This window comes from Nocardia coubleae NBRC 108252 (assembly GCF_001612805.1).
Taxonomy (GTDB): Bacteria; Actinomycetota; Actinomycetes; order Mycobacteriales; family Mycobacteriaceae; genus Nocardia; species Nocardia coubleae.
The window spans coordinates 226,733-342,075 of sequence record NZ_BDBD01000011.1; the positions used below are offsets into that span (position 1 = coordinate 226,733).

The window sequence follows — 115,343 nt, forward strand, 5'->3', positions numbered from 1 at the left end:
TGCGGCCGTATTCGGTGAGGTCCATCCCGGCGTCGGTGCCGCGCATCGGCCGGGTCTGCGTAGCGGGATCGGCGTACCAGACATTGGCTTCGCTCTGGGCATGGCGGATGGCCCACAGTCCGCCGAGTGCCCGTGGCCGTGGCAGACCGTCGGGCACCTGCACCCACCCCCTGTCGCCGCGCTCGACCGCCATCATGTTCCTCCCCGTTCCACCGGAATAGCGGCAGTGTCGCTCGCGTTGCACCGAACGAACTTGTACGCCTGTCCAGAATCTTCCGCCGGGCCGGCGCACCCATCCACGATGTGGCGCAGGAGGCCCGCTTGACCACAAGAGTAGAGATCTGGACCGACATCAACTGCCCGTTCTGCTACCTGGGCAAAGCCCGCTTCGAGCAGGCCCTGCACAGCTTCGAGCACCGTGACGACGTCGAAGTCGTGCACCGTTCCTACGAACTCGACCCCACCCTGTCCGCCGACGAGAGCGGTCCGGTGATCCCACGCATTGCCGCCAAGTACGGCATCACCGTCGACCAGGCTGCCGCCAACGAACGCGCCATCGCCGCGCAGGCCGCCGAGCTCGGCCTGCCCTACCAGAGCAGCGGCCGCGACTACGGCAGCAGCTTCGACATGCACCGGCTCCTGCACTTCGCCCTCGACCAGGGCCGCCAGGAGGCACTACTCGACGCCCTGTACGCGGGCAACTTCGCCGAAACCGAACCGGTCTTCGCCGACACCGAACGCCTCGTCGGCCTCGCCGTGCGCGCCGGCCTCGACGAAACCGAAGTCCGTGCCGTCCTGGCCGACCCCACCGCCTACGCCGACGCCGTCCGCCAGGACGAACGCACCGCCGCCCAGCTCGGCGTCACCGGCGTTCCGTTCTTCGTGTTCGACAACAAATACGCCGTGTCGGGCGCCCAGCCCACCGAGGTGTTCACCCAGGCACTCACCACCGCCTACAACGACCGTCCGGCACCGCTGGTCACCGTTGCCGAGGGCGAGTCCTGCGGGCCGGACGGCTGCGCGGTCTAACTCGCGCCGAGGTCGACGACGACCTTGATATCGGAGTGATCGCCCGGATCGAACGCCTCCAGGGCCCGCTCCAACGGCAACCGCCGGGTGATCAACCGGCCCAGCCACGCCGGGTCGGCCTTGGCCAGAGCCTGGGCCGCCAGCTCGTAGTGGTGGCGGTTGGCGTTGACCGACCCGAACACCACCGCGTTGTCGAGCACCATATTGCGGTTGACCGCGCCGACGTCGACCTCGGTGTCCTTGCCGGGGGAGGAGACACCGGTCAAGCAGATGATCACGCCCGGATTGTTCAGCTGGAGCAACTGCTGGGCGATCGCGGTGGCCGCCGTCGCCTCGATCACGATGTCGGCGTCGATCTTCTCACCGACATCGAGCGCCGAACCGGTGTGGAACGTGGCGCCGAGGTCTTCGACCAGTTTCGGTTTGGGCCCCTCGGTGGAGCGGTCGAGCACATGCACGTCCAGGCCGCGCTGCACACCGAGCATCGCCGCGAGCAGACCGATCGGGCCCGCACCGGTGACCAGCACCGACTTCGGTTCGAACCAGGCCCTGGTGTTGATCTTCTCGATCTGGTCCCACGCCTTGGCCAGCACCGTCGTCGGTTCCATCAGCACACCCACCTCGGTGAGCGCGGGGTCCAGCTTCACCGTGTAGTCGGCGTCCACCACCCACGACGTCGACCCGTACCCGTCGATCTGCTTGATCCCACGCTCGACGTACTCACCGTTGCGGCACATGTCGAACTCACCGTGCGCACACGCACCGCACGGCACCGGATCGGGCCTGCGCACGATCCCGACGACGAGGTCACCGGGGGCGAAGCCGCTGCCGTCGGGCGCGGTGCGCACCCGCCCCAGCGATTCGTGCCCGAGGACGAGGCGTTCACGTCCCGGCGGTGCCCACCCGTAGATGCCCGAGGCGATCTCGCGGTCGGTACCGCAGATGCCGAGCGAAATCCCGTCCACGAGAAGCTCGTTGGGGCCGGGCACCGGATCCGGGACATCGTCTATCCGCAACGATCCGGGCTGGTTCGGCACTACGGTCAAAGCGCGCATGTCGTTTCCCTTCCGACGAACTTCCCTGGCTATCCATTCGCGAACCTGGTGAAACACGCACTACCTGGGACAACGGTACGGGACACGCGAGCCGAGGCGAAGAACCGTTCAGGTCGCGAATTGTTTGCAATCCGGGTCGCCGCCCCCGTCGGTTACCGTGGGAACCGCTCACCTCGACCGACCATGCCCACCGGAGGCGTCTTGCGCACCATTGTCCAGGTTCTGTGCCTGCTCGTCGCGCTCGTCTGCCTCGCCCCACCGGCCCAGGCGACACCGCCGGTCGTGCTCGACGACGCCACCGCCCGCAAGGTCGACGAACTGCTCGACGCCCGCACCCGCGCGGGCACCACCGACCGCGCCGTGCAGATCGAACGGATCTCCGCCCGCCTGCTCGGCACCCCCTACGGGGCGAACATGCTGCTCGGGTCCGCGAACACACCCGAGCAACTCGTCGTCGACCTGCGCCGCGTCGACTGCTTCACCTTCCTCGACTACGTCGACGCCGCATCACGCTCGAGCACCGCCGAGCAGTTCTTCGACAACCTGATCGCCGCCCGCTACGTCGACAGCCGGGTCGAATTCACCCAGCGCAAACACTTCTTCACCGACTGGGCGAGCACACCACGCATCTCGGCCACCGACATCACCGCCGACCTGAGCCCGGCCGCGGTCACCACCACCAAACACCTGAACGCCAAAGCCGACGGCACCACCTTCCTGCCCGGCGTCCCCGTCGTCGACCGGGCCGTCACCCACATCCCGTCCGGCGCCGTCGACGGGGGAGTGGTCGCCGGACTGCGCACCGGTGACTTCATCGGCGCCTACACCCCCGCCGCGGGCCTGGACGTCACCCATGTCGGCATCCTCGTCCACACCACCGACGGCCCGGTGTTCCGCAACGCCTCCTCGCTGGCCGAGCACAACCAGGTCGTCGACACCCCGCTGCTCGAGTACGTCCGCACCGTCCCCGGAATCCTGGTCCTGCGCCCCCGCTAGTCACCCTTGACTTCAGGTCGACCTGAACACCGACAGTGGTGCCATGACCACCTTCGGACACCGCCAGAGCCTGGACTACGACCGCCGCGCCACCCGCCTGCTCACCGGCCTCTACCGCCGCATCAGCACCGACGTCGATACCCTGGCCACCGCAGGCGCCACCGTTGTCGACCTCGGCACCGGCCCCGGAAAACTCCTGGCGCACATCGCTACCCGGCGCCCCGACCTCACGCTGCACGGCCTCGACCTGTCCCCGCACATGATCGACATCGCCCGCCGCAACCTCGCCGGTCACCCGGCGGATCTCACCGTCGGTGACGTCACCGACCTGCCCTACCCCGACGCGAGCGTCGACCTGATCGTGTCCAGCCTCAGCATGCACGAATGGCCCGACCTGCCCGCCGCATTCCGCGAGATCCGCCGTGTCCTGCGCCCCGGCGCCACCGCCGCTCTCTACGACTTCCGCTTCGCCCGTGCCCGCGAGATCCGCCGCGCCGCGGGCGACATCGAACGTGAGACCATCCGCCTGCCATGGCATCCCGTCGCAGTCGTCACCTGCTACCACCTGCACACCGCCTAGAGTTCGACCATGGCGACCATCGGTGAGGTCGCGGCCCGCTTCGGACTCGCGACCCACGTACTGCGGCACTGGGAAGACCAAGGCCTGCTCACCCCCGAACGCGACTCGGCGGGCAGACGGATCTACCGCGACACCGACATCGACACGGTCGCCATGGTCGTCCTCGGCAAGAAGGCCGGACTGTCCCTCGACGAGCTGGCCACGCTGTTCACCCACAACCCCGACCGCGCCACCCGCCGCCGCGTCCTGGAAACACAACGTGCACGGCTCACCGAACAACTCGACCGCACCCGCAGCGCCCTCGACGCGGTCACCCACGTCCTCGATTGCGACGCCGAGGACTTCCGCACCTGCCCACACTTCCGCGCACACCTGGCAACCGTGCTGGACACGCCATAGCCAACACGTGCGACGATCGTTTCCATGACCGGTCCACGCCCCCAGCAACTGAGCGACCTCGCCCGGCTGCGCCGCGTACGCGACCGCATCGACCGCGAATACGCCAAACCCCTCGACGTGGAAGCACTGGCCCGAGGTGTGCACATGTCCGCCGGGCACCTGAGCCGCCAATTCCGCCTCGCCTACGGCGAATCGCCCTACTCGTACCTGATGACCCGGCGCATCGAACGCGCCATGGCGTTGCTGAGACTGGGCCAGATGAGTGTCACCGAGGTGTGCTTCGCCGTCGGCTGCTCCTCGCTCGGCACCTTCAGCACGCGATTCACCGAACTCGTCGGCGTCCCACCGAGCGTGTACCGCCAGCAGTACGCACCGACCGAGGGCATCCCATCGTGCGTGGCCAAGGCGGTGACCAGACCGATCAGGAATCGAGAAGCAACCGGTTCCGGCGACCGTTAGCGTCGATCCCATGAACATCACCATTCACCAGAGCTACCTGCCCCAGGACGACCCCGACGCCGCGCTGGCCTTCTACCGCGACGCCCTCGGCTTCGAGGTCCGCAACGACGTCGGCTACAACGGCATGCGCTGGATCACCGTCGGACCGAAGGGCCAGCCCGACACCTCGATCGTGCTGCACCCACCGGCCGCCGACCCCGGCATCACCGACGAGGAGAAGCGCGTCATCACCGAGATGATGGCCAAGGGCACCTACGCGGCCGTCAACCTCGCCACCGACGACCTCGACGGCCTGTTCGAGAAACTGCAGGCAGGCGACGTGGAAGTGGTGCAGGAACCCACCGACCAGCCTTACGGCATCCGTGACTGCGCCTTCCGCGACCCGGCGGGCAACATGATTCGCATCCAGCAGACGAAATAGTCGGACCCGACCGCTAGATTCGGTGGACGCCGAACGACCGAGGAGACCCATGAGCAAGACCGCAGCGCCTGCGCCGGCCGACAGCCACGACCTGATCCGGGTCACCGGTGCCCGGGTGAACAACCTGCGCGATGTCAGCGTCGAAATCCCCAAGCGCCGACTGACCGTGTTCACCGGCGTCTCCGGCTCCGGCAAGAGCTCTTTGGTCTTCGGCACCATCGCTGCCGAATCCCAGCGTCTCATCAACGAGACCTACAGCGCGTTCGTCCAGGGCTTCATGCCCACCCAGGCCCGCCCCGACGTCGACGTCCTCGACGGACTCACCACCGCCATCCTCGTCGACCAGTCGCGTCTGGGTGCCGACCCGCGCTCCACGGTCGGCACCGTCACCGACGCCAACGCCATGCTGCGCATCCTGTTCAGCCGCCTCGGCGACCCGCACATCGGTTCCTCGCAGGCGTTCTCGTTCAACGTGGCCTCGATCAGCGGGTCCGGCGCGGTCGCGGTGGAGAAGAACGGGGTCACCGTCAAGGAGAAGCGCAGCTTCAGCATCACCGGCGGCATGTGCCCCACCTGCGAGGGCAAGGGCAAGGTCAACGACATCGACCTCACCCAGCTCTACGACGAGAACAAGTCCCTCGACGAAGGCCCGTTCACGATCCCCGGCTACAGCATGGACGGCTGGATGGGTCGGATCTACAAGGGCAGCGGCTTCTTCGACCCCGCCAAGCCGATCAAGAAGTACACCAAGAAGCAGCTCGCCGACCTGCTGTACAAGGAACCGACCAAGATCAAGGTCGACGGCATCAACCTCACCTACGAGGGTCTGATCCCCAAGATCCGCAAGTCGATGCTGTCCAAGGACGTCGAATCACTGCAGCCGCACGTCCGCGCGTTCGTCGAGCGCGCCGTCACCTTCGGCACCTGTCCCGACTGCGACGGCACCCGCCTCTCGGCCGAAGCCCGCTCGTCGAAGATCAAGGGCAAGAGCATCGCCGACGCCTGCGCCATGCAGATCACCGACCTCGCCGAATGGGTCAAGACCATCGACGACCCGTCCGTGGCGCCGCTGCTGGAATCACTGCGCGGCACTCTCGACTCGTTCGTCGAGATCGGCCTGGGCTACCTGTCGCTGTCGCGCCCGTCGGGCACCCTGTCCGGTGGTGAGGCGCAGCGCGTCAAGATGATCCGCCACCTCGGGTCCTCGCTCACCGACGTCACCTACGTCTTCGACGAACCGACCGCAGGCCTGCACCCGCACGACATCCAGCGCATGAACGACCTGCTGCTTCGGCTGCGCGACAAGGGCAACACGGTGCTCGTCGTCGAACACAAGCCCGAGACGATCGTCATCGCCGACCACATCGTCGACCTCGGTCCCGCCGCGGGCTCCAAGGGCGGAACGATCTGCTTCGAGGGCACCGTCGACGGGTTGCGCACCAGCGACACCGTCACCGGGCGCCACTTCGACGACCGCGCCAAGGTCAAGGACACGGTGCGAAAGTCGAACGGCGCCTTGCAGATCCGTGGCGCCACCGCCAACAACCTGCGGAAGGTCGACGTCGACATCCCGCTCGGTGTGCTCGTCGCCGTCACCGGTGTCGCCGGGTCGGGCAAGAGCTCGCTCGTGCACGGCTCCATCCCGGTCGACGAAGGTGTCATCTCCATCGACCAGGCCCCCATCAAGGGTTCGCGCCGCAGCAATCCCGCCACCTACACCGGCCTGCTCGACCACATCCGCAAGGCCTTCGCCAAGGCCACCGGCGCCAAACCCGCCCTGTTCAGCGCCAACTCCGAAGGGGCGTGCCCGAACTGCAACGGCGCGGGCGTCGTCTACACCGACCTGGCCATGATGGCGGGCGTGTCGACCGTCTGCGAGGTATGCGAGGGCAAGCGGTTCATGGCCGAAGTCCTCGACTACACCTTCGCGGGCAAGAACATCAGCGACGTGCTGTCGATGCCCGTCGACGAAGCACGCGAGTTCTTCGGCGAAGGGGAGGCACGCACCCCGGCCGCGCACAAGATCCTCACCCACCTCACCGAGGTCGGCCTCGGCTACCTCACCATCGGTCAGCCGCTGACCACCCTGTCCGGCGGTGAACGCCAGCGCCTCAAGCTGGCCACCCACATGTCCGACAAGGGCGGGGTCTACATCCTCGACGAACCGACGACCGGTCTGCACCTGGCCGACGTCGAACAGCTGCTCGGGCTGCTCGATCGTCTCGTCGACTCCGGCAAGTCGGTCATCGTCGTCGAACACCACCAAGCAGTGATGGCCCATGCGGACTGGATCATCGACCTCGGCCCCGGTGCGGGCCACGACGGCGGCCAGATCGTCTTCGAGGGAACACCGGCCGATCTCGTCGCCGCCCGTTCCACTCTCACCGGTGAGCACCTCGCCGAATACGTCGGAGCATGAAAAAGGCCCTCCCCCTTGGGCTTCGTCATGGGGGAGGGCCTTCAGGGTCTGCCTAGTCGCGTTCGGGCGCGGCGACCTTGTTCAGTTCGATCTGGTAGTACAGAATCCCCAGGCCGAGAACAAGATTGAGCAGGAAGCCGATCGCCGGGCTGCACGAAGGCTCGAGCCCGGCGCTCTCCTGGGTGGCCCTGATCCGATTGCCGGTCCGCCAGTAGCTGACGATGAAACCGATCCCGGTCCACGACAGGAACAGCATCACCAGCAGGGGGCCCGTGACCGGAGCCTCGGGATCACGCCGCTGCTCGGCCATCTCCTTGTGGATCTTGTAGTACCAGACGAAGAAGTAGATCCCGAACGTGATGATCGGGAAGACCAGCCACACCAATACCGGGTTGCGACGCTGCACCGGTGATGGGGCGAGGGCTGTAGTCATGTGGGTGACACCTATCTGAATGCGAATGGAATGTCACAGCAGGGCTTTTCGGCGCCACCGCAACCTCGCAACGTACTGCACATCACCTACTCGCGCCACCGGAGGGCCGGCGGGGGAGTAGGCCCAGGGTCAGGTGGTCGACCAGGTCGTCGAGGAGTAGCTCGGCGTCGTAGTCGGCGGTGTAGCCCGAACCGATGAACGTCGCCAGTCCCTGTAGCGCCGCGAGGGCGGTGACCCCGATGCGTTTCGGGTCGCCGGGGATGATCTCGCCCGCGGCCTGCCCCTCGGCGATCAGCGCGATCGGCACGGCGAAGGCCCGCTCGGCGGCGTCGTGGATCTCCGTCTCGGTGGAGCTGTGCCTGCGCGCGAACATCAGCGGCAACAGCTCCGGGTTGTCCACGGCGAACCGCAGGTAGGTGTGGGCCAGGGTCCGCAGACGCGTCGTGATCGGGCCGTCGGTCGCGGCCTCTTCGAAGCAGGCGCCGAGTCGTCGCAGGCCGGTCACGGCCAGTGCGTCGAGCAACGCCTGCTTGTCACGGAAATGCCTGCTGGGCGCCGCGTGGCTGACGCCGGTGTCGCGGGCGAGCTGACGCAACGACAGCCCGTCGGCGCCGACCGTACGCAGCGCCGCCTCGGCGTGCTGCAGCAGTGCGGCGCGGAGATCGCCGTGGTGATAGCGCGAATGCAGGGACATGGTGCTAGCAGGATATCCGACACACCGCCGAATGTTTGCATTGACTACTTTGTAGTCGGTGACTACATTTGCGCATGCCATGACTGACAACACCGCGCCGACGCGCCGACCGCGCAGCATGCCGATCCGTGACTGGTTAGCTCCGATCACGCTGGTCACCGTGCTGGCCGCGCTCCTGGGAACCATGTACCTCGGCTACACCGCCGACCCCGAGAAACACCTGCACGACTTCCCGATCGCCCTGGTCAACCAGGACGTCGGCGACACCCTCGCGGGCAAACCCACCAACCTCGGCGCGCAGATCTCCACCGCGCTGGGGGATCAGGTCCCGGCCGAGAAGATCGACCTGCGCACCGTCGGCATCAACGAGGCCCACCGGCAACTGCGCAACGGTGAGGTGTACGGCGCCATCATCATTCCCGGTGACTTCACCAAACGCGTCGCCATTCTCGGCGCTGCCTCCGTCGTCACCGGCGACGTCGAACAGCCGATGATCTCCGTACTCACCAATCCCCGCGCGGGCACCCTCGCCGCCCAGATCATGCAGACCATCGCCGACAAGGCGATGACCGAGGTCAACACCACCGTCGGCACCCAGCTCGCCGACCAAGTCCGCGCCGCGATCGGCAGCACACCGCTCAGCGGCGCCGCCCAGCTGCAACTCGCCGAGCCCATCGACGTCGTCGTCAGCGCCTACCACCCACTGCCCGAAGGCACCGGCCAAGGCCTCGCCGCCTTCTTCTACACCCTGGTCCTGCTGATCGTCGGCTTCAGCGGCGCCATGATGATCAACTCCCTCGTCGACGGGTCCCTCGGATTCGTCCCCGCCGAATACGGGCCGTGGCACAAGCCGACCACCCCCGCCCGCATCAGCCGCTGGCGCACCCTGCTCATCAAATGGGCCATCGCCGTCATCAGTGCGCCACTCGCCTCCGCCGCGTTCCTCGCCGTCGGCGCCCTGCTCGACATGAGCATCGAACGCCCGCTCATGCTGTTCCTCTACGGCACCCTTGCCATCATCGCCATCGCGGTCACCGGCCTGTCCGTGATGGCCGCCTTCGGCACCGCGGGCCTGATGATCAACCTCATCGTCTTCGTCGTCCTCGGAATCCCGTCGTCCTCGGGCACCATCCCGCTCGAAGCGACACCGCGCTGGATCGCCGACATGGCCTCGTTCGAACCGATGCACCAGATCTACCTCGCCGTGCGCGCCATCATGTTCTTCGACGGAAACCTCGAGGCAGGCCTGAGCCGCGGCCTCTGGATGACCATCGCCGGCCTGGCCATCGGGTTGGTCCTCGGTTTCGCGGCCACCCACGCCTATGATCTGCGTGGCCTGCACCGCCTCGGCCTCGATCACCGCCAGGAACCGGCAACCGTGGAAGGGCACTGATGCGAGAGTTCGAAACCCCGGCGTCGTACGTGATTCCGGACAACGCCAACAACTCCGACAGCGTGTTCCGGTACGGCGAAGAATCGCCCGACACGGTGCTGTTCAGCGTCGCGGGCGCCGACATCACGGCCGCGCAATTCGCGAAAACGGTGACCGCCGTGGCGAAAGGCCTCATCGCCACCGGTATCGAACCCGGTGACCGGGTCGCCATCATGGCACCGACCCGGTACGAATGGGTCGTGCTCGACCACGCCATCTGGGCGGTCGGCGGCTGCACGGTGGCCATCTACGACAGCTCCGCCGCCGAACAGGCCAAATGGATCCTGCAGGACTCCGGCACCGTGTTGCTGATCGTCGACAGCGACAAACACCGCCGCGTCATCGACGAGATCGCCGCCGACGCACTGCCCGACCTGCGTGAGATCCTGCAGATCGACAAGGGCATCGTCGCCGAACTCACCGCCCGCGGCGCTCACCTCGACGACCAGGCCGTCCACACCCGCCGCGCCGGTGTCGGCGCGGACTCGCCCGCGACCCTGATCTACACCTCCGGCACCACCGGCCGCCCCAAGGGCGTGCTGCTCACCCATGCCAACCTCTACGCCGAATCCAAATCCGACCGGCTCGCGCTGGGGGAGTTCGTCACCGAGGCCAACCGCACACTGATGTTCCTGCCGTTGGCGCACGTGTTCGCCCGGGCGGTCACACTCGCCGCGCTCGACGCGAAGGTGATCGTTTCCTTCAGTTCCGATTGGGGGACCCTCGTCGACCAACTCGCCGAGTTCCGCCCCGATTTCATCCTCGCCGTGCCGCGCGTGTTCGAGAAGGTATTCAACGCCGCGAAACAGAAGGCACACGCTGACGGCAAAGGCCGCATCTTCGACCGGGCCATCGAGACCGCCATCGTGTGGAGCGAGACACTCGACACCGGCGGGCCGGGCCTGCTGCGCAAGCTCGAGCACGCCCTGTTCGACAAGCTCGTGTACGCGCAGTTGCGTCGCGCGCTCGGCGGCCGATGCGGTGCGGCGGTCTCCGGCGGCGGCCCACTCGGCGCACGGCTCGGGCATTTCTTCCGTGGTGCGGGCATCCCGGTGTACGAAGGCTACGGCCTCACCGAGACCACGGCTGCCATCACCGTGAACACCCCGCGCAACACCCGCGTCGGCACCGTCGGCCGGCCCATCGAGGGCCACGGCGTCAAGATCGCCGACGACGGTGAATTGCTGCTGCGCGGACCTGTGGTCTTCGGCGAATACTGGGGCAACCCCGACGCCACCGCGGACGCCTTCGTCGACGGCTGGTTCCGCACCGGCGACCTGGGCGCCATCGATGCAGACGGCTACCTCACGATCACCGGCCGCAAGAAGGAAATCCTGGTCACCGCGGGTGGAAAGAACGTTTCACCCGGCCTCATGGAAGACGCCTTGCGTGCCCACCCCGTGGTCGGTCAAGCGATGGTCGTCGGCGACGGCCGGCCCTTCGTCGGCGCCCTCGTCACTCTGGACCCCGAAGCCCTTCCAGCTTGGAAGCAGCGCAACAACATCCCTGCCGATACCCCTGTCGAAGACCTCGTCGACAATCCGGCCCTCCGCGCGGACATCGACCAAGCTGTCGCCGACACCAACAAATTGGTCTCCAAGGCCGAGGGCATCAAGAAGGTCCGGATCCTGGCCAGCGACTGGACCGAAGCCACCGGCGAACTGACCCCGAAAATGTCCCTCCGCCGAGCCGAGGTCATGAAGAAGTACGCGTCCGAAGTAGAAGCGCTGTACAGCTGAGTCCTTCCCCAACCCCCTCATTTCGTCACTGTGACGAAATGAGGGGGTTGGGGAAGTGGAGGGGGAGTGCGCCGAGCAACCACCGGTCGGCCTTCTTCGCGCTTACCCGCAGATCAAGCCCTGGGCGGCGGCATTCATCCTGAATGGTCATGAATGGCTGGAGGCTCGAAATCGACCGAAACGGCTCGGCGCGAGCAATCCGTCTGTGCGGATGAGTTTGCGGCAGCACGCTGTTCCGAGCGGAGCGGGTCGGCCGACGAGCGAGGTCTTGGGCACGCGTTGCCAAGTTGCATACGCTGCCAAATGTCCGCGAAACCCCTACCGACCGGCCCGGTTGAAACGCCGATAATGCACATTATGTCAAGTAAAGACATTTCGGGCTGCGGCTGCTCATCCCCGATTGTCCTGGGCGAAGATCTGCACTACCCACCGATTCAACGCATCGACGACGACCTCGGGCCGCTTCATCCACTCGACGTGCCCTGCCGGTTCACCGAAGTGGGTGCGCGTTGTCGTGGCACCTGGGAACAACCGCACCAATTCATCCACTGCAGATGCCGGTGCCAGCTGATCACTGCCGAACGAGACGGCAAGGATCGGAAAGGTTCGACTCGTAAGCACCGCCGGTGTCGTGGACCAAGATCCGGTCCGGGCCATGCGCGCCCAGTCCCCTATGAGCCGTGCCGACTGGCGGCCGAAGTCGAACCTGCGGCCGTCGAAGACGCCTCGCACTCGCGCCGTTACGGCGAAGACGGTAGGCAGGATCAGAGGCACGAGGCGACCACGCCCGGTGAACGCCCGCCAATGCGGTGTGCCGGCGGCAACGAGCACGAGCCCGTCGAACTCCCCCGGCGACATCGACTCGAGCGCTGCGGCCAGTTGTCCGCCGAGACTGTGGCCGACCACGAGCAGCGGGTCGGCCTCCTGCTCGCGTGCCCATGCGATGGCCTCCGTCAGGTCACCCGTGACCAGATCGGCATAGCCGAACTGCGTTCCCCGCGAAATGACCAGGGCGCTGTCGCCTTGTCCCCGGTAGTCGAGTGTCAGCACGTGAAATCCCTGCGCTTGGGCCGTTTCCGCGAACCGCTGGTAGTGGCGCGCGGTCACCCCGAGGGCGGGCAGGACGACCAGCGTGGATGCGCCTGGTTTGCCCGGAAACCAGTGCGCGACAGCCCCACTGGGCAGTGCGGTCGCACTCATCGCCCGGTCCCCCAGATCTTGCGGCGCAGCCGGGCCGGCGCTCGGCGTGCGATCTCGGCGGCTCCGGTGGTGCGCCGCGGCCGCCGAACCAACTCCCCCGCGCAGTTCGGGCACACCCTGTGATCCGTCGCGCAGGTCGGACAGTACGTGCATTCATAACTGCAGATGAACGCCTCGGCGTCGTCGCGCAACGGCGCCGGACAGGTCTCGCAGCTGGACTTCATCTTCAGCATCGCTGCCACTCCCCTCGGTTTCACATACAAACTGTATGTCACATACAATGTGTATGTCATTGGCAGAGAGAAGGCAAGATGGCAACGGTTCGCGAGGCAGGTGCGGCACGGACTCGGGCGACGTTGATCGCGGTCGGTACCGCGCTGTTCGCCGAGCACGGCTTCGCCGAGGTGACGACCGCGCAGGTGTGTGCGGCCGCCGGTGTCACGCGGGGAGCGCTGTATCACCACTTCGGCAGCATGGTCGGGTTGATGGAGGCCTGCTTCGCGGCGGTCGATCACGGCGTGGTCGACACGCTGTCGGCGGATGCGGCGACAGGTTCGCCGGTCGAACGGGTTCGTGCGGTCAGCCACGCTTTCGTCGATCAGCTGGCCGACGAGACCGTCCGGCAGATCCTTTTCGTGGAAGCGCCCGCCGCCCTCGGGTGGGCGCGCTGGCGCGAAATCGACGGCGGACGCTCCCTGGGTCTGGTCAAGAATCTGCTCGTCGCGGCCCACGAACAGGGCGAACTGCTCCCCCGGCACAACCCGAAAGTGCTCGCACACCTGCTGCTTGGTGGACTCAACGAGCTCGCGATGTTCGTCGCCGCGTCACGCTCGCGCGAAAAGGCGATGGCTGCGGCACACACCGAGCTGGACGCGGTGCTCGACGGCATGTTCACGCGATGACTCGGTCGATCCGGCCCGGTGCGCTCGCATGGTCATCGATCAGCAGCCAGCACTGTCGCGAGCCCTTCCTGTAGGTCCTTGACGAAGTACTCCGGGACCTCGAGCGAGGGGAAGTGTCCCCCGGTCTCGGGCGTCGTCCAGCGAACGATCTGCCGGTACCGTTGCTCCGCCCATGGTCGCGGGCATTTCTCGATGTCGGCCGGATACATCGTGATCGCCGACGGGACGTCCACGCGAAGGTCGGGGTCGAGTGAGGCGTGGCTTTCGTAGTAGATGCGGGCTGCCGAGGCGCCGGTTCGGGTCAGCCAGTAGAGGGTGACGTCGTCGAGGACGCGGTCCATGGGTATCGCTTCGAACGGGCTGTCATCGGTGTCGGACCACTCGGCGAACTTGTCGAGGATCCAGGCCAGCAGCCCGACCGGGGAGTCGACGAGGGAGTAGCCGATGGTCTGCGGTCGGGTCGCCTGCTGTTTGGCGTAGGCGGCGCGGTAGCGCCAGAAGTCGCGGGTTTCCTCGGTCCACCGGCTTTCGGTCGGCGTCAGGCCGTCTGTGGTGAGCCCGGGCGGTGCTTCGGCGAACAGGGTGTGGATGCCGAGAACACGGTCCGGGAACCTGCCGGCGAGGACGGTGGTGATATTGCCGCCCCAATCGCCACCGTGTGCCAGGAACCGGCGGTAGCCGAGTCTGTCCATCAGCTCTACCCATGCGGCGGCGATCTTTTCGGTTCCCCATCCGGTGGTGGTCGGTTTGTCGCTGTAACCGAAGCCCGGCAGCGAGGGGACGATGACATGGAATGCCGGTACGGCGGCATCTTTCGGTTCCGCCAACTCGTCGACAATGTCGGTGAATTCGGCCACGCTGCCGGGCCAGCCGTGCGTCATGATCAGCGGTGTGGCGTCCGTGCGCGGGGACCTGCGGTGCAGGAAGTGGATACCGAGACCGTCGATGGTCGTGCGGAATTGCCCGATCTGGTGGAGGCGCTCTTCGAACGAGCGCCAGTTGTATCCGCTGTGCCAGTAACGCACCACGTCGACGAGGTCGGCGCGCGGAACGCCCTGATCCCACCGGCGCGGGTCAGGCCCCGGCCGGTAGACCGTCTCCGCTTCCGGCAACCGCGCCGCAGCCAATCGTGCGCGCAGGTCGTCGAGTTCGGCGTCTGTCGCGCGGGATTCGAATGCTTGTACGTCCATGCGTACCGGGTTACCCGAATTCCGCTCAGCCGCTCTGCCCGGCGACCTCCCGATCGAGTTGTTCGTTGAGGACGCGGGCGATGCGGGCCAGGACCGCGGGTTCGGTCATTGCCAGGTGTGTGGCGTCGATGTCGATATCGGTGATGTGCCCGCGCACACTCGGTGCCCATCCCCGATGTCCGGTCGCGTCCTCTCGGCGTTCGCCGGTGGCGGTGAAATACAGCATGTCGCAGTCGATTACCGGTGGTTGCCAGTCGGCGGCGGCCCGGATGGACTCGTTGTAGGCGTCGGTCATGTGCTGGATCAGGGCGGCGTCGATACCGAGCCGCTCCCCCAGTTTCTGTTCGATCAGTGCCGCGGCTTCCTCGGCGGTGGCGTCGGTGGGGACGAAATCGATACCCATGACCGGGCCGAGGTTGGCGACCAGTTCACCGGCCGTCACGGTGGTGACAGCGGTGGGATCGAATCCGTCGGCTTCGGCGTCGAGCAGGGCCAGTAGCGCGACTTGTTCTCCGGCGGCGCGTATTTCGGCGGCGACGGCGTGGGCGATCTGGCCGCCCAGTGACCAGCCGAGCAGGTGGTAGGGGCCGTGCGGCTGGATGGCGCGGATTTCGTCGAGGTAGCGGCGGGCGGTGTCTTCGATGGTCGCGGACCCCGGTTCGCCGCTCAGTTGTGGTGCCTGGATTCCGTAGATGGGTCGGTCCTCGGTCAGGTATTCGCCGAGCGGGCGGTAACACCAGGCCAGGCCGGAGGCGGGGTGGACGCAGAACAGCGGGGGTCGTGTCCCGGTGGTGCGGATCGGTAGCACGACATCGAATCCGGGTGTGGTGGGTTCGGTGGTGGTGTGTCCGGTGCGCATTCCGGTTTCGATGCGTCTGGCGAGGTCGGTGGGGCGCGGGTCGGACAGGATCCAGCTGACGGGGACCTCGTAGTCCAGTTCCTTACGGAGTTCGCTGACCACCTGCACCGACTTGAGGGAGTTGCCGCCGAGGGCGTAGAAGTCGTCGTCGGCACCGACGCGGGCCATGCCGAGGACGTGCTCGTAGACCCGGGCGACCTCGCCTTCGAGCCAGGATTCCGGTTCCCGGAACTCCCCAACGTCGAATACCGGTTCCGGTAGGTGTTTGCGGTCGAGTTTGCCGGAGTCGGTCAGCGGCACGGTGTCCAGCACCAAGACCGCGGTCGGCACCATGTAGTCGGGCAGTTCGGCGGCGGCGTGGTCGAGCACGGCGTCGGTGTCGACGTCGAGGCCTGCCGTCGGCATCAGGTAGGCGACGAGCCGGTCCCCGGTGCCGACGGTGTGGACGGCGGCGATGGCACGGGCGACGGTGTGGTGCTCGGCGAGGACGGCTTCGATCTCGCCCAGTTCGATGCGCAGGCCGCGGAGTTTCACCTGGAAGTCGGTGCGGCCCAGGTATTCCAGTTCGCCGGTGCGCAGGCGGCGGGCGCGGTCACCTGTGCGGTACATGCGCAGGCCCGCGGTGAACGGGTCGGGGACGAATCGTTCCGCGGTGAGGCCGGGGCGGGCGTGGTAGCCGCGGGCGATCTGGTTTCCGGCGAGGTACAGGTCGCCCGCTACCCCGGGCGGGACCGGGCGCAGGCGGGTGTCGAGGACGTGGGCGCGGACGTTCCACACCGGTGTGCCCATGGGGATGCTGCCGGTGTCGCCGTGGGTGACGTGGTGGGCGGTGGCGTGCACGGTGAATTCGGTGGGGCCGTAGAGATTGTGTAATTCGGTGTGGGGCATGGCGCGGCGTGCGGCCGACACCACGTCGGCGCCGAACGCTTCGCCGCCGACGAGCAAGGCGCGCAACGACTTCAGGGATCGCGCGGGGGCGGCGTCGGCGAAGGCCGCGAGCATGGACGGGACGAAGGAAGTGACGGTGACCTGCCGGTCGGCGATGGTGGCGGCCAGGTAGGAGGGGTCGGTGTGTCCGTCGGGTCGGGCGATCACCAGGCGGGCGCCGACGGCGAGGCTGGCGAACAGTTCCCAGACCGACACGTCGAAGGTGGCGGGGGTCTTCTGGAGGACGGTGTCGGCGGTGCTGAGCCGGTAGGTGTCGATGATCCAGTGGAGCTGGTTGAGGGCCGCCCTGTGCGGTACGGCAACACCTTTGGGCCGCCCGGTGGAGCCGGAGGTGAACAGGACGTACGCGATGTTGTCGGGTCGTAGTGGGGTGCGGCGGTCGGTGTCGGTGACGGGGGTGTCGTCGTAGCCGGTGAGGTCGATTCCGTCGAGGGAGGTGAGTTCGAGGACGGGCGCTGCGGTGGTGAGCATGTAGTCGATGCGGTCGGCGGGGTGGGTGGGGTCGACGGGGACGTATCCCCCGCCGGCAGCGTGGACGGCGTACACGGCGGTGACCTGGTCGAGGGATCGGGGCATGCGCAGTGCGACGAGAGTGTCGGGGCCGACGCCGCGGGCGATGAGCCAGCGGGCGAGCCGGTTGACGCGTGCGGCGAATTCGGCATAGGTCAGGGCTTCGGAGCCGTATTCGACGGCGGGCCGGTCGGCGTGGGTGCGGGCTGCGTGGGTGAACAGGCTTGCGAGGGTTTCGTGGGGGTCGAGGGGGTGTTCGGTGTGGTTCCACCGGTGCAGGAGCGCTCCGCGTTCACCGGTGTCGAGGAGGTCGACGTCGTGGATCTGGCGGGTGGGGTCGGTGGCGAGTGCGCGCAGGATTCGTTGCAGGCGCTCGGCGATGGTGGTGGCGGTGGCCGGGTCGAACAGGTCGGTGGCGTAGGTGATGGTGCCGTTCATTCCGGTGGGTGCGCCGGTGCTGTCGTGAGTGTCGGAGACGGTCACCTGGAGGTCGAACAGGGACGTCGCGGTGTCGGCTTCGACGGCCGAGGCGGTGAGGCCGGGGAGCTGGAAGTCGGTGGTGGTGTGGTTCTGGAAGGCGAGCATCACCTGGAACAAGGGGTGGTGGGCGTGGGAGCGGACGGGGTTGAGTTCTTCGACGAGGCGTTCGAACGGGACGTCGGCGTGCCCGAACGCGGCGAGGTCGTCGCCACGCACGTGCTCGAGGAGTTCGGTGAAGGTCATGTGGTCGGTCAGGTGGGTGCGCAGGACGAGGGTGTTGACGAACATGCCGACGAGGTCGTCGAGTTCGGGTTCGCCGCGACCGGCGTAGGGCGTGCCGATGGCGATGTCGTCGGTGGCGGCGATGCGGCCGAGGGTGGCGGCGAGGGCGGCGTGGAACACCATGAACAGGGTGCTGTTGTGGGCGCGCGCGACCTTTTCCAAGGCGGTGTGCAGGTCGGCGTCGACGGTGAGTTCGACGTTGCCACCGGTGTAGGTCTGGATCGGTGGCCGCGGACGGTCGGTGGGGAGTTCGAGCAGCGGCGGTAGATCGGCGAGTCGCGCGGTCCAGTAGTCGATTTGAGCGCGTAGCAGCGAGTCGGGGTCGTGTGGGGCGCCTAGGACGGTGTGCTGCCAGATGGCGTAGTCGGCGTACTGGACCGGTAGCGGTGTCCAGGTGGGTAGGTGGCCGTCGACTCGGGCCTGGTAGGCGGTCATCATGTCGCGGGCCAGTGGGGCGAGGGAGGATCCGTCGCCGCAGATGTGGTGCAGGACTACGGCAAGCACCCAGGTGTCGGGACCGGTGTCGTAGAGCCTGGCCCGCAGCGGGATTTCGGAAGTGACGTCGAATGCGGTGCCCAGGAGTGCGGCGAGCGCGGCGGGCAACGCGCTGTCGTCGATCGGGACGGGGTGCAGGGGTGGCGTGGCGAGGTGGGCCGGGAGGACGACCTGTGCTGGCTCGCCGTCGATGTGCGGGTACCGGGTGCGCAGGACTTCGTGCCGGTCGACGACGTCGGTGAGGGCGCGGTGCAGGGCGTCGGTGTCGAGGTGGCCGGTGAGGCGGATGACGATGGGGATGCTGTAGGCGGCCGAATCGGGTTCGAACCGGTTGAGGAACCACATGCGCTGCTGCGCGTAGGACAGCGGGATGTGCGGCGGCCGGGGTTGTGGGGTGAGCGCCACTCGTCCGGTGTCGGCGTGGGATTCGGCGCGGGCAGCGAGTTTGGCGACGGTCGGTGCGTCGAAGATCATCGCGACCGGCACGGTGGCGTCGAGGGCGGCGCCGATACGGGCGGCGACGCGGGTGGCGACGAGACTGTTGCCACCGAGTTCGAAGAAATCGTCGTCGGCGCCGACGGCACGGTCGAGGCCGAGTACGTCGGTGAAGACACCCGCCACGATTTCCTCGACCGGCGAGGCCGGGGCACGGAACTGCCTGGTCTGCTGGACGGGTTCGGGGAGGGCCTTGCGGTCGAGTTTGCCGTTGGGCGAGAGCGGGATCCGGTCGAGGACCATGATCGCGGCGGGAACCATGTAGGCGGGCAGGGTATCGGTGAGGGCGGTGGTGAGGGTGTCGACGGAGATTTCGGCACCGGGTGCCGCGACCACATAGGACACCAGCGTGACGGGGCCGGTGCCTTCGCGGCGTGGGATGGTGACGGCGTAGGCGATGTCGGGGCGGGCGCCGAGGGCGGTGTCGATCTCGCCGAGTTCGACGCGGAAGCCGCGCACCTTCACCTGGAAGTCGTTGCGTCCCATGAATTCCAGGTCGCCACGGGTGTTCCAGCGGACGAGGTCGCCGGTGCGGTACATGCGGCTGCCGGGTTCGGCGTAGGGGCAGGCGGTGAATCGGTCGGCGTTGGCGGCGGCGCGGTTGAGGTAGCCGCGGGCCAGGGCTGGTCCGGCCAGATACAGTTCGCCGCTGACACCGACCGGTGCGGGCCGGAGCCGGTCGTCGAGGACCAGTGCCTGGATGCCGGGCAGCGGGGTGCCGATGGTGGGTCGTTCGCCGGGGCGGATGGGTTCGGTGGAGGTGGCGAGCATGGTGGTTTCGGTCGGCCCGTAGAGGACCCGGAATTCGCGGGTGCCCGCACGGTCGCTGCCTGCCCACCGGTTGATGAGGTCGGCGGGGACCTCGTCGCCGCCGGACACGAGGTGCTGGAGGTCGTCGAGGCCGGTGGGGTCGACGGAGGCGAGGGCGGCGGGGGTGATGAAGGCGTGGGTGATGCGGTGGGTGCGCAGGAGTTCGGCCAGTTCGTCGCCGCCGTAGATGTCGGTGGGGGCGATGACGAGGGTGGCGGCGCGGCCGGTGGCGAGCAGGATTTCCAGGAGCGAGGCGTCGAAGGACGGTGAGGCGAAGTGCAGGACGCGATCGCTGTTGCGGGGCGGGGTGCCGAGGCGTTGTCCGGCGACGAAGTCGGCGATTCCGGTGTGGGTGATCGCGACGCCCTTGGGGCGACCGGTGGATCCGGAGGTGAACACGATGTAGGCGACGTGGGTGGCGTGGAGTGGCCGCACCCGGTCGGTGTCGGTGACGGGTTCGGCGGATTCGCTGGCCGGTTCCGGGGTTTCGGCCGGGGAGTCGAGCAGGATCCAGTCGACGGTGCCGGGCAGTTGGGGCCGTGCGCGGGTCAGGGTGACGCCGAGGGTGGCGCGCGAGTCGGTGACCATCTGTTCGATGCGGCCGGCTGGGTAGCGGGGATCCACCGGGACGTAGGGTGCACCGGTCTTGACGACCGCCCACCAGGCGACGACTTCGTCGGCGGTGCGGCCGGTGGCGACGAGCACGGGATGTTCTGGCCCTGCGCCATGGCGGATCAACCGCCGTGCCAGCTGGTTGGAACGGGTGTCGAGTTCTCGGTAGGTGAGTTCGGTGTCGCCGGAAACGACGGCGATGCCGGTGGGGTTGTCGTGGACGGCGGCGGCGAAAACGTCCGGTAGCAGGGCGGGGGGCCGGGTGCCGGCCGGGCGCGGCCCGACCCGAGTCGAGAGGTGGTGGTGTTCGGTGTCATCGAGCCATTCGAGATCGCCGACGGCTTCGGTGGGGTCGGTGGTGACGGCTTCGAGGACACGGAGCAGTCGCGTGAGGAATGCGTGGGCGGTGGTTTCGTCGAACAGGTCGCGGGCGAAGGTGAGTGTTCCGGAGAGCCCGCGCGCTGCTCCCCCGTCGTCGTAGGAGTCGGCGAGGATCAGTTGCAGGTCGAATTGGGACAGGCCGGTATCGATATCGGCGCGGGAGACGGTGACACCGGGCAGCTCGACGTCGGTACCGGACAGGCTCTGGAAGGCGAGCATCACCTGGAACAGCGGATGCCGATCGGCGGCGCGTTGCGGATTGAGTTCCTCCACAACCCGTTCGAACGGCACATCGCCGTGTTCGAAGGCGGCCAGGTCGGTGTCGCGGGTGCGGGTGAGCAGTTCGGTGAACGGTTCACCGGTGTCGACAGCGGTGCGCAGGGCGAGGGTGTTGACGAACATGCCGACGAGGTCCTCGAGGCCGGGTTCGCCCCGGCCCGCGACGGGCGTGCCGATCACGACGTCGTCGCTGCCGCTGAGGCGGCCGAGCACGGCGGCGAGGGCGGCGTGCATCACCATGAACAGCGAGGAACCGCGACTGTGGGCGAGTTCGCGCAGCCGGGCGTGCAGACCGGCGCCGATGTCGACGGGGATGCGGCCACCGGCCAGTGAGGCGACGGGTGGGCGGGGGCGGTCGGTGGGGAGATCGAGCCGGTCGGGGGCGTCGGCGAGGGTTTCCCGCCAGAACCGCAGCTGGGTGGACAGCAGCGATTCGGGGTCGTCGGCGGCGCCGAGGACTTCCCGCTGCCACAGTGCGTAGTCGGCGTATTGGACGGGTAGGGGCTGCCAGTGGGGTGCGTGCCCGCCGACCCGGGCCGCATAGGCGGTGACGACATCGCGGGCCAGTGGGCCCATGGATCGGCCGTCGCCCGCGATGTGGTGCACGACGAGGGCGAGCAGGTATTCGCCGGTGCCCAGATCGAACAGTCCGATGCGGAGCGGGACCTCGGAGGTGACATCGAATCCATTGCGCACGAAAGCGTTCACGGTATCGGCGAGGGTTGCGGTGTCGACGGAAATGGTGTGCAGAGCAGGGTCAGGTTCGGCCAGCACCAGCTGACGCGGTTCACCCGCGGTCTCGGGGTAGACGGTGCGCAGTACTTCGTGGCGGGCGATGACGTCGATGAGGGCGCGGCGCAAGGCGTCGGTGTCGAGTTCGCCGGTGAGGCGCAGCATGACGGGAATGTTGTACGCGGCGGATTCTGGTTCGAACCGGTTGAGGAACCACATGCGCTGCTGGGCCAGTGACAGCGGCAGGGGTTCGGGGTGCGGGCGGGCGGTGAGCGGGATCCGTTCGCCGGTGCGCAGAGTGGTGGTGTGGCGGGCGAGGGCGGCGACGGTTGGTGCCTCGAACAGGGCACGTACCGGTACCCGCACACCGAGTGCGGCACCGACCCGGGCGACCACCAGCGAGGCGCTGAGGGAATCGCCACCGAGGGCGAAGAAGTCGTCGTCGGCGCCGACCCGGTGCAGGTCGAGGACCTGTGCGAAGGCTGCTGCGACGAGTTCTTCCGGCCAGGAGGTGGGGGCCCGGTATTCGCGTGCGGCGAGTACGGGTTCGGGTAGGCGGTCGCGGTCGAGTTTGCCGTGGGCGGTGAGTGGTACGTCGTCCAGGATCATGATGGCGGCGGGCACCATGTAGGTGGGCAGCGCGTCGGTGAGGGCGGCGGTGAGGGACTCGACCGAGACGTCCGCTCCCGGTGCGGGCACCACATAGGACACCAGGCGTGCCGGTCCCCCGTGGTCGGTGTGTGCGAGGGTGGTCGCGAAGGTGATGTCGGGGCGGCCCGTGAGCGCGGCGTCGATTTCGCCGAGTTCGACACGTGAGCCGCGGACTTTCACCTGGAAGTCGTTGCGGCCCACGAATTCCAGGTCACCGTCGGCATCGCGGCGGACGAGATCGCCGGTGCGGTACATGCGGGTGCCGCCGTTGCCGAACGGGCAGGCGATGAACCGGGCGGCGGTCAGTCCTGGCCGGTCGATATAGCCTTCGGCCAGCCCCGGTCCGAACAGGTAGAGCTCGCCTGCCACGCCCTGCGGGACGGGTCGCAGCCAGCTGTCGAGGACGGTGGCGGCGACCGGTCCGACGGGGCGGCCGATACCGATGGGCGCGTCGGCGGACAGTTCGGATGCGGTTGCCCAGATAGTGGTTTCGCTGGGGCCGTAGAGATTGAGCATGGTGCGACCCGGCGCCCACCGTTGGACCAGTTCCCGTCCGACCGGTTCCCCGGCCGTCGCCAGAACCCGCAACGTGATGAGGTCGTCGGCCGGGACGGTGGCCAGCGCGGACGGGGTGATCACCGCGTGCGAAATGTGTTCGCGGCGAACGAGATCGGCCAGTTCACGGCCGCCGTACACGTCCGGTGGTGCGATGACGAGCCGTGCACCCGATCCGTGTGCCATGAGCAGTTCGAACAGGTTGGCGTCGAAACTGGGGGACGCGACCTGCAGGACCGTGGCCTGGTCGTCGACATGCAGTGTCCGGTGTTGTGCCGCGACCAGGTCGGTGAGGGCACGGTGGCAGACCAGGACGCCTTTGGGGGTGCCGGTGGAACCGGAGGTGTAGATGACGTAGGCACTGTGATCGGGTTGCACACCGGGGGTGGTGAGCGGTTCCGGCGATTCGGCGGCCACGCCGCGGCGGGTGTGTTCGTCGTCGACGATCAGCCAGTCGGCGCCGTCGGGCAGTTTCGGTGCGGTGGCGGAATCGGTGATGCCGAGCGGTGCCCCGGAGTCCGACAGCAGGAATTCGATCCGTCCGGCGGGCAGGTTCGGGTCGATCGGAAGGAACGCCGTCCCCGCTTTGGCGGCCGCCCACAGTGCCACGACGCCGGTGAGTGAGCGTGGGAGCGCGAGGGCGGTGATCCGGCCCGGCCGGGCGCCGCGACGCAGCAGGGCGCGGGCGAGGCGGTTGGATTGTTCGTCGAGTTCGCGGTAGGTGAGGGAGGCCGCACCGCACTGCGCGGCGACGGCACCAGGGGTGCGGGCGGCGGTGGCGGTGAGGATGCCCGCGAGGGTGTTCGGCGTGTGGTGGACGGTGTCCGGGTGGGCGGGAGCCGGTACGCCGGGAAGTGCGAGTGCACCGAGCCGGGTGGCCGGGTCACGGGCGATGCCGGTGAGGACATCCACGAACCCGGTGAGGATGTGGTCGGCGTGGGTGCTGTCGAATTCGTCGGTCAGGAAGCGGAGCGTGATCCGCAGGCCCGATGAACCTTCGGGGGTGGGAGCGACGACCAGGCTCAACGGGAACGGGGTGGCGTCGACGCCGGAGATCTCGCCCACGCGCAGGCCCGCGGAATCGACGAGTCGTTGCAGGGCGGGACGGTCGACGGGGAACGACTGGAATGTGACCGCGGTGTCGAACAATTCGGTAACGCCGACACTGCGCTGGATTTCGGGGAGCCCGATGTAGTGGTGGTCGAGCATGCGGGCATGCTGCTCCTGGACCCGCACGACCAGGTCGCGCAGTGTCTGCGCGGGCTTGAGCCGGACCCGGACCGGGATGGTGTTGAGGAACATGCCCAATGTGCGTTCCACGTCTGGCAGTTCCGGTGGCCGGCCCGATACCGCCGAGCCGAAGACGATATCGGTTTCGCCGGTGAGGACGCGCAGGTTCAGTGCCCAGGCCGCGGCGACCGTGGTGCTGACGGTGACGGCCGCGTCGGCGGCGACATCACGCAGCGCGCGGTACAGGTCGGCGGGCAGGTCGGTGATCACCTCGGCGGCGTTGCCCGAGATGCCTGCTCCCCGGGCGACGCGGGTCGGGGAATCCACGTCCGCGAATTCCCGCGCCCAAGCGGCTTTGGACGCGGCGGGGTCCTGGTGCTGTAGCCAGGTCAGGTAGTCACGGTAGGAAGGGGCGGGTCCGGTGGTGCCGATTTGCTCGGGGGCACCGTAGTTTTCGAGCAGTTCGCCCATGAGCAGCGGCATCGACCAACCGTCGAGGATCACGTGGTGATTGGTGACCAGCAGCCGGTGCACACCGGGTTCGAGGCGGATCAGGGTGAACCGGATCAGCGGCGGTGCGGACAGGTCGAAACCGGCTGCGGCGTCGTCTGCGGCGATGTCGGTGGCGGTGCGTGGGTCCTGCCCGCCGGTCAGGTCGATTTCGCGGAAGTCGGTGTCGGCGTGGCCGAGCACGATCTGGTGTGGTCCGGCAGCGGTTTCGGCGAATCCGGCGCGCAGGATGTCGTGGCGGTCGATCAGTGCCTGGGTGGCGCGGCGCAGGCGGTCGGCGTCGATCTCACCGGTGAAGCCGATGGTGGTCTGGACGGTGTAGTTGTCGGCCTCGGCGGTGAAGGTGGAGTGGAAGTGGATACCCGACTGCATCGGCGACAGCGGCCAGACGTCGGCCAGGCCCGGATACTGTTGCCGCAGTGCGGTGATTGCGTCATCGTCGAGGGCGACGAGTGGCCCCGAGGTGTCGTCGGTGCCCGTTACGGAGGTGTCGCGGCGAGCGGTGGCGGCGAGCGCGGCCACCGTCTTCCCTTCGAACACCTCGCGTGGGGTGAGGACGAGCCCGGCGGCCCGGGCGAGCGCGACCAGGCGCATGGAGACGATGCTGTCGCCGCCGAGGGCGAAGAAGTTGCTGTCGGCGGACACCCCGTCCAGGTTCAGGACCTGCGCGAACAGCTCCGCCATGGTGTGTTCGGCGGGGGTCGCCGGGGCGCAACCGGCGGTGTCGGGTGCGGTGAGTTCGTGTTGTCGTAGCGCTTTACGGTCGATCTTGCCGGTGGGAGTGACCGGCATTTCGTCGAGTTCGACGATCGCTGTGGGGTGCATGTAGTGGGCGAGGGTGCGGTCGAGGTGGTCGTGCAGTTGCGTCGTGTCCAGGTGTCGGCCGGGTGCGCCGACGACGAAGGACACCAGGACCGGTTCACCGGTGGGGCCCGTGCGGGTGACGGTGGCGGCGCTCGCCACCGCGGGATGGCGGGCGAGCTGGGTGTCGATCTCCCCCGGTTCGATGCGCAGGCCGTGGATCTTGACCTGTTGATCGTTGCGGCCCAGGTATTCCAGTTCCAGCCCGGTGCGTCCGCGAATCCAGCGCACGGAATCGCCTGTGCGATAGAGGCGTTCGCCACTGCCGGCGGCGATGAAACGGGAGGCGGTGGTCGCGGGCCTGCCGAAATAGCCGCGCGCCAGCCCCGGCCCACCGACATACAGCTCCCCCGCGACCCCGACCGGAACCGGCCGCAACCACATATCGAGGACCGCGACGGAGACGCTGTGCACGGGTCCACCGATCGTCACCGGCTCACCCGGGTGCAGAGCCGCGGAACCGGTTGCCCAGATCGTGGTTTCGGTCGGTCCGTAATGATTCATCAACCGTCGGCCGGGCGCCCACCGCTTCACAGTGTCCGCACCGGTGGCTTCACCGACCACCGCGATCGCGGTGAGGTCCGGTACCCGCGCCGGGTCGAGGGTGTTCAGCACCGACGGGGTGATGATGGCGTGGGTGACCTGTGCGGTGCGCAGCAGTTCGGTGAGGTCCGCGCCGCCGTACACATCCGGTGGTGCGATCAGCAGGCAGGCGCCGTTGCCGTGGGCCAGCAGCAGTTCCGAGACGCTGGCATCGAAACCCGGTGAGGCGACCTGCAAGACCGTGGAGGTGGCGTCCGCGCCGAAGGCCGCGGTGTGGGCGGCGACGAGGTCGGCCAGACCGCGGTGGGTCACCTGCACCGCTTTCGGGGTCCCGGTCGAACCGGAAGTGAAGATCAGGTAGGCGGTGCTGTCGGGCGCTACCGGCCTGGAAGGTACGGGAGCAGCGTGAGGCGTGTCCTCGAGAGTCAGCCAGTCCACGGTGCCGGGCAGATGCGCGGCGACCGGAGCGGTCGTAATACCCAGCCCAGTGCCCGAATCGGCCAGCATCCCGGCGATGCGCTCGGCCGGGTTGGCCGGATCGAGCGGAATGAACGCGGCACCGGTTTCCGCAACCGCCCAGATCGCGACGACCAGGTCGATCGACCGAGGCAGCGCCAAGGCGACGAACGTTTCGGGACGCGCACCGCGGGCAACGAGCACGCTCGCGAGTTCGCCCGCCCGCTGCCGCAGCTCACGGTAGGTGACAGTGATGTCGCCGGACCTGACGGCGGCGGCATCGGGATACCGGTGAGCGGTGGCGGTGAGAATGTCGTGCAGGGTTCGTTCGGGGACGGCGGGAGCACCTGTGGCAGGCACCGGTTCGCCGGGTCCCGGGGTGACAGCGGCTGTGCGGGTGGCGGGCTCGGTGACCAGCTGGGTCAGGATCCGTTCGAATCGTGCGAGCAGGGTGGCGGCCTGATCGGTGTCGAACCGGTCGGTGGCGTAGCGCAGGGTGAGCGTGTAGGTGCCCGCGTCGTCGCCGGTGGGCCGTGGCGGAGTCACCTGCAGGCTCAGCGGGAACGGCGTGGCGTCCTGGGCGTCGAGATCGATCAGCCGCAGCCCGGCCGCATCGAGATCGCGGGCCAGCCCTTCCCGGTCCAGCGGATAGGACTCGAGCACCGTGACGGTGTCGAACATGTCCGCGATCCCGGTGGCGCGCTGCAGTTCCGCCAAACCGATATGGCGGTGCTCGAGCATCGCGGCCTGCTCGGATTGCACCCGGATCAGCAGATCGCCGACGCTTTCGTGGGGATCGAGCCGCACCCGCACCGGCAGGGTGTTGATGAACAGGCCGACCATGTGTTCCACGCCGAGAAGCTGCGGCGGACGGTGCGACACCGTATTGCCGAACACCACATCGGAACGCCCGGTGAGAGCCGTGAGCAGCAGCGCCCACGCCACCTCGACGGCGGTGCCCGCGGTGACACCGTGGGAGCGACCGAGATCGAGGACCGCGGCCGCGGTAGCGGCATCGAGGTCGAGCCCGACCTCACCACTGGCCGCACCACCCGTACGGTCCGGGCGGCCCGAGACCCGGGTGGGATTGTCCACCCCGTCCAGCATCCGCTGCCAGGCGGCCGTGGCGGCGGCATCGTCCTGGGAGTGCAACCACTGCAGGTAGTCCCGGAACGATCGCGGGGCCGGGAGCTCACCGGCATCGCCGCCGGTGTACAACACGAGGAGTTGGTGGATCAGCAACGGCATCGACCAGCCGTCCAACACGAGATGATGGTCGGTGATCAGCAGCCGATACTCGCCGACACCGGTGCGCAACAGCTGGAAGCGCAGCAGCGGCGGGCAAGCGGGATCGAACGGTGCGGTCGCTTCGGTGGTGAGGCGATGGATCTCACGGTCGCGTCCGGCGGGGTCGTGGGCGCTGAGATCGGCTTCGCGCCAATCGGCGCGAACACTGTGCAGCACGATCTGGCGGGGACCGTCGGCGGTTTCGACGAAGGCGGCGCGCAGGCTGTCGTGCCGGTCGATGAGGGTTTGGGCAGCCTGGCGCATGCGCTGGGCGTCGACCTCGCCGGCGAGGGTCAGTGATGCCTGCACGATGTAGCTGTCGTCGCCGTCGCGGTCGTAGAGGGTGTGGAACAGCAGCCCGGTTTGCAGCGCGGTCAGCGGCCACACATCGGTCATCGCCGGGAACTCCCGCGCCCAACCATCGATATCGGTCTGCGAGACCGTGACCAGCGGGAAATCGGACGGGGTGAAACCGCCTGCGCCGTCGGTGCGCAGATGCGCGGCCAGACTGTGCAGCGCCCGCACCCACAGATCGGCCAGCTCGGACACCTCGTCGGCGTCCATGATGCCGGTCGCGTACTCCCAGGTGGCCTCGAGCTCGAGCCCGTCGGGACCGGGCACCGCGATCGCGTTCACATCCACGATCGCGGGCAACGACATTCGAGGATCGGTGGTCGCGGTGAGGGAGGTGAATTCGGTGGTGGGTGTCCACGCCCCCGAGTGGTCGCCGACACCCACCCGCCCCAGATAGTTGAAACTGATCTGGGGCTCCGACGCGGTCCCGAGCTCGGCGCTGCCGACGGGGTCGAGATAACGCAGCATGCCGTAACCGATCCCGTTGTCCGGGACCGCGCGCAATTGTTCCTTCACCTGTTTGATCGCCGCCCCCGCCGCGGGGCCGCCGGTGAAGGCATCATCGAGATCGACGCCGGACAGGTCGAGCCGGACCGGGAATCGGGTGGTGAACCAGCCGACGGTGGCGCTCAGATCCGCACCCGGCACCGCCTGCTCCTCGCGGCCGTGCCCTTCCAGCGAAATCAGTTCCGTCCCCGGGATGTCACCGCGGTGGGCCCGCCACCGCGCCGTGGCCAGGGCCAGCGCCGCCAACAGCGGATCGTTGGCGCTGCCGTGGAACCGGGCCGGGATGCTGGTGAGGACGGCGTCGGTGATGTCCGCGGGAAGACGCAACCGAATCCGGTCGGCGGTGGCCATGACATCGCGTTCGGGGTCCAGTGGCCGTGACCCGAGCAACCGGTCTCCCTCGGCAAGAACAGTTTTCCAGCGTTCCAGTTCCGCCGGGCGTCGGGCGGCGGCCTGTTCGGTCAGGCCGTGGACCCAGCTCCGCACCGAGGTGGTCCCCGTGCCGGGCTGCGGGTCCTCGCCGGTGGATACCTGTAGCCAGGTGCGGGCCAGGTCGGTGAGCAGGATCCGCCACGACACCGCGTCGACGGCGAGGTGATGGACCACCAGCCACAGCAGGTCGGGGCCCGCACCGGTGCCGTCCTGGACCCGGACAGCCTGCACAAGGACACCGGCGGCGGGGTCGAGACGGTCGGCGGCCTGCTGTAGGTGCCGGTCGACTTCGGCGGCGTCGCGGTGACGCAGCGTCACGTGGGTGATGACGGAGTCGGCATCGATGGTTCCGGAGGCAGGCACTTCGAGGCGGTGCTCGTCGGAGTCATCGACGTGCAGGACGGCGCGCAGCATGTCGTGACGATCCAGCAGGGCCTGTAGCGCGCGTGCCAGATGTGCCGGGTCGAGCCGGTCGGGTAGTTCGACGAGGGTGGCCTGCGCGAACCGGTCGTAATGCCCGCGGCCGAGCATGGCGTGCACGATCGGCGACAGCGGGATCGGTCCGACGCCACCGCCGGGGAGTTCGCGCAGCTGCGGGGCGCCACCGGCGTCGGCGGCCATGGCGGCCAGGCCCGCGACGGTCTTGTGCTCGAACACGTCCTGGGTGGAGAACCCCAGCCCGACGGCTTTCGCACGCGCCACCAGCTGGATCGAGAGGATGCTGTCACCGCCGAGGGCGAAGAAGCTGTCGTCGGCGCCGACCTGGGGGACACCGAGGATCTCGCTGAACAGGCCGGCCATCAGGATCTCACGGTCCGTTTCCGGGTCGCGACCGGCCGGAACCGCACCGAATTCCGGTTCCGGCAGCGCGCTGCGATCGAGCTTGCCGAACGCGTTCACCGGCAGCTGGTCCAGCGGCACGATCACCGCCGGAACCATGTGCGGCGGCAGCGATTCGCGGGCGAACAGTTGCAGCTGCGCGGGATCAACGCGGTGATCCTCGACGGGGACGACGTAGGAGGCCAGGACGGTGGTACCGGCGTTGTTGTGCACGGGGACGGTGACCGACAGGTCGACATCCGGATGGGCGGTGAGGGCGGCGTCGATCTCGGCCGGTTCGATCCGGTAGCCACGGATCTTCACCTGGAAATCGCTGCGGCCCAGCAGTTCCAGCGAAAGCTCCGAATCCTGCGCGACCCAGCGGGCCAGATCGCCGGTGCGATACATGCGCTGCCCCGGATCGCCGTAGGGGTCGGCGACGAAACGGGCCGCGGTGTCGGCGAAGCGCCGGTTGTAGCCGCGGGCCAGGCCGGGCCCGGCCAGATACAGTTCGCCCGCCGTGCCGACCGGCACCGGCTGCAAGGCGCGGTCCAGGACCATCGCCGCCACACCACGGACGGGGCCACCGACGGTGAGGTCGCGGCCGGGCTGGATCCGCGCGCCCGCGGCGGTCACCGTGGCCTCGGTCGGCCCGTACTCGTTGAACATCGCGCAGTGCCGCGACCAGCGGTCGATCACATGCGGCGGGCATACGTCACCCCCGACCACCACCACCCGCAGCTCGGTCAGCGGATGTGGGTCGACGGTCGCCAGCATCGCCGGCGTCAACGTCAGATGGGTGACGTGCTCATCGGCCAGCAGTCGGGTGAGCCGGTCACCGCCGATCACCTCCGGCGGCACGACCACCAGCGTGGCCGCGTTGGCGAAACAGGTCAGGAACTGTTCGAAGGAGGCATCGAAGGCCGGTGAGAGGGCATAGGACACCCGTGATCGCGGGCTCAGAGCGTAGGCGTCGCTGCGGTCGGCGACCAGATTCGCCAGGCCACGGTGGGTCACCTGCACACCCTTGGGCACACCGGTGGAACCGGAGGTGTAGGTGATGTAGGCGAGGTCGCCGACGTGCAACGGGCGGAGGCGGTCGGCATCGGTGACCGGTTCGTCACCGCTGTCGGCGCAGGCGTCGCGGATCGCGGGATCGTCGAGAACCAGCGCGGACACGGTAGTCGGGAGCCGGTCCCGTACGGCGTCGAGCGTGACGACCACCCGGGCACCACTGTCGGCGATGATGTGTTCGATACGCTTCGCCGGATAGTCCGGATCGACCTGCACGATCGCGGCCCCCGATTTCGCGACGGCCCACGCCGCGATGACCGACTCGGCCGAGCGGCGCATGGCGATCGCCACCGCTGTCCCCGGCCCGCAACCGCGCCCGATCAGGTACCGGGCGAGCTGTGTGGAGCGGGTGTGCAGCTGGTGGTAGGTCAGTGTCGTGGTGGCCGCGGCGACCGCGGTAGCGGCCGGGTCGTGGTGTGCCCCGGCGGTGAGGATGTCGGGGAGCAGCCGCTCACCGACGGCTTCCGGTCCCCGCACGGGAAGCAGCGCGGCCCGTTCCGCCGGTTCCAGCAGCGGCAGAGTGCTGACGGGGCGTTCCGGCCCGCCGGCGAGGAATTCGTCGAGGAACCTCAGGAACCGGGCGTGATGAGTGGCGAGTTCGTCGCCGCTGTACACGCTCGGGTTGCCCTGGAAATCTATGTGGGTGCTGTCGCGGCCCGCGCCGGGATAGATATTGACGAACAGGTCCGACGTGGGCCCCGAGGTCAGCACATGCAGCCGGCCGACGGTGGCGCCGAGCACGATCTCGTTGCTCACCATCATCAGGTTGATCGCCGGTCCGAACGACGCGGTTTCGTCACGGGCGATCCCCATATCGCGGAAGATGTCCTCCTGCCGGTACCGCTGCCGCCGCAGCGCGCTGGTCAGCTCGCTCTGCACGGCGGTGATCACCGCACCCGTCCCGTTCCCGGCGACGGGCACCCGCAGCGGCACCACATTGGCGACCATCCCGCCGGACCGTCGCAGCACCGCGGAATGGCGACCGGAGACCGGCAGGCTCAGCAACACTTCGTCGCTGCCGGTCATCCGGGCCAGGTAGGCGGCGAACGCGGCGACGATCACCGGTGTGACGCTGGTTCCGCGGTCGGCCACGACCCGGTCGAGCTGTCGAGCGGTGTGGCCGGGCAGGGTCGCGCTGACGAGCGTCGGGTGAATGGTCGGTGTGCCGCCGTGGCCCGCGAGGCCGACGACAGGTGGGGCGCCGGCGAGGTGTTCGGTCCAGTAGTCGCGGTCGTTGTCGAACCGTGTCGAACCCCGGTACGCCAGATCCTGGTCCACGATTTCGCTCAGGTCCTTCGCGGTGGACGCCGGGGCCTGCTCCCCCGACACCCACGCGTTGTACAGCTCGACGATCCGCTGCATCATCGTGACCGCAGCGAAACCGTCGAGCACGATATGGTGAGCGCGCTGATACCACAGGTAGTGGTCGTTACCGGTTTGGAAGACAACGCATTTCATCAGCCGGTCGTTGCGCAGATCCAGTGGGGCGGAATAGTCGCGAACCATGAGGTCGTGTGCGGTGGCGACCGGGTCGTCGTCCCCGCGTAGGTCGAGCACCGACACCGGTGAGGGCAGGTCTTCGTCGACGACCTGATACGGCTCACCGTCGACCTCGACCAGCCGCACGTGCGCGCACCCGAACTCGCGCCCGGCGGTTTTACAGGCGGCGACGAGCCCATCGATGTCGACCGGCCCGTCGATTTCGACATACTGTGCCACCGAAATCGGGGATTCGCGGGCCAGATGCTGCGCGAACCAGATCCCACGCTGCGCCGCGGACAGCGGCAGGACATCGTGAGGTCGCGGACCGGAACCGTTGCCATTGCCATTGTGTGGGTGCGCGCCGTTGGCCGGCGCGGAAACAGACTGCTCCCAGCTGCTGTCCAAATGGTGCTTCGACTGGGTCATGTGGACCTCCGTGTATTGCGTCATTCCAGGAGCAGGCCGACAAACCGGACCGTCCCTGCCCCCGCAAAACATGCGGCACCACCGGAAATGAAAGCGAATTCAGCAAAATGACATGGCAGACCGACCGCAGCGAATGCGGTGCGCAATTACTCTGCTTTCGGCAGTGGTGAATTGTCTGGCTGACCTGTAATAGATCACCTTCGAATAATTGTTAACGATTCATGCAAGCGGCTGTCGCGAATATTCATTTCCCGGGTCGCGGGCGTGAAACGCGCGGCTGACCCGTCGGCGCGGCATAGGCGCGCAGGTCACAGCAGTGTCTCGACCCTTGACAAGCAGGAATTGAGCGGGGGTGGAAGTCATTTGGCAGCACCGGATCGCCTTCTGGGACATGGTGTGCCCAGGTCCCAGCGTGTTCCAGGATGATCCGACGACCACACTGTCGCCGAATACGCGCTATGGATTCCCCACAACCCCGACAATTGGAGGATTCAACCGTTTCGCCCGATATGCCGGTTGCGGCATTATCGGACCGGCAGTTGCCGGGACCTTCTCGCATCCTGGCAACCAGCTCAGAAAGCCATAATAAGCAAGTTTAGACACGCGGCGCAATGGGTATCGACGCCTTCTGTGTTGTGCGCCGCCGTGGCGGTGGTTGAAAGCGCAAGGTGGTGCCGAGGAACTCGTGGATATTCGTCTCGTCCGGGCGATAAACGAGCGGTCGGATCCGGCCGCTACCGATACCGGCTCCTCGCTGATCCGCCCGGCCACCCAGAGCAGCGACTTGCGACTTGTGTCCTCGGTCTCGCCTGTGCTGTGCGGCCAGCACAAACCGGCTGGACTCAGAATGTCCGAGTCAGTACGTGAGGGTGCCAGCGGCAGATGCCGAGGGCGAAGCGGAGGTCGAAGCTGTTGGTATCCAAGGTGATTCCGTAGCGGGTGGTGATCTGCTGGATGCGGTATTGGATGGTGTTGCGATGCACGTCGAGAGTGCGGGCGGTGCGCGAGTAGCTGGCGCCCTCGGTCAGGAAGACATCGAGGGTGTGGCGTAGGAGTTCCTTCTTGACGCCGGCACCCGCCAGGGCGCCGAGGGTGCGGCGGACCAGGGCGGCGAGTTCGTCGGGATCATCGGTGAGCAGGGCGAAGGGAGCGACGGCGTCGTAGGCCACAACCGGCGGCGCGGTCTGACCTGCCGAGACGGCGAGGTCCTTCGCGCGGGCGGCGTTGCGGGTGGAACGGCGGAAGCCCGGGAGGCCTTCGCCGAGGGAGCCGAGCGCGACGCGCACCGGCAGTCCGGATGCGACGACCTGGGCGGTCAGGTCGCCGATCGCCTGCTCCCCCTCGACCGGGAACCAGATCCGCAGCGCCCGGTCTCCCGTCGAGGCCACCAGGCCACGCCCGAGGGTCCGCAGCGCCGACGACACCACCTGACGTGCCTGTTCCATTGCTCGTGTCGCCTCGGCGCCCGTGACGGTGGGCGGTGTCCAGATCTCCACGGCGAGATGACTTCGGTCGAGGCGGTATTCGAGTGCTTCCTCGGCCGCGGGCACATCCACGTCGTCGCTGTCGAGGAGCCGGGCGATCCACTGCTGGCGCGCGGCCTGCCTGCTGCTGAGCCAGCGGTCGCGTTCGGCCTCGTAGATCCGGCCCATGGACGAGTTCAGGCGGTCGAGGTAGATGCTGGCGAAGCGCAGGAGTTCGGCGATGCGGGCGTTGTGGTCGATACCCGGCGTGGCCAGGATGAGGCCGATGGCGGCGTCGAGCAGCCGGTACTGGCCGAGGCCGTAGGCACGCAGCAGCACGGTCAGCGGCACACCGCGCCGGGCGAGTCGCTGCGCGTAGGCGGCCGCGCCCGGGGGTGGGCCGACGGTCGCGGGGTCGATGTTGTCGGCGAGCACGTGCTGCACGGCGGCGATGTTCTCGGCGATGCTCGCCGCACGCATGTCCCCCAGGTCCGCGGCGATGTCGTCGACGGGAATCATCTGCTCGGTGACGCGGATGAGGTCCTCGGTGATGCCCGGGGTCAGCGGCGCCAATGCGTGCCCGACCCAGGTGAGGGTTCCGTATGCCGCCACGTGCCTGCTCCGTTCGCTGCCCAAATTCCGCCGACCGTATTGTGCCATCCGCACAAATTCGGGCTCCAGGTAGCTTTTTGGCCTGGCAAACAGACCGGAGATGTGTCATAGCCGCGTGTCGTGTGGTGTCATGGTCGCCGAACACCCTGGTCCACCCCCGGTAGATCCAGAATCCGCGCAGGGTTCGTGGGTCGTTCAGGCAGTGGTGGGCCGGACAGGTGAGGATGTTGTACTCGGATGGGTGAAGTTCGTCGGTCGCCGCGTGGTCGAGGCAATCGGAAGCCGGGCGCTCCCCTCTTCGCACAGCTGCTGACCGCCGCGGTGGACACCGCCGCCGACACGATCGCCCTGTCCTTCTCCCCCGCCGACGGTGCCCGCCGCGAGCTCACCTACACCGAACTCGACGAGTACTCCGCCCGGCTCGCGCGGGAGCTGCTGGCCCGTGGTGTCGGCCCGGGCGACGTGGTGGCGCTCGGGTTCACCCGCTCGATCGAATCGGTGGCGGCGGTCTGGGCGGTCGCCAAAACCGGTGCCGCCTACGTCCCCGTCGATCCGTCGTTACCCGCCGAGCGCATCGCCTACCTGCTGGCGGACTCCGGCGCGGTCCTCGGCCTCACCTGCGCGGCGCACCGGCCGACCCTCGGAGAGTCGATCGTCTGGCTCGAGCTCGATTCCGACGCCGAACGGATCGCCGCCCATCCGGCGCATCCGATCTCGTATCTGGACCGGGTGCGCCCGCTGACCGACCAGCACCCCGCCTACGTCATCTACACGTCCGGTTCCACGGGCAGACCGAAGGGTGTGGTCGTCACGCATACCGGTCTGGCCGGTCTAGTCGCGGCGGCCCGCGAACGATATGCGGTCGATGCCTCGGCACGGGTGCTGCACGTGTGTTCCCCGAATTTCGACGTATCCGTGCTGGAACTGCTGGTGGCGTTCAACTCCGGTGCCACACTCGTTGTCGCGCCGCCACAGGTCTACGCGGGCCCGGAGCTGGCCGAGCTGATCGCCCGGGAACGGGTGACGCACATGCTCATCACCCCGGCGGCCCTGGAATCGGTGGACCCGCGCGGGCTCGACGAGTTGCGGGTCGTGGTGGTCGCTGGTGATGCCTTCGGACCGACATTGGTCCAGCGCTGGGCGCCGGGCCGCGCGTTCTTCAACGGGTACGGCCCGACCGAGGCGACCGTGCTGGCCACCGGCAGCGCCGCCTTGACACCCGGCGAGCCGGTGACGATCGGGTCCGCCTTCCCCGCGATCGGTGCGGTGGTGCTTGACACGCGATTGCGCCCCGTCCCCGTTGGGGTGGCCGGTGAGCTGTATCTGTCGGGTCCGGCGCTGGCGCGGAATTACCGCGGCAGGCCGGGGCTCACGGCCGAGCGGTTCGTCGCGGCACCGTTCGCGGCGCCGGGAGCGCGGATGTATCGCACGGGTGACCTCGTGCGGCGCACGGAAACCGGCGACTTCGAGTACCTGGGCCGGTCGGATTTCCAGGTGAAGATCCGTGGTTTCCGGGTGGAGCTGGGCGAGATCGACGCGGCCCTCACCGCGCACCCGGATGTCGACTACGCCGTCACCATCGGCGCGAAAGCCGACTCCGGGGCGACCGCGCTCGTCTCGTATGTGCTCGCCGAGCAGGGTTCCACGATCGACCCCGAGGAATTGATCCGTTTCGTCGGGTCCTCCCTGCCGGGTCATATGGTGCCCACGCTCGTGGTGGCGCTCGACGAGATCCCGCTGACCCCGAACGGCAAACTGGACCGCAACGCCCTACCCGCACCGGTTTTCGCCGCCGCGACTTCCCGGGCGCCCGAGGGGACGGTGGAAACGGCGATCGCCGAACTGTTCGCCCAGATCCTCGGCGTGGAGCGGGTCGGTGCCGAGGATTCGTTCTTCGCCGCCGGTGGCGACAGCATCCTGTCGATCCAGCTGGTGACCCGCGCACGCCACGCGGGCATCTCGTTCACCCCGCAGCAGGTGTTCGAGCACCGCACCGTGGCCGGGTTGGCCCGGGTCGCCGCGCTCGGCGACGACGCCGCTCCGGTGCTTGCCGAACTGCCCGGCGGCGGGGTGGGTGAGGTCGCGCTGACACCGGTGCTCGCCGCCACCCTCGCCGACGGCCGCGTGTTCAGCAGATTCACTCAGCAGATGGTGCTCGCTCTCCCCGAGGGCATCGATCGACCGACGCTGGTTCGTATCCTGACCGCTGTCGTCGATCATCACGACATGCTGCGCGCCGGGGTGCGCGGGATCGACGGGCAGTGGTCGCTCGATGTGCTGCCGCCGGGCGGTGTCCCGGTGGACGCCCTGCTGCAGCGTTTCGAGGGCTCCGAGGACATCGCCGACGTGGCGATGGATGCCGTCCTCGCGTCACTGGATCCGTGCGACCACCGGATGATCGGTTTCGCGTGGCTGACTCGCGACGACGGCCCCGACGGCCTGATCGTGGCGGCCAACCACCTCGTGATCGACGGCGTCTCGTGGCGAATCCTGCTGTCGGACCTGGTGACCGCATGGGCGCAGCACGAGGCAGGTCAACCGATCGCGCTACCCGCGGTCGGTACGTCGTTCCGTCGATGGGCGCACGGATTGGTCGAGTCGGCACCACGGCGCCGCAACGAACTCGACCACTGGCAGCGAACCCTGGGGGTTGCCGACCCACTGCTGGGAAAACGTGGGCTGGATCCGCTTATCGATACCGCGTCGACCGTCCGCACATTCAGCGTCGAGGTCCCCGCCGATATCACCCGTGCCGTGCTCACCGACCTGCCCGCCCGCTACCGGGCAGGCGCCGAGGACGGCCTGCTCGCCGCGCTGGCCATGGCGGTGCGGAGCTGGCGGGCCCGTCGAGGCGTGAACGCGGCCACCACCCGGGTGCGCCTGGAAGGTCACGGGCGCGCGGAATCCGCCGTCGACGGCGCCGACCTGACGCGGACACTCGGCTGGTTCACCAGCATGTACCCGGTGGCGCTCGACCTCGGCGAGGTCGACGCCGACGGCGCCTGGCAACCGGGCGCGCAGACCGCGTCGGTGGTCAAAGCCGTCAAGGAACAACTGCGCGCGGTGCCACACCGCGGCATCGGTTTCGGCATCCTGCGCCACCTAGACCCCGCGACCGAGCTGCCGGGTTCGCTGGGCCAGGTCGGGTTCAACTACCTCGGCCGCATCTCCACCGGCGATGACACCGACCACAGCTGGTTGCCGACCGCGGACTGGGGCGAACCGGCCGCCGACCAGGACCCGCAGCTGCCCGCCGCCGCCGTTGTCGACATCAACGCGGTAGCGGTCGGCACGGAAGACGGTGTGCTGCTTCGTGCTTCGTTCTCCTACGCGTCGCTGATCCTGGACGAGGCGGACGTGCGCGAGCTCGCCGACTGCTGGACCTCGGCGTTGACGGTGCTCGCCGAACATCTGGACCATCCGGCCGCCGGTGGCCTGTCGCCCGCCGATGTGCCGCTGGTCGACGTCACCCAGGCCGAACTCGACGACTGGCAGCGCACCCGTCCCGGCCTCATCGATGTGGTGCCGTTGGCGCCCTTACAGCTCGGGTTGCTGTTCCTGGCGCAGGTGTCGCCGACCGACCCGTACCTGGTGCAATTGGCGGTCGAGATGACCGGTGCGGTCGACCTCGAGCGACTACGCCGGGCGGCGGGGGCGGTGCTGGACCGGCACGGCATCCTGCGCACCGCCTTCACGACGACAACGGCCGGTACCCCGGTCGGTTTCGTGGTCGAAGACGTGACGGTGCCCTGGCGCGTCGTCGACACCGACCACACCGACCCGCACGCACTGCTCGCCGCCGAATCCCGCATCGGGTTCGACCTGACCGCCCCACCCCTGCTCCGGTTCACCGTCTATCGCGGGCCGGCGAGCCTGCATCTGGTGGTGACCGCGCATCACCTGCTGGTCGACGGCTGGTCCATGCCGTTGCTCATGCGCGAACTGCTCGTCTGCTACGCCGCCGACGGTGCGCCCACACTGCTTCCGCACGTGCGCCCCTACCGCGACTACCTCGCCTGGCTCGCCGACCAGGACCGCACCGCCGCCCTCGAGAGCTGGCGCGCCGCCCTGGACGGGCACGAGCCGAGCCTGCTCACCGCCACCGTCCCACCCACCGACGCCGCCCCCGGCCACGGGATGTCGGTCGTGGAGTTGTCGCGCGATGTCGCCCAGGAACTCGCCGGTTTCGCCGCCGCCACCGAGGTCACCGTCAACACCGTGTTCCAGACCGCATGGGGACTGGTCCTGGCCGGGGCGCTGGGTCGTGACGATGTGCTGTTCGGCGCGGTGGTGTCGGGGCGCCCACCACAGCTCGACGGTGTGGACGGCATGGTCGGCCTGTTCGCCAACACCATTCCCGTCCGGGTACGAATCGACGAGAACGCGTCGTTGCGGGAGTTGTTGTCGCGGGTGCAGTCCGAACAGATCGCGCTGCTAGGCGGTCACCATCTGGGGCTGACCGATATCCAGCGGGTCGCGGGCGCCGGGGAACTGTTCGACACACTCATGGCATACGAGTCGTACCCGGTGGACACCGAAGGGATGCGGCAGGCACACGGCTCGATCGACGGCCTCGAGATCGTCGACGTGCAGGCCGCCAACGCCACCCATTACCCCGTGGCGGTCGGCGTAGAGGTCGGTGCGGGGATCCGGGTCGGGTTGCAGTACCGGCTCGAGGCGATCGGCGCGGATATCGCCGAGGCACTGGCCAACCGGTTGCGGACAGTCCTCGACGCCATCGTGCACTCCCCCGAACGCACCGCCGGCGAGCTGCTGGGAACCCTTGTGCGGCAGCGTGATCCGATCTCGGACGTGGCGTACCGGCGTGCGGTGCTCACCGACCTGCCGTTGGAGTTGCCGCTGCCGACCGAGCGCCCCCGCCGGGTTTCGTCGGACGGTAGCGAGTCGTCACCCGCCACACCCGCGGTGCGGCAACCATCCGACCCGGCTTACTTTGTCGGATCGGCGGACCGCAGTGCCGGGCACCTCACGAAGCGGCCCGGACGGGTGGACTTCGCTGTTCCGGCCGAGGTGTGCCGAGGGGTGCGCGACACCGCCCGCGCCTACGACACCACGGCGTTCAGCGTTGTGTATGCGGCCTTCGCGACACTGCTGGCACGACTGTCGGGCACCGACGACATCGTCATCGCAGCCCCGTACTCTTCTGCCGCACACCGCGTGCTGCGTCTGCGCGTCCTCGCCGCCGCCGAGTTCGAGCGCCTGCTCACCGACGCATCAATGGTCGTCGACGAAGCCATGGCGCGACCAGGGATGACTACCGATGAGATGGTGGCGCTGCACTCCGCCCACGCAGACCACTGCGCCCCGCACCTCAGCGAACCCGAGTCGACGGAAAGCCACCGCGCGGCGGCACCGCACCCTCTGCTTCGCGTCATGCTCCGTCCGGCCACCACACGTCACTGTGACGAGACGTCCTTCGACCTGACGTTGTCGGTCGACACCGACGTGATGGACACCCACACCGAACCCGCCGAAATCGGCGCCGAATTCACCTACGACACAGCCCTGTTCGATCAGCAGACGATCGATTCCTTCGCCGAGCGCCTGGTTCGCCTCCTGGCGGCCGCCGTCGAGAACCCGAAAACCCTTGTCGGTGACTTGCCGATCCTCAGCACCGCCGAACACACGGCACTGCTCACCCGCCCCAGCAGCGAGGCACCGACATCGCTGTTCCCCGACCTGGTGACCACGGGCGCGACTCTCGGACCGGACCGCGTCGCGATCCGCTACAACGGGCACTCGACCACCTACGGCGAGCTGACCGAGCACACCGCACGCCTGGCCCGCGAACTCATCGCGCACGGCGTCGGCCCGGAAGTCCCTGTCGCCGTGTCACTTCCACGCTCCTACGAGATGGTCGCCGCCGCTGTCGCGATCACCACGGCAGGCGGTGTGTTCGTGCCGATGGACCCGGCCAATCCCGTCCAGCGCCTGCACCACCTCGTCACCGATTCGGGCGCCACGATCGGCATCACCGTCGGCGCCCACCTCGATCATCTCCCCACCGACATCACCTGGCTGGTCCTCGACGACCCCGCTCTCGCCGAGTCCTGCGCCGCCTGGTCGAGTGCCCCGATCACCGACCGCGACCGCCGCACCCCGCTGCGCGCCGACCACCCGGCCTACATCATCTACACCTCCGGTTCCACGGGCCTGCCCAAGGGCGTCACAGTGACGCATGCCGGCCTGGGTCCGCTGGTCGCCGAGGCGGTCGAGCGCTACCGCCTCGAGCCGAATCACCGCTTCCTGCACATCTGCTCACCCTGGTTCGACCCGTCGGTGCTCGAATGGCTGTGTGCCTTCTCGACCGGCGCGACCTTGGTGATCGTGGGGTCCGACATCGTGGGTGGGGTCGAACTGGCCGACCTGCTCGCGGCCGAGGCGGTGACGCACGCGATCATCACCCCGGCCGTACTCGGCACCCTCGACCCGGCCGGTCTCGACGCCCTCGTGTCCCTGTCGGTCGGCGGCGACGTGACCACACCGGAACTGCCGTCGAAATGGCAGGGCCCGCACCGCCGTTACCTCAACGGGTACGGACCCACCGAGACCACCATCATCTCGACCTACGCCGAACTGACTGCGGGACAACCGATCACGATCGGCACCCCGGTGCGGGGCACACATGCCGTGATCCTCGACGCACGGCTGAATCCGGTCGCACCGGGTGTCACGGGTGAGCTGTATCTGGCGGGCCCGGCCCTGGCCCGCGGATACCGCAACCAGCCCGTCACCACCTCGGCCCGTTTCGTCGCCGACCCGTGGGGTCCCTCCGGCAGCCGCATGTACCGGACCGGTGACCTGGTGCGTCTGCGCGCGACCGGTGACCTCGAGTACGTGAGCCGCGCCGACACCCAGCTGAAGGTGCGTGGTTTCCGCATCGAACCGGGCGAGATCGATGCCGTGCTGACCGGGCACACCGACGTCGAGTGCGCCGTCACCGTCGGCAGATGCACGCCCGCCGGATCGACCACCTTGGTGTCGTATGTGCTTGTGGCACAAGGTGCAACGCCCGACCCCACGAACCTGATCGACTACGCGGCAGGCCATCTGCCCGTCCATGCGGTGCCGTCGGCGATCGTAGTCCTGGATACCTGGCCCTTGACTTCGAACGGCAAGCTCGACCGCAAAGCCCTGCCCGACCCGATGACCGTCACCGAGACGACCACCGCGCCGAAGGGTGCGATGCAAACCCGCCTGGCCGACCTGTTCGCCCGCGTACTCGGGGTGTCGTCGGTGGGGGCGGACGAGTCGTTCTTCGCGATCGGTGGCGACAGCATCCTGTCGATCCAACTGGTGTCACTGGCCCGCACCGCGGGCATCACCTTCTCCACCCGAGACGTTTTCGAGCACCGCACCGTCGCCGCCCTGGCCCGGGTCGCGACCACCGACGGCCCGGCCACGATCACCCTGGCCGAACTCCCCGGCGGCGGTGTCGGCGATGTACCGCTGACACCCGTGCTCACCGAATCCCTGTCCACCGGATCCAGTGACCGCTTCGCCCAGACGATGGTGCTGGCCCTGCCCGACGGCATCGACCGTGCCGGTTTGGTCGCCACCATCGCCGCCGTCGTGGCGCGCCACGACATGTTGCGTGCCAGGCTGCGCGAGCTCGACGGCGGCTGGCAGCTCGAGGTGCTGGAACCACACGCGGTGCCGGTCGACGAGCTGATCGGCGAGCTCGAAGCGGGCGAGGACCTCACCGGCATCGGTACCCGGGCGATGAATGCCGCGCTGACAACGCTGGATCCGGCGGCGGCCCGCATGATCGCGTTCACCTGGGTTCGTGGCAACGGCGACGGTGACGTGCTCGCGGTCGCCGCGCACCACTACGTCATCGACGGTGTCTCGTGGCGCATCCTGCTGCCCGACCTGATCCTGGCCTGGGCGCAACACAGCGCCGGACAGCCGATCGCGCTGCCGCCGGTCGGCACCTCGTTCCGGCGCTGGGCGCACGCACTGACCACCGTGGACCGCACCCCCGAACTGCCCTACTGGCAGCACGCTCTCGCGACCGCCGACCCGCTGCTCGGTACCCGTGCCCTCGATCGCACGGTCGATACCGAGGCAACCACGCGCTCGATCACCGTGCAGATCCCGCCCGAGGTGACCGACCCCCTGCTCACGACATTGCCCGCCCTGTACCGGGCCGGCGCCGACCACGGGCTGCTCGCCGCACTCGCGCTCGCGGTGCGGGTGTGGCGCGCCCGTCGCGATGTCGACGCGCCCGCGTTGCGGCTGCGGCTCGAGGGCCACGGCAGACAGGAAGACGTCGTCCCCGGCGCCGACCTCACCCGCACGGTCGGCTGGTTCACCACCGTCTACCCGGTCGTGCTCGACCTGACGGAGCTGCGACCGGCGAGTTTCGACGACGAAGCGCTCGCCGCGACCATGCGCACGATCAAGGAACAACTGCTCGCCGTGCCCGACAACGGCATCGGTTTCGGGCTGCTGCGCAGCGCCGGGCACCTCGCGACCGAATCGGTGGCCCAGATCGGATTCAACTACCTCGGTCGCGCGGTGACCACCGGCCCCGCCGACGGCGACTGGCTGCCCACCGACGACCTCGGCGACATCGACGTCGACCACGACCCCACCCTGCCCGCGAACGCTGTCCTCGACATCAACACCATCGCGGTCGCCACCGAAACCGGGCTGCGACTGCAAGCCGACTTCCGCTACGCCACCGGTATTCTCGACGAATCCGAGGTTCGGGAGCTGGCCGACATCTGGTCGGACTGGCTGGCCGCCCTCGCCGATCACACCGACTACCCGCAGGCGGGTGGACCGACACCGTCCGATGTGCCGCTGGTCAGGGTGTCGCAAACCGAACTCGACACCTGGCGGCGCGATCACCCCGGGCTGTCGGACGTGCTACCGCTCTCACCGCTTCAGCATTCGCTGCTCGCGCTGGGCGACATGCTCGAGGAATCGGTGCACGCCTACGTCATCCAGCTCATGGTCGATCTCACCGGCGAGCTCGACGCCGACCGGTTGCGTCGCGCCGCGGCCGCTGTCCTCGCCCGGCACGCGAACCTGCGTTCGGCATTCGTCACCACTCCCGACGGCACACCCGTGCAGGTGATCGCCGACAACGTCGAGGCACCGGTGCGGGTGGTCGACACGACCGAGGCCGAGCTGGCCGGTCTGCTCGCCACCGACCAGGCGACCGGATTCGACCCGGCGGTCGCGCCGCTACTGCGATTCACGGTGTACCGCACCGGTTCCGGACGCAACCGCCTCGTGCTGACCGGGCATCACATCCTGCTCGACGGCTGGTCCATGCCGTTGCTGATGAAGGAACTGCTCGTCCTCTACACCACCGGTGGTGACGCGAGCGTCCTGCCCGAGGTGCGTCCCTACCGCGACTACCTCGACTGGCTCAGCCGCCAGGACCGGACCGTCGCCGAGCAGGCGTGGTCGGAGCTGCTGCACGGGGTCGAACCGACCATGCTCGCCCCCGAACTGACCTGGCCACGCCCCACCGGAACCGGTTACGGGCTGTGCGAATTCGCGCTCGACGCCACCGCAACCGCCGCGCTCACCACCTTCGCCGCGTCGGTCGAGGTCACCGCCAATACGGTGTTCCAGACCGCGTGGGCGCTGGTCGTCGCCGCGAGTACCGGTCGCGACGACATCGTGTTCGGCGCCACCGTGTCCGGGCGCCCACCGCAGCTCGACGGTGTCGGCGACATGATCGGCCTGTTCGTCGACGCCGTCCCGGTGCGCGTGCGCATCGACGGTGCGGTCGGCGAGATGATCCGCGCGGTGCAGACCGAGCAGGCCACGCTGCTCGACCACCATCACCTCGGGCTGGGCGCCATCCAAAGGGTCGCCGGTCGGGGCGAATTGTTCGACACCATGCTGGCGTTCGAGTCCTACCCCGTCGATGTCGAGGGTCTGCAGCAGGCCGGTGGGGCGCTCGACGGTCTGCGCATCGACGACCTGCAAGGCGCCGACCACACCCACTACCCGATCACGGTCCTGGTCTTCCTCGGCGCCCGCACCCAGGTACAGGTCAAATACCGGCGTGACCTGGTGTCGGACGAGGTGGCGCGCGCCGTCACCGACCGGCTGCGCACCGCACTGTCCGCACTGACCGCCACGGGGACGATCGCGTCTGATCGAGGTGCCGATCCCGGTCTGTCGGTGGGCGCGATCGATATCGTGACGAAGCTCGGCGCGAACCCGACCGACCCGATCACCCGCTCCCGCTTCTGGCGCACCACCCTCGCCGACCTACCCGGCCGTCTCACCCTGCCCACCGAAGCGTTGATCGACACCGAGGTCGCACCCGACCACCGCACGATCGGTACGGGGTCGGGGGTCGAACCACAGAATCACGCACTCGGCACCCGCGACACAGAACACCCGCGGTCGGGTTTGCCCGTCCCGGCGACAACGCACCGAGATCTGCGGCGGCTGGCCGACAGTGCGGACGCCGGTTGGTCCAGCGCGATCAGCGCCGCGGTGTCGATCCTGATCGCACGGCTCACCGGCTCCGACGACATCGTGCTCGACACCTCGGACCTTCTGCTGCGCACCCACATCGACCCCACCGAACCATTCGGCACGCTGCTCGACCGCGTGCACCAGGCCGAGACCCGGGCGCTCGCCCACTCCGGTATCCCGGTCGAGGACCTCACCCATCTGCTCGGCGCCGACCACGGCTCGCTGGGACAGTTCCGCCTCGAACTGCGCAATTCTGTGCGCCCGGACGGTGCTTCGACGGTGCCGTCGCCCGAGGCACGCGATCTCACGGTGGTGGTGACCGAATCGAGCACCGGAATGTCTGTCGGCGTCGACGGCCCGGGTGTCGAGGTGTCTTCGGCGACGGTGCTGGCGCACCGCCTGGTCGGTCTGCTCACCGACATCACCTGCCGTCCGGGTGTCCCGGTGGGTGATCTGTCGGTCGGGGTGCGGGGCGAGGACCACCTGCTCGCGCGCATCGGCACCGGGCCACGCCACCGCGCCGCACGTACCCTCGCCCAGCTCCTCGTCCGCGGCACCGGCTTCGGGCAACGCCGAATCGCTGTGCGCGACAACGGAAACGACTACACCTACGGCACGCTCGACGCCGATTCCTCCCGCTTGGCGCGGGTCCTGATCAGCGAAGGTGTCGGTCCCGAGATCGTCGTCGCCTGCACGATCCCCCGCTCCTACGAGGCGATCCTCGCGCTGTGGGCGGTCGCGAAGGCGGGCGGGGTGTATCTGCCCGTCGACCCGAACTACCCCGACGACCGCATCCGGCACATGCTCGCCGACTCCGGCGCCGCGGTGGGGATCACCGTCACCGCGCATGCCCGTGTTCTGCCGGAATCGGTGCGGCCCTTGATCATCGACGACCCGGCCGTGCGCGCCCGGACGGCGGCGTGCGCGTCGACTCCCGTGCGTGACCGGCACCGCCGCAGGCCGCTGCGCCGCGACAACACCGCCTATCTGATCTACACCTCCGGTTCCACCGGCACGCCGAAGGGTGTGTGTGTCACCCACACCGGTCTGGCCGCGCTGGTCGCACACTCGGCGAACCTGATGCGTCTGCGTCACGACGACCGCATGCTGCACGTGTGCTCACCGAGTTTCGACCAGTCGATCGAGGAGATCACCACCGCCTTCCACCGGGGCGCCACCCTCGTCATCGCACCACCGGACACCTTCGGCGGCGCCGAACTCGACGAGCTGATACGCACCGAACGCGTCACCCACACAATCATCACCCCGGCACTGCTGAGCACCCTCGATCCCGCCGGGCTGCCCGACCTGCGTTGCGTGTCGGCCGGCGGTGAGGTCGTAGCACCGGAACTGTTGTCCGCGTGGGCATCCGGTCGCACCTTCCTCAACGGATACGGCCCGACCGAGGCCACCATCGGTGCCACCTACACCGTCCTGCGCGCCGGTGAGCGCATCACCATCGGCACCCCCGTACCCGGCATGCGGGCACTCGTCCTCGACGCCCGGCTGCGGCCGGTGCCCGTCGGCGTCACCGGCGAGCTGTACCTGACCGGGCCCGGCCTGGCGCGTGGTTACGGCGGTCGCGGTACGACCACCGCCGAACGTTTCGTGGCCTGCCCGTGGAGCGAGACCGGTGCGCGCATGTACCGCACCGGTGACCTGGTCCGCTGGGTGCACAAAGACCGCTACGAGCTGGAATACCTGGGCCGCGGCGACTTCCAGATCAAGATCCGCGGCTTCCGCATCGAACCCGGCGAGGTCGATGCCGTGCTGGTGCGCCACCCCCAGGTGAGTTTCGCGCTCACCCTCGGCACCGAGAACCCGGCCGGCGAGACGGTGCTGGTGTCGTACGTGACCGGTCGCGCCCCCGATGCCGGTGCCCTGACCCGATGGGCGGCGACGCTGTTGCCCGCGCACATGGTGCCCGCGGCGGTGGTCGTGCTCGATCGTGTTCCGGTGTCGGCCACCGGCAAGATCGACCGGACAGCGCTGCCCGCACCCGAATTCGTCAGCCGCCGCTACCGTGAGCCGTCCACCGGGCCCGAGCGCACGGTCGCCGCGATCTTCGCCGAGGTCCTCGGCGTCGAGCGGGTCGGTGCCGACGACAACTTCTTCGACCTCGGTGGCAACTCCCTACTCGCCACCCGGCTGGCGGCACGCCTGAGCGCCGCGGTCGGTACCCGGGTGCCGGTGCGGTCACTGTTCGCCGCCCCGACTGTCGCCGGATGCGCCGCCGCGATCAGCGCCTCGGCGCAGGCACAGACCCGGCCCGCGCTGTGCGCCCAGCCACGGCCGGAACGCATTCCGCTCTCACCCGCCCAGCAGCGCATGTGGTTCTTGAACCGGTTCGACACCGGGACCGCCGCGTACACCATTCCCGTCGTCTTGCGCCTGACCGGCGCGCTCGACACCGCCGCGCTGGTTGCCGCGTTCACTGATGTCGTCACCCGCCACGAGATCCTGCGCACCGTGTACCCGATGCTCGATCAGACACCGGCGCAGGTCGTGCTGCCCGCCGACCATCCCGACGTGCCACGGTTGGTGCTCGCACCCGCCCCGGCGGACCCGGATGCCGCTGTCGCGGAACTGGTTGCGGCGCCGTTCGACGTGACCACCGAGGTGCCGTTGCGCGCCGCCCTGTTCGAAACCGGCGACGAACACATCCTGGCCATCGCCGTGCACCACATCGCCGGTGACGGCTTCTCCGGTGGCCCGCTCACCCGCGACCTGGTCTCGGCCTACGGTGCCCGCGTCGACGGTCACGCCCCCACCTGGACGCCGCTGCCCGTGCAGTACGCCGACTACGCCATCTGGCAGCAGAACCTGCTCGGCGACGAAACCGACCCCACCTCCACCGCCGCCACCCAACTCGCCTACTGGCAACGCGAGCTGGCGGATCTGCCCGACCAGCTCGAGCTGCCCCGCGACCGCCCACGCCCCGCGGTCCAGACGTATGCCGGTGGCCGGGTGCCGTTCATCCTCGACGCCGCCACCCACACCGCCCTGACCGAACTGTCGCGCACCCACGGCGCGACTCTGTTCATGGCCGTGCACACCGCCTTCGCCGTGGTGCTGTCGCGCCTGTCGGGCAGCACCGACATCGCCATCGGCACACCCGTCGCCGGTCGTGGCGACGCGGTGCTCGACGACCTGATCGGCATGTTCGTCAACACCCTGGTCTTCCGCACCCGCGTCGACCACCGTGCGAGCTTCACCGACCTGCTCACCCGGCAACGCGACATCGACCTGCAGGCCTTCGCCCACGCCGACATCCCCTTCGAACGGCTCGTCGAGGTCCTCAACCCCGCCCGATCCACCGCGCGGCACCCGCTGTTCCAGGTCGGGTTGTCGTTCCAGAACCTCGGACAGGTCAGCATGGATCTGCCCGAGGTCGGCGTCAGCTCGGTGGAGCTGGATCGCGAACTGTCCCAGTTCGATCTGCACCTGATCGTCGCCGACCGCTACAGCGCCGACGGTGCCCCGGCCGGCATCGGCGGGTACTGCACCTACGCCACCGACCTGTTCGACGCGGCCACCGTCGCGGGATTCCTCGACCGGCTCACCCGCCTGCTCTCGGCGGTACTGACCGACCCGAACCGGCCCCTGCACACCGTCGACCTGCTCGACCCCGCCGAACGCACCCGTGTCCTGCACACCTGGAATCACACTGTGCGACACAGTGATCCGACCGCCACCCTGGCCTCGCTGCGTGCGGCCACCGTCCGATCCACCCCGGACGCGGTCGCCCTGGTCGCCGACGGTGCACGCTTGACCTTCGCCGAACTCGACGCACGCGTCAACCGGTTGGCCCGCCACCTGGTCGCCGCCGGCGTCGGTCCGGGAACACGGGTCGCGCTCGCGATGCGGCGCTCGGTGGACCTGGTCGTCGCGATGTACGCGGTCACCGCCGCCGGTGGCGCGTACGTGCCCGTCGACCCCGACCAACCGCAGGCACGCACCCGCTACATCCTCGACACCGCGGCCCCGCTGCTGACCCTGACCCAGGCCGACACCTGGCTCGCCGCGACCGGTTCGCACGATGCCGTGCCGGTCGAGCAGCTGGATCTGGGCGGCTACTCGCCGCAACCACTCGTCGACGCCGAACGGATAGCCCCCGTCCGGGCGACCGACACCGCCTACGTGATCTTCACGTCGGGATCGACCGGACGCCCCAAGGGGGTCGCGGTGCCGCACGCCGCGATCGTCAACCAGTTGCGCTGGAAGACCATCGAATTCGGTCTCGGCACCGACGATGCCGTGCTGCTGAAGACCGCCGCGACCTTCGATCTGTCGGTGTGGGAGTTCTGGTCCACCGCGGTGAGTGGTGGGCGCATCGTGCTCGCGTCCGCGGGCGGACACCGCGACCCCGCCTACCTGGCGGAGCTGATGCGCACCGAGAACGTCACCACCCTGCACGCCGTGCCCTCGATGCTCGATGCCCTGCTCACCGAGGAACTGCCCAGCTCGCTACGCCGCGTCCTCGCCATCGGTGAGGCACTGCCGGTGTCCTTGGCGCGTCGCATCCAGACCGCGGCGCCACAGGCAGCGCTGTTCAACGTGTATGGGCCCACCGAGGCCGCCGTATCGATCACCAGTCACCGGGTGACATCGCGCGACACCGTCACCGTGCCGATCGGCCGGCCCGTCCACAACAGCCGGGTCTACGTTCTCGACGCACACCTGAACCCCGTCCCCACCGGGGTCACCGGCGAGTTGTACCTGGGCGGAACACAGTTGGCCACCGGGTACCTGGCCCGCCCCGATCTCACCGCCGAACGGTTCGTCGCCGACCCCTTCACCCCGGGCGAACGCATGTACCGCACCGGCGACCTCGCGGCCTGGACCGCCGACGGCGAACTCGACTACCGAGGTCGCACCGACTTCCAGACCAAGATCCGCGGCTTCCGCATCGAGCTCACCGAGATCGACTCGGTCCTCACCGAGCATCCCGACGTGGCGTCCGCCGTCACCCTCGGCCGAGCCAATCAGACCGGCGAAACCGTGCTGGTGTCCTATGTTGTCGCCGGACAAGGCAAGTCGGTCACCGTCGAACGACTCACCGAGTGGGCCGCCCACCAGCTGCCCGCCCACATGATGCCCGCGTCGATCGTGGTCCTGGACCGGATTCCGCTCACCGCGCACGGCAAACTTGACCGCGACGCCCTGCCCGCGCCGACGTTCACCGCCCGCACCTACCGTGCTCCGGCCGGTGCGGTGGAGCAGGCGGTGTGCGCGGTCTTCGCCGACGTACTCCGCCTGGACCGGGTCGGCATGGACGACCACTTCTTCGAACTCGGCGGCACCTCACTGCTCGCCACCCGTCTGGCCGCCCAGCTCGGCGACGCGCTCGCCGCGACCGTCCCCGTCACCTGGATCTTCACCGCCCCCACCCCCGCCGGGATCCTCACCGCGCTACGGGCGGCCGGTACGGACTCCACCGGCCCCGACACCGCCTTCGATATCCTGCTCCCGTTGCGCACCACCGGCACCGGCGAACCCCTGTTCTGCGTACACCCCGTCAGCGGCCTGGCCTGGTCGTTCAGTGGTCTCACCGCGCACCTGGACCGCCCCGTCTACGGTCTGCAATCCCCGGCGCTGAGCTCCACCGAGCCGCTGCCGGATTCGATCGAACAGTGGGCACTGCTCTACCTCAAGCACCTGCGCGCCGTGCAACCCGAGGGGCCTTACCATCTGCTCGGCTGGTCGCTGGGTGGCGTGATCGCCCACGCCATGGCGGTGCAACTGCAGGAAGACGGGGAACAGGTCGCGCTGCTCGGCATACTCGACAGCCGCCTCACCAGCGCCTCACCCGCGACGGCCACCGAAGCCACCGCCGCCGACCTCCTCGTCGGTTTCGCCGCCGCAGGCGACGAAACCGACGCGCGGGCCCTGGTCCGCCGACTGTGCGCGTTGTCGGCACCCGACGTGCCCGTCGACGAAGCACGCATCGACAGGATCATCGACGGTGCGACCACCTCCCTCGCACTCGACGCCGCCTACCGCCCCCGCCCCTTCCACGGCCCCCTCACCTACTTCACCGCCACCGACGACCCGACCGGTTCCACCGGTGCGACATCGTGGGCGGACGCGATCACCGCAGCGGTGCACAACCACCCGATCGCAGCCACCCACTGGCGGATGACCGAACCCGCCGCCCTCGCCGAAATCGCCCGAATCCTGCGTCGCATCGACGAATAGCCGTCACGGGATCAACACGAGACGACCGGTGAGCCCACCCGCGGCGAGGCGGGAGTGGGCCTGTGCGGCGGCGTCGAGCGGCAGAGTCGCGGCGACACGGGTGGTGAGTTCGCGCTCGGCGAGGCGCGCGAGCCCCGCCCCGTCGGCGTGGATCCACTCGTGCTGAACCGTGATGCCACGCAACGGAATCGGATCGCCGCCACCGACCACAGTGACGAACCGGCCACGATTGCGTACCGCGGCCAAGGCCCGGCCGCCCAGGCCGGCGGTGTCGAGGGCGCCGTGCACACCGCCGGGAACCGAGCGGCGAACCTCCGCGATCAGATCGGCATCGCGTGCGACGGTCCATTCCGCACCGATCGAGCCGAGAAACTCCGCGTCGGAACCCTGGGCGACCACCCGAAATCCCTGCTGCGCCGCGATTTCCACGGCGAACCCGCCGACGGCACCATTCGCGCCGGTCACCAACAGGGTCTCGCCCGGTGCCAACCCGAGCAGATCGAGAGACTGCGTGGCGGTCAGGCCGTTGAGCGGCAGTGTCGCCGCCTCGACGTCCGAGAGCCTGGATGGCGTCGGCACCACCGCGCCCACATCGAGAACCACGTACTCGGCATAGGTACCAACGGACACATCCAGCAGGTCACGCAGACCGATCACCCGCTGCCCTTCCGAGAATTCCGGCACTCCCGGACCGAGCCGGTCGACCACGCCCGCGACGTCCCATCCGATTCCGGTGACCTCCCGCACCGCCATCAGCCCGGCCTCGACCAGGGCGCCCGCCCGCGTGACCAGGTCGACCGGATTCACCGTCGCCGCCCGCACCCGGATCCGGACCTGCCCGACCCCGGGCTCGGGAACCGGCACCTCGACCAGCCGCAACACCTCGGGACCACCGTAACCGTGAGCGACAACGGCCCGCATCGTCTGTACATCGTTCATGCACACCACTATTGGAGAGCTACACTCCAGCGGGAAGTACGCACTTCGAAGTGCCCACCGCACGCGGAGGTTCCCGCCCATGCCCACCCGTACCGCAGCACAACTGCGCGCCGAACGCAGCGCCGCCTACGACGCCTACCTCGCCGAATGTCCCGCGCGCAAACTGCTGGACCGGATCTCGGACAAATGGGTGAGCCTGGCCGTCAATGCTCTGGCCGACGGTCCCCATCGCTACAGCGACCTGCAACGCCGATTGGCCAGCGTGAGCCAGAAGATGCTCACCCAGACCCTGCGGAACCTGGAACGCGACGGCTTGATCACGCGCACAGTGCGACCGAGCGTCCCGGTGCGCGTCGACTACCAGCTCACCGAGCTCGGTCATTCCTTGCTGCCGGTGATGCAGGCGGTGAAAACCTGGGCCGAACAACATATGGACGAAGTCGAGCACGCGCGCTCCACCTACGAAGCCCGAACTCCCGGCGAGGCGTGACCGCTCAGATCTGGTGTGACCAGGCGATGAAGAACAGCGTGCCCGCCGCCGTGAGCAGCACGGCGAGCGGGACCGGCCACCACGACCGGTGACCGCCCAGCACGGTGTGGATCAACCGGACCTGCGACCGCCCCAGCGCCGCGACAACCGCGAGGAACAGTGGTGCGAGGAGCACCGCGAGCAGCGCGTGCACCGCCCACGCACCGGCCAGAGTCGGCCCGCCCCAGGCATTCCGGTACCCGTCACCCACCAGCAGCGGGTAGGCCAGACCGCGAACGAGCACCAGCACGCTCAACAGCACCAGGAACCAGCCGACGACACCCACCCCCGCCGACAGCACCGAATGCACCAGGCACCGGGGCAGCGACACACCATGAGCGCCCACCGGTTCCCGCAGCATCCGCCGCGCCACCCGCACCCGGGTGCGGACCCGGGTGAAAGCCAGCGGCACCGCGACCAGCTCGAAGCTCGCCGAGCGGGCCGCCGCGGCGATCACCGCAGAGCCCCCGAAGCGGCGAGGTCGTCGAAGAGCAACTGGTCGACCGGCGGAACCAGATCCCGGTCGCCGAAACCGAACCACGCCAATGCCTCGATCTCGCTGCTGGCCGTCAACACACCCCGGTACTCGGCGGTGTAACAGGCCATCCGCACCACGGTGTTCTCGTCGTGGGAAACAGGTGCCTCATAGGTGCCCACATGGACCGCGGTCTCGGCCGACAACTCCACGGTCAGTTCCTCGGCCACCTCACGCACCAGCGTCTCGAGATCCGTTTCCGCGCCCTCGCGTTTGCCGCCGGGAATGTAGAAGACATCCTTGCCGCGCGGGCGGGCACACAGGATGCGCCCGTTGTCGATCAGGACCCAGGCCACGGTGTCGATCAGCTGCCGAATGGGAGACTCCACGGCCCGCAGCCTAACCCCACCCGGGCCCGCCGGGCGCGGCCGCGCGGCTCAATGCCCAGGCAGCACGCAGGCCGTGTCCAAGCCGAGGACCCGGTTGAGGCGGCCGAATGCCAGCCACGAACCGATACTCATACTCAACTCGACCACCTCGGGCTGGGTGTAGTGGTCGAACATGCGGGCCCAGAAGTCGTCGTCGAGACCGTGATGATCGGTGGCATAGCGCTCGGCGTATTCGGCCGCCAAACGGGTCCGCTCGTCGAACAGGTCGGTGTCGCGCCAGTCGGTGACCGCGTCGGCGAACTCCGGTTCGACCTTCACCCCGTCGCGTTCGGTGCGCCAGTCCTGACAGAACAGGCACCCGTTGATCTGGGCGATGCGCAACCGCGCCGCCTCGAACTCCCGCAGCCCGAGCGTGGAGTGCTCGTACACCGACAGCGAGAACGCCGCGGCCGCGACACCGATACCGGGCACCATCTCGCCCCACACATACCCGATGGGATCCTTGCCCTGCGGCACGTCGATGATCATGGGATCTTCCTTCCGAGTTTGCCGACCGCGGCGCGCAACGGAACGTCGAGCGCGTCGTAGAGACCTGGTTCGGCGGCGATCAGCCAGTCGATCGCGTTGACCAATCTGCCCACCGCCGTGGCATTTCCGCCCGCCGCCCGGTTGCCGCCCTCGTCGGTGGCGGTCACATTCACCTCGATGCGCGGGCTGCCTTCGATGATCACCCGGTGCGCACCCTCCCCGTCGGGTGGCGAGGGCCAGTCCGGGGCGCAGTCCGGGTGGATGCGGGTGACATGTTCGATGACGATGCGTGCCTCGCCCTCGACGATGCCCTGCACCTCGAAACGCACCGCCCCCTGTGTGCCCGCCGCGAATTCACCCATCCGCACCGTCTGCACAGTGGCATCGAGTGCACGCCGCTCGACGGTCTCGCGGACATCGTCCAGTTCCACGTCCAGTGCCCTGGCCAGCAACCGGACCTGCCCGCCCCACACCATCGTCGGCACCGAGGGCAACAGCATCGGTGGCTGATAGTCCATCGGCTGCCCCATCCCAACCAGGTAGCGCACCGAGTCGGGTTGGTCGTAGGTGGAGTAGTCGAAGATCTCCTGGCAGCGCACCACGTCCAAGGTGCCCGCGAGCCCGCTGATCAGCACCGGCAGCACGTCGTTGCCCCAACCGGGGTCGACGCCGGACACGAACAGCGAACCACCGCCGTCCTCGATCGCCGCCAGCACCGGGTCACGGATCTCGGCCGGCGCGTTACGGGGGTCGTAGAGGGCGTAGAGCGCGGGCGTCACGACCACGGCACCGGCCCGGATCGCGCGCACGATGTCGGCGAGCGCGGCGTCGGGGCGGATATCGCCGGACGCCGCGTACACCACCGCGCGGGGCCGATTCGCGAGCACGGCCTCGATGTCATCGGTCGCGCGCACGCCCAATTCGGTGTCGAGACCTGCGAGTTCACCGGCATCGCGGCCGACCTTCGCGGGGTCGTGGACGAGCACCGCGGACAGTTCCAGCGCCGGATGAGCGGTGACGCAACGGATGGCCGCGCGCCCGACATTGCCGGTGCCCCAGACGATCGTGGGGATCATCGCCTCACCGTAGCAAGCGCTTGGTTCACTCGTGGCGGATCGCGAAACCGGATTCGAGCGACCGCCCCGATGTGACGGCGTGCCGATTACTCGACGCGCACGGTGAGGTCGCTGCCGATCGCGGTGGCGAGCCGCTCCACCGCCGCACCCAACGCGCGTTTCGGCAACCGCGCGCCGTCGAACGGCGTGACCACCACCTGCTCACCCTGCTGTTCCCAGGTACCCGCGATTCGGCCGCCCACCAGCACCAGCGGTGAGATCCAACCGGCCGTCCTGCTGACCTTCGCCCGATGCTCGGCCGCCAGGAGCGCGGTGTCGCCGGTGCCGGGGCCGAGAACGTACTGATCGAACGGCCCGAGCAGATGGATCGCATCATCCGGGGTCGCGGCCGCGAGTTCGTCGACGAATTCGGTGGGCAGCCACCCTTTTCGGCCTTCCACCTCGATCTCGGTCAAATCGTCGCCCAGTGCCGCGAACCATCCGCGCACCACCGTCTTACGCAAGCTGTTGCGGCTGAGCCAAGCATCGAAGGACTCCGGCGTCGCCGGACCGTAGGCGCCCAGGTACGCCCGGATCAGCCCGGGCGCCGCCACGTCGGGCTCGGGCAGGCCGGACCAGCCCGCCACCAGGTTCCCCGGCGAAGTGAAGGTGATCTTCGTGCCACGCATAGGTCCGTGGCACAACGCCCCCTGCCACGCCAGCGGCTTGAGCACCGCACCCCACCCCGACCGCAACTGCTCCCCCAGATGCCCGAACCCCGGCTCGGCAAGCACCGCCTCCACCAACTCCTCACGCGTGAGCACCCGCTCCGCCAGCACCCCCGACACCACCTCCACCAACGCCGCAACCTGCTCCGGAGTGGCCCCGAACGTCTTCACCCACGAGGCCTTCTCCCACGTCCGAGCCGACCCCATCAACGCCAACGCCGCCGCGGCCTGCCCCGGCACCATCGCATGCAACGTCCCCCGCATCGCCCACGTCTTCACCAACCCACCCGCCGACAGCGCCGCAGCCACGGATCCCACCGAACCACCGCGCACCGCGACAGCCGTCTCCGCCGCCGACGCCACTTGCGCCTGCACCCCGACCAACCGCCCCGCGATCTCCTCGACCGCCTCGCCACTCCGAGGCGCGACGAACTGCCGCCCCAGCCGCCACGCGAACACCTGATCCCACCTGGCACTCACCATGCGCACCAACCTCTTTCACCGACGACCCCGGCCCCCCATCCCAGCAGACAGGTCCGACAAACCCGGCGGTTCCGTCGCGCTGTGGCACATAGACTCGACGCCGATGGCAACAGACGAGTACTTCTGGCCCGATGACAAAGAATGGGCGCGCCGCGCACGCACCGCATGGCCGGACACTGTGGAATCGTTGCCTGTCGGCAGCCTCGTAACCGGAAGAGTAATCGGGCGACAGCCTTTCGGCGTCTTCATCGAGCTCGATCAGGGGCAGGACGCGGTCGGTCTCCTGCGAGTGACGAGCCTGCCGCTGGACGCCCAGCTACCTCTGCGAGGCGAGTCCGTCCACGGCCGAGTGCTGTGGCACGAATCTTCGAACTGCCAAGTCATCGTGGTGCCCCGGCGCGCAGCGAACCGGAACGTGGCGCCTTCTCGCCAGACACCGCGTTGAGCCGCTCCACCGGAACCGGCATCGTCGCAGAATCGTCGCCGTACCCGGCATCGTGCATGGAGTGCAGCGCGATGACAGTGTTTGCCCTGACCCAGACCCTGGTAGGCGGACACGTCCGGTGGGACCTGGACGGATGCTGTGCGGCGTGCGGATCCGGAAAGCTCGCCGAGGCTGACGTTCGCCGAGGATTTGCGGACAGCTCGTGGATGCCGCGTTCTTGTCGGATGTCTTGCGTCAAGATCTTGGCAGGATCTGAATGGCCACAAGGTTGCGGTCATCGGTGTTGACGTCCAGGATCGCTCTGAAGCCGAATAGGGCATGTTGTTCCGTACCAGAGACGTCGTTGCAAATTGGCCCGCATGATGCCAGGCATCCCCTTTGTCCGCATAGTCTTCGAGAGCTCGTTCGCGGGTAGTCACTGGGCTTGCGGCATCCCCGGTCCGTGAACGACATGGATCTGCGAGAGGTCCGTGATCTGGCCACAGATCGAGCAGGTGGTCTGCTCAGCGATCCCCCCACCACAGCCGGTGTGTCTATACAGAATCGGTGGCCCGTCGGGCGCCGCCCACCGGTCACCCCACTGTGTCAGCGCGATGATCACCGGCGCCAGGTCCAACCCTTTTCGAGTCGCCGCGTAACCACCTCGATCGTGAGTCTCCACACTCGGCCGCCGTTCGAGAATTCCCGAATCGACAAGGCTGTCAAGGCGTTTGGCCAGAACATTGGTCGCGATACCCAGCCGCTGGAAGTCGGCGAACCGAGTCGCACCGGCAAAGAGGACATCGCGCACGATCAGCAGGCTCCATCGCTCGCCGACCACCTCGAGCGCCCTCGCGGCCGAGCACACCTGACTGTCATAGGTCCTGCCCAACATGGTTCCCACCTCCGACTCGGCACTTGCATGAAGCAAGTTTAGACCCTACGCTCACTTGCATCACGCAAGTGCAACGGATACGAGGACAGCTCATGGACATCACCGCCCTGCAACGCGCCTACGCCAGCCTGCTCGAGGCAGCGGCCACTGTCGGCGACGACCACCTCGCCCCCGCGACTGGTGAGTGGAACGCCGACGAGATCCTGGCGCATGTCAGCATCGTCAGCGCCGTCACCATCGCCGCTGCGGCCACGGTCGCGGCGGGGGCGAACACCACCTACGAAAACCGTCTCGCGCAAGATGCCTGGACCCTCGGCCACATTCGCGCCGTCGCGGGCGGCAATGCCGGGCTTCGCGACCGCATCGCCGCCCAGGGCGAAGCGTTGTGCGCCCTCGCCCGCGCGCTGAGCGACACCGAACTCGACACGCTGGTGCCCACGCTGCTCCTGTCCGCCGGAACGGTCCTGGTCGACCAGTCGATGCCGCTGCGTGACCTCATCACCGGCCTCGCGGACGCCGAGCTGCCCGGTCATACCCGCCAGTTGCTCGCCCTGCTCCCCGAGGGCGTCATGGCCACGGCGGCAGCGTAATCCGGGCGCCGATCAGCGAAATACGGGAGACGACAATGACAGCCGAGACCAATACCAATGCCGATGCCGCGCCCGCCTTGCCCGAGGTGGTCGACCGAACTCGCTGGCAAGCCGAGATCGACGGCCTGCGGATCCGGGAGAAGGCACACACCCGCGAAGGCGACGCGATCGCCGCGGCCCGGCGACGATTGCCCATGGTCGAGGTCGACCCCTCGATCACCCTGACCGGCCCGCACGGCCCGGTCAGCCTCCTCGACACATTCGAGGGACGCCGACAATTGGCCGCCTATTATCACATGTGGCATGACGGCTGCTCCGCCGCGCAACAGTGCGAGGGCTGCACCTTCTTCAACAGTCAGGTCCGGGAGCTGTCCTACCTGCACTCCCGTGACATCACCTACGCCACTTTCTGTCAGGGCCCTTACGAGGAAAGTGTCCGCTACCGCGACTTCATGGGCTGGGACGTACCCTGGTACTCGGTGCGAGACTGCGCCGACGAGCTTCTGGCCGGTCGCCCGTTTTTCCTGCTCGCCTGCTACCTGCGCGACGGCGACCGGGTATTCGAAACCTACTGGACTACTATCCGCGGCTTCGAAGCCTTCTCACCCAGCCACGGACTGATGGACATGACGGTCTACGGACGGCAGGAAACCTGGGAAGACTCACCCACCGGCTGGCCGCAGCACTGGGTCGCCACCGATCCCGGCGTCTGGCGCACCCACGGACGTCCCACCGCCCAATGGTCACGGCTACCCGGCGAGCAGCGACAACCTCGCCCCGGGGATGACCAGCGACGCTCGCCGACGAGGACATCCGGAACATGCTGCCACCCAGCCTCATAACCCGAGCCCGTCATCGATCAGTCGATCAGAACATCCTGTATTGCCGCGTATCGAGCGGTTTCTCGCTGGTCGCGACCGATGTAGGCAGCACTGGGTGTTCGGTCGCCGAGTGCTTGGTGTGCCTGATCGTGTTGTAGATGGTGCGGAATCGGTGGACTTCCATGTCCAGTGCGTCACCGTCGGCGATCACGCCCCGGAACAGGTGCTCGTATTTCAAGGTGCCGAAGAATCGCTCGATCACGCCGTTGGTCTGGGGTGAACGCACTCGGGTGCGGACATGCCGAAGGAGCGGGTCCGGTCCGCCGAACGCGGTCTTGAACACCTCGCCGCGGAAGCAGGGACCGTTGTCCGACGCCACTGCGATCGGCGCGGGCGCGGTGCCGAGTGTCTCCCCGGCGGGCCCGAGGACCTCGGCCAGCCCGCGATCGACACGCAGGTCATCGAGGCCGAGGACCCGCTCGGCCTCGATGACCGCGAGCGTCAGGCAGGCGAGCGCGTCAGCGCCACGCGAGGTCGGTGTGACGGTGACGGCCAGGCAGTACTTGGTGGCGTAGTCGATCACCGCGCAGATCCGCCAGATCCCGCCACCGGTCGTCTCGAACTCGCTGAAGTCCGTCTGCCACACCCGGTTCCGCTGCGTGGGTGGATTACGGAACACTTTGCGCCGCAACACAGCCCACGATTTCCGGTCGGCCCGGTATCCGCGTGGCAGAAGCAGACCTCGGCGACGCAGCGCCCGCTCCACCGTGGAGGTGGATACCTCGTATCCGTCGGCACGCATCATGGCGGCGATCTTTCGATGTCCCCACGCCGGCCACTCGTTGGCGTACTTTGCAGCGATCGGTTCGAACCGCTCCGCCTTCGGCGCGGGCCATGGCCCGCGCGGCGGGGTGCCGTCGCGCAGGCGTGCTCGTCGTCGGCGGTAGGTGCGCTCAGGGATACCGGCCAGTCGAGCGAACCTCGAAACCGGCACCCCTTCTGCCGCTCTCAGGGCTTCGAGGTCAGCGAAGGGACCTGATCCACCAGCGCCGCGCCATGCTGCCAAATCCGCAGCTGCACCGTCGCCTCCGCCAGCGCGAGCTTCAGCTGCTCGTTCTCCATCCGCAGCCGCCGCTGCTCTGGCGTGCCCTGCGCACCCGCCGAGCCACTCGGGCGATCTTCGAGGGCTTAGGTTCCCGCATCCAGGAACGTTTGCTTCCATTTGCCGACCGCCATCGGGCTCACCCCACGCCGTCGGGCAGCCTCGGAAGCGCTGACTTCACCGGTCAGTACCGACAGCACTACCCGGACCTTGTCCTCGACCGGAATCTTCGACCGCTGCGATCTGGCCACCGCGCTTCTCCTTCCTGATCTTGTGCTCGGAGCGTAAACCGAGCAACCGTGCCAAGAAGTTTGACGCGCTAGACGGACATCGATGCGAACATATGTTCGTGTCCGACTCCGCTACCCCACGCCGCCCACGCATCCAGTCCCGCGACGAGGCGTCGATCCTGCATGCCGATCTGGATTCGTTCTATGCCTCGGTCGAGCAGCGGGATCAGCCGTGGTTACGGGGCAAACCGGTGCTCGTCGGCGGTGGGGTGGTGCTGGCCGCCAGTTATGAGGCCAAGGCGTTGGGGGTGCGGACGCCGATGAACGCGGGGCAGGCGTTGCGGGTGTGTCCGCATGCGGTGGTGGTGCCGCCGCGGATGTCGGCCTATGCCGAGGCGAGCAAGGCGGTGTTCGCGATCTTCCACGACACCACTCCGATCGTGGAGGGCATCTCCATCGACGAGGCGTTCCTCGATGTCGGTGGGTTGCGGCGGATCAGCGGGGAACCGGTCGACATCGCCCGAAGATTGCGCGAACGCATCCGAACCGAGGTCGGGTTGCCCATCTCCGTCGGCATCGCCCGCAACAAGTTCCTGGCCAAAGTCGCTTCCGCCGTCGCCAAACCCGACGGTTTACGCCTGGTCGAACCCGGCGGCGAACTCGACTTCCTGCACCCGCTGCCGGTCGAACGATTATGGGGCGTCGGCAAAGTCACCGCCGCCACCCTGCACGCCAACAACATCACCCGCGTCGGTCAACTCGCCGAACTCGGCGAAGCCCACCTGCGCGCCATCCTCGGCCCCGCCGCCGCCCGCCACCTGTTCGCCCTGTCGTGGGCCCGCGACCCACGCCGCGTGGAAACCGGCAAACGCCGCCGCTCCATCGGCGCCCAACGGGCCCTCGGTCGCCGCCACCGCGAACCCGACGAGATCGCCGCCTACCTCGACGGACTCACCGACCGCCTCGGCCGCCGCCTGCGCGCCGCCGACCGGGTGTGCCGAACAGTGGTGCTGCGCTTACGTTTCGACGACTTCACCCGCGCCACCCGCTCGCACACCCTGGTCGAGGCCACCGACGCCACCACCGCCATCCGCCAGGCCGCCCACCGCCTACTCGACACCGCCACACCACTGATCGCCGAACGCGGCATCACCCTCATCGGCCTGTCGCTGACCAACCTCGACGACGCCGACACCATGCAGCTGACCCTCCCGCTGGAACCACGCGCCGACAACACCCTCGACGCCACCCTCGACGACCTGCGCCGCCGCTTCGGCTCCGCCGCCGTCACCCGCGCGGCCCTGCTCGATCGCGGCGAGGGCCTGTCGGTGCCGCTGCTGCCCGACTGACCCCGGCACGACATCCGACCCGTACATACGGCATCCTTGCTGCCGGGGGCGTCGGGGTCCTCCGTCCATCCACCACGAAGAGGACTGCCGCAATGCACTACGCGATCATCGGGTTCCTGACCCTTGCCCTGTGGGTGTACTGCCTCGTCGACATCGTCACCAGCCCCGACGACGGCATCCGCCACCTGCCGAAGATGGGGTGGCTGATCATCGTCGTCCTGCTGCCGACCATCGGCGCACTGCTGTGGCTGTTCGCCGGACGCCCGATCGGCCCGTCGCGCCCGGCGTCCAACACCCGCTTCAGCGAATACGACCGGCCCGGCCGCCACATCGCCACCAACCCAGACGACGACGAGGCCTTCCTGCGCGGCCTGCGTGAGCGCGCCGAACAGCAGCGCCGCGAGGCCCGCAGGCAACAGCAGCAGGACAACGACGAGGTCTGATCACAGAGTGCGCTTGGGCCGCTTGTCCATCAACCGCAGGATCAACGGTGTGAAGATCAGCTGCATCGCCAACTCCATCTTCCCGCCCGGCACCACGATGCAGTTGGGCCGCGACATGAACGAATCGTGCAGCATCGACAGCAGATACGGGAAGTCGATCACCTTCGGATCGGCGAACCGGATCACCACGAAGCTCTCGTCGGCGGTGGGAATGCTGCGCGCGATGAACGGATTGGACGTGTCGACCGTCGGCACCCGCTGAAAATTCACGTAGGTCCGGGAGAACTGCGGGCAGATGTATTTCACGTAGTCGGGCATGCGGCGCAGGATCGTATCGATCACCGCCTCACTGGAATACCCGCGGTGGGTCTTGTCGCGGTACACCTTCTGGATCCACTCGAGGTTGATGATCGGCACCACCCCTACCAGCAGGTCCGTGTGCTGGGCGATGTTCACCGAGTCGGTCACGGCCGCACCGTGCAGGCCCTCGTAGAACAGCAGATCGCTCCCCGGCGCGAGGTCTTCCCACGGGGTGAACGTGCCAGCCGGCTGCCCGTAGGGTTTGGCCTCCTCGTCGTCGTGCAGGTACTTACGCACCTGCCCGACACCGGTTTCGCCGTACTCCCGGAACAGCGCCTCGAGCTCGGGCAGCAGATTCGCGTCCTCCCCGAAATGGGAGAACGTGGTGTTGGCCTGCGCTTCGGCCTCGGCCATCGCCAGTTTCATCTCCGCCCGGTCGTAGCGATGGAACGAATCGCCCTCCACCACCACCGCGCTGATCCCCTCGCGACGGAATATCTCCTCGAAAGTGCGTGTGACACTGGTCGTTCCGGCACCGGAGGACCCGGTGATCGCGACGACAGGATGTTTGACCGACATAGGGCGGCTCCTAGGTGCGCTGGTCGTGCTTGGCCGGCCGGAACAGCGAACGCGTCCCGAACAGCGAACTGTCGAAGCTGGGCCCCTCGTCGGGCTCGGTGTGATACCGCTCGACCCGCAACACCTCGTTGCGGGACCCGAAGATGAACGGCACCCGCTGATGCACCTGCGTCGGCGGCACCAGCATCACCCGTTCGTGCCCGGTGGTTGCGGCCCCGCCCGCCTGCTCGACGATGAACGCGATCGGATTGGCGCCGTACAGCAGCGAAACCCGCCCCGGCCGTGCCGGATTGCGGGTATCACGCGGGTACAGATACATGCCGCCCCTGGTCAGGATGTGAAAGGTGTCGGCGACCAGCGACGCCACCCAGCGCATGTTGAAATCCCGGCCCCTCGGCCCGTCCACCCCCTCCAGGCACTCCTGCACATACCGGCGCACCGGCCGCTCCCAGAACCGTTCGTTGGCGGCGTTGATCGCGAAACCCGAAGTGTCCTGCGGGATCCGCATGCGCGGGTGGGTGAGCACGAACGCGCCGATCTCCCGGTCGAGGGTGAACCCGTCGACGCCGCTGCCGGTGGTGAGCACCAGCATCGTGGCAGGCCCGTACAGGGTGAACCCCGCGCACACCTGCCGCACACCGGGCTGCAGGAAATCTGCGTCGCACGGTTCGGCGGTGCCCTCGAGCACCTCCTGCGGTGCGCGCAGAATGCTGAAGATCGAACCCACCGGCAGATTCACGTCGATATTGCTCGACCCGTCCAGAGCGTCGAACGCCAGCAGGTACTTGCCGCGCCGCTGGGTGGCCGGTACGGCCAGTGCGGTGGCACGCTGCTCGGACAGCAACCCCGACAGGTGACCGGTCCACTGGGTCTGGGCCACCATGATCTCGTCGGTCAACGCGTCGAGACGGTCGCTCGCCGACAGCGGCCCGTCCTCGCGTCCCGGAATCGCCCCGCGCGTCACCTGATTGGCGATGATCTTCGTGGCCGTGGCGACAACATTCACCAGCGCGGAGAATTCCCCCGACGACCCGGGATGACGGTGTTCCTCCTCGATCGTGTAGCGGGTCAGCGTTTTCAAACTGGTCGGCATGGCGAGGCACCCACCTCCTCGAAAACGCTGCTGCCCAACACGTCCTCGGCGCACAACGTGACCAGATCCTCGCGTGACAACGGCCGCCCCGCTTCCACCAGTCGCTTGGCCTGGCGCAATCGGCACCGATCGATCGCATTGCGCACACTGCGCGCGTTGGAGAACCGGGGTCGCGTCATCCGCACCGTCAGATACCGGGAGAACGCCTCGCGCGCCGCGGCGTCGAAAACGAAATTCTCCGCCGCCACCATCAGTTCCGCGATGGCGAGCAATTCCTCCTGGGTGTAATCGACGAACTCCAGGTGATGCGCCACCCGGGACGACAACCCCGGATTGGCCGAGAAGAACTTGTCCATCCGATCCGGGTAGCCGGCGAAGATCACCACCAGATTCGCCCGCTCGTTCTCCATCTCCTGCAGCAGGATCTCGATCACCTCCTGCCCGTAATCGCGTTCGTTCTCCGGACGGAACAGGTAATAGGCCTCATCGATGAACAACACCCCACCGGCGGCCTTGGCGATCGCCTCCTTGGTCTTCGGGGCGGTGTGGCCGATGAACTGACCGACGAGATCGTCGCGGGTCACCGTGTGCACCTTCGGTTTACGGATATAGCCCAGCGCGTGCAGCATCTGCGCCATCCGCAACGCCACCGTCGTCTTGCCGGTGCCCGGTGGGCCGGTGAAACTCATGTGCATCGTCGGGCGCGACGATTCGAGACCGAACCGGCGGCGCGCCCGATCGATCATCAACAGCGCCGCGATCTCCCGTACCCGCAGCTTCACATTCGCCAGCCCGATCAGTTCGGCATCCAGCGCGGTCAGGGTCTCGGCCACATCGTGACCGGCCAGATCCTGCGAAAGATCCAGCAGCGCATCGGCATCGAGCAGTTCCTCGGTCTGCGCCACGTCCTCGGCCGGACGCGACGGCCGGACGTCGGTGACGCCCGGCCGTGGCAGCCGGAAACCGTTGGCGGTTCCCTCAGCCCCCATACCGCTGTCCCTGCGGACGTTCGGTGGCGTAGGAGCGCACGCTGTAGACCTGGCGGCGGTCGGCGCCCTCGGCGCGAGCCAGTTCGAAACCGGGCTCCTCGGCCGGACGCTGCACCAGGAAACTCAGCGCCGTCGTCTGCTTGGTGTAGGTGGCGTCATAGGCGTTGACCCGCACATAGTGGCGCGGAAACGTCGACCGGCAGGCGTTGATCTCGGCGAGCACCCCGTCGGGTTCGTCCAGATCGAACAGCGGCAGACCCCACATCTCCCAGTAGGTGTTGCGCGGATGCGGATCGTCGGTGTACTCGATCGACACCGGCCAGTTGTTGAGCAGCGCATACCGCACCTGGGCGGCGATCTCGCTGTCGGTGAGTTCGGGCAGATACGAGAACGTCCCGTGTCGCAAATACATGACCGGTCTCCCTACAGGCTCGGCGTCGGCACCGCGTCGGGTGCGTCGGTGGACGTGTAATCGAAGGTGACATCACCCCAGGTCGACAGCGCGACCTCGAGCGGTCGGCAGGTCGAGGCCGCCGTCCGCAACACATCGGGACCTTCTTTGAGCAGGTCACGGCCCTCGTTGCGGGCCTTGACCACCGCCTCGAGCGCCACCCGGTTGGCTTCGGCGCCCGCCGCGATACCGAGCGGATGACCGATCGTTCCGCCACCGAACTGCAGGATCACATCGTCGCCGAACAGGTCGAGCAGCTGATGCATCTGACCCGCGTGGATACCGCCGGAGGCCACCGGCATCACACCGGGCAGGCTCGCCCACTCCTGATCGAAGAAGATGCCGTTGCTCAGCTGCGCGGGAATGTGGTTCTCGCGCAAGGTGTCGTAGAAGCCGCGGGTCGTCGCCGGATCGCCTTCCAATTTGCCGACCACGGTTCCCGCGTGCAGATGATCCACCCCGATCAGCCGGCACCATTTGGCCAGCACCCGGAAACTCACCCCGTGCGTCTTCTGCCGGGTGAACGTCGAATGCCCGGCCCGGTGCAGATGCAGCAGCACGCCGTTGCGCCGCGCCCACTTCGACATCGACTGCATCGCCGTATAACCCACGGTCAGGTCCATCATGATGACGACCGACCCGATTTCCTTGGCGAACTCGGCCCGCTCGTACATGTCCTCCATGGTCGCGGCGGTGACATTGAGGTAATGGCCTTTGATCTCGCCGGTTTCGGCCATCGCCCGGTTCACCCCCTCCATCGCGAACAGGTACCGGTCACGCCAGCGCATGAAAGGCTGCGAATTGATGTTCTCGTCGTCCTTGGTGAAATCGAGGCCACCCTTACAGGCCTCGTAGATCACGCGCCCGTAATTGCGGGCCGACAAACCGAGCTTCGGTTTCACCGTGGCACCGAGCAGTGGTCTGCCGTATTTGTTGAGGTATTCGCGTTCCATCACCGTGCCGTGCGGCGGACCCTGGAAGGTTTTCACATACGCCACCGGAATGCGCATGTCCTCGAGGCGCAATGCCAGCAATGGTTTGAACCCGAACACATTGCCGATCACCGAGGAGGTGAGGTTGGTGATCGACCCTTCTTCGAAAAGGTCCAGATCGTAGGCGATATAGGCGAAGTACTCGCCCTCACGCCCCGGCACCGGGTCGACCCGGTAGCACTTGGCCTGATACTTCGAATGCGCGGTGAGCCGGTCGGTCCACACGACAGTCCAAGTGGCAGTGGAGGATTCACCCGCCACCGCGGCCGCCGCCTCGATCGGATCGACACCGGGCTGCGGGGTCACCCGGAACACGGCGAGCACGTCGGTGTCGGCGGGCACGTAGTCGGGCGAGTAATAGCCCATCGAGGCATAGGACTGTACACCCGGATCCCAACGATCCCGTTCGGTTTCTTCCGCCATGGTTCCTCCTGTGGAATCCGCTGTCCCGTAGCGAATTCCAGGATGGGGGGCACCGGCCGGGGAAACAATCAGAATGTTTCCGACAACGCTCAACCGAAACGTTGAGTTTGCTACCGTCGGGTATGGGCAGGGTCAGTTCGGGTCGGATGGAAACTTTCCTCGCTGTCGCCCGCCTGGGATCCATCCGCCGTGCCGCGGCACAACTCCACGTCACCGAAGCCGCCGTCTCGGCCGCCGTCACCCATGTCGAAAAGCAGCTCGGCGCCAAACTGATCGTTCGTTCAGGACGGGGTATCGCGCTCAGCGAAGCGGGCCGGGTGTACGCCGAATACTGCCGGGGGATCCTCGGTTTGATGAAGGAGGCGCACGCCGCCGTTCGTCAGGCCGAGGCCGGGCGATTACGCATCGGCGTCGTGGCCACCGCGGGCGAATCCGTGGTGTTGCGGCCGCTCGCCTCGTTTCGCCGCCGCTACCCCGATGTGGAACTGAGCCTGTCGATCCAGCCGCGCGACGTGCTGTTCCTCGAATTGCAGCACCACGAAACCGATCTCGTCATCGCGGGCCGCCCGCCCCACGACGCGGGCCTGGTCATCCAGGCACGCCGCCCAAGCACCCTGGTCGTCGTCGGCACCGACAACCCCGACCCGCGCCACACCACCTGGCTGCTGCGCGGCACCGGTTCGGGCACCCGCGAAGCCACCCTCGCCCTGCTCGACCGCCTCCAGATCGACCCACCAACCCTGACGCTCGGCTCCCACGGCGCCGTCATAGCCGCCGCCCGCGAAGGCCTCGGCATCACCCTCATCCACTCCGACGCCGTCGGCGAACACCTCCGCTCCGGCGCCCTCCACACCATCGACGTCCCCGGCACCCCCCTCGACCGCCCCTGGCACGCCGTCACCACCCCCACCCCCACCCTCACCACCCGCCTGTTCCTCGCCCACCTCATCGACCCCGCCGAAACAGGCCCCGCCGACGCCTTCCACGCCGCCATCGGCCCGTGATCACCGATTCGCCGCGGCGGTCTGCGATCGGCGCCGTGGCGCTCGGACAGGTGGTCGATCCCGGTCGAAGAAGCCGTGGACGGGGGCTCGTGCGGTGAGTACCGTCGTCTGACAGGGGGCGGGATCGTCATCGGGTCGAATGAAGGGGTGGGACATGGCAACCGAGGTGAAACTTTCCGGGGACGCACTCGAACTACCGGGCGGGGTGCGCGTGACATTCGTGCGGACTTTGCGGCTGCCCGAGACGGGGACCTACCCGTTGCCGCCGGGGCTCGGCACCTTCCCGCTGAGGCGGGTCGCCGACTACCCCGACACCGTGCCCGAGGAATGGCGGGAACGCGGCGGGGTCATGTTGCCGGTCTATCAGCGCGAGGCGCTGTGGTTGAAATTCAGCGCCATCACCCCGGCCGCCTTGAAGGTGGCGGTCGGCAAGGTGTGCGCGGTGTCGGGTAAGCCGTGGAGTGGCGTGCTCGGCAAGGACCCGCAGAACTACCTCGCCCTGCCCGACCAACCGTGGCTCGACGGCATCAACTCCGGTGACGGCGTCGTGCGCCAGTTCGTCGCGGTGCCGATGGGGCTCGGTGCGACCGTCGAAGGGCAGGTCACCGGCGCGGAGCAGTGGGGTGGGGTGCAGCTGGCGGTGCATAGGCTCACCGAAACGGCGCTCGCGACCTGGCGCAGACAGCAGGAAGAGGCACGCCCACGGCATCTGCCCCCTCCTCCACAGGGCGGTAATCCACCCTGGGCGACAACGGCTTACGGCGCTCCGATGCCGGTGAGTGCTCCGCCGTACGGTGCTGCGGTCGCAGGTGCGCCTGCGGGGGCTCCGTTCGGCGCTCCCCCTCCCGCGGCGCCAGGCAGTGCGCCCGCCCCGTCCGCCGCACCAAGGCCGTCCGGTGCGCCCCGCGGCGCCCCCGCCGGAAATGCTCGGGGCCACGCGAGCCCACAAGCCAGATCGATGGGGATCGGCGCCGGCGGCACGATGCGCCAGGAGATCTACGCCGACCACCGCCCCGTCGACGATTACCGCCGCGAAGCCGACGCCCGGATCTTCGTCCACCTCGCTTCCGCCGCCGAGTGGCAACAGATCACCGGCGAACCGGCCCCCACCACCCCCGTCACCGCGCAGTCCTACGCCGAACACGGCCTTCCCTGGTTCGACTATTACGCCGCCGACGCCGAAGACCTCGCCCCGGCCGCCGAGCTCGCCGCCGTCGAACCCACCGGCAACTGGATGGCCGACGAACAGCCGAACCCGCCGATCGAAGACGATCTTCCGGTGATCCCATTGGGCGACAAGGCAGTTGAAGACGGGAACTGGTAGCCGACGGAGCGCATGGTAGCGGTCGGCAGGCTGCGCCCGCAGCTTCCCATCGGCGCAGAGTCGAAGATCGGAATTCTCCGGCAGCCGATCCTGGGCCGCCAGTCCCTCGGCTGGCAACTCGGCGAAGGCATAACTACCGGTGGGCAAGGGCAATACCGACGGGCATACGGCCGCAATTCAGCCGCCTCGCGTCAAGGCGGGCCTAGGGGTTCGATTCCCCTAGGCCCCACAGTCAGTGCTCGACGGAGTCGACCAGCGCCCGGTACACCCAATTGTGGGCGCGTCCCACGGTGATACGCGCACCGAGAAGCTGTTCTGTCAAAGTCCAATACCGGTGGATCCGATGATCGCTGTCGGTCGCATCGTTCAGTAGTTGCGCACGGAAACGTCGCGTATCTCGCTCCCCGCGCGCACCGGCATGCGCGTCGACGAACCGATCGAGTTCGTCACCGCCGCGTGGCCGCACACCGTCGGTAACCAGGGGCACCACGTCGGCCATCACGTCACCGATCTGTCCGTAAAGGCTGCGAGGTTCACGAATCCGATCGGCTGGCCCACGCCAGTACTGCCGGCGCACAACGCGGTTCAGTTCCGGGTCGGAGACCATCGCGACCAGCTCGGCATAGGCGACGACCTCCTCGACGGACGGATCACCGGGCGGCTCCGGCACATTCCAGTAGATCCACCCGTCGACATCGCCCGCCGGTATCGGCGCGAGTGCCCGCAACCAGAACCGCACCAGACAGTCGTGCGCCACCCCGCCGTCCTGCGCGGCCGCCAGCAGAGCCAGCCGCTCGGCCCGGCACGCAGGGGACGCGTCTTCAACCGCCCGCAGGCAGGCGCGCCGCCAGGCCAGGGTTCGTATTTCGACATCGAGGCGGGCGCTTTCGGCGGCAGTCACCTCGGCGATCGACCGCTCACCCCGCAACACCTCGGTAATCGACCCCAACCCGAGCCCGAGCGCCCGCAACCGCTTGATCAGCAACACCCGTTCGACGGCCGGCTCCGCGTCGAACAGCCGATGCCCGCCGACACTGCGCCGAGCATCCAGAATGCCCTCGTCGCAGTAGAACCGAATGGTCCGGACCGCTAGCCCGGTGCTGCGCGCCAACTCCCCGATACTCACCAATGTTGCCTGTGTGTCGTCGGTCACAACCAGTTGAACCTCCACCCCGGTGGAGCTCTTACGGTACTGCACGTACGTAATCACCTCGAACGAAGGACAATTCGTGGCAACCACGCAGCAGGAGATCATCGCGGGCATCGCCGACATCATCGAGGAGGTGACCGGCATCGAAGCCGCCGAGGTGACTCCGGAGAAATCCTTCATCGAAGACCTCGAGATCGACTCCCTGTCCCTCGTGGAGATCGCCGTCCAACTCGAGGACAAGTACGCCGTGAAGATCCCCGACGAGGACCTGTCGAGCCTGCGCACCGTCGGTGACGCCGTCACCTACGTCCAGAAGATGGAGGCCGAACAACCCGCGCTCGCCGCCGAAATGGCCGCCAAGCTCAAAGACGAGCCGGCTCGCTAGGAGCGCACCGGCGAATAAGCGGGCGGTGGTGGGAGATTCGGATATCGGCTGTTCGGCCGAACCCGCCACCACGCCCGCCGACCCGACGTACGATCCGTCTGTGGCCGAATCAGATCGTTCCACCCCGCTGCGTGTGCTGGTCTACAGCAATGACGCCGATACCCGTCAACAGGTGATTCTTGCGCTGGGGCCACGCCCCCGGCCGGATCTACCGGAGCTCGACTACCTCGAGGTCGCGACCGCGCCGGTCGTCATCGAGCAGATGGATGCCGGTGGGATCGATCTCGCGATTCTCGACGGCGAGTCCGTGCCCGCGGGCGGTCTCGGGATCGCCAAGCAGCTCAAGGACGAGATCGAGCAGTGCCCGCCGGTTGTCGTGCTCACCGGGCGGCCCGACGATGCCTGGCTGGCCAACTGGTCGCGGGCCGAGGCCTCGGTGTCGCACCCGATCGACCCCATGCAGCTCACCCGCGCGGTCGCGGGCGTGCTCAACGCCCGCTGAACGCAGTGTCCCGTTCCGTCGGATAGTCGACGTCACCCCCATCCCCACAGAACCACTGGTAACCCCAGTGGTTCTGTTGTGTGTGCACCGAGCGGATTACCACCGTTTCGCTCATGAATCTCGGTACTGAATTCGATCAAACAGTCCCCTTGAAACGCGCGGCGCACCCCTGAAACCGCGATAGTCTGTGCTCTAGCTCACACGAGCGCGGGTTCTGTATAACGCTCCGCCATCGCTGCACAGCGGGCGAGGCCCCGGTTCGGCGGACAACGTTGTCGGCCCCGTCTCGCCGAAAGCTGCCGTCCGCGGCCGCGCCACACGGCACGGCCTGCTCCAGCGAGGAGGGGAAGTGCAGTCGTGAACATCGAAGTGCCCGCACTCGTACTCGGCGCCATCGCCGCGGCGTTCGCGGTCTTCTCCGTCATCATGGCGGCGCTCGTCGGCCCGAGGCGATACAACCGGGCCAAGCTCGAACCCTACGAATGCGGCATCGAACCCACACCGCACGCCGTCGCCGGTGGACCGGGAGACGTTGGGGGACAACGCTTCCCGGTGAAGTACTACCTCACCGCGATGCTGTTCATCATCTTCGACATCGAGATCGTGTTCCTCTACCCGTGGGCCGTCCATTTCGACGCCCTCGGGTTGTTCGGGTTCGCCGCGATGGCGCTGTTCATCGTCAATGTGTCGGTCGCCTACGCCTACGAATGGCGCCGCGGCGGCCTCAGCTGGGAATGAGTGGGAAATAATGGGTCTCGAAGAGAAACTGCCCAGCGGGTTCCTGCTGAGCACCGTCGAGGATTTCGCCGGATACCTGCGTAAAGGGTCGCTGTGGCCGGCCACCTTCGGCCTGGCCTGCTGCGCGATCGAGATGATGGCCACCGGCGCCGGGCGATTCGACATCGCCCGCTTCGGCATGGAAGCCTTCCGCGCCTCGCCCCGCCAGGCCGATCTGATGATCGTCGCAGGCCGGGTGAGCCAGAAGATGGCACCGGTCCTGCGCCAGGTCTACGACCAGATGACCGAACCCAAATGGGTGCTGGCCATGGGTGTCTGCGCGTCCTCGGGCGGAATGTTCAACAACTACGCCATCGTGCAGGGCGTCGACCACGTGGTCCCGGTCGACATCTACCTGCCCGGCTGCCCGCCCCGACCGGAAATGCTGCTCAACGCCATCCTCGCGTTGCACGCCAAGATCGCCGAGATGCCGATGGGTGTCAACCGCGAGGAAGCGATCCGCGCCGCCGAACAGGCCGCGCTCGCCAGCACCCCGACCATCCGCATGGAGGGCCTGCTGCGATGACCTTCGACTCCCCCGACAACACCGAAGACACTGCGGGGCAGGGGATTCCGGAGGAAACCCCGGAAGCGCCCAAGCATCGCAAACCGGCCGAGGACGAGGTGATCGGCACCCGCCACGGCATGTTCGGCGTGCACGGCACCGGCGACACGTCCGGCTACGGCGGCCTGGTCACCCCGGTCGTGCTGCCCGGCGGCACGCCACCCCCGTACGGCGGCTGGTTCGACGCCTTCGTCGGCACCCTGCGCGCCGCCCTCACCCACCGCGTCATCGCCTTCGACACCGTCATCGAGAAGATCGTCGTCTTCCGCGGCGAACTCACCCTGCACGTGCGCCGCGAACACCTCGTCGACGTGGCGAGCGCCCTGCGCGACGACAGCTCGCTGCGCTTCGAACTGTGCCTCGGCGTCAGCGGGGTGCACTACCCCGACGAAACCGGGCGCGAACTACACGCCGTGTACCACCTGATGTCGATCACCCACAGCCGCCGGGTTCGCCTCGAGGTCTCGGTTCCCGATGCCGACCCGCACATCCCGTCGCTGTTCTCGGTGTATCCGACCGTCGACTGGCACGAACGCGAAACCTACGACTTCTTCGGCATCCTCTTCGACGGGCACCCCTCGCTCACCCGCATCACCATGCCCGACGACTGGCGCGGCCACCCGCAGCGCAAGGACTACCCGCTCGGCGGGATCCCGGTGGAGTACAAGGGCGCGCGCATACCGCCGCCCGACGAGCGGAGGACCTACAGCTGATGACCGACACCGATTTCCGCCGTGACGAACCGCGGGTCGTCACCGTGGCGGGCCAGGACTGGGACCAGGTCGGCGAGGTGCTCGACGGTGCCGGTGAGGAACGCATCGTCGTCAACATGGGCCCCCAGCACCCGTCCACGCACGGGGTGCTGCGCCTGATCCTCGAGATCGAGGGCGAAACTGTCACCGAGGCCCGCTGCGGCATCGGCTACCTGCATACCGGTATCGAGAAGAACCTGGAGTTCCGCAACTGGACCCAGGGCGTCACCTTCGTGACCCGGATGGACTACCTGTCCCCGTTCTTCAACGAGACCGCCTACTGCCTCGGCGTGGAGAAATTGCTCGACATCACCGAGCAGATCCCCGAACGCGCCACCGTGGTCCGCGTGCTGCTGATGGAGCTCAACCGCATCTCCTCGCACCTGGTGGCCCTCGCCACCGGCGGCATGGAACTGGGCGCGCTCACCCCGATGCTGTTCGGCTTCCGCGAACGCGAACTCATCCTCGACGTCTTCGAAACCATCACCGGACTGCGGATGAACCACGCCTTCATCCGTCCCGGCGGCCTCGCCCAGGACCTGCCCGACGACGGTGTCACCAAGGTGCGCGAACTCCTCGACATCATGCCGGGCCGGTTGCGCGACATGGAACACCTGCTCAGCGCCAACCCGATCTGGAAGAAGCGCACCCAGGACATCGGCTATCTCGACCTCACCGGCTGCATGGCCCTGGGCATCACGGGGCCGGTGCTCCGCGCCACCGGTCTGCCCCACGACCTGCGCAAGTCCGATCCCTACTGCGGGTACGAGAACTACGAGTTCGACATCCCGACCACCACCGGCTGCGACTGCTACGGCCGCTACCTCATCCGGGTGGCCGAGATGCGCGAGTCGCTCAAGATCGTCGAACAATGCCTCGACCGGTTGCGCCCCGGCCCGGTGATGATCGACGACAAGAAGATCGCCTGGCCCGCCGACCTGAAACTGGGCCCCGACGGACTCGGCAACTCCCCCGAACACATCGGCAAGATCATGGGCACCTCCATGGAGTCGCTGATCCACCACTTCAAGATCGTCACCGAGGGCATCAGAGTGCCTGCCGGGCAGGTGTATTCGGCTGTCGAGTCACCACGCGGCGAACTGGGCGTGCACATGGTCAGCGACGGCAGCACCCGCCCCTACCGGGTGCACTACCGCGACCCCTCGTTCACCAACCTGCAGGCGGTCGCCGCGATGTGCGAGGGCGGCATGGTCGCCGACGTCATCGCCTCCGTCGCCAGCATCGACCCCGTCATGGGAGGGGTAGACCGATGACCGAAAAGCCCGCGAGCCCAACGGTTCTGCTGAATCTCACCGTCCGGCCCGAGCCGTATCCGCCGCATATTCGCCAGCGTCTCGAGCTCGACGCCAAGGACATCATCACCCGCTACCCGCATCCGCGTTCGGCCCTGTTGCCACTGTTGCATCTGGTGCAAGCCGAGGACGGATATGTTACCGGCACCGGGATCGACTTCTGTGCCGAGCAATTGGGGCTCACCGGTGCCGAGGTCACCGCGGTGGCCACCTTCTATTCGATGTACCGCCGCACCCCCACCGGCGACTACCACGTGGGCGTGTGCACCAACACGCTGTGCGCGGTGCTCGGCGGTGACGCGATCTACGAAGCGCTGCAACAGCATCTGGGCATCGGCCACGGTCAGACCACTCCCGACGGCGCCGTCACCCTCGAACACATCGAGTGCAACGCCGCCTGCGACTACGCACCGGTGATGATGGTGAACTGGGAGTTCTTCGACAACCAGACCCCCGAATCGGCCATCGAGATCACCGACGCGCTGCGTGCCGGGCATCAGGTGCGGCCCAGTCGTGGCGCCCCGCTGTGCACGTTCCGCGAGACCGCCCGAATCCTCGCCGGTTTCCCCGACGAACGACCGGGTGTCCTCGATGGGGCTCCCGGTGAGCCCACGCTGGCGGGATTGCGCATCGCCGACGGTGCGGCCTCGGACCCTGAAACAGGCTTCTCGGCAACGGATTCCGGAGACAGCGAGGGCACACGATGACCACGCTCACTCCTGTACTGAGCCGAGACTGGGATCGTCCGCAATCCTGGACGCTCGACACCTATTCCAGCACAGGCGGATACGAAGGTCTACGGGCCGCGCTGCGGATGCAGCCCGACGACGTCATCCAAACGGTCAAGGACGCGGGCCTGCGCGGACGCGGCGGCGCGGGCTTCCCCACCGGGATGAAGTGGTCGTTCATCCCGCAGGGCCCGGGCCCCGACGGCACGATCAAACCGCACTACCTCGTGGTCAACGCCGACGAGTCCGAACCGGGCACCTGCAAAGACATCCCGCTCATGCTGGCTACCCCGCACACTCTGATCGAGGGGGTGGTGATCGCCGCGTACGCCATTCGCGCGAACACCGCCTTCATCTACGTGCGTGGTGAGGTGGTCCCGGTGCTGCGCCGCCTGCAGGCCGCCGTCGCCGAGGCGTACGCCGCCGGATTCCTCGGCAACGACATCCTCGGCTCGGGTTTCGACCTGGAACTGATCGTGCACGCCGGCGCGGGCGCCTACATCTGCGGCGAGGAAACCGCCCTGCTCGATTCGCTCGAGGGACGTCGCGGCCAGCCACGGCTACGGCCACCGTTTCCCGCCGTCGCCGGTCTCTACGCCTGCCCGACGGTGGTCAACAATGTGGAATCCATCGCTTCGGTGCCCTCGATCCTGCGCAACGGCACCGATTGGTTCCGCTCGATGGGCAGCGAGAAGTCGCCCGGCTTCACCCTGTACTCGCTCTCGGGCCACGTCGCCCGGCCCGGCCAGTACGAGGCACCACTCGGCATCACCCTGCGCGAACTGCTCGACTACGCGGGCGGTGTGCGCGCCGGGCACACCCTGAAGTTCTGGACACCCGGTGGTTCCTCGACGCCGCTGTTCACCGCCGAGCACCTCGATGTCGCCCTCGACTACGAAGGTGTCGCCGCCGCCGGATCCATGCTGGGAACCAAGGCATTACAGATCTTCGACGACACCACCTGCGTGGTGCGGGCGGTGCTGCGCTGGACCGAGTTCTACGCCCACGAGTCCTGCGGCAAATGCACACCGTGCCGCGAAGGCACCTACTGGCTGGTGCAACTGCTGCACCGGCTCGAAGCGGGTCAGGGCACCGAGGCCGACCTCGACAAGCTCGCCGACATCGCCGACAACATCAACGGCAAATCGTTCTGCGCGCTCGGTGACGGCGCCGCCAGCCCGATCTTCTCCTCGCTGAAGTACTTCCGTGAGGAATACCTCGAGCATCAGCGTCGCGGCGGCTGCCCGTTCGACCCGGCCCGCGCCACGGCGTGGGCCTCAGGAAAGGCGACCCGATGACCGCGATCGCACCCGGCAACAACTCCGGAGTGGTGCCCGCCGACCTGGTGAGCGTCACCATCGACGACACCACCATCCAGGTCCCCGCGGGCACCCTGGTGATCCGCGCGGCCGAACTGATCGGCGTGCAGATCCCCCGCTTCTGCGACCACCCACTGCTCGACCCCGTCGGCGCCTGCCGTCAGTGCATCGTCGAGGTCGAAGGCCAGCGCAAACCGGTGGCCTCCTGCACGATTCCCGTCACCGACGGCATGGTGGTGCGCACCCAGCTCAGCTCCCCGGTCGCCGAGAAGGCTCAGCGCGGGGTGATGGAACTGCTGCTCATCAACCATCCCCTGGATTGCCCGGTATGCGACAAGGGCGGCGAATGCCCGTTGCAGAACCAGGCCATGTCCACCGGCAGCGCCGAATCCCGCTTCGAGGGTGAGAAACGCACCTACCCGAAGCCCATACCGCTGTCGTCGGCGGTGCTGCTCGACCGGGAACGGTGCGTGCTGTGCGCCCGGTGCACCCGGTTCTCGCAGCAGGTGGCCGGTGACCCGTTCATCGAACTGATGGATCGTGGTGCGCTGCAACAGGTCGGTATCGCCCAGGCCGAACCGCTCGACTCCTACTTCTCCGGCAACACCGTGCAGATCTGCCCGGTCGGCGCGCTCACCGGCACCTCCTACCGGTTCCGTGCCCGCCCCTTCGACCTGGTCTCCACACCCAGTGTGTGCGAGCACTGCGCGTCGGGCTGCGCGCAACGCACCGATCACCGGCGCGGGAAAGTGTTGCGGCGCTTGGCCGGTGACGACCCGCAGGTCAACGAGGAATGGAACTGCGACAAGGGACGCTGGGCCTTCGCCTACGCCACCGAACGCGACCGCCTCACCACCCCACTGGTGCGTGGCTGGGACGGTGTGCTCGCCCCCGCCTCCTGGCCCCAGGCCCTCGCCGCCGCCGCGACCGGATTGCAGGCCGCCATCGGCAACGCCGGTGTGCTGGTCGGTGGGCGCGTCACCGAGGAAGAGGCCTACGCGTACAGCAAGTTCGCGCGAATGGTGCTGTCCACCAACGACATCGACTTCCGCGCCCGCGTGCACTCCGAGGAGGAGGAACTGTTCCTCGCCGCGTGCGTCGCCGGACGTGGCGTCGACGTGGACTACACGACACTGAGTAATGCTCCCGCGGTATTGCTGATCGGATTCGAACCCGAAGAGGAATCGCCGATCGTCTACCTGCGCCTGCGCAAAGCGGTCCGCAACCGAGGCCTGCGGGTGGTGTCGTTGGCACCGTTCGCTTCTCGTGGGCTCGAACGCCTCTCCGGTGCACTCATCCAGACCCCACCATGCGCCGAAGCCGATGTTCTCGATGCCGTGCGTACCGAAACCTCGCCCGACGCCGCCGAACTCATGAACCTGCTGCGGGCACCCGGTGCGGTCGTCATGGCAGGCGAACGGCTCGCCGGCAGCCCGGGCGCGTTGTCGGCGGTGGTGCGGTTGGCCGAGGCCACCGGCGCCGCGCTCGCCTGGGTGCCACGCCGAGCCGGTGAACGCGGAGCGCTCGAAGCAGGCGCATTGCCCAGTCTGCTGCCCGGTGGCAGGCCCGTCGTCGATCCGACCGCGCGCCAGCAGGTTCGTCACCGCTGGCAGAGTGGCGAACTGCCCGTCGGTCCCGGGCGCGACACCTCGGCGATCCTCGCGGGCGCGGCCCAGTTCGGCGCACTGGTGATCGGCGGCGTGGATCCCGCCGACCTGCCCGACCCGGCCGCGGCCCTGGCCGCGATCGATGCCGCCCGGTTCGTGGTGAGTCTCGAACAACGCCACAGCAGTGTCACCGAACGCGCCGACGTCGTGTTCCCCGTTGCCACCGTCGTCGAGAAGGCGGGCACCTTCCGCACTTGGGAAGGCCGGCCGCGTCCGTTCGCGGCCGCACCCCTGGACACCACACGCCGTGTCGCCGCACCCCTGTCGGACCTGCGCGTATTGCATTCCCTGGCCGCCGAAATGGGTGTCCCGATCGCGCTGCCCGATGCCGCCGCGGCCCGCGCCGAACTCGACGCTCTCGGGGGTTGGAGCGGTGAGCCGATCGACGCACCCGAATTCTCGAGCCATCCCAGACCCACGCCCGGTCCCGGAACAGCGGTGCTGGCCGGATGGCGGATGCTGCTCGACGCCGGTCGCCTGCAGGACGGCGAACCCAACCTCGCCGGTGTCGCGCGACCACCGGTCGCCCGGCTCTCGGCCGCCACCGCCGCCGAGATCGAAGCCGACGACGCCGACCACATCATCGTCGCCACCGACCGTGGCGAGATCACCGTGCCGCTGATGATCACCGATCTGCCCGACCGGGTGGTGTGGCTGCCGCTGCACTCACCCGGTTGCACGGTCGGTACCACCCTCGGCGTGACGCCCGGCGCCGTGGTGCGCCTGCGCCGCGCCGACGACAGGATGAAGGAACACCGCCATGAGTGATCGTGTGCTACTCCTCGCGGCCGACGCCGGGCCGGTCTTCGGCACCGACCCGCTGTGGCTGGTCGTGGTCAAGGCGCTGGCGGTGTTCGTCTACCTGATGCTCGTCCCGCTGGTGGCGGTGTACGCCGAACGCAAGGTCGTCGCCTGGATGCAGATGCGGGTCGGCCCCAACCGGGTCGGCCCGGGCGGCATGTTCCAGTCGATCGCCGACGGCGTGAAGATGGCGCTCAAGGAAGACATCATCCCCGCCATCGTCGACAAGCCGATCTACGTGCTCGCACCGATCATCTCGGTGATCCCGGCGTTCATGGCGTTCGCGGTGATCCCGTTCGGCCCGGAGGTATCGATCTTCGGCACCCGCACCGCGCTGCAGCTCACCGACATGCCCGTCGGCGTGCTCTACATCCTGGCCATCACCTCCATCGGCGTATACGGCATCGTGCTGGCCGGCTGGTCGTCCAACTCGACGTATCCGCTGCTCGGCGGGCTGCGCTCGACCGCGCAGGTGATCTCCTACGAGATCGCGATGGCACTGACCTTCGCCACGGTGTTCCTACTCTCGGGCACCATGGCGACCTCCGGCATCGTCACCGCCCAGGAAGGCACCTGGTACGTCTTCCTGCTGCTGCCCTCGTTCCTGATCTACTGCGTGGCGATGGTCGGCGAGACCAACCGGGCACCGTTCGACCTGCCCGAAGCCGAGGGTGAGCTCGTCGGCGGTTTCCACACCGAGTACTCCTCGCTGAAGTTCGCGATGTTCATGCTCGCCGAATACGTCAACATGGCAACGGTTTCCGCGCTCGCCACCACCCTGTTCCTCGGCGGGTGGCGCGCACCGTTCCCGATCAGCCTGTGGGAGGGCGCCAACTCCGGGTGGTGGCCGGTGCTGTGGTTCACCGCCAAGGTGTGGACGTTCCTGTTCGTGTTCGTCTGGTTGCGCGGCACCCTGCCCCGCCTGCGCTACGACCAGTTCATGAACCTCGGCTGGAAACTGCTCATCCCCACCTCACTGGTGTGGGTCATGGTCGTGGCCGGTGCACGGGTGCTCGACATCGAGGGCCTTCCCGGGCAGACACCCATCCTGGTCGGCACCGGCATCGTCGTCACCCTCGGGCTGATCGGCATGTTCGTGCGGGCAGGCCGCACGAAGGGGTTGCCGCCGCTGCCGGAGGAACCCGCGAGCTCGCCCGTGTTCCTCGGTTTCCCGGTGCCGCCGATTCCACCGCGCACCGCCGACGCCGAACCGCGGATCGGGCTGCTCGATCCCTTCGCCGGATTCGCCGTCACCGGGGCGACCATGTTCAAGAAGCCCAACACCGAGTTCTACCCGGAACAGAAGGTGCCGACAGCGCCGCGCTATCACGGTCGCCACCAGCTCAACCGCTACGCCGACGGCCTGGAGAAATGCATCGGCTGCGAGCTGTGCGCCTGGGCATGCCCGGCCGACGCCATCTACGTCGAAGGCGGTGACAACACCGAGGACGAACGCTTCTCCCCCGGTGAACGCTACGGGCGCGTCTACCAGATCAACTACCTGCGCTGCATCGGCTGCGGCCTGTGCATCGAGGCCTGCCCCACCCGGGCGCTCACCATGACCAACGAATACGAACTCACCGACGACAACCGCGCGGACCTCATCTACGAGAAGGACCGGCTGCTGGCGCCGATGGAGCCCGGCATGGTCGCTCCGCCGCACGCGATGGCACCGGGCACCGACGCCGCCGACTACTACCTCGGTCGCGTCGGACCCGCGGCGTCCGAAGAGGAGGTCCTGCGATGAACACCCTGCTGGCCGCCGACATCGCCGCCACCTCCACCGGGGAAGCCGTGCTGTTCTGGGTGCTCGCCCCCATCGCCGTGCTCGGCGCGCTCGGCATGGTGACCGCGGCCAAGGCCGTGCACTCGGCACTGTGCCTGGCCGCGACCATGATCGCGCTCGCGGTGTTCTACATCGCCCAGGACGCCCTGTTCCTCGGTGTGGTGCAGATCGTGGTGTACACGGGCGCGGTGATGATGCTGTTCCTGTTCGTGCTGATGCTCGTCGGTGTCGACTCGGCCGAATCCCTGCGCGAAACCCTGCGCGGGCAACGCATCGCGGCCGCGATCGTCGGCCTCGGATTCGGCTTCCTGCTCATCGGCGGCATCGGGTCGGCACTGGGTGGAGACGGAACCCGCTTCGCGGGCAACGGTTTCGGTGAACGCGATGTGATCGCCGAACTCGCCGAACTGATCTTCCTGCGCTACGTCTGGGCGTTCGAACTCACCGGCGCCCTGCTCATCACCGCGACCATCGGCGCCATGGTCCTGGCCCACCGCGAACACTTCACGCCGCGCCGCGGTCAGCGCGAGATGTCACGTGACCGTTTCCGTACCGGCGGTGAACGCGCCACCCCGCAGCCGACACCGGGCGTCTTCGCCCGGCACAACGCCGTCGACAGCCCGGCCCTGCTGCCCGACGGTTCCTACGCCGAACACTCGGTGAGCACCATCCTGCGCCACCGCCGCACCCGCGCCCACGAAGAAGCGCTGTTCCTGGCGGCGGGCGCGGCACGCGGCGACAACCCGACGGCCGACGAGGAAGGCAAGCGGTGAACCCCCAGAACTACCTGTTCCTGTCCGCGCTGTTGTTCACCATCGGCGCCGCCGGAGTCCTGTTGCGGCGCAACGCGATCGTGGTGTTCATGTGTGTGGAGCTCATGCTCAACGCGGTGAACCTGGCCTTCGTCACCTTCGCCCGGCTGCACAGCGACCTCGACGGTCAGGTGATCGCCTTCTTCACCATGGTCGTGGCCGCCGCCGAGGTCGTCGTCGGTCTGGCGATCATCATGACGATCTTCCGTGCCCGCCGGTCGACCTCGGTCGACGCCGCCAACCTGCTGAAGTTCTGACATGGGTACCGCAACGTTGTGGCTGCTGCCCGCGATCCCCCTGTTCGGCGCGATCGTTCTGCTGTTGCTCGGGCGCCGCGCCGACGGCTGGGGGCACTACCTCGGTACGGCCGCCGCCCTCGGTTCGTTCGTCGTCGCGGTCGTCGCTTTCGTCGCCATGCTCGGTCGCGCCGACGCCGACCGAGCCCAGCATCTGGAACTGTTCACCTGGGTGCCGGTGGCGCAGATGCAGGTCACGTTCGGCCTGCAACTCGATCAGCTGTCGATCTGCTTCGCGCTGCTCATCACCGGCGTCGGCTCCCTGATCCACCTCTATTCGATCGGCTATATGAGCCACGATCCGGGCAGGCGCCGCTTCTTCGGCTACCTCAACCTGTTCCTGGCCGCCATGCTGGTGCTCGTCCTGGCCGACAACTTCCTCGTGCTGTACCTCGGCTGGGAAGGTGTGGGTCTTGCGTCGTACCTGCTGATCGGGTTCTGGTACGAGAAGCCTTCCGCCGCAACGGCTGCCAAGAAGGCATTCGTGGTGAACCGGGTCGGTGACATGGGTCTTGCCATCGCCATGATGGTCATGTTCGCGACCTTCGGCTCCTTCGACTTCCAAACCGTGTTCGCCGCCGCACCGGGCGCGAGCGAGGGCACGCTCACCGTGATCGGGTTGATGTTGCTGCTCGCCGCGTGCGGTAAATCCGCGCAGGTGCCGCTGCAGTCCTGGCTCGGTGACGCCATGGAAGGCCCGACACCGGTGTCGGCGCTCATCCACGCCGCCACCATGGTCACCGCCGGTGTGTACCTGATCGCGCGCGCCAACCCGATCTACGATCTGGCCCCCGGCGCACAGGCCGCGGTGCTCGCCGTCGGCGCGGTGACGTTGCTGTTCGGCGCGATCATCGGCTGCGCCAAGGACGACATCAAGAAGGCGCTGGCCGCCTCGACGATGAGCCAGATCGGCTACATGATCCTCGCCGTCGGTCTCGGCCCCGCCGGCTACGCCTTCGCGATCATGCACCTGCTCACCCACGGCTTCTTCAAGGCCGGGCTGTTCCTCGGCGCCGGATCGGTGATGCACGCGATGAACGACGAAACCGATATGCGCCGCTACGGCGGGCTTCGCACCCTGATGCCGATCACCTTTGTGACCTTCGGGCTCGGCTACCTGGCGATCATCGGCGTGCCACCACTGTCGGGCTTCTTCTCCAAGGACAAGATCATCGAGGCCGCCTTCGACCACGGCGGCACCACCGGTGTCCTGCTCGGGGTGGTCACCCTGCTCGGCGCCGGGCTCACCGCCTTCTACATGACCCGGGTCATGCTGATGACGTTCTTCGGTGAACGCCGTTGGAAACCCGACACCCACCCGCACGAATCACCCGCGGTGATGACCGGGCCGATGATCCTGCTCGCCCTCGGATCCGTCTTCGCCGGTGGACTGTTCGTGTGGGGCTCGTCGCTGGTGCACTGGCTCGAACCCGTCGTCGGCTCGCACCACGCCGAACCCGTCGTCCCGCCCATCGTCGTCACCGGACTCGCGTTGACGGTGGTCGCGATCGGTGTCGCCGTGGCCTACCGCAAGTACGCCGAGTCGGCCGTTCCCGAGGTCGCGCCGGAGCCGGTCACCGTGCTCACCCGCGCCGCACGCAAGGATCTCTACGGTGATGCCGTAAACGAGGCGGCGTTCGAACGTCCCGGCCGCTACCTCACCCGGGCGCTGGTATTCGTCGACGCCAAGGGTGTCGACGGGGTCGTCAACGGGACGGCCGCCGCCATCGGCGGGCTGTCGGCCCGAACCCGGCGCGTGCAAACAGGTTTCGTCCGTTCGTATGCCCTGTCCATGTTCACCGGCGCGGCCCTGGTGGCCGCTGCCCTGCTCGCGGTGAGGTTCTGGTGAACTCGTTTCCCTGGCTGACGACGCTCTGGCTCGCCCCCGCGATCGGTGCCGTCGCGGTGCTCGCGGTCCCCGCCGCCCAGCGCACCCTGGCTCGCGCACTCGCGTTCACGGTGTCGTTCGGTGTGCTCGTGCTCGCCGTCGTGCTCGCGGTGAATTTCCGGCCCGGCGGTGAGCAATACCAATTCGTCGAATCCCACGAGTGGATCCCGGCGTTCGGCGTGGGTTACACGCTCGGCCTCGACGGCATCGCCACCGCGCTGGTACTGCTCACCGCGCTGCTCGTTCCGCTGCTGATCCTGGCGGGCTGGAACGACGACAGCGGCGACGGCCGTAAGAACGCCCATCTGTACATGGCGTTGATGCTGCTGGTCGAGTCGATGGTGCTGATCTCGTTCCTCGCCCTCGACATCCTGCTGTTCTACATCTTCTTCGAAACCATGCTGATCCCGATGTACTTCCTCATCGGCGGCTTCGGCGCCCGCACCACCGACGCCGCCGTGCGCGCGCAACGTTCGCGCGCGGCGGTGAAGTTCCTGCTGTACAACCTGTTCGGTGGGTTGATCATGCTGGCCGCGGTGATCGGGCTGTACGTGCTCACCGCCCGCGCCGGTCTCGGTCAGGGCTCGGCGGGCACCTTCGATCTGCGGGTGGTGGTCGAGGCGGCCAACAACGGCGAGCTCGGCGGTAGTACGGCGGTCTTGAACGCGCTGTTCCTCGGATTCATGTTCGCCTTCGCGGTGAAGGCTCCCCTGTGGCCGCTGCACACCTGGCTGCCCGACGCCGCTGTGTCGGCCACCCCGTCGAGCGCGGTGCTGATGATGGCGGTGGTCGACAAGGTCGGCACCTTCGGCATGCTGCGCTACTGCCTGCTGCTGTTTCCGCTGGCCTCCGACACCTTCGCTCCGCTCGTCATCACCCTCGCGGTGATCGGTGTGCTCTACGGTGCGCTGCTCGCGATCGGGCAGACCGACGTGATGCGCCTGATCGCCTACACCTCCATCTCGCACTTCGGGTTCATCATCCTCGGCATCTTCGCCATGACCTCCCAGGCGCAATCCGGTGCCACGCTGTACATGGTGAACCACGGACTGTCCACGGCCGCACTGTTTCTCATCGCCGGATTCCTCGTCAGCAGGCGCGGCAGCCGGATGATCGCCGATTTCGGCGGCGTGCAGAAGGTGGCCCCCGTGCTGGCGGGCACGTTCTTCATCGCCGGATTGGCAACCTTGTCGCTGCCCGGACTCGCTCCGTTCGTCAGCGAATTCCTGGTCCTGGTCGGCACATTCAGCCGATACGAGGTGGCCGCGGTGGTGGCGACCGGTGCGCTGGTCCTTGCCGCGATCTACGTGCTGTGGCTCTACCAGCGACTGATGACCGGCCCGCTGCGTGAGGGCAACGAGAACCTGCGCGATCTGGTGCCGCGCGAACTCGCCGTGGTCGTCCCGTTGCTCGTCGCCCTGCTGGTGCTCGGCCTGTACCCGAAGCCGATGCTCGACCTGGTGAATCCCGCGGTCGGACAGACCTTGTCGACCATCGGTAAGCAGGATCCGGCGCCGAAGGTCCCCGCTCCCGAAGCAGCCCCCACCGGCGGACACAAATGAGGACGGACTCCGTGACCATCAACGAGCTCGCGGCCCCGCTGACCGCGCCGAGCATCGAATACCACCTGCTCGCACCGATGCTGATCGTGTTCACCGTCGGCGTCGTCGGTGTGCTGGTCGAGGCGTTCGCGCCCCGCGCCTACCGGTACGGCACCCATGTGGTGCTCGGCATCGCCGGTGTGCTCGCCGCACTGGTCGCCGTGGTGCTGCTCGCCGGCACCGAGGCCACCGCCGTGGTCGGCGCCGTCGCGATCGACGGTGTCACCTTGTTTCTGCAGGGCACCATTCTCGTGATCGGGCTGCTCGGACTGCTACTGATCGCCGAACGCGGTGCGGTACGGCGCGTGCGCAGCGGGCCGGGCACCTGGAGCCGGGCCGCCGCCGTCCTCGAACGCGGCGTCGATGCCTTCACCCCGCAGGCATCGTCGGTGCCCGGCAGTGCCAACGAACTCGCCGCCGTGCGGGCGGGCGTCTCGACCACCGAGGTCTTCCCGCTGACCATGCTCGCTCTGGGCGGCCTGCTGCTGTTTCCCGCGTCCAACGATCTGCTCACCATGTTCGTCGCGCTCGAGGTGCTGTCGCTGCCGCTGTATCTGCTGTGCGGACTCGCCCGGCGCAGGCGACTGCTGTCACAGGAAGCGGCACTGAAGTACTTCCTGCTCGGTGCCTTCTCCTCCGCGTTCTTCCTCTACGGTGTCGCACTGCTCTACGGGCAGACCGGCACCGTCTCGCTGCCGGAAATCGGTGCGGCACTGGACAAGCAGGGCGACGACGCCACTCTCGCCCTGCTCGGCATCGCGATGCTCGCGGTGGGACTGCTGTTCAAGATCGGTGCCGTGCCGTTCCAGGCGTGGGTGCCCGACGTGTATCAGGGCGCACCGACCCCGATCACCGCGTTCATGGCGGCGGCGACCAAGATCGCCGCGGTCGGGGCGACCATGCGGGTGCTGATGGTGGGAACCGGTGCGCTCAGCGATGATTGGCGGCCCGTGCTCGCCGCCGTCGCGGTGGCGACGATGGTGGTCGGCGCGGTCATGGCGGTCACCCAGACCGATGTGAAGCGGATGCTCGCCTACTCCTCCATCGCGCACGCCGGGTTCCTGCTCGTCGGCATGACCGCCGCCGATTCCGCGGGTTTGGCGGCGGTGATGTTCTATCTGCTGGCCTACGGTCTCGGCACGGTCGGTGCGTTCGCGGTGGTCAGTCTGGTGCGCGACGGTTCCGGCGACGAGGCGACCGCCATGTCGCAGTGGGCCGGTCTCGGTAAGCGGTCCCCCTGGTTGGCCTCGGTTTTCGCGCTGCTGCTGCTGTCGTTCGCCGGGCTCCCGTTGACCAGCGGATTCGTCAGCAAGTTCGCAGTCTTCGCCGCCGCCTCCGGTGCCGACTACATCTTCCTGGTCATCATCGGTGTCGTGTGCAGCGCCATCGCGGCGTTCTTCTACGTCCGCGTCATCGTGCTGATGTTCTTCACCGACCCGCCCGCCGACGCCCCGACCGCGACCTCGCCGTTCGCGACCGTCCTCGTCGTCGCCTTCACCGCGGGCGCGACCGTGCTCCTCGGCCTGTTCCCCCAGCCCGTTCTCGACCTGGCAGAACGGGCGGCCCACTTCGTCCGTTGAGTCGCTTGGAGGCACGACCTCTCAGCGGGTCGGGTTGTGCAGGTGGATGAGTTTTTCGGGGTTGGTGACCGAATAGATCCCGATCACGGTGCCGTCGGTGGCGACATCCAGCACCACCACCGCGAGGGGCGCATCACCGTCGAAGACAACGGCGCACGGGTCACCGCTGACCGTGCGCCAACCGACGTGATAGCCGTCCAGTCCGGCCGCGGCGACGGCCATGAAGACCTGGGCGACGGCGGTCTTGCCGTGCACGGGCCGCAAACTGGTCGCCGGTCCGGTGCCGCCGCCGTCGGTCCACAAGGTGACCTCCGGTGAGAGGACCGCCAGGAGTTCGTCGAGGTCGCCCCCCATGGCCGCGGCAACGAAACGTTCGGTGACCGCCCGGCAGACTCGCGGGTCGACCTGGTTCCGGGGGCGCCGGGCCCGCACGTGCGCGCGGGCGCGATGAGCGATCTGCCGGACGGCGGCCGGTGAGCGGTCGACCATCTCGGCGATCTCGGTGTGTGGATAGGCGAAGACCTCGTTGAGAACGAAGACGGCCCGCTCGAGCGGGGTCAGCGATTCCAGGACGACCAGCATAGCCATCGAGAACGCTTCGGTGCGTTCCACCGTTGTCGCGCCGTCGGGCTCGCCGTCGAGCAACGGTTCCGGAAGCCATTGCCCCACATAGTCTTCGCGGCGCCGACTCAGCGTGGCGCGGCGGGCGAGGGCCTGGTTCACCGCCATCCGGGTGAGGTAGGCGCGGGGATTGTCGATGGGTTCGCTGCCGACCGACCGGGACTGCCAGGCCAACCACACTTCCTGCAGCACGTCCTCGGTGTCGGCGACACTGCCGAGCATGTTGTAGACCACCGAGAACAGCAGTTCGCGGTAGCCGACGAACAGCTCGGTGGCGTTGTCGATGTCAGCGGTCATGGTGTCCTCCGGTCCAACGGAAACAGGTCTTCCCACAAAGAGGTGGCCGACGAGGCGAAGTGTGACAGCCGCATCCGAATCTGTGATCCATCGCATAGGAACCGGCCGTATTCGTCACATTCGGCGGCGCGGCTGCCTCTTTGTCGGGCGAATCCGTTTCAACCAAGGAGGTTCCATGCGTACTCGAATCAGTGATGTCCGGGTTTTCGACGGCGAGCGCAGCGTCGATAACACCAGCGTGCTCATCGAGGGCGACCGCATCGTGGTCGACGACCACGCCCCGGCCGAGGTGGAGGTCGACGGCACAGGTCGTACCGTCCTTCCGGGATTGATCGACTGCCACACCCACATCTTCGACGGAGACCTGGCCCGCGCGCTCACCTTCGGAGTGACCACCGAACTCGACATGTTCTGTCTGCCCGAGGTGCTGCCCGCCCAACGCGCGCTGGCCGCTACCCGTGACGATGTGGCCGACTTCCTCAGCGCGGGCACACTGGCCACCGCGCCCGGCGGTCACCCCAGTCAACTGCTCGCAGCGCCCGGTGTCGCCGAACTCGGACTCGCACCGTTCGACACCATCTCCGGCCCCGAAGAGGCGGCGGACTTCGTGGGGGCCAGGCTGGCGGAAGGCGCGGACTACCTGAAGATCGTCGTCGACGACGGCGCCGTGCACGGGGCCGAGCTTCCGGTGTTGTCGACCGCGACCGCGACCGCCCTGACCGAGGAAGCACATCGGGCGGGTTTGCGGGTCATCGCGCACGCGATCACCGAGGGTGAGGTGCGCATCGCGCTGGACGCGGGAGTCGACGGGCTGGCGCACGTCTGGACCGACATCTCACCGCACACCGCCGACCTGGTCGAACGGGTAGCCACCGAGAACGTCTTCGTGGTGAGCACACTCGTCTACTTCGAAACCCTCGGCCATCAGCACGAGAACGCGGCGGATTGCGCGCGTCCGGGCTCTTTCGAGGACGCTCTGAGCGTGGCTCGGGCGCTGTATCGCGCGGGAGCGCCGCTGCTCGCGGGTACCGACGCCAATCCGTTCGCGCCCACTCATGGTGCGAGCTTGCATCGGGAACTGGTGTTGCTCAGTGAAATCGGTTTGTCGCCGCTCGAGGTGCTGGCGGCGGCGACCAGCCGACCGGCGGATCGATTCGGGTTGGCCGATCGTGGTCGGATCGCGCCGGGTTCGCGGGCCGACCTGCTGCTGGTCGAGGGCGACCCGACCACCGACATCACCGCCACCGGCGCCATCGCCGACGTGTGGCGCCGTGGTGTGCGGCAGGTGCGCCGATGACCGCGGCGCACCCGCGGTGGCCGCTGCCGGTGTTCCGGGCGACGGTGACCGTCGCCGCCGCGCTGGTATTCGCCCAGGCGGCACTGGCCGGCGGGTTTCTGGCCGGGCATTTCGAGGCCTTGGCGATGCACAGCCGCAACGGCGGGCTGGTCGGGGTGGTGTTCCTGGCGCAGGTCGTCGCATCGGTGTTGTTGTGGCGCAAGGGCAGTGGCCCGGCGTGGCCGGTGCGCACCGCGGTGATCCAGTTGCTGATCGCGGTGGCGCTGATCCCGCTCGGTGAGCAACGGGTACTCGCCGTGCACATCCCGCTCGCCGTCGCCTTGTCGATCGGCACCGCGTTGCAGGTGAACTGGGCGTGGCGGTGGCAGCGATGATGATCAGCAGACGCGGGTTCCTGCGCGCGGGCATCGCGCTCGGCGCTGCCGTCGCCGTCGGGGCGGGGGTGCCACGGGTCGTGCGGCCTGGTCAACCGGGGCTGCTGCTGCCGAGCGCCGCCCGATTGCCCGCGCCGTTTCAGACGCAGCTCCCGGTTCCCCCGGAACTGGCACCGTTCCGGTCCGACGCCACCACCGACTACTACGAGATCATCCAGCGCACAGCACAACTCGACATCCTGCCTGACTTACGTACCGAGGCGTGGACCTATCACGGCAGTTTCCCCGGACCGACGATCCGGGCACGATCGGGTCGGGCGACCTCGGTGCGCCACCGCAATGAACTGCCACACCCGACCGTGGTGCACCTACACGGCGGACACACCCCCGCCGACAGCGACGGGTACCCGATGGATGTGATCCTGCCGGTCGGGGCGACATCGGCGCCGCAGCACAATGCCCACGGACACGGCGCCGCCGCGACCACCGGCAACCTCACATACGGAGAACGCACCTATTTGTATCCGAACCGTCAACGCGCCGCGTCGCTGTGGTACCACGATCACCGGCACAGTTTCACCGGGCCCGCCGTGTGGCGTGGACTGGCCGGTTTCCATCTCGTCGGCGACGAGATCGAGGATTCTTTGCCGCTACCCCGCGGTAACCGTGACATTCCGCTGTTCATCTGCGACCGCTCCTTCGCCGAGGACGGCTCGTTCGCCTATCCGCTGATCGACCCGGACCTGCACACCCCCGGGGTGACCGATCGCTACATGAACGGTGTTCTCGGCGATGTGGTCCTGGTCAACGGGGCACCGTGGCCACGGCTCGAGGTGTCGCCGGTGCGCTACCGGTTCCGGCTGCTGAACGGGTCCAACGCGCGCCGCTATCGGCTGACACTCGAGCCCGGTTCCGCTGCAGACCCTTTCGTACAGATCGGCAGCGACGGCGGCCTTCTGGATCGCCCACTGCCGCACAACCACATCGACATCTCCCCCGGCGAACGTTTCGACGTGGTCATCGATTTCGCCGCGTACCCGCCCGGCACGTCGGTCCGTCTCCGCAACGCTTTCGGCACCGGCCCGGTCGCCGATATCCTCCGCTTCGACATCACCGGCCCCACCCGGTACGACGACACCGCCGTCCCGGATCGCCTGGCCCCGGTCGAACGCCTCGACCCGGCGACCGCGGTCGCCGAACGCACCTTCCTGTTCCAGCTCGGGCCGAACGGCTGGTCCATCAACGGCAGGCCTTACGAACCCGGCCGTGCCCTGGCCGCTCCGCGTCTCGGCACCGTGGAGATCTGGCGTTTCATCACCGATGTCCACCATCCCGTCCATGTCCACCTCGACCCGTTCCAGGTGATCTCCCGCAACAACCGTCCGCCCGGACCCTTCGATGCGGGCTGGAAGGACACCGTCGACGTCCGTCCCGCCGAGGCCGTGGAAGTCGCGGTCCGCTTCACCGACTATCCGGGGCCGTTCATGTTGCACTGCCACAACCTCGAGCACGAGGACATGGCGATGATGGGAGATTTCGTGGTCAGCTAGGGCGCGGCGCGTACATGATGATCGCGACGCCGAGCAGGCAGATGGCCGCCCCGATCACGTCCCAGCGGTCGGGGCGGAAGCCGTCCAATGCCATGCCCCACAGCAGGGATCCCGCGACGAACACCCCGCCGTAGGCGGCCAGGATCCGCCCGAAATTGGCGTCGGGCTGCAGCGTGGCGACGAAACCGTAGAGGCCGAGGGCGATCACTCCGGCGCCGATCCACGCCACGCCCTTGTGTTCGCGCACACCCTGCCAGACCAGCCAGGCGCCGCCGATCTCGGCAACGGCGGCCAGGCCGAACAGCAGGATGGAACGCAACACGGTCATGGGCGCACATCCCGAATTCTGTTCCGCGACGGTGGCGAGGTTGTAGTGAATGCGAGCCGGCCTTTCCGTGAAGGGCTCACCCGGCCGCCTCGATCACGGCCGAGGCGCGTGCGGCGAAGGCGTCGAGTACATCGACGTGGTTCGCCGGAACACCGACTCGCATCATCAAGCCCTCCTCCTCGACAGCGAAGTCGAAGGTGAAGAACGAGCAGCAGCGGCTCTCACGCTCGGAGAGTTCGCGCGCCACCGCCTCGGCACCCGGATCGAGGATCACTTCGAGCCGCGTCCGATCGGGACGCCTGGTCGTGCGTGCAGAGCTGCGGAAAAGTTGGTCGAACTCGGCGACCCGGATCGGTTGCTCCGCCGTGGGCAGGGTGCACGCCGGAGACACCCAATCGCCCTGATCTGATTGAAGCTGCATTCTTCGACGGTAACCCCGTACCTCGGTATCGGATACACCCTTCGGCGAGCGCCGCGAGTGGCGGATCAGCCGCAGAGCCCGCTGGTGATCCAGGCGCCCATGCTCGTGGCGGTCGGGGTGCCGGTGTAGGAGTAGGTGAAGGCGCGGCCCGCGGTGGTGGCGCCCGCGAGGGCGCTGAAGCCGCGGACGTTGCCGTTATGGCCGATGAAGCGTGTGCCGCAAGGGAGTTGGGTGTAGCCGATGCCGAGTCCGTAGGACATGCCGTTGCCTTCGCCCATGTCGACGCCGTCGAGCATGTCGCGCAACTGGACGGGCGGAACCACCTGGCCCGACACCAGTGCGAGGTAGAAGCGATTGAGGTCGGCGCCGGTACTGACCAAGGCGCCCGAGGCCCAAGGCAGAGACGGTTCCATGAGGGTTTCGTCGGTGACGTTTCCGTCGACCGTGATGTAGCCGGACAGATGGGGTCGGCGCAGACCGGTTTCGCCGGTGGCGGGCAGATAGGTGTGGGTCAGGCCGAGCGGGGTGATGATGCGGTCGACGAGCTCGGTGGCGTACGAGCGCCCGGCGACAGCCTCGATCAGCATTCCCGCCACCAGGTAGTTGGTGTTGTTGTACTGGAAGCGGGTGCCGGGAGCCGACTCGGCGGGTGACTGCAGGATGATCGCCATCTCCTCCTCCGGTGTGAAGGTACGGCCGACGACGGCCGCCTGATGCTCCGTCAGTTCGAACGAACGCGGAACCGGCAATCCGCTGCGGTGACCGAGGAGCTGACGAACCGTGATCGCCTGCCCCTCCACGCCGTCACCCCGAAGCAAACCCGGCAGATACTTCTCCACCGGCGCATCCAGCGCCACCCGCCCCTCGGCGACCAACTGCAACACCACCGCCGCCGTGAACGTCTTGGTAATGCTGCCGACCCGCACGTAGTGCGGTCGATCATCAGGAATCGGTGCGCCCTCGACGAGATCGGCGACCCCAGCGCTCATCACCGCCGTCGCACCGTTGTCGGTCAGGGTGGCGACAGCGCCGACAGCTCCGGACTCGACCAACCCGGCAAGGTCGGCCCGCACCGAATCCAGCCGCGCAGGCGCGACGGCGGGCGCCTCAGCGGAACTCGTAGTACAGCTCGTCAGCAACAAGGCGATGGTGCAGATCGGCATAATCAACGTACGTGTCAGCATGAGCAGACAGTAGGAAGCCCTGGTGCACAGGCACATTGGACTGCGGTACTACCCGGCTGTCAGACTGCCGTACTCCCCAGAGAAGTGTCAGCAGGCGCATAGAGGAAGACCCTTCGCACGTCCCGGCCGCCGTCGTGACGACAAACGCGGACAGATGGCTTAGATCGTCCGCCTGCGACGAGCAGGCCCCGAGGCTGACCGGGACAGGCAGACGGCGAGCCACAGATGTGCGGGGCGCGTCATGGGAGCAAGGCTACGGCGCCGAGCAGCGATGTCGTTCCGGGCGGATACGGTGGGCGGCATGAAGGGTAAGGGGAGGGACTTGTCGGACGAGGTTGCGGGGATGTCCGTGCCGCAGCGGATGCGGACATTGGCGGTCGAAGCTCGACGGTTGGCCGGGACCGCCGAATTGACGAGGCTGCTCGACGAGATGGTGGCGGGAGGTCGTGCAGGGTCGCGAACGGCGAATTTCCTCGCGGTCGTCGGAGAGCAACGGAATTACCTTCTGGCGCAGCTCGATTCGGCGGACCAGGAGATCGCGTGCCGCGCTCTGACGGGATTGATCCACCTCGGGGTCGGTCCCGCGGTGGTCGTCGACAGATTGCCGGGCGCCTCACAACGAACCCGCAAGAGCATCCGCCGGGCTCTCGTGCGCGGTGACCGTCGGGAAATAGCGGATGCGCTGGTTCCCGCGCTACGGACGTTGTACGGGGACGCGGAGGCGGCGCGGGTACTCCCTTCGTGTTCGCCGGCTGTGGTCGCCGAATGGCTGCCGACGCTCGCGTACGCTGCAGCGAGCCGGACTACCTTGTCCAGCAAGCACATTGGTGTAGTCTTCGATTTCGTCGAGGCCCGGTCAGGGAAAGCAGACCGCGCCGAGTGGCGAGAACTGTGGGCATGGGTCACCGCGAGCCCGGTCGCCGCGGCAGATCACGCACCCGACCGATTGCTCGCGCTGGCCGCAGCGGCCATCGAGTTCATGCCGGTGACCTCACTGAATCCGATCATCGGAAAGCTCGCACGCCACGACCCGCGCGCAGTTCATAGGCTGATGTTGCATCCGAGCGGGAACGGCCGCGCGCTGGCAGGCCCCGCGTTGTGGCGGGCAATGCGATCGCTGTCCGACGACGACCTGCGACAGGTCTATCTCGGCACCCGGTCGAAGCGCGAATTCCTGCGCGCACTTCCACCGTCGCGACGCACCGCGATCGCCGGCCCCGACCTCGCGCGGCCGGGCTCGGCGCCCGCCGCGGTCGATCTCGCTCTCCTCGACATGATTCCCGGTCCAGCCCGGGCGGAGATCGCCCGCGAGCTCCTGTCCCGCCCCGGCAGCACCGGCATCTCGGACGTCACCGACAGGCTCACCGCGCGACTCACCTGGGCCGAAGCCGAACCGGCGCTGACCGAAGCCATCCGGCGCCCGACCGCCGACGAGCGTGCCACCGCCTACCCGCAACTCGTCACGGCAGCGGTGGGAAGTTGCGATCCATCAGTGATCACCGAACTGCTGTCCCTGCTGGCGCGGTTGCGCAACGAACAGGATCCGGTGCGCACCAGCGCCCTCACCGCGGTCGCCGACATCCCGATGTCGTTGTTCACCACCGACCACCTGCCAGGTCTCGAGCAACTCGCCACCGACGCACTGCAAGCACGCGACCGATCGTGGAACACATCGAACGCGGTCGGCAGGCTCGCGCGCACACTGCTGCTGCGCGGCAGTATCACCTCCGAACCGGCGTTCACCGAGGCCGCACTCCGCATCATGGGCAGGCTCGCCGACCTGTCGATCGACCCGAATCTGTCCGGATTGCACCGCAATCTGCCCCGCGGCGCCGAACAGCGGATTCTCACGACGCTGCTCCCCCGGCTCGAATCCGAGGCGGAGCGGGAACGCTGGGGCCTGTGCCTGAGCTTGGCCGACGGACTCGCACACCGCGCCTTCGACCTGCCTGTACTCCAACGGCTGATCCTGCGCGCCTGTTTCGCGTCCTCGGACACGACCGTCCGCCACGCTGTTCGGCTCGCACTCGCCGCACCGGCCACCCGCGACACCCACCTAGACCAACTGCTCGCCCGCGATCGTTCCCTGATCACGCTGCCGCTGGTCCAGTCGCTGATCGGCGACCGCCGCACCGATCTGCTCGATGCCCTGCTGAACACCAGGACACCTGGCCGGTTCCTGTCGGCGAAGGTGGTGTTCGTGCCGATATTCGTCACCGGATTCCACCGGTGGTCACCGCACCACATCGACCGCTACACCAGGCTGCTCTACGACTATGCACGCGGCCGCAAGACCACCCCGTACGAGCGAGCCTCGGCGATCCGCCAGCTCGGCCGTCTGCCCGGCAGTCTCGCTCGGGTGACGTGGTTCGTCGACAACGGCGAACTCGTCGATGTCGAGGCCGCGCTCACCGCACTCGGCACCAGCGACGAGCCCGCAGCCGCCATCAGCGTCCTCGCCCGGTACGTGGGTGACGATCGTGCCCGCGTCGCGGTGAGCAGTATCGCGACCTGCGCCAAGTGGATAGCGCCGGATCGGTTGTCGAGAACCGTTGCGCCGCTGCTCGAATCGCCGAAGATCACCGCGCGCAAGGAAGCGATCCGACTTCTTGCCGAGTTGCGGGCCCCTGACGCGTTGCCGATCATCGCCGGGCTCGCTACCCGTCCCGATGCGCACCGCGACGTGCGGCGCGCGGCCGTGTTCGCCACCCGATTCCTCCTCGACAACGACCAGACGTGGGCGTTGCTCGACGACGCCGCAGCCGATGTCGAGGTAGCAGGCGCCATCCTCGACATCGGACCCGCATCACTGCCGGTCCCGCAGCGGAAACGGTTCGCGGCGCTGGTGCGCGACCTGGCCGCCGCTGACGATCCTCGCGTGGCCGCCGCCGCTCTCGACACACTGACTACGTGGCAGCGCTGGTGGGCGACGGGCACCCGCGAGGTGATCGTCGACCGGCTCACCGACCTCGAATCGATCGGCACCTGGGCAGCCGCGATGCGCGCCCTGTTGGCGGGTGTCCGAACCGACGGCGACCCTGCGGCGGTGGTCGAGGCCGTCCGCAGATTACGCAGCTCCGATTTCAGCGCCGTCGAACGGGATATCCCCGCGCACCAGCGTCTTTCGAAATTGCTGCACTGGTTCATGACGGTTGTCCGCAACCACCCCACGAGCCCGCGCGCCTTCTCCGCGCCGGTCGTCGCCGCATTGGCCGACGACCCGACCTGGCATGACCAGGCCATCGAGCTGACCGTGGTGGCAATTCGCTGGACCGACCCCGCCGGTGTCGTCACGACGCTCGATGAAGTCGCCCGCTATGCCACCGGAGCCCTGGTCACCCGACCGGCCCATCACCTGGGCCAACGGCTCAACTCCGAACTCGACACCACTCCACCGACGACGTTTCTCACGATCAGCACCGAACTCGCCCGCAGCCCGGCACCTTCTACCGCATTGGCAGCACTCGCCATCGTCGATCGCTGCGCAGGCAAATTCGGCTGGTCACGGGAGTGGGCTCGATTGCTGACAGCATTGCGCGCCCACCCCGACCCCGATGTCCGTCGTACCGCCCACACTGTCTTCATGGCTCCGGAGTAGCCCACGGGACTCATTCGGCACGCTCACCACGAGACCTGATCGCTCGAGTCCGAGACAGCGTGCGGCGCTGGAGCGGTAGACGCGGGCGGCTCACGGCTCGTCGAGTGCTTGTTGCAGGCGGGCGGCGAAAGTGGCTGGTTCGTTGACGAATCCGGTGTGGTCGCCGGGGAACAGGACCGGGTCGACGCCGAGCGCCGAGGCCAGTTGGCGGGAGGTGCGGTCGCAGAGCTGGCCGCTGGAGTCGGTGCCGATACCGACGATGACGCGGGTGGGGATCGTGCGGAGCAGGGGCGGATCGGGCACCCATGCGGTGGTGTGGCGCAGTTCGTGGGTGAGCCAGTAGCGTTCGCTCGCCACTTGGCGTGGGTCGCGATCGGCGCCGAACATCTGCTCGAGGACCGGGTCGGGAATCGGAATGTCGGCTTGGGCGAAGAACTTCCGCCACGCCCCGAGTACATCGCCGTCGGTGTAAGTGGCGATGATGTCGTCGGTGCGGGCCCGCTGAGCGTCGGCGTCGGGGAGCAGTTCGCGCAGCGGGGGTTCGTGGGCGACGACCGTGGTGACCAGGTCGGGGTGATTCTGGGCCAGGGCCAGTGCGGACACGGCGCCGCCGCTGGAACCGAACACCACCGCCGGGCCCGCGCCGAGATGGGTGACGAGCCGGGCCAGGTCGTCGGCGCGGGCCGCGACGGTGGAGTCCTGATCCGGGTCGTTCAGGGAGCTGGCGTTGTGACCGCGCGGGTCGGTGGTGAGGACCGTGTTGGTGGTGGCGAGTTGCTCGGCCAGCGGGGCGAACGCGGCGGCGTTCATCGGTGCGCCGACGAGCACCATCAGCGGTCCCGACCCCCTGACCTCGTAGTACAGACGGGCATCAGGCACCACGAGGGTGCCGGTGGTGACGGCGGAACTGGCGGTCATGAGCCTCTCCCGGATCTCGGCCTACAGGTAGCACCCATAAAGACGGTGCCCACCGCCAGAACTCATCGCTGCCCGCGAAAGTTTTTTCGCACCGGGATATTCGCAGGTCAGCGCACCGAATTCAGTTGAAGGACTTGGCGACCCCGTCGAGTAGGTTTTCGAGCGTCTCGTACGCGGGCACGTCGACCACGTCGATCAGGTCGGCGGGAACCGGCACCTTGCGCTCGGCGGCCACGGCGGTGAACTGCGCGTTGTCGCCCGTGCGGAAACCGTGTTCGGCGGCGAGACGGCGCAGTTCTGGGTTCTCGGTGAGCAGCTTGCCGATCCGGTCGCCGGTATCGGTGAACGGGACCAGCGTGTGGCTCGACAGCACGGTGGGTGTCGGATAGGTGAGAACCATGTCATCGGTGATGCGTCCCTGCCCCGCCGCCTCGACGAACTGGGCCTCGTAGATGCACACCATCGGTGTCGGGCCCATCCCGTTGGTCAGGTACTGGGTGAAGGGCCCTTCGCTGCTGTTGTCGGTGTAGCCCTGGGCGAGGAACAGTTTCGACAGCGTCGGAAGTACGTGCTGTTCGGCGGTGCCGCCGCGCACGATGGTGTGATCGTTGGTCACATAGCCGGCGATGGCCATGTACATCGCGGCGGAGTTCGAGGTACGCGGGTCGGTGGTGGAGACCAGGATGTTCTTGGCCACCGGGTAGGTCGTGTTGCCGGGCAGGTCGTCCCACTGCACGCCCTGGGCGGTGAGTTCGAGGTAGCGCTGCATGTCGAAGGTCGCGACCGGGCCGGGCTTGATCACGCCTGCCGCGGTGAGCAGGTCGGCGATCGGCCGGTAGGTGGCGATCGCGATCGGCGAGGAGAACGGCGTGTACCCGGCGGTGACATTGCGCAACCGCTGAATGCGTTCGGCGGCGGGCTTGCTCGACGGAAACGCGAAATCGAAGCTGTCGAGGTTGACCTCGGTGGCGATCTGCCGCGATCCCGCGGGCTGCACCTCCACCCGGATCCCGTTGTCGGTGAGCACCTTGACGACGCGCTCGTCGGCGAAGAACGACATCTTCTCCGACCCGACCACGCCGCGCACCACGGTGACCGCGCCGACCGGTGCGGCGGCCGGGCTTTCGGCGCTGCTCGGCCACAGCGCCATCCCGGCGGCCACGATCGCCACCGCCCCGACCGCACCGACCGACAGCGAAACGAGCTTCCGCCTGCTCACCGTCGGCGCGGCAGGCTCCTCCTCAGTGGCGACCGGTTCGGCCGGTTGCTCGGGGGCGGCAGTGCGCACGGTCGGCGCGGGTACGCGCACCGTCGGGTCGGAATCGGCGAGTTCGTTGCGCACGATCCGCTCCACCAGGATCGGCACGAACTCACGGATGGGCTTGCCCTCGAAGCGGGTGTGCGCGGCACCGACGGCCGAGGTCACCTGCTCGACGGGAACATTGTCCGACAGGTCTTCGACCAGGCTTTCGGTCATGCGCCGCATGGCCTGCTTCTCACGTTCGACGGCATCGGCAGCTACGCCGGGGATTACGCGCGACACCACAATTCTCCTGGTCATACTTCGGGCTGCGGACGCGGCGCGCGGCGACCTGCGCACGCCGCGGGCCACGCTACCGGCGCGCAGCACAGTTACCCCAGCTGTGAACGGCCCGGCACGCAGAGTTCAGCACCCGCTCCGTTTCCGGCAACGTCATGTTGTCCCGATGTTCGTCCACCGCCGCGAAAAGTGCACTGCGGGTGTGGGATTGGGTCTCAGCGGTCGGCGACGGCCTGTGAGTTCACCGTCGGGGCGGGCGCGGTGGCGGTGTGTGTGGCCCGCACGATACCGGCGGCGAGCAGGTCGAGCACGCCGATCACGATCAGTCCGCCGCCGGTCATCGTCGCCAGTCCGGTGACAGTCTTGAAGGTCATGGCGATGATCGTGATCCCGATCGCGAGGGTGCCGAGCCCGCAGAGCTCAGCGGTCCAGCTGTCGGCGCGATCGTCGTCCCACACCGCGACGAGTGCGAGCACGATCCCCCGCACCGTCCACCCGAGCCCGATCCACAGCGCGAGCAGTTCGATGTTCCCACCACTGAACGCCAGCACGGCCAGCACGGACGTGAGCGCGGCACTCACCAGTACCAGCACCCGAAGCAGGAACCCGATCCGCGCCCACAGCGCCAGGAACCCCTGCACGAGCGCGCTGATCACCAGGGCGATCCCGAAAATCAGTGCCAGCGTCGATTCGTCGCGCCCGGGCCACAGCAACGTCACCACCCCGAGCACGAACGACGCCCCGCCCGCGATCACCATCGCCTGCCGGGTCCCCCCGCTGTGCTGCCCCTCCCCGTCGGTCAAGGACATGCCGCCCACCCTATGCCCGATGAGCCCCGGTGCGCCTCAACCACCGTGGCGTGGCGCCGCCTCCGGTCGTCGCGCGTTCGCCGTCGAGGATGTAGACAGGGGCGATGAGTTCGGTGGGGTCGTCGGCCAATTCAGGCGTTGCAGCGTGTTCCAGAGCGCGAGGTTGGTACTGGCCGCCTTGGTCGTCATGGTCGGCATCCTCCGGTCTCGTCTCAACGCAGGGCCGCGGTGACGGCGGCGTACATGGTGTTCTTGATGGCGGCGAGGGTGGCGGGGTTCTTGCCGAGGATCGGGGTGAGCTTGGTGGCTGCGTCGGCGACGAGTTCGGCTTCGGTGGCCGTGGCGTCGACGAGGCCGGCGGCGAGGGCATCGGGACCGCCGAAGCGGTGGCCGGTGGTCATGGCGGTGACCGCGGCCTGCGGGCCGAGTTTGGCCTGGATGAGGGCGGCCATGCCGGGGGTGAAGGGGATGTTGATGTCGACTTCGGGGAAGCAGTAGTAGCCGCGGTCCGCACGCATGATCCGGAAGTCGTGGGCGATGGCCAGCATGGCGCCCGCACCGAAGGCGTGGCCGTTGACGGCGGCGAGGGTCGGCAGCGGGAAGGTGAGGATGCGGGCGAACAGTTCCTGAACCCGGCCGACGTACCATTCGCCTCGGTCGCCGTTGGCCATCAGCCATTCCAGGTCGAGCCCGTTGGAATAGAACTTGGCGCTGCCGACGGTGATCAGGCCCTGCGCTTCCTGTTCGATGGTGTCGAGCTGGGCGTTCACGCTGTCGATCCAGTCCGGGGAGAACCGGTTTTCGTTGTCGCCGAGGGTGAGCACGGCGATCTTGTCCTCGTAATGCACTGTCGCGGTCATGGTGTTGCCTCTCATTTCTTGGGGGTGGAGTCGTCAAGGGGCAGGGCCAGAACGGCGCGGACGGCAGCGGCAAGCCGTTGGCGCACTGCGGTTTCGGGGTCGCGGCGGCCACGCAGCAGCAGGGCGGTCGGCAGTTCGACCACGCAATCGCGGACAACGGTCACCGCTTCCCGATCGCCCCGCCCGTAGACGCCGCGCGCCAGGTCGACGAGCAGTCCGGTGAGCAGGTCGTCGAGCCGTTGCAGTTCTTCGGCGATGTCGCCGGGAATCTCGCTCGATCCGAGCAGTTCCTGCCGGGACACGGTCAACAGGAAACGCCCCGATACCGGGTGCTCCAGCAGGAATTCCGCCGGCGTATCGGCGGCCGCCACCACCGCTTCGATCGCATGTTCCGGCGCGGAACTGGTCGCCAGCGCCCGGTCGACAGCTCGACGTTGCAGCTCGAGGAACCGTTGCGCGGCGCGCAGCCAGGTGCGCCCCAACAGCCCGGCGCGTGACCCGAAGGCGTGATAGATCGCCCCGTTCGACACACCGGTCGCCTCCGACAGCGCCCGCACGGTGACAGCGGCGGGACCGGAGCCGACGGCCATTGTTTCGGCGGCGTCCAGCAGGTGGTCGAGATCGTGTATCCGGGGGCGGGGCATGAACCGAGATTAACAGAGCACTCGCTCTGTTACAATCCGTGAGGCAGTCAGGCTGATACGTGCCGACAGGCAGGGTGAATCGAGGCGAATGGAGAGCACTCACTCCGATATTTCCGATCTCGATGAGCCAACGAGGCTCTGATACATTCTGTTTCATAGTTGTGAAACAGAATGTGTCGGAAATGGGAGTCGCATGAGACCACCGGATCCGCGCGCCGAGCGCACCCGTAGTTCTGCTCTCGCGTCAGCCCGCGAACTGCTGGTCGAACAGGGCCTGGCAGGGCTCACTCACGGTGCCGTCGCGGCCCGCAGCGGGGTCAGCCGCGCCACGCTGTACCGGCACTGGCCCGAACCCGCCGATCTCGTCTGCGATGCCGTCGCCTGGCATATCGAGGCGGTGCGACCCGAACCGACGGGCGACCTACGCGCCGACCTGCTCGCCGAGCTTTCCGCGACGCACGCGATGCTCCACGAACCGGTGATGGAACAGGCCATGCGCGTCATCATCGAAAGAGCAGGAGTCGATCCGCGTTTCGCGGAGGTGAAGGTGAGCCTGCACCGGTCCGGAACAGGAGCGGTTCGCGCGATCCTGGCCGATGCCATCGCTCGCGCCGAACTCCCGGCGGAACTCGACATCGATCTCGCGGTCGATCAATTGCACGGCCCGTTGTTCTTCCGTCGGCTCGTGGCCCATCGAACGTTCGATCTCGATTACGTCCGTCGCGTCATCGACCAATTCCTCAGTTCTCACCGACCCGAAATCCAACGCCCGCAAGGACACTCATGATCACCCTCGGAAACGTCTCCCGCCTGCTCGCCGGAATCGTCGCCATCGCCACTGTATTCGGGGCGCTACTCGCCGACTTCCTGATCCCGGCCGGCGCAGCACAACACCTGCGCAACGACGCCTGGCCGCCACACGCGAAGTTCCACGACGCCCAATACATCGTCATGTCGCTCCTGCTCGGCGTCATCGCCCTGATCCTGCTCGTGCGACGGGGAGGTGACCGGTTCCCTACGCTCGGCTCGGCCTGTGCGATCCTCGCCGTTCCATGGCTCGCGCTCCTCGGCGCGCTGCTCTTCCCCGGAACCGCCATCCAGGACCCTGAGTTCGACAACCCGTCGCCCCTCGGCCTGCACCCCCAGGTACTCCTGTCGCTGACCCTGCTGGCACTCCTGCTCGCTGCCGTACTGCTCACCGCCAGGAAGCAGCCGGGCACGGCTCGAAGTGGATTCGGGGAGTAAGGGTTCAGAAGAACCAGCCCAGTTCGGGCGCGCGCGATGTTGTGAAGGCTTCGGTGAAAGCGGCGAGGGTGGCGGGACTTTCGGAGTGGAGCCGGTGGGCGGTGGCGTAGGCGGTGGCTCGGTGGGCGCCGAAGTAGAGGCCTGCGAGGACGTTGATGTCACACGTCAGGGCGGGGCGGCGGGTGGTCGGGGTGCATTCGGCGTGGCCGTCGCGGATCTGGAGGGCGAAGGTGCCGCCCGCGTCGCGGAAGGGGTCGTGAACCGCGATGACGGTGTCGAGGTCGTTGCGGTAGGTGCGGGCGGTAAGGGCTGCGGGGACGTCCATGAGGCGGGCCCACAGGGAATCTCCACGGTTGGTCAGCTGGACGGCGCGCGGGTTCGTCAGGAGATAGGGCAACGGATCGTCGTCAGCGACGTTGGCTTCGACGGTGTCGACGAGATCCATGCCGAGCAGAACCCGCCGCAGGGCGATGTGGGCTTCCGTAGTGACGGCGCGCCATTCGGCGACGACGGCGGTCGATTTGCCGTCGTCGTAGCGGCGGCGATACAGGGCGTAACCGTCGGCGTGGAGCAGCACGAACAGGGAGGTGGCGTTCCCGCGATGGCGTTGCGGATCGGTGAAGACGAGGTCCCATTTCGCGTCGGGACGCCGCTGGGCACCGGGTGTGCGGGCTTGCCATCGGTCGTAGACGGCACGGATGTGGTCGGCGGCCTCGGCGAGGGTGCTGAGCACGACGCCACCGGGATCCGGTGTGCCGGGGCGGAACTCCGCCTTGCGCCGATCCACGACCACCGTGTTGTCGAAGATCGCCGTCTCGTACCCGAACCGGCCGTAGATCGAACCTTCACTGGCCGTGAAGATCGTCAGCGGCAGCCCGTCCGCCTCGGTGCGTTCGTGTTGCGCCGCATACAGGGCGCGCAGGATGCCGCGCCGCCGGTGCGTCGGCGCCACCGCAACGCCCGACACGCCGCAAGCCACCACGCTGCGCTCCCCCGGCACCGTGACGCTCATGGTGATGTCGACCGTGTGCCCGACGACCCGATCTCCGTCGACCGCCACCAACGACCTTTCCACCGGAAAGATCCGCAGCTTGTGCTCGAGCTCGGCCTCCTCGTACCGCATCCCGAACCCGGTCTCCTGCAACAGCACGATCGCCTCCGCGTCCGCGTGAGTGGCTTCCCGTACCCGAATCGTCTGCACCGAAGTCATGCACCGCACCCTCCCACGCCGGGCCGCCGATCACACCTGATTTTCCTCCGGCGCCGTTGCGCGCGTCCGCACGCTGACAATCTCCACCACCGAGCGACGCACTCCGGCAAGCACATACGGTGCCGCGACCGCGCCCACCGCATCGGGCAGCGGGTCCACGGGGAGGCGGTGGATGCGTAGCGTCAGCTCCGATGACACCGGGAGGTCCGTGTGGGTGTCGGTGTCGAGCGGCTGCACCGAGTTGTCCGGTACGTCGACCCGACGCACCTCCACGGAGGAGTCGACGGTGTCGCTGTAGTTCTGGGCCTGGGCGGTGGCCCGGCCGGCGAGGAGGTCGACGACGGCGTTCACCGCGACCGGATCCCGGGTGGCATCGTAGGCCCATCGCCGCCCGAGGACACCGTGTTCCATGGTGCCGACCAAGCCTTCGTCGGCGCCGTGCAGCGGCGCACCTCGGTATGTCAGCGGGACATGGTAGAGCTGCGGGCCGGTGGCCGAGTCGTCGATCAGGAGCAGGAATTCGATGCCGACCACGCCGTCGGGATCGTCGAGCCGGAAACCGCCCGCCTTGCTCAGGCGCGGGGTGGTGCCGCGATACCACCGCCGTGTCGGCAACCATGCTTCCAGCAGCTCGAGCTTGCTCGGGGTCAGGGTGGTCTGGTGAACGATCGCCATATCGCAGGCTACATCCGAGCCGTCATCGCGCGCAGGTCCGGCAGCGAGCCGATGCGCTGGGTGACCGGGCGGCCGGGGGCCGCGGCCTGGGGTGAGCCGGTCGTGCGCAACAAAGTGCGAACCGATTCGGGGGTGGCGCGGCCGGGACCAGTGGACCGGATGCCCTGATAGGCGGCGATCGCGCCCACGACGATCGGTGACGCGCTGGAGGTGCCGCTGAATTCGTCGGTGTACCAGAGGTCTTCGTCGTCACCGCCCTGCAGGTCCCCGTAACCGGTGGTGGTCACCTCGCGCCCCCAGCCCTGCACGTCGAGGCGGGCGCCGTAGTTGGAGAAGTCCAGGCGGGAGCGCGCCGGGCCGTGGTCGCGGCCGTGGAGTCCGGGCGGTGGTGCGCCGGCACCGACGATGATCGCGCCGGAATCGTTGTTACGGAACGGGTTTCGCCAGTCGGCGGGAAAGTCGGCCGGTCGGGTGTCGTAGATCGGTGCGTCCAGGTCCTCCGCACCGTTGCCCGCCGCTTCCACCACGATCACGCCGCGCCCGACCGCGTAGCGAACGGCCGCGAAATCGTCGGGCCACCACTCGACGGCGATGTAGCCGCGCTGATCCGGGGTCGCCCGGTAGTCGAATTGGGGCCCGGGCCGGTGCAGTTCGATGAGCAGCACATCACCGGGGTCGAGTGCGTCGGCGGCCGAACGGATGGCCGTCGCCGAACCGATCCCGAAGATCGAAATCGCCCGGATGTGCGCCTCGGGTGCGATACCGGTGATGCCGAACGGATTCAGATCGCCGCTGATCTCCCCTGCCACCGCCGTGCCGTGGTCGCGCCAACCCCGGTCCGTCGACGCCGTTCCGCCGATGATCCCGCCCTGGTTGTGGCGCAGATCCTCGTGGGTGAATCGCCACGCGCCCTCGATGTCGATGACCCGCACGCCGGTGCCGAGACCACCGGGGCGGGTATGCGCCCAGGTCGCGTCGATCCCGTTCGGCGCCGCATCCAGGTACACCTGCCTGCTGCGGAAGTCCGGGGTCACCGATGGTGCCTCGGGGGCACGGGCGACGGTCGTGCCGGGCGCGAGCGGCGGCTCGGCGGCGGGCTTGACGTACGCCGCGCTGACGGTGTCTTCGGCGCGCAACCGGTCGGCCACCTCGGTCAAGTCCCCGACCGCGCCGACGACCCGGTGATAGCCGAGGTAGGAACCGGCCTGCGCGGCCTGCGGTGTGTCGGCGAGTTTGCCCGCGAGCCGGTTGCCCGGTCCGAAGATCGGCACCAGGTGCGCGTCGCCGGGCAGCAGACCGTCTACCCGACCGCGCACCGCACTGGTCTCACGCAGGGCGGCCGGTGTCAGATCGGGCCCGGTCGGGGCGGTGACGACGATCAGTTCCGCAGGCGACACGGCGGGCGCGGGCGTCCCTGAGTTCCGCTGCCTGCTGGATCGGGTGGAGGCCATGGCTACCAGTGAACAGGGCGTGCGCGCACACCGCCACCGTTGTGCCGCATCAGTTTTCGCGACACGCCGATCACATGACCACGGCCACCGCTCCGGCCACCGCGATCGCACCCACATACAGCAGCACCAGGCGGGTATCGCGCAACCAGCACCGGCTGCGCCGCAGTCCGGCCCGCCACGCCCGCCAGTAACCGGCGAACGCCAACGCACCGAACGCGGCGACCGCCCAGGGACCGAACATCCAGGTGAGCAGTGCGGCGGTCGCCACCACACACAGGGTCAGCGGGTCGTGCGGTGGACGCGCGCGCACCGCTTCCTCGTAGTAGACGCCACGCTCCGAGCTCACCGCACCTCCATGGGCAGCAGGTTCCGCCCGGCCGGGGCTGCCACCGGCAACCGCTGCCGGGACAGTGCCGGCCAGGCCTGCACCGCGCAGAACGGGGCACATTGATCGGCGTCGGAACGGGTGCCGACGTGCACACAGCACTGGGTGAGCCGTTCCTCGATCATCGTCGAGATGTCCATGAACGGTTTCACCGTCACCCGCACGACCCGCTCCCCCAACAGCTTCCGCAGCCGTGCGCGCCTGCCCGGCAGCGCCGAGGACGCCAGCGTCAGCAACGTCGACATCCCCAGGTCACAGTGTTGGCAGATGTTCTCCCACACCTTCCCGATCTCCGGATGCGACAGCGAGGACTGCTCCGACAAGAGCCCGAGCAGCGATTCACGCACCGCTACCCGCAGCTCGGCGGGCAGATCCGTATCGGCGATGCGGTTCGACACTAGTCCCAGCTGCGACTTCAACCGGTCGTGGCCGATCAGCGACACCAGTGAGCGCCACTGCCCGGCGTCGTCGCGCAGCAGGTAACCGACCGAGCAGCAGTGCGGGTGCGAGCACGGCAGGGCGGTGAGGTCGCGCCAGGTGACCTGACCACCGGTTTGCGGACCGAGCCTGCGCAGCACACCGGTATGGGTGAGGCGGCGCATCGGATCGATGGCCCCGGAACGACCGGAACCGAATTGGGGCTGGATCGACACGCCACCGACGAACGGGGTGTCCATCGCCGTGCGCAGCACCGCCCCGATCTCGTCGTCGTTCACGTCGAGCGCCACGGTCATGACCAGGGTGGTGAACACACCCGCTTGCGAAAGGCGTTGCAGTGCTTGCTGTTTACGCATCCGCAGATCACCACCGCGATGATGGCGTGAGGCCTGAGCCGATTCGCCGTCGTACTGCAGGTACACCTCGACCCGGTCGCGATGCGCACCGACCAAGGCGAGCAGCTCGTCGTCCACGGCCAAGCGAACGCCGTTGGTGTTGAGCAGGATCCTGGTGATCGGCCGGGCGGTCAGTTCGGCGAACAACCGGGGCAGCTCGGGATGCAGGGTGGGTTCGCCGCCGCTGAGCATCAGGACGTCCAGGCGCCCGTCTTCCCTGGCCAACCGCTGATCGACATTGGCGAGCACGTCCTCCACCGCGACGACTCCGCGCAGTTCCGGCGACGAATCAGCGAAACAGGTCGGGCAGCGCAGGTTGCAGCTGTCGATGATGTCCTCGAGCAGGATGCAGGTGTGCTGGGTCTGCATCTCGGGCAGACCACGCAGATACGCCGCGGGCACCGGGTCGAAATTGCCCGGCACATCGGGACGGTGGGCCTTGGTCGGTGCGGTCCATTCCTCGAGATAGGCCAGGATCTCGGGATCCTCGTCGTAGAGGGTGCGCACCATGCCGTGACGCGGGCAGCCGCGTTCGAGCCACACCTGACCGTCGCGCTCGGCCAACCACCCCGACAACCGTGCGACCTCCGGCAACGGACGGTCGTCGTGGCAGTGCGGGCAGAACGCGGTGACGTAGCGCAGGATGCGGTCGCCGCGCAACGGCATCCCGGTCACGGCGCCATTCCGAACGTGTCGGTGTACAGGTAGGGATTGACCGCGGTGCAGAACCCGGCGGTGCACACTGTCGTCAACGCCCAGCCGATCATCAGGCCGAGCCCGAAGCCCTTCCATACGGGCTTACGCAACCGGATCAGCGCCCACCCACCGCCGAACGCCGCCCCGGCACTCACCAGGGCGGCGAGCCCGAACAGCACGCGTGCGGCGGTGGCGTCGGCGGTCGAGGCGGCCACCATCAGCACGACGAAGCCCGCCATGGCGTTGACACCGATGAACGACAGCGCACCGGCGACCGCCATCGCGGCGACCTGGCCACCCTGCCCCGGCGGATTCGCCCCGGGCGGTGGCGGTGGTGGTGCGGGCGGATAGTTCATACCGCGACCTTTCGTCGGAGAACGCCCTCGTAGTACCCGCGCCGCCAGCCGATGCTCAAACGCACCGCGACCAGGACGAGACCGGGGAGCAGAAACCATTGCGGGCGAGTCAGATCCAGCCATACCGTGTCGTTGGCGCGGGTGAACTCGACGAGGAACCGGAAGACGGCATACGCGCCGACATAGAGCGTGAACAGCTCACCGGGCGTGGTGATGCGGTCACGTAGCCACCACAGCGTCACGAACGCGGTGAGCTGGAACAGGATTTCGTAGACGAAGCTCGGATGCATCGCCACGCCGGACGCACAGCCGGGACACTGGGGCACGGTCCCCGGAGCGTGGATGCCCCATGGCAATCGGGTCGGGCGACCGGGTGCCTCGGTGAGCAGGCAGCCCACGCGTCCGACAGCCATCCCGAGCGCGACAGCGGGGGCGAACAGGTCTCCGGTGCGTTCGCGGTAGCCGATGATCCGTTTGGCGACGAGCACACCCACATAGGCGCCGAGCAGGCCACCGAGCACACTGCGCGCACCGAACAGCCAGCTCTCGAGCGGATCGAGGGTTTCGGCCAGGCTCGACAACCGCATGCCGATCGCCCCACCGACGAGCGCACCGGTCACCGCAACCAGCGACTCCTCGCGCAGCGCGTCACGACGTCGGCATTCGGCGACGAAAACCACGGCCGCGACAGCGACGCCGAGCGCGACGAAGAACCCGTGCGTCGGGATCCCCCAGTACAGCTCTGGCACCATGGCGAAAGGTTAGCCGTCCGGTAGCGCGGCGCGGATGAGTGAAACTACGCGCGTCTAATCGCACCCGGATCTGGGTACTCCCCCGGCATCGGTGAATGAGGATGCCGCAGTGAGTGTTTCGATTAGAATCATTCCAGGGTGAGTTCCTCGGTCACCCCGTGCCGGTTGTCGGTACAAGCGTGAATCATCTCGGTAGTTCCACCATTTCCCGGAATTCCATCGGATACGCAGTCATGCAGGGGGTCATCATGTCTACCGCTGTCGATTTCGCGGCGCGGCTCATCAACCCGGCGGCCATCGCCCAAGCAGGTCATTCGGCTGTGCTCGCCTACGTGTCGCCGAGCAGACCTGGTGCGAATTTCGGGGCCAAACCGATCACCGCCGACTACGCCCGGGCTCTCGCGGCGGCGGGGCTCGACATCGTGTCGATCTGGCAGTACGGCAAGCCGGGTGACCCGACCCCCTCGGACTGGACCACCGGGTTCGACGGTGGCAGGCGCATGGCCGAACAGGCCCTCGCCACCCATCTGAGTCTCGGCGCACCACGCGAGGCGCCGATCTTCTTCGCCGTCGACGAGGACATCTCGCTGGCGCAGTGGAACACCACCGCCGTCGAATTCTTCCGCGGGGTCAACGCGGTGCTCGGCGTGGCGTGGACCGGGATCTACGGGCACTCGCGGGTGTGCGCGTGGGCCATCGAGGACGGGGTGATCGGCACCCGCGGTGAATTCAGCTGGGCCTGGCAGACGCGGGCGTGGTCGGGAACCGAACGCGAACCACGCGCGGTGCTGTACCAGCGGGTGATCGACACCCCCAGTAATCCCGGGCCGCTCATCGACGGCACCCACGTCGACGTCAACGACATTCTCGCCCCCGATTTCGGCCAGTGGAGTAAGGACCGTTCCGTGACGATTCCGCAGTTCACCGAGCTCGACCGCCTCGGCCCGTCGCACTCACCGCGCGAGGGCGCCCGCATCACCAACTTCCTGGTGCACACCCAGGAAGGCAACGGCACCGCCGAATCCCTTGCCGCCTACCTCAACAACCCGTCCAACGGGGTGTCGTACCACTACACGCTGCGCGACGGCGTGGCGGCGCGGGTGGTGCCCGAGGAGCTGGCCGCCTGGTCGGTGTTGTCGGCCAATCCGTTCACGGTGAATCTGTGTTTTGCGGGCAGCCGCGTCGCCTGGTCGCGCGAGCAGTGGCTGGCCATCGACGGTGACCTGCGGATCGCGGCCTACCTCGCTGTTCGCAGCGCCCACCGGCACGGGTACTCCACCCAGGTGATCGCACCCCCGTACCACGTGGCCGAGGGGATCAGCGACCACAACTATGTGACGAGGGCACTCGGCATCGGCTCGCATACCGATGTGGGGCCGAACTTTCCCTGGGACGTCTTCGCCTCGCACGTGGCGGGTTTCGCGGGTGCGCGTCCCAACGCCATCGACGATCGAGCTGCCGCCTCGCCGTGGCTGGGTGCCCGGCGCACCGACGGCGAGATCGCCACCCCGGACGGGCTCGGCCGCTTCGCCGAGTTCGAACACGGCTACGTGTACTGGCACCCGTCCACCGGCGCCTATGCCATCCCGACCGCGATCATGGCCAAGTACGCCGAATCCGGCTGGGAGGCCGGGCCGCTCGGCTATCCGATCGCCGAACACGCACAGCTGCCCGACCCGCGCGGCACCGGACCCGCTGTGGCGCAGGCGTTTCAGGGCGGCGCGATCTACCGGCGCGCCGGGCAGCCCGCCTACCGGGTGCACGGCGCGATCGGTGAACGTTGGCGGGCATCGGGTTTCGAGAACGGCGAACTCGGCTGGCCGGCGTCCGACGAGGTCGCCCACGACGACGGCCGGTATCAGGAGTTCGAGTTCGGGCGGATCTATTGGGCGCCGCAGCAGATCATCGCGCTGCGGCACTCGGGGGATCCGGACACGCCGCTGGACCGGCCCGCGTAGCGCGGGCCGAGGTGTCGGCGGGGTCAGGCCAGAAGTAGGGCGAGGGTGGTGGCCACGGCGCCGAGCAGTAGGGCCGCGACCACCACGATCGCGATGATTCTGGTGCGGGACGACGGTCCGGTGTAGGTGTCGTCGTCGTTCAACATGTCGGCGAGGTCGACGGCCGCGAATTCGCGGGTCGTCTCCAAGGGTCCGGGCTGCTCGGTCATGTGCGCTGACGCTAGTCGAGTGTGCTGATCGCCGCTGCCGATACCCCGGCCGTATCCGTGGACCGGGTGGCGGCCAGGAGTTCGTCGAGTTGGCGTTCGGCGCGTTCGGCGCGGGCCAGGGTCTGTGCGCGGGCGTCGTCGAGGGCGGCGAGGCGTTCGGCGGTTTCGGCTCGGACCCGCTCGAGTGCCGCTCCGGATTCGACGCGGCGGGCCTCGGCCTCGGTGGCGGTGGTGCGCCGCAGCTCCGCCAATTCGCTTCGGGTGCGGTCGAGTTCGGTGCGGGTCGTCTCCAATTCCGCGCGGGCCCGGCGCCACTCCTCGCGGGCCTCGTTGGCGGCTTCGACCCGTTCGGCGGCGGCGAGTTCGGCCCGCTGGGTCGCCCGGTCGGCATCGGCGGCCCGCTGCACGGCGAGGTCGCGTTCGGCATGGGCGGCGTTGATGCGGGCTTCGGCGTCGCGGCGCACCTGGGTGATCTCGGTGTCGGCGCGTTGCTCGGCGCGCGCCACCTCCTCGGCGGCTTCTTCGCGGATGCGTTCGATTCTCTCGGCGGCGTCGCGTTCGGCCTGACGCACTTGTGCTTCGGCGGCGCTGCGGGCGGCGAACACGTCATCGGCGGCCTGCTTGGTGAGGCGCTCCAGTTCGGCCAGCGCTTCGTCGCGAGCGGTCTGCGCGGCGGTGATGAGCTGTTCGGCTTGTTCGGCCACACTTGCCGCGTCCTCGGCGGCCGATTCCGCGTACGCCCGCGCTTCCTCCGCCTCCCGCCGCGCCTGTTCGGCGGCAACCACTTTCACGTCCGCCTCGGCGATCCGCTGCGCGGCATCCGCCTGCACTGCCTGGACCTGTGCCTCGGCGACCGACGGGTCGCCGATGGTCGCCAGTTCCGCGACCGCGGCGTTCAGCGTGGTTCCCAGTTGTTCGGCCAACCCACGGAATTGCCCGAGCAGCTCGTCGGCCCGCAGCCGCGCGACGGTCACCGGCCCTTGCGTAGCCGTCACAGTGACGGTTTCTCCCCCACCTGCCAACTCTTGTTGCTGTCGTTGTCTTTCCCGCCACGCGCGCCATCGGGTGTGGTCGGGGTGGTCGCAGTATTCCGACGGTCGGCCGGGGCCACCGTTGCGGGTGATGGGGCGGGCACATCCTGGGTAGTTGCAGACGCTCGACACGACTGAATCGTAGCGTTTGTTTCGTTGCTGCGTTACGTATTGAACGAAACGAATTACATGTCGTTCCTGGAAGACTGGATTCTTCAGAGTGCGGTTCTGACCACCGATAAGTGAACATTATCGGCGGTCAGGGATCGGAGTTCGTCACAATCGACTCCCTCGGATTCCGTTTACGTTTGGTCGCACGCGACGTAACGTAAGCGCGACGTTATTGATCGAAAACGTGCACCCTGAGTCCGCAGGCGCAGTGACACGATTGGGCGCACGCGAGTTTCCGGCGGTGCGGCGTGGGTAGGCGGCAGAGACCGAACCCATCCCACGTGTGAGGAGTGCGATGTTCGTCCACAACAAGGATCTGCAGTTCGAGGTGCGGGTCGAACGCCCTGACCCCCGCTTCGCGACTCTCCTACAGGAACAGTTCGGCGGCGCCAACGGTGAACTCAAAGCCGCCATGCAGTACTTCAGCCAGGCATTCGTGCTGCGCCGGAAGCATCCGAAAATGTACGACCTGTTCATGGACATCGCGACCGAGGAGTTCAGCCACCTCGAGATCGTCGGCTCCATGATCACGATGCTGCTCGACGGTCTCAACGACGACCTGAAACAGGCCAACGAGCACTGCGACTGGATGCCCGTCATCGCGTCGAGCGACGGCCGCGAGCAGGCCATTCACCAGGTCGCCACCGATCCGCTGTTCCTCGCGCTGCGCGGCGGCGGACCCGATGTCGGCAACTCCGCCGGCGTGCCGTGGAGCGGCGCCTACGTGAACTCCAACGGCGAGCCCTCGGTGGACCTGCGGAGCAATCTGGCCGCCGAATCGCGCGCCAAGATCGTGTACGAGTACCTCAAGCAGTTCACCGACGACCCCGGCGTTCAGGACACCCTGTCGTTCCTGATGACTCGCGAGGTAGCCCACTTCCAGCAGTTCACCGCGGCGCTCAACGACCTGCCGGTGAACTTCCCTCCCGGCGCCCAACCCGGCGACGACCGGTTCCAGAACCTGGCCTTCAACATGTCCAACGGCGACGCCAGTGCGCGCGGACCGTGGAACGAGGGCAGGGGTCCGTGGCCGGAGGGCGTGGAATGGCAGTACGTGCAGGACCCGGTCCACGACTGGCTCGGCACGGACAAGCGGGAGAACCGTGGCGCCACCGCCAATCCCGACGGCAGCCCCGCCGTCGCGGGGAGCAAACCGTTCACCCATGAACAGCACAGTCCGGCCTGATCCGAGGAGCTGCTCATGGACGTGTTGTCGTTTCTGCGCGCGGATCACGAAAGCGTGCTCGGGATGATCGAATCGCTCGAACGCGGCCGCGGCAACAGCGCGGCCGAACTCGACGCGCGTCGTCGTCTGGCCACCGGTCTGGTCATCGCCTCCTCGCGGCACGAAGCGGTGGAAGAGCAATTCTTCTGGCCCGAAGTCCGGCGGACCGTACCCGACGGCGACGAACTCGCCGACCGTGCGATCGGGCAGGAGGACGCGGCCAAGCGCCTGCTGCAGCAGATCGAGAACTCCGAACCCGGCGAGCCCGCATTCGAGCAGGCGCTGACCGAGGTGATGAGCGCGATCCGCGAGCATATCGAGTTCGAGCAGAGCCAGGTGTGGCCCCTGTTCGAGAAGGCCGAATCCGCGCAGGGCAGGGAGGCGCTGGGAAAGAAGATGGAGCAGGCCGAGCGGGCCGCGCCGACCCGGCCACACCCCAACACACCGTCGGGCTCCGTGGTCCAGAAGACCGCGGGCTTGGCGGCGGCGGTGCTGGACAAGGTGCGGGATGCGGTCACCGGCCGCAAGGACGATCAACCGCCTCGGCCACCCAGGCCGTGACGTCGTAACCAGTACGCCCCCGGCGCCGTCTCGCCCAGAGATGGCTTCGGGGGCACTGCAACTTTCGAGGAACGCTTCGAAGATCCCGGTCCGGCCGATGAGTTCTCGTCTTACGGCACGTCAATACGGACATGACCACACACAAGCTCGATACCCCTGGCGCAACGCTCACCTACGACGTGCACGGTCCGCTCCCCACCGCTGACGGGCGACCGCCGCTGCTGATGACCGGCCTTCCGATGGATGCCGGCGGTTTCGCCGCGCTCGCCGCGCATTTCCCCGATCGCACTGTTGTCACCTACGACCCGCGTGGGCTCGGGCGC

85 protein-coding genes and 1 pseudogene (2 of these 86 running past the window's edge) are annotated in these 115,343 nt (G+C 68.0%); 44 read left to right on the forward strand and 42 right to left on the reverse strand.

Going from position 1 to position 115,343, the window contains the following annotated elements:
- Positions 1-193, reverse strand: partial view of a histidine phosphatase family protein gene (locus tag NCO8_RS10045; protein ID WP_084457114.1) — the start only. The gene continues 563 nt to the left of window position 1, outside the view; 193 of the gene's 756 nt are visible here — the first part of the coding sequence; its start codon is at positions 191-193; its stop codon lies beyond the left edge, outside the window.
- Between the two features lie 128 nt (positions 194-321).
- On the opposite strand from NCO8_RS10045, the gene NCO8_RS10050 reads away from it, so the two are divergent.
- The gene (locus NCO8_RS10050) at positions 322-1,029 is read left to right on the forward strand and encodes a DsbA family oxidoreductase (protein ID WP_067639941.1); all 708 of its coding nucleotides are present in this window, start codon (positions 322-324) and stop codon (positions 1,027-1,029) included.
- Here NCO8_RS10050 and NCO8_RS10055 read toward each other — a convergent pair.
- Positions 1,026-2,084, reverse strand: a complete 1,059-nt coding sequence (locus NCO8_RS10055) for a glucose 1-dehydrogenase (protein WP_067638389.1) — start codon at positions 2,082-2,084, stop codon at positions 1,026-1,028. The genes NCO8_RS10050 and NCO8_RS10055 overlap by 4 nt on opposite strands.
- A 183-nt stretch (positions 2,085-2,267) precedes the next feature.
- Between NCO8_RS10055 and NCO8_RS10060 the strand changes: the two genes are divergently transcribed.
- From NCO8_RS10060 to NCO8_RS10085, 6 genes are read left to right on the forward strand one after another with little or no spacing between them, the layout of a single operon-like run.
- Positions 2,268-3,080 carry an N-acetylmuramoyl-L-alanine amidase-like domain-containing protein gene (locus NCO8_RS10060; protein WP_067638391.1) on the forward strand — a complete coding sequence of 271 codons (813 nt, stop codon included), beginning with the start codon at positions 2,268-2,270 and terminating at the stop codon, positions 3,078-3,080.
- Between the two features lie 43 nt (positions 3,081-3,123).
- Positions 3,124-3,660 (forward strand): class I SAM-dependent methyltransferase, encoded by a 537-nt coding sequence (locus tag NCO8_RS10065; protein ID WP_067638393.1) that lies wholly within the window; start codon positions 3,124-3,126, stop codon positions 3,658-3,660.
- A 9-nt stretch (positions 3,661-3,669) separates the two neighbouring features.
- Complete coding sequence (locus tag NCO8_RS10070; RefSeq protein WP_067638396.1) at positions 3,670-4,059, forward strand: MerR family transcriptional regulator; 390 nt, start codon at positions 3,670-3,672, stop codon at positions 4,057-4,059.
- Positions 4,060-4,083: 24 nt separating this feature from the next.
- On the forward strand, positions 4,084-4,518 hold the full coding sequence (locus tag NCO8_RS10075) for a helix-turn-helix transcriptional regulator (RefSeq protein WP_067638398.1): 435 nt from the start codon (positions 4,084-4,086) through the stop codon (positions 4,516-4,518).
- 10 nt (positions 4,519-4,528) lie between these two features.
- On the forward strand, positions 4,529-4,939 hold the full coding sequence (locus tag NCO8_RS10080; RefSeq protein ID WP_067638400.1) for a VOC family protein: 411 nt from the start codon (positions 4,529-4,531) through the stop codon (positions 4,937-4,939).
- 49 nt (positions 4,940-4,988) lie between these two features.
- A complete protein-coding gene (locus NCO8_RS10085) occupies positions 4,989-7,358 on the forward strand; it encodes an ATP-binding cassette domain-containing protein (protein ID WP_067638402.1) in 2,370 nt (789 codons plus the stop codon).
- A gap of 52 nt (positions 7,359-7,410) precedes the next feature.
- Here the strand turns inward: NCO8_RS10085 and NCO8_RS10090 are convergent, their stop codons facing one another.
- The gene (locus NCO8_RS10090; protein ID WP_067638404.1) at positions 7,411-7,791 is read right to left on the reverse strand and encodes a DUF4234 domain-containing protein; all 381 of its coding nucleotides are present in this window, start codon (positions 7,789-7,791) and stop codon (positions 7,411-7,413) included.
- Between the two features lie 82 nt (positions 7,792-7,873).
- Positions 7,874-8,485 carry a TetR/AcrR family transcriptional regulator gene (locus NCO8_RS10095; RefSeq protein ID WP_067638406.1) on the reverse strand — a complete coding sequence of 204 codons (612 nt, stop codon included), beginning with the start codon at positions 8,483-8,485 and terminating at the stop codon, positions 7,874-7,876.
- 79 nt (positions 8,486-8,564) lie between these two features.
- Between NCO8_RS10095 and NCO8_RS10100 the strand changes: the two genes are divergently transcribed.
- On the forward strand, positions 8,565-9,878 hold the full coding sequence (locus tag NCO8_RS10100; RefSeq protein WP_245655301.1) for a YhgE/Pip domain-containing protein: 1,314 nt from the start codon (positions 8,565-8,567) through the stop codon (positions 9,876-9,878).
- Entirely contained in the window at positions 9,878-11,656 is a 1,779-nt protein-coding gene (locus NCO8_RS10105; protein WP_067638408.1) for an AMP-dependent synthetase/ligase, read from the forward strand. Before NCO8_RS10100 ends, NCO8_RS10105 begins: the two co-directional genes overlap by 1 nt.
- 390 nt (positions 11,657-12,046) lie before the next feature.
- On the opposite strand, the gene NCO8_RS10110 is transcribed toward NCO8_RS10105, so the two are convergent.
- Both NCO8_RS10110 and NCO8_RS30565 read right to left on the reverse strand, forming a co-directional pair.
- Positions 12,047-12,856: an alpha/beta hydrolase family protein gene (locus NCO8_RS10110; RefSeq protein WP_084456867.1), complete on the reverse strand. Its 810-nt coding sequence runs from the start codon at positions 12,854-12,856 to the stop codon at positions 12,047-12,049.
- A complete protein-coding gene (locus NCO8_RS30565) occupies positions 12,853-13,149 on the reverse strand; it encodes a DUF1272 domain-containing protein (RefSeq protein ID WP_312032639.1) in 297 nt (98 codons plus the stop codon). Before NCO8_RS30565 ends, NCO8_RS10110 begins: the two co-directional genes overlap by 4 nt.
- Positions 13,150-13,167: 18 nt before the next feature.
- On the opposite strand from NCO8_RS30565, the gene NCO8_RS10115 reads away from it, so the two are divergent.
- Positions 13,168-13,758 carry a TetR family C-terminal domain-containing protein gene (locus NCO8_RS10115; RefSeq protein WP_067638412.1) on the forward strand — a complete coding sequence of 197 codons (591 nt, stop codon included), beginning with the start codon at positions 13,168-13,170 and terminating at the stop codon, positions 13,756-13,758.
- 32 nt (positions 13,759-13,790) lie between these two features.
- On the opposite strand, the gene NCO8_RS10120 is transcribed toward NCO8_RS10115, so the two are convergent.
- The 3 genes from NCO8_RS10120 to NCO8_RS10130 form a co-directional block, all read right to left on the reverse strand.
- Positions 13,791-14,948: an epoxide hydrolase family protein gene (locus tag NCO8_RS10120; protein WP_067638414.1), complete on the reverse strand. Its 1,158-nt coding sequence runs from the start codon at positions 14,946-14,948 to the stop codon at positions 13,791-13,793.
- 25 nt (positions 14,949-14,973) lie between these two features.
- Positions 14,974-33,018, reverse strand: a complete 18,045-nt coding sequence (locus NCO8_RS10125; RefSeq protein WP_067639946.1) for a non-ribosomal peptide synthetase — start codon at positions 33,016-33,018, stop codon at positions 14,974-14,976.
- Between the two features lie 842 nt (positions 33,019-33,860).
- Complete coding sequence (locus tag NCO8_RS10130) at positions 33,861-35,093, reverse strand: PucR family transcriptional regulator (RefSeq protein WP_067638416.1); 1,233 nt, start codon at positions 35,091-35,093, stop codon at positions 33,861-33,863.
- Positions 35,094-35,330: 237 nt separating this feature from the next.
- On the opposite strand from NCO8_RS10130, the gene NCO8_RS10135 reads away from it, so the two are divergent.
- On the forward strand, positions 35,331-51,764 hold the full coding sequence (locus NCO8_RS10135; RefSeq protein ID WP_067638418.1) for a non-ribosomal peptide synthetase: 16,434 nt from the start codon (positions 35,331-35,333) through the stop codon (positions 51,762-51,764).
- Between the two features lie 3 nt (positions 51,765-51,767).
- On the opposite strand, the gene NCO8_RS10140 is transcribed toward NCO8_RS10135, so the two are convergent.
- Positions 51,768-52,703, reverse strand: a complete 936-nt coding sequence (locus NCO8_RS10140; RefSeq protein WP_245655302.1) for an NADP-dependent oxidoreductase — start codon at positions 52,701-52,703, stop codon at positions 51,768-51,770.
- Positions 52,704-52,782: 79 nt separating this feature from the next.
- Between NCO8_RS10140 and NCO8_RS10145 the strand changes: the two genes are divergently transcribed.
- Positions 52,783-53,193, forward strand: coding sequence for a winged helix-turn-helix transcriptional regulator (locus tag NCO8_RS10145; RefSeq protein WP_067638422.1), 411 nt, complete (start codon positions 52,783-52,785; stop codon positions 53,191-53,193).
- A gap of 4 nt (positions 53,194-53,197) precedes the next feature.
- Here the strand turns inward: NCO8_RS10145 and NCO8_RS10150 are convergent, their stop codons facing one another.
- The 6 genes from NCO8_RS10150 to NCO8_RS10175 all read right to left on the reverse strand — a co-directional run bounded on the left by NCO8_RS10150 (position 53,198) and on the right by NCO8_RS10175 (position 58,209).
- Entirely contained in the window at positions 53,198-53,689 is a 492-nt protein-coding gene (locus NCO8_RS10150) for a hypothetical protein (protein ID WP_067638424.1), read from the reverse strand.
- Positions 53,686-54,096, reverse strand: a complete 411-nt coding sequence (locus tag NCO8_RS10155) for an NUDIX hydrolase (protein ID WP_218022660.1) — start codon at positions 54,094-54,096, stop codon at positions 53,686-53,688. The genes NCO8_RS10150 and NCO8_RS10155 overlap by 4 nt, the downstream gene beginning before the upstream one ends.
- 48 nt (positions 54,097-54,144) lie before the next feature.
- Entirely contained in the window at positions 54,145-54,624 is a 480-nt protein-coding gene (locus tag NCO8_RS10160) for a carboxymuconolactone decarboxylase family protein (protein ID WP_067638426.1), read from the reverse strand.
- Positions 54,621-55,700: an NAD(P)H-dependent amine dehydrogenase family protein gene (locus NCO8_RS10165; RefSeq protein ID WP_067638428.1), complete on the reverse strand. Its 1,080-nt coding sequence runs from the start codon at positions 55,698-55,700 to the stop codon at positions 54,621-54,623. Before NCO8_RS10165 ends, NCO8_RS10160 begins: the two co-directional genes overlap by 4 nt.
- Positions 55,701-55,786: 86 nt before the next feature.
- A complete protein-coding gene (locus tag NCO8_RS10170; protein ID WP_067638430.1) occupies positions 55,787-56,890 on the reverse strand; it encodes a winged helix DNA-binding domain-containing protein in 1,104 nt (367 codons plus the stop codon).
- An 860-nt stretch (positions 56,891-57,750) separates the two neighbouring features.
- The gene (locus NCO8_RS10175; protein WP_067638432.1) at positions 57,751-58,209 is read right to left on the reverse strand and encodes a winged helix-turn-helix transcriptional regulator; all 459 of its coding nucleotides are present in this window, start codon (positions 58,207-58,209) and stop codon (positions 57,751-57,753) included.
- Between the two features lie 92 nt (positions 58,210-58,301).
- On the opposite strand from NCO8_RS10175, the gene NCO8_RS10180 reads away from it, so the two are divergent.
- Complete coding sequence (locus tag NCO8_RS10180; RefSeq protein WP_067638433.1) at positions 58,302-58,799, forward strand: hypothetical protein; 498 nt, start codon at positions 58,302-58,304, stop codon at positions 58,797-58,799.
- Between the two features lie 35 nt (positions 58,800-58,834).
- Positions 58,835-59,641, forward strand: a complete 807-nt coding sequence (locus NCO8_RS10185) for a DUF899 family protein (protein ID WP_084456873.1) — start codon at positions 58,835-58,837, stop codon at positions 59,639-59,641.
- A gap of 25 nt (positions 59,642-59,666) precedes the next feature.
- Here the strand turns inward: NCO8_RS10185 and NCO8_RS31230 are convergent, their stop codons facing one another.
- Complete coding sequence (locus NCO8_RS31230) at positions 59,667-60,422, reverse strand: integrase core domain-containing protein (RefSeq protein ID WP_167353268.1); 756 nt, start codon at positions 60,420-60,422, stop codon at positions 59,667-59,669.
- Positions 60,423-60,808: 386 nt separating this feature from the next.
- Positions 60,809-60,973: a transposase gene (locus tag NCO8_RS31235; protein ID WP_157104862.1), complete on the reverse strand. Its 165-nt coding sequence runs from the start codon at positions 60,971-60,973 to the stop codon at positions 60,809-60,811.
- 92 nt (positions 60,974-61,065) lie between these two features.
- On the opposite strand from NCO8_RS31235, the gene dinB reads away from it, so the two are divergent.
- Positions 61,066-62,301: a DNA polymerase IV gene (gene dinB, locus NCO8_RS10195; RefSeq protein ID WP_067638437.1), complete on the forward strand. Its 1,236-nt coding sequence runs from the start codon at positions 61,066-61,068 to the stop codon at positions 62,299-62,301.
- A 92-nt stretch (positions 62,302-62,393) separates the two neighbouring features.
- Positions 62,394-62,744, forward strand: coding sequence for a PLD nuclease N-terminal domain-containing protein (locus tag NCO8_RS10200; protein ID WP_067638439.1), 351 nt, complete (start codon positions 62,394-62,396; stop codon positions 62,742-62,744).
- On the opposite strand, the gene NCO8_RS10205 is transcribed toward NCO8_RS10200, so the two are convergent.
- The 5 genes from NCO8_RS10205 to NCO8_RS10225 are packed head-to-tail and all read right to left on the reverse strand — an operon-like array spanning position 62,745 to position 67,571.
- Positions 62,745-63,623: a phosphoribulokinase gene (locus NCO8_RS10205; RefSeq protein ID WP_067638441.1), complete on the reverse strand. Its 879-nt coding sequence runs from the start codon at positions 63,621-63,623 to the stop codon at positions 62,745-62,747.
- A gap of 10 nt (positions 63,624-63,633) precedes the next feature.
- Positions 63,634-64,716, reverse strand: coding sequence for a class 1 fructose-bisphosphatase (locus NCO8_RS10210; RefSeq protein ID WP_067638442.1), 1,083 nt, complete (start codon positions 64,714-64,716; stop codon positions 63,634-63,636).
- Positions 64,701-65,705 (reverse strand): AAA family ATPase, encoded by a 1,005-nt coding sequence (locus NCO8_RS10215; protein ID WP_067638443.1) that lies wholly within the window; start codon positions 65,703-65,705, stop codon positions 64,701-64,703. The genes NCO8_RS10210 and NCO8_RS10215 overlap by 16 nt, the downstream gene beginning before the upstream one ends.
- On the reverse strand, positions 65,695-66,117 hold the full coding sequence (locus NCO8_RS10220) for a ribulose bisphosphate carboxylase small subunit (RefSeq protein ID WP_067638444.1): 423 nt from the start codon (positions 66,115-66,117) through the stop codon (positions 65,695-65,697). Before NCO8_RS10220 ends, NCO8_RS10215 begins: the two co-directional genes overlap by 11 nt.
- A gap of 11 nt (positions 66,118-66,128) precedes the next feature.
- The gene (locus tag NCO8_RS10225) at positions 66,129-67,571 is read right to left on the reverse strand and encodes a form I ribulose bisphosphate carboxylase large subunit (RefSeq protein WP_067489955.1); all 1,443 of its coding nucleotides are present in this window, start codon (positions 67,569-67,571) and stop codon (positions 66,129-66,131) included.
- Positions 67,572-67,717: 146 nt separating this feature from the next.
- Here NCO8_RS10225 and NCO8_RS10230 point away from each other — a divergent pair, with 146 nt between their 5' ends.
- Positions 67,718-68,575 carry a LysR family transcriptional regulator gene (locus NCO8_RS10230; protein WP_067639951.1) on the forward strand — a complete coding sequence of 286 codons (858 nt, stop codon included), beginning with the start codon at positions 67,718-67,720 and terminating at the stop codon, positions 68,573-68,575.
- Between the two features lie 154 nt (positions 68,576-68,729).
- Complete coding sequence (locus NCO8_RS10235) at positions 68,730-69,899, forward strand: hypothetical protein (protein WP_067638446.1); 1,170 nt, start codon at positions 68,730-68,732, stop codon at positions 69,897-69,899.
- A 232-nt stretch (positions 69,900-70,131) separates the two neighbouring features.
- Here NCO8_RS10235 and NCO8_RS10240 read toward each other — a convergent pair whose 3' ends face one another.
- Entirely contained in the window at positions 70,132-71,052 is a 921-nt protein-coding gene (locus NCO8_RS10240) for a MerR family transcriptional regulator (protein ID WP_067639953.1), read from the reverse strand.
- A 76-nt stretch (positions 71,053-71,128) separates the two neighbouring features.
- Here NCO8_RS10240 and acpM point away from each other — a divergent pair, with 76 nt between their 5' ends.
- From acpM to nuoN, 15 genes are all read left to right on the forward strand, one after another.
- Positions 71,129-71,434: a meromycolate extension acyl carrier protein AcpM gene (acpM, locus tag NCO8_RS10245; protein ID WP_067638448.1), complete on the forward strand. Its 306-nt coding sequence runs from the start codon at positions 71,129-71,131 to the stop codon at positions 71,432-71,434.
- 100 nt (positions 71,435-71,534) lie between these two features.
- On the forward strand, positions 71,535-71,936 hold the full coding sequence (locus tag NCO8_RS10250; protein WP_133734114.1) for an Rv3143 family two-component system response regulator: 402 nt from the start codon (positions 71,535-71,537) through the stop codon (positions 71,934-71,936).
- A 357-nt stretch (positions 71,937-72,293) separates the two neighbouring features.
- The gene (locus NCO8_RS10255; protein WP_067638450.1) at positions 72,294-72,674 is read left to right on the forward strand and encodes an NADH-quinone oxidoreductase subunit A; all 381 of its coding nucleotides are present in this window, start codon (positions 72,294-72,296) and stop codon (positions 72,672-72,674) included.
- Positions 72,675-72,684: 10 nt separating this feature from the next.
- A complete protein-coding gene (locus tag NCO8_RS10260) occupies positions 72,685-73,239 on the forward strand; it encodes a NuoB/complex I 20 kDa subunit family protein (protein WP_067489943.1) in 555 nt (184 codons plus the stop codon).
- On the forward strand, positions 73,236-73,991 hold the full coding sequence (locus NCO8_RS10265) for an NADH-quinone oxidoreductase subunit C (protein ID WP_084456878.1): 756 nt from the start codon (positions 73,236-73,238) through the stop codon (positions 73,989-73,991). The genes NCO8_RS10260 and NCO8_RS10265 overlap by 4 nt, the downstream gene beginning before the upstream one ends.
- Positions 73,991-75,304: an NADH dehydrogenase (quinone) subunit D gene (nuoD, locus tag NCO8_RS10270; protein WP_067489941.1), complete on the forward strand. Its 1,314-nt coding sequence runs from the start codon at positions 73,991-73,993 to the stop codon at positions 75,302-75,304. The genes NCO8_RS10265 and nuoD overlap by 1 nt, the downstream gene beginning before the upstream one ends.
- Entirely contained in the window at positions 75,301-76,050 is a 750-nt protein-coding gene (gene nuoE / locus NCO8_RS10275) for an NADH-quinone oxidoreductase subunit NuoE (RefSeq protein WP_067638452.1), read from the forward strand. Before nuoD ends, nuoE begins: the two co-directional genes overlap by 4 nt.
- Positions 76,047-77,369, forward strand: a complete 1,323-nt coding sequence (nuoF, locus tag NCO8_RS10280) for an NADH-quinone oxidoreductase subunit NuoF (RefSeq protein WP_067638454.1) — start codon at positions 76,047-76,049, stop codon at positions 77,367-77,369. The genes nuoE and nuoF overlap by 4 nt, the downstream gene beginning before the upstream one ends.
- Positions 77,366-79,825, forward strand: a complete 2,460-nt coding sequence (locus NCO8_RS10285) for an NADH-quinone oxidoreductase subunit G (protein ID WP_067639957.1) — start codon at positions 77,366-77,368, stop codon at positions 79,823-79,825. Before nuoF ends, NCO8_RS10285 begins: the two co-directional genes overlap by 4 nt.
- Entirely contained in the window at positions 79,818-81,605 is a 1,788-nt protein-coding gene (gene nuoH, locus NCO8_RS10290) for an NADH-quinone oxidoreductase subunit NuoH (protein ID WP_067638456.1), read from the forward strand. The genes NCO8_RS10285 and nuoH overlap by 8 nt, the downstream gene beginning before the upstream one ends.
- Entirely contained in the window at positions 81,602-82,417 is an 816-nt protein-coding gene (locus tag NCO8_RS10295) for an NADH-quinone oxidoreductase subunit J (RefSeq protein ID WP_067638458.1), read from the forward strand. Before nuoH ends, NCO8_RS10295 begins: the two co-directional genes overlap by 4 nt.
- On the forward strand, positions 82,414-82,713 hold the full coding sequence (gene nuoK / locus NCO8_RS10300) for an NADH-quinone oxidoreductase subunit NuoK (RefSeq protein ID WP_067489925.1): 300 nt from the start codon (positions 82,414-82,416) through the stop codon (positions 82,711-82,713). The genes NCO8_RS10295 and nuoK overlap by 4 nt, the downstream gene beginning before the upstream one ends.
- A gap of 1 nt (position 82,714) precedes the next feature.
- Positions 82,715-84,601, forward strand: a complete 1,887-nt coding sequence (nuoL, locus tag NCO8_RS10305) for an NADH-quinone oxidoreductase subunit L (RefSeq protein ID WP_067638460.1) — start codon at positions 82,715-82,717, stop codon at positions 84,599-84,601.
- Entirely contained in the window at positions 84,598-86,202 is a 1,605-nt protein-coding gene (locus tag NCO8_RS10310) for an NADH-quinone oxidoreductase subunit M (RefSeq protein ID WP_067638462.1), read from the forward strand. The genes nuoL and NCO8_RS10310 overlap by 4 nt, the downstream gene beginning before the upstream one ends.
- Entirely contained in the window at positions 86,199-87,821 is a 1,623-nt protein-coding gene (gene nuoN / locus NCO8_RS10315; protein ID WP_067638464.1) for an NADH-quinone oxidoreductase subunit NuoN, read from the forward strand. The genes NCO8_RS10310 and nuoN overlap by 4 nt, the downstream gene beginning before the upstream one ends.
- Before the next feature lie 21 nt (positions 87,822-87,842).
- Here the strand turns inward: nuoN and sigJ are convergent, their stop codons facing one another.
- On the reverse strand, positions 87,843-88,739 hold the full coding sequence (sigJ, locus tag NCO8_RS10320) for an RNA polymerase sigma factor SigJ (RefSeq protein WP_067638466.1): 897 nt from the start codon (positions 88,737-88,739) through the stop codon (positions 87,843-87,845).
- A 175-nt stretch (positions 88,740-88,914) separates the two neighbouring features.
- Here sigJ and NCO8_RS10325 point away from each other — a divergent pair, with 175 nt between their 5' ends.
- From NCO8_RS10325 to NCO8_RS10335, 3 genes are read left to right on the forward strand one after another with little or no spacing between them, the layout of a single operon-like run.
- Complete coding sequence (locus NCO8_RS10325; protein ID WP_067638471.1) at positions 88,915-90,036, forward strand: amidohydrolase family protein; 1,122 nt, start codon at positions 88,915-88,917, stop codon at positions 90,034-90,036.
- Positions 90,033-90,410 (forward strand): hypothetical protein, encoded by a 378-nt coding sequence (locus NCO8_RS10330; RefSeq protein WP_067638473.1) that lies wholly within the window; start codon positions 90,033-90,035, stop codon positions 90,408-90,410. The genes NCO8_RS10325 and NCO8_RS10330 overlap by 4 nt, the downstream gene beginning before the upstream one ends.
- Positions 90,392-91,960 carry a multicopper oxidase family protein gene (locus NCO8_RS10335; protein ID WP_245655303.1) on the forward strand — a complete coding sequence of 523 codons (1,569 nt, stop codon included), beginning with the start codon at positions 90,392-90,394 and terminating at the stop codon, positions 91,958-91,960. Before NCO8_RS10330 ends, NCO8_RS10335 begins: the two co-directional genes overlap by 19 nt.
- On the opposite strand, the gene NCO8_RS10340 is transcribed toward NCO8_RS10335, so the two are convergent.
- The 3 genes from NCO8_RS10340 to NCO8_RS10350 form a co-directional block, all read right to left on the reverse strand.
- Positions 91,953-92,288 carry a YnfA family protein gene (locus NCO8_RS10340; RefSeq protein ID WP_067638476.1) on the reverse strand — a complete coding sequence of 112 codons (336 nt, stop codon included), beginning with the start codon at positions 92,286-92,288 and terminating at the stop codon, positions 91,953-91,955. The two genes, NCO8_RS10335 and NCO8_RS10340, sit on opposite strands and share 8 nt — an antisense overlap.
- A gap of 76 nt (positions 92,289-92,364) precedes the next feature.
- Entirely contained in the window at positions 92,365-92,709 is a 345-nt protein-coding gene (locus tag NCO8_RS10345) for a hypothetical protein (RefSeq protein ID WP_067638478.1), read from the reverse strand.
- 65 nt (positions 92,710-92,774) lie between these two features.
- On the reverse strand, positions 92,775-93,893 hold the full coding sequence (locus NCO8_RS10350) for a serine hydrolase domain-containing protein (protein ID WP_157104863.1): 1,119 nt from the start codon (positions 93,891-93,893) through the stop codon (positions 92,775-92,777).
- 343 nt (positions 93,894-94,236) lie between these two features.
- Here NCO8_RS10350 and NCO8_RS10355 point away from each other — a divergent pair, with 343 nt between their 5' ends.
- A complete protein-coding gene (locus NCO8_RS10355; protein ID WP_067638482.1) occupies positions 94,237-97,491 on the forward strand; it encodes a hypothetical protein in 3,255 nt (1,084 codons plus the stop codon).
- 90 nt (positions 97,492-97,581) lie between these two features.
- Here the strand turns inward: NCO8_RS10355 and NCO8_RS10360 are convergent, their stop codons facing one another.
- The 5 genes from NCO8_RS10360 to NCO8_RS10385 form a co-directional block, all read right to left on the reverse strand.
- Complete coding sequence (locus NCO8_RS10360) at positions 97,582-98,409, reverse strand: alpha/beta fold hydrolase (RefSeq protein ID WP_067638484.1); 828 nt, start codon at positions 98,407-98,409, stop codon at positions 97,582-97,584.
- 121 nt (positions 98,410-98,530) lie between these two features.
- Entirely contained in the window at positions 98,531-99,952 is a 1,422-nt protein-coding gene (locus tag NCO8_RS10365) for a three-helix bundle dimerization domain-containing protein (protein WP_245655304.1), read from the reverse strand.
- A gap of 212 nt (positions 99,953-100,164) precedes the next feature.
- Entirely contained in the window at positions 100,165-100,758 is a 594-nt protein-coding gene (locus NCO8_RS10370) for a DUF308 domain-containing protein (RefSeq protein WP_067638486.1), read from the reverse strand.
- A 212-nt stretch (positions 100,759-100,970) separates the two neighbouring features.
- A complete protein-coding gene (locus NCO8_RS10380; protein WP_067638490.1) occupies positions 100,971-101,618 on the reverse strand; it encodes an enoyl-CoA hydratase-related protein in 648 nt (215 codons plus the stop codon).
- An 11-nt stretch (positions 101,619-101,629) separates the two neighbouring features.
- Positions 101,630-102,262 carry a TetR/AcrR family transcriptional regulator gene (locus tag NCO8_RS10385; protein ID WP_067638492.1) on the reverse strand — a complete coding sequence of 211 codons (633 nt, stop codon included), beginning with the start codon at positions 102,260-102,262 and terminating at the stop codon, positions 101,630-101,632.
- Positions 102,263-102,455: 193 nt separating this feature from the next.
- On the opposite strand from NCO8_RS10385, the gene NCO8_RS10390 reads away from it, so the two are divergent.
- Both NCO8_RS10390 and NCO8_RS10395 read left to right on the forward strand, forming a co-directional pair.
- Entirely contained in the window at positions 102,456-103,049 is a 594-nt protein-coding gene (locus NCO8_RS10390) for a TetR/AcrR family transcriptional regulator (protein ID WP_067638494.1), read from the forward strand.
- Entirely contained in the window at positions 103,046-103,507 is a 462-nt protein-coding gene (locus NCO8_RS10395) for a DUF6640 family protein (RefSeq protein WP_067638496.1), read from the forward strand. Before NCO8_RS10390 ends, NCO8_RS10395 begins: the two co-directional genes overlap by 4 nt.
- A 4-nt stretch (positions 103,508-103,511) precedes the next feature.
- Here the strand turns inward: NCO8_RS10395 and NCO8_RS10400 are convergent, their stop codons facing one another.
- From NCO8_RS10400 to NCO8_RS10430, 7 genes are all read right to left on the reverse strand, one after another.
- Positions 103,512-104,717 carry a GNAT family N-acetyltransferase gene (locus NCO8_RS10400; RefSeq protein WP_067638498.1) on the reverse strand — a complete coding sequence of 402 codons (1,206 nt, stop codon included), beginning with the start codon at positions 104,715-104,717 and terminating at the stop codon, positions 103,512-103,514.
- Positions 104,718-104,747: 30 nt separating this feature from the next.
- On the reverse strand, positions 104,748-105,392 hold the full coding sequence (locus NCO8_RS10405) for a maltokinase N-terminal cap-like domain-containing protein (protein ID WP_067638500.1): 645 nt from the start codon (positions 105,390-105,392) through the stop codon (positions 104,748-104,750).
- Between the two features lie 8 nt (positions 105,393-105,400).
- Positions 105,401-106,843 carry a S8 family serine peptidase gene (locus NCO8_RS10410; RefSeq protein WP_084456883.1) on the reverse strand — a complete coding sequence of 481 codons (1,443 nt, stop codon included), beginning with the start codon at positions 106,841-106,843 and terminating at the stop codon, positions 105,401-105,403.
- 70 nt (positions 106,844-106,913) lie between these two features.
- Positions 106,914-107,189 carry a hypothetical protein gene (locus NCO8_RS10415; RefSeq protein WP_245655305.1) on the reverse strand — a complete coding sequence of 92 codons (276 nt, stop codon included), beginning with the start codon at positions 107,187-107,189 and terminating at the stop codon, positions 106,914-106,916.
- A complete protein-coding gene (locus tag NCO8_RS10420; RefSeq protein ID WP_067639965.1) occupies positions 107,186-108,727 on the reverse strand; it encodes a radical SAM protein in 1,542 nt (513 codons plus the stop codon). Before NCO8_RS10420 ends, NCO8_RS10415 begins: the two co-directional genes overlap by 4 nt.
- A gap of 5 nt (positions 108,728-108,732) precedes the next feature.
- Entirely contained in the window at positions 108,733-109,113 is a 381-nt protein-coding gene (locus tag NCO8_RS10425) for a hypothetical protein (protein ID WP_067638504.1), read from the reverse strand.
- Positions 109,110-109,865, reverse strand: coding sequence for a prolipoprotein diacylglyceryl transferase (locus NCO8_RS10430; RefSeq protein ID WP_067638506.1), 756 nt, complete (start codon positions 109,863-109,865; stop codon positions 109,110-109,112). Before NCO8_RS10430 ends, NCO8_RS10425 begins: the two co-directional genes overlap by 4 nt.
- A 233-nt stretch (positions 109,866-110,098) precedes the next feature.
- Here NCO8_RS10430 and NCO8_RS30580 point away from each other — a divergent pair.
- Together NCO8_RS30580 and NCO8_RS33050 are read left to right on the forward strand one after the other, a co-directional pair.
- Positions 110,099-110,767: pseudogene (locus NCO8_RS30580) on the forward strand (DUF1906 domain-containing protein); the annotation flags it as partial.
- 507 nt (positions 110,768-111,274) lie between these two features.
- Complete coding sequence (locus NCO8_RS33050; RefSeq protein WP_281201978.1) at positions 111,275-111,823, forward strand: LGFP repeat-containing protein; 549 nt, start codon at positions 111,275-111,277, stop codon at positions 111,821-111,823.
- 23 nt (positions 111,824-111,846) lie between these two features.
- Here NCO8_RS33050 and NCO8_RS10440 read toward each other — a convergent pair whose 3' ends face one another.
- Together NCO8_RS10440 and NCO8_RS10445 are read right to left on the reverse strand one after the other, a co-directional pair.
- Positions 111,847-112,032, reverse strand: a complete 186-nt coding sequence (locus NCO8_RS10440) for a hypothetical protein (RefSeq protein ID WP_067638507.1) — start codon at positions 112,030-112,032, stop codon at positions 111,847-111,849.
- A gap of 11 nt (positions 112,033-112,043) precedes the next feature.
- Complete coding sequence (locus NCO8_RS10445) at positions 112,044-113,006, reverse strand: coiled-coil domain-containing protein (RefSeq protein ID WP_084456886.1); 963 nt, start codon at positions 113,004-113,006, stop codon at positions 112,044-112,046.
- A gap of 523 nt (positions 113,007-113,529) precedes the next feature.
- On the opposite strand from NCO8_RS10445, the gene NCO8_RS10450 reads away from it, so the two are divergent.
- The 3 genes from NCO8_RS10450 to NCO8_RS10460 form a co-directional block, all read left to right on the forward strand.
- Complete coding sequence (locus tag NCO8_RS10450; protein WP_067638508.1) at positions 113,530-114,420, forward strand: manganese catalase family protein; 891 nt, start codon at positions 113,530-113,532, stop codon at positions 114,418-114,420.
- A gap of 15 nt (positions 114,421-114,435) precedes the next feature.
- On the forward strand, positions 114,436-115,020 hold the full coding sequence (locus NCO8_RS10455; protein ID WP_067638509.1) for a hemerythrin domain-containing protein: 585 nt from the start codon (positions 114,436-114,438) through the stop codon (positions 115,018-115,020).
- A gap of 131 nt (positions 115,021-115,151) precedes the next feature.
- On the forward strand, positions 115,152-115,343 hold the 5' end (the start) of the coding sequence (locus NCO8_RS10460) for an alpha/beta fold hydrolase (RefSeq protein ID WP_067638511.1). It continues 678 nt past the right edge of the window; only the first 192 of its 870 coding nucleotides appear in the window; the start codon lies at positions 115,152-115,154; the stop codon falls past the right edge of the window.

What these genes read in the sequence shown, in the direction of transcription:
- NCO8_RS10055 (WP_067638389.1), bottom strand. Translation starts at nt 2,084, where the DNA reads ATGCGCGCTTTGACCGTAGTGCCGAACCAGCCCGGATCGTTGCGGATA.
- NCO8_RS10060 (WP_067638391.1), top strand. Translation starts at nt 2,268, where the DNA reads ATGCCCACCGGAGGCGTCTTGCGCACCATTGTCCAGGTTCTGTGCCTG.
- NCO8_RS10065 (WP_067638393.1), top strand. Translation starts at nt 3,124, where the DNA reads ATGACCACCTTCGGACACCGCCAGAGCCTGGACTACGACCGCCGCGCC.
- NCO8_RS10070 (WP_067638396.1), top strand. Translation starts at nt 3,670, where the DNA reads ATGGCGACCATCGGTGAGGTCGCGGCCCGCTTCGGACTCGCGACCCAC.
- NCO8_RS10075 (WP_067638398.1), top strand. Translation starts at nt 4,084, where the DNA reads ATGACCGGTCCACGCCCCCAGCAACTGAGCGACCTCGCCCGGCTGCGC.
- NCO8_RS10080 (WP_067638400.1), top strand. Translation starts at nt 4,529, where the DNA reads ATGAACATCACCATTCACCAGAGCTACCTGCCCCAGGACGACCCCGAC.
- NCO8_RS10085 (WP_067638402.1), top strand. Translation starts at nt 4,989, where the DNA reads ATGAGCAAGACCGCAGCGCCTGCGCCGGCCGACAGCCACGACCTGATC.
- NCO8_RS10090 (WP_067638404.1), bottom strand. Translation starts at nt 7,791, where the DNA reads ATGACTACAGCCCTCGCCCCATCACCGGTGCAGCGTCGCAACCCGGTA.
- NCO8_RS10095 (WP_067638406.1), bottom strand. Translation starts at nt 8,485, where the DNA reads ATGTCCCTGCATTCGCGCTATCACCACGGCGATCTCCGCGCCGCACTG.
- NCO8_RS10100 (WP_245655301.1), top strand. Translation starts at nt 8,565, where the DNA reads ATGACTGACAACACCGCGCCGACGCGCCGACCGCGCAGCATGCCGATC.
- NCO8_RS10105 (WP_067638408.1), top strand. Translation starts at nt 9,878, where the DNA reads ATGCGAGAGTTCGAAACCCCGGCGTCGTACGTGATTCCGGACAACGCC.
- NCO8_RS10110 (WP_084456867.1), bottom strand. Translation starts at nt 12,856, where the DNA reads ATGAGTGCGACCGCACTGCCCAGTGGGGCTGTCGCGCACTGGTTTCCG.
- NCO8_RS30565 (WP_312032639.1), bottom strand. Translation starts at nt 13,149, where the DNA reads ATGACATACACATTGTATGTGACATACAGTTTGTATGTGAAACCGAGG.
- NCO8_RS10115 (WP_067638412.1), top strand. Translation starts at nt 13,168, where the DNA reads ATGGCAACGGTTCGCGAGGCAGGTGCGGCACGGACTCGGGCGACGTTG.
- NCO8_RS10120 (WP_067638414.1), bottom strand. Translation starts at nt 14,948, where the DNA reads ATGGACGTACAAGCATTCGAATCCCGCGCGACAGACGCCGAACTCGAC.
- NCO8_RS10125 (WP_067639946.1), bottom strand. Translation starts at nt 33,018, where the DNA reads ATGACCCAGTCGAAGCACCATTTGGACAGCAGCTGGGAGCAGTCTGTT.
- NCO8_RS10135 (WP_067638418.1), top strand. Translation starts at nt 35,331, where the DNA reads ATGGGTGAAGTTCGTCGGTCGCCGCGTGGTCGAGGCAATCGGAAGCCG.
- NCO8_RS10140 (WP_245655302.1), bottom strand. Translation starts at nt 52,703, where the DNA reads ATGAACGATGTACAGACGATGCGGGCCGTTGTCGCTCACGGTTACGGT.
- NCO8_RS10145 (WP_067638422.1), top strand. Translation starts at nt 52,783, where the DNA reads ATGCCCACCCGTACCGCAGCACAACTGCGCGCCGAACGCAGCGCCGCC.
- NCO8_RS10160 (WP_067638426.1), bottom strand. Translation starts at nt 54,624, where the DNA reads ATGATCATCGACGTGCCGCAGGGCAAGGATCCCATCGGGTATGTGTGG.
- NCO8_RS10165 (WP_067638428.1), bottom strand. Translation starts at nt 55,700, where the DNA reads ATGATCCCCACGATCGTCTGGGGCACCGGCAATGTCGGGCGCGCGGCC.
- NCO8_RS10170 (WP_067638430.1), bottom strand. Translation starts at nt 56,890, where the DNA reads ATGGTGAGTGCCAGGTGGGATCAGGTGTTCGCGTGGCGGCTGGGGCGG.
- NCO8_RS10175 (WP_067638432.1), bottom strand. Translation starts at nt 58,209, where the DNA reads ATGTTGGGCAGGACCTATGACAGTCAGGTGTGCTCGGCCGCGAGGGCG.
- NCO8_RS10180 (WP_067638433.1), top strand. Translation starts at nt 58,302, where the DNA reads ATGGACATCACCGCCCTGCAACGCGCCTACGCCAGCCTGCTCGAGGCA.
- NCO8_RS10185 (WP_084456873.1), top strand. Translation starts at nt 58,835, where the DNA reads ATGACAGCCGAGACCAATACCAATGCCGATGCCGCGCCCGCCTTGCCC.
- NCO8_RS31230 (WP_167353268.1), bottom strand. Translation starts at nt 60,422, where the DNA reads ATGCGTGCCGACGGATACGAGGTATCCACCTCCACGGTGGAGCGGGCG.
- dinB (WP_067638437.1), top strand. Translation starts at nt 61,066, where the DNA reads ATGTTCGTGTCCGACTCCGCTACCCCACGCCGCCCACGCATCCAGTCC.
- NCO8_RS10200 (WP_067638439.1), top strand. Translation starts at nt 62,394, where the DNA reads ATGCACTACGCGATCATCGGGTTCCTGACCCTTGCCCTGTGGGTGTAC.
- NCO8_RS10205 (WP_067638441.1), bottom strand. Translation starts at nt 63,623, where the DNA reads ATGTCGGTCAAACATCCTGTCGTCGCGATCACCGGGTCCTCCGGTGCC.
- NCO8_RS10210 (WP_067638442.1), bottom strand. Translation starts at nt 64,716, where the DNA reads ATGCCGACCAGTTTGAAAACGCTGACCCGCTACACGATCGAGGAGGAA.
- NCO8_RS10215 (WP_067638443.1), bottom strand. Translation starts at nt 65,705, where the DNA reads ATGGGGGCTGAGGGAACCGCCAACGGTTTCCGGCTGCCACGGCCGGGC.
- NCO8_RS10220 (WP_067638444.1), bottom strand. Translation starts at nt 66,117, where the DNA reads ATGTATTTGCGACACGGGACGTTCTCGTATCTGCCCGAACTCACCGAC.
- NCO8_RS10225 (WP_067489955.1), bottom strand. Translation starts at nt 67,571, where the DNA reads ATGGCGGAAGAAACCGAACGGGATCGTTGGGATCCGGGTGTACAGTCC.
- NCO8_RS10230 (WP_067639951.1), top strand. Translation starts at nt 67,718, where the DNA reads ATGGAAACTTTCCTCGCTGTCGCCCGCCTGGGATCCATCCGCCGTGCC.
- NCO8_RS10235 (WP_067638446.1), top strand. Translation starts at nt 68,730, where the DNA reads ATGGCAACCGAGGTGAAACTTTCCGGGGACGCACTCGAACTACCGGGC.
- NCO8_RS10260 (WP_067489943.1), top strand. Translation starts at nt 72,685, where the DNA reads ATGGGTCTCGAAGAGAAACTGCCCAGCGGGTTCCTGCTGAGCACCGTC.
- NCO8_RS10265 (WP_084456878.1), top strand. Translation starts at nt 73,236, where the DNA reads ATGACCTTCGACTCCCCCGACAACACCGAAGACACTGCGGGGCAGGGG.
- nuoD (WP_067489941.1), top strand. Translation starts at nt 73,991, where the DNA reads ATGACCGACACCGATTTCCGCCGTGACGAACCGCGGGTCGTCACCGTG.
- nuoE (WP_067638452.1), top strand. Translation starts at nt 75,301, where the DNA reads ATGACCGAAAAGCCCGCGAGCCCAACGGTTCTGCTGAATCTCACCGTC.
- nuoF (WP_067638454.1), top strand. Translation starts at nt 76,047, where the DNA reads ATGACCACGCTCACTCCTGTACTGAGCCGAGACTGGGATCGTCCGCAA.
- NCO8_RS10285 (WP_067639957.1), top strand. Translation starts at nt 77,366, where the DNA reads ATGACCGCGATCGCACCCGGCAACAACTCCGGAGTGGTGCCCGCCGAC.
- nuoH (WP_067638456.1), top strand. Translation starts at nt 79,818, where the DNA reads ATGAGTGATCGTGTGCTACTCCTCGCGGCCGACGCCGGGCCGGTCTTC.
- NCO8_RS10295 (WP_067638458.1), top strand. Translation starts at nt 81,602, where the DNA reads ATGAACACCCTGCTGGCCGCCGACATCGCCGCCACCTCCACCGGGGAA.
- nuoL (WP_067638460.1), top strand. Translation starts at nt 82,715, where the DNA reads ATGGGTACCGCAACGTTGTGGCTGCTGCCCGCGATCCCCCTGTTCGGC.
- nuoN (WP_067638464.1), top strand. Translation starts at nt 86,199, where the DNA reads ATGAGGACGGACTCCGTGACCATCAACGAGCTCGCGGCCCCGCTGACC.
- sigJ (WP_067638466.1), bottom strand. Translation starts at nt 88,739, where the DNA reads ATGACCGCTGACATCGACAACGCCACCGAGCTGTTCGTCGGCTACCGC.
- NCO8_RS10325 (WP_067638471.1), top strand. Translation starts at nt 88,915, where the DNA reads ATGCGTACTCGAATCAGTGATGTCCGGGTTTTCGACGGCGAGCGCAGC.
- NCO8_RS10330 (WP_067638473.1), top strand. Translation starts at nt 90,033, where the DNA reads ATGACCGCGGCGCACCCGCGGTGGCCGCTGCCGGTGTTCCGGGCGACG.
- NCO8_RS10340 (WP_067638476.1), bottom strand. Translation starts at nt 92,288, where the DNA reads ATGACCGTGTTGCGTTCCATCCTGCTGTTCGGCCTGGCCGCCGTTGCC.
- NCO8_RS10345 (WP_067638478.1), bottom strand. Translation starts at nt 92,709, where the DNA reads ATGCAGCTTCAATCAGATCAGGGCGATTGGGTGTCTCCGGCGTGCACC.
- NCO8_RS10350 (WP_157104863.1), bottom strand. Translation starts at nt 93,893, where the DNA reads ATGCTGACACGTACGTTGATTATGCCGATCTGCACCATCGCCTTGTTG.
- NCO8_RS10355 (WP_067638482.1), top strand. Translation starts at nt 94,237, where the DNA reads ATGTCCGTGCCGCAGCGGATGCGGACATTGGCGGTCGAAGCTCGACGG.
- NCO8_RS10360 (WP_067638484.1), bottom strand. Translation starts at nt 98,409, where the DNA reads ATGACCGCCAGTTCCGCCGTCACCACCGGCACCCTCGTGGTGCCTGAT.
- NCO8_RS10370 (WP_067638486.1), bottom strand. Translation starts at nt 100,758, where the DNA reads ATGTCCTTGACCGACGGGGAGGGGCAGCACAGCGGGGGGACCCGGCAG.
- NCO8_RS10380 (WP_067638490.1), bottom strand. Translation starts at nt 101,618, where the DNA reads ATGACCGCGACAGTGCATTACGAGGACAAGATCGCCGTGCTCACCCTC.
- NCO8_RS10385 (WP_067638492.1), bottom strand. Translation starts at nt 102,262, where the DNA reads ATGCCCCGCCCCCGGATACACGATCTCGACCACCTGCTGGACGCCGCC.
- NCO8_RS10390 (WP_067638494.1), top strand. Translation starts at nt 102,456, where the DNA reads ATGAGACCACCGGATCCGCGCGCCGAGCGCACCCGTAGTTCTGCTCTC.
- NCO8_RS10395 (WP_067638496.1), top strand. Translation starts at nt 103,046, where the DNA reads ATGATCACCCTCGGAAACGTCTCCCGCCTGCTCGCCGGAATCGTCGCC.
- NCO8_RS10400 (WP_067638498.1), bottom strand. Translation starts at nt 104,717, where the DNA reads ATGACTTCGGTGCAGACGATTCGGGTACGGGAAGCCACTCACGCGGAC.
- NCO8_RS10405 (WP_067638500.1), bottom strand. Translation starts at nt 105,392, where the DNA reads ATGGCGATCGTTCACCAGACCACCCTGACCCCGAGCAAGCTCGAGCTG.
- NCO8_RS10410 (WP_084456883.1), bottom strand. Translation starts at nt 106,843, where the DNA reads ATGGCCTCCACCCGATCCAGCAGGCAGCGGAACTCAGGGACGCCCGCG.
- NCO8_RS10420 (WP_067639965.1), bottom strand. Translation starts at nt 108,727, where the DNA reads ATGCCGTTGCGCGGCGACCGCATCCTGCGCTACGTCACCGCGTTCTGC.
- NCO8_RS10425 (WP_067638504.1), bottom strand. Translation starts at nt 109,113, where the DNA reads ATGAACTATCCGCCCGCACCACCACCGCCACCGCCCGGGGCGAATCCG.
- NCO8_RS10430 (WP_067638506.1), bottom strand. Translation starts at nt 109,865, where the DNA reads ATGGTGCCAGAGCTGTACTGGGGGATCCCGACGCACGGGTTCTTCGTC.
- NCO8_RS10440 (WP_067638507.1), bottom strand. Translation starts at nt 112,032, where the DNA reads ATGACCGAGCAGCCCGGACCCTTGGAGACGACCCGCGAATTCGCGGCC.
- NCO8_RS10450 (WP_067638508.1), top strand. Translation starts at nt 113,530, where the DNA reads ATGTTCGTCCACAACAAGGATCTGCAGTTCGAGGTGCGGGTCGAACGC.
- NCO8_RS10455 (WP_067638509.1), top strand. Translation starts at nt 114,436, where the DNA reads ATGGACGTGTTGTCGTTTCTGCGCGCGGATCACGAAAGCGTGCTCGGG.